Here is a 115,343-nt window from a genome sequence, read left to right on the forward strand (position 1 = left end):
CGCGCCCGCCGCCGTGAGCGCGGCGAACGCGAGCGCGCAGACCGCAAGGCCCGCCAGCGTGAGCATGCCGTCCGCCGCGAGCGCCCCGCCGAGCGCCATGTCCGCCGCGAGTGGCTCGCCGCTCGGCAGCACGGGGATGAAGCTCGTGGGGATGACCATGCTCGCCGACGGCGGAAAGAGCTGCGGCAGCGGCATCAGCGACCAGGCGAACCCACCCACGAGCTGCGTGGCGAGCGGGCAGAAGATGCCCGCGAGCATGCCGAGCCGCGCCGTGAGGAAGAGCCCTGCGGGGATCATCCACGCCGCGGTCACCGTGTTGGCGAGCGCGCAGAGGAGCATCGTGAGCGTGCCCGCGGCCGTGAGGCCCTGCGAGGAGAACGCCGATCCCGCGAGGTAGATGCCGAAGACCACGAGGTTCGAGAGCGTGCAGAGCGCGAGGCACCAGAGCGCCTTGGCCCACCAGGCGCGCCCGAGCGGGAAGCCCAGGCCCAGAAGCCCCCGCATCCGCGTGCGCGCGTCCGCCCGCGCGACGCACGCCACCACGAGCGACAGAGACACGGGCAGGAAGAGCGCGTACCAGTAGTTCCACGCGCTGAAGATCTGCACGCCCCGGTAGGGCATCGCGCCGAGCAGCGGCATCGGCAGTGCCATGAGCACGGCCAGGCGAACCGGTGCCGCGTGGCGCGACTTCAGGGCCTCGGCGCGCAGGCCCGCGAGCAGGCCGCCTTTCTCGCCCGTCATGCCGCCACCTCCCCGCGCGCTCGTCGCCCCTCCCGGCAGACGCTCATGAAGAGTTCCTCGAGGTCCTGCCCGGGCCGAAGCGCATCCTCGTAGGCGAGGCGCCCCCCGTAGATGATGCCGATGGTGTCCGCCATCTGCTGCACCTCGGAGAGGATGTGGCTCGAGACGATCACCGTCGTGCCCGCCGCCGCGAAGCCGCGGATCTGGTCGCGCAGCTCCTCGATGCCGATGGGGTCGAGGCCGTTGGTGGGCTCGTCGAGCACGAGCAGGCGTGGCCGGGCGATCAGCGCCAGCGCGAGCCCCAGGCGCTGCCGCATGCCCATCGAGAAGCGCCCGGCGCGCTTCTTCCCGGTGTCTGCGAGGTCCACGGCGGCGAGCACCTCATCTATGCGGCTCTCGGGAAGGCCCAGCAGCGTGGTGCGCACGCGCAGGTTCTCGCGCGCGGTGAGGTTGGGGTAGAGCGGCGCCTCCTCGATGAGGCTGCCGATTGCGTAGAGGTCCTCGCGGCGCCAGGCGTGCCCGGCAAAGAGGATCTCCCCGGCCGTCGGCCGCAGCATCCCGCAGATCATCTTGAGCGTTGTCGACTTGCCGGCGCCGTTGGGGCCGAGCAGCCCGTACACCTCGCCCTCGCGGATATGAAGGCTCACGTCGGCCACGGCGTCCTGCGCCTGGTCGCCGCGGCCGAAGCGCTTGGTGAGCCCGCGCGTCTCGAGCATGTAATCCATGGGTTCGTCCTTTCTCTTCCGGGCGCGCGGGCCGAGTCGCCGTGCCCGCGCGCCTTACCTTTCGGGTTCAACATCCATGGTGGGGCGCGTTTCTAACGAAGCTGTAACGGCCGTTGGGCTCTTTTGGCGCCAGCCAATCTCGACCCGCACGCATTTGCTTAAAGCAACAACTTTCCCGATCGATGTAATCACCGAATCAAAACGTGTACACCAGCCACCAAAGATGCCGAAAAATGTCGCTTTTGGAGGCTGATGTACACAAATGCAGAATCCAGCGCAGCCCAGAGGCGCCCTCCATATGTCTGGACTCTCTATGCTTGCGCTGGATAGACATCGCAGGAACGGGTATAGTATCGAAAGTTTTGTCGTTAACCAGCGGGGGAGTCCTGTGGGCATCAAAAAGAAGATCAAAAAGGAGCTTATCGGCACTTCCGATTACCCGTCGAATAAGATCTTTACGATCTCCAATTTCATCACCTTTACGCGCCTGATCCTCACCCTGGTATTTCTGTACCTGTTTGTGACGGATAACAACCGCGTCATCGCCATCGTTATCTACGCCGTTGCCGCCTCCACCGACTGGATGGACGGTCAGATCGCCCGCATGACCAAGACGGTCTCATGGCTCGGCAAGGTCATGGATCCCATCTGCGACCGCGCGCTGCTGTTCACCGGCGTACTTGGACTGGTGGTCCGCGGAGAGCTGCCCATCTGGGTCTGCGTGCTCATTATTGGCCGCGACATCTATCTGGGCATCGGCACGCTTATCGTGCGTCATTATCACCGTCGCCCCATCGATGTCGTCTTTCCCGGAAAGATTGCCACTGCGCTGCTCATGACCGGCTTCTCGCTCATGCTGCTCGGGTTCCCCGTAGTTGACGGCCTGCACCTTTTACCTTCAACCCTTAAGGCCTTCCCGGGCCTCAACGGAAGCTCGGTGCCCCTCGGCATCTTCTTTGTGTACGGCGGCGTGATCTTCTCCATGCTCACGGCTGTCATCTACTCCATTAAGGGCGGAGTGGCCATTAAACAGGCTCTCGCGCATCCCGAGGACGAGGACATCGACTTTCTGAACCCTGAAATCGAAGACTGATTCGTTGGGGTATGATTACGTACGGTTCATTATTTGCGGCACGTCCGCGATAAGTTAGGGGTTGTCATGGACAACATGGTTAACAATATGCCTCAGAATGATAAGACTGCTGACGCCACCTGCGTATTCCGCGTGCCTTCAAGCGACGTCACCGTTCCCGACCTCATGGCCAACGTGCGCATCACCGCCCCCGTTCTGTCCATCGTCAAGGGTCCGCAGACTGGTGCCGCCTTTGAGCTCGAGGACGACGTGACCACCATCGGCCGCGATCCTGCGAACGGCATCTTCCTCAATGACATGACCGTTTCGCGTAGCCACGCGCGCATTATTCGCGAGGGCCTCGGCGCTCGCATCGAGGACTTGGGATCGCTCAATGGCACCTGGGTCGACGGTGCCATCGTCAATGCAGCCCCGCTGCACGACGGTTCTTCCGTTCAGATCGGTACGTTTACGCTCATCTACCACGAGAGCACGCCGGAGCGCATCGAAACCGGTGAATAGGGCATGGCCGAACGCAACTATCTGAGTATCGGCCAAGTCGTCAACCTACTTCGAGGCGCATACCCCGATCTTTCGAACTCAAAAATTAGATTTCTAGAGGATGAGGGGCTCATTACCCCTCATCGTACGCCTAAGGGATACCGTCAGTACTCCAAGGAGGACGTTGATCGCCTGGAGGTCATTCTGCACCTGCAGAAGACCCGCTATATGCCACTCAACGTGATTAAGCAGCGCTTGGAAAACGCCACGGACCTGTCAACGCTCGCTTACGAGGTGGGCTTGCTGTCCGATGTTCCGCTCAAGACGGAGCCCAAGGAGACTAAGCAAAAGCTGCATCCTATCGAGACCATTCCCGATATGCTGGGCGTCGAGATTTCGTTTATCCGCTCGCTCGCCGAGAACGACCTCATTCGCATCATCAAGAGTCCGCAAAATCGTGAGCTCGTCGATGGTCGCGATTTCCCGATCATCCGCTACTGCTCCGAGCTGTCACGCTTCCATATCGAGCCGCGCAACCTGCGTCAGTACGTGTCTTCCGCCAACCGCGAGTCCTCGATGTTTGAGCAGGTGCTCGTGAGCATGCTCGGAATGGATACTTCCGATGACGAACGCGACGCCAAGCTAGAGCGTGCATTTAAGAAGCTTCACGACCTGACCGAAGGTGTGCACACTGCGTTGCTCAAGAACCGCGTTTTTGAGTCGCTTAACGCCGTGGTCGAGGACGCCGACATCGATGCACTCGATGAGGAAATCACTCGCTCCGAGTCCACCAAGGCCAAAAACGAAGAGATAGCCGCGCCGGCTTCGCACGAGGATTCCCTCGTAAAGCCGCTCAAGGTCGTCGCCCCTTCGCAATCCGGCACCGCCACCGCGGGCAAGTAACAGCTGCCGCTTATCCGGCAACCCATTGAAAGGTCATGCAATGTACGACTTCGAATCTCAAATCGTCGACATCCCCGACTATCCCGAGCCCGGAGTCATCTTTAAAGACATCACGCCGCTCTTTGGCAATCCCGAGGCGCTCAAAGCCATGACCGATGCCCTCGCCGATCACTTTGCCGGCATGGGAATCACCAAGGTCGTGGGTCCCGAGGCTCGCGGCTTTATGGTTGGCGTACCGGTGGCTGTAGCCCTTGGCGCCGGCTTTGTTCCCGCACGTAAACCGGGCAAGCTGCCGCGCGAGACCGTAAGCCAGTGCTACGAGCTCGAGTACGGCACCGATTCCATTGAGATCCATGCCGACGCTATCAGCTCTAAAGATACCGTGTTGATTCTGGACGACTTGGTCGCGACGGGCGGAACCGTCGAGGCAACAGGTAAACTGGTGCGAGATATGGGCGCAAAGCTTGTCGGTTACGGTTGTATCCTTGAGCTTGCGTTTCTCAACCCGCGCGAGAAGCTCACGCCGTCTGATGACGATGTGGAGCTCTTTAGCCTGGTGACGGTGGACTAGCCGTTACCCTTAGTTACTGGAAAGGAAGCTACATGCGCACAGCAAACACGCACAAAAACATGGCACGCTGCGCTGCTACGGCAACCCTCGCTTGTGTTTTGGGCTTGGGCCTCGCGGCTCCTGCCTACGCCGATACCGCATCCGACCTTGCCGCTGCTCGTACGAAGCTCGAGCAGATCGGTACCCAAACCCAGCAGATTTACGATGAGCTCGCAACGCAGACGCAGGCGCTCGATCAGACTGCTGGCGAGATCACGCAAAAGCAGCAGGAGATCGCCGATGGTCAGGCCAAGCTCTCGACCTATGTCGCCGGCGAGTACAAAACCGGCGGCCTGAGCCTGCTTCAGGTTCTGACGGGTGTCGATGACCTGAGCGATATGCTCAACCGTCTGTTCTACTACGGCAAAGTTTCCGATAAGCAAGCTCAGACCATTCAAGAGGTCAAGGAGCTTAAGCAGCAGCTCACCGATAAGCAGGCCGAGCAGGAGAAGAACGTCGCCGCCACGCAAAAGAAGGTCGACGAGCTTAACGCCCAGCAGGCTGAAGCCCAGAGCGTCGTAAACTCCCTGGATTCGCAGCTGCAGGCCGAGCTTGCCGCCGAGGCCGAGGCCAACGCCGCGCTGCAGGCCGGCATCAACGCCAGCACCGCCGAGAAGGCCACGGTGAGCAACGAGACTGCCGGTACGACCGAGAACACCAACAACGGTGGCCAGACCAGCAATAACAACAACCAGGGCGGCAACACTCCGGCTCCTACGCCGGCACCTGCTCCGACGCCGCAGCCCTCCACGCCTGCTCCGGCTCCGACGCCTTCTGCTCCGAGCCAGTCCGTCGACGGCGGTTCTGTTGTCTCGCGTGCATACAGTAAGCTTGGTTGCGCTTATTCCTGGGGCGGAATTGGCCCGAACAGCTTCGACTGCTCTGGTTTTGTTAGCTATTGCCTCACTGGTCGCTATTGCCGCCTGGGCACCACGGGTACCTTTATGGGCTGGACGCGTGTGTCCGATCCGCAGCCCGGTGACGTTGTGGTCAACTCGTACCACACCGGCATTTACATCGGTGGTGGTCAGATGATTCATGCTTCCGACTACAACACGGGTGTCATCATCAGCTCCGTTGCCGCCGGCATGAACAATAACTACATCTTCGTGCGCTATTAAGTCATCTTACACAGCGTGTGAATGTGGACCTCGTGGCTTTAAGTCGCGAGGTCCATTCTTTTTTCTCTAATCTTGTACGGCTATCTAGTATTCAAAACTAGATAGCCGTACATTCAATTTGCAAGATGGCTATAATTGAATGGGAACAATTAGAAAGGACCCTCTATGAGCTGGGCACTTATCTCCGATTCAAGCTGTAACCTCCGCGATTGGCAACCGACCGCGCCCCATATCACCTTTGCATTTGCGCCCCTCAAAATTCGAGTGGGGGAGCGTGAATTCGTCGATGACCTTTCGCTCGATGTGCATGAGCTCAACTGCGCTGTTCAGGCGGAGACGAACGCTTCTTCGAGCGCTTGTCCCAGCGTAGGGGAGTGGGCCGAGCTCTTCAAATTGGCAGACAAGACCATCTGCATGCCGATCTCTGAGGGCGTGTCGGGCAGCTACAACGCGGCAGCCACGGCTCGCGATATGGTTCTTGCCGAGGAGCCCGACCGACAGATTCATCTAGTCAATTCACGCGCAGCTGGCGGCAAAATGGACCTCATTTTCTTGCTGTTCGACCGCTATCTTGCAAGCAATCCGAATGTCTCATTCGAGGATGCTTGCGCTTGCTTCGATAGCCTTGAACAGAACAGCAAAATCCTCTTCAGTTTGTGCAATTACGAAAACCTCGCCAAAGCCGGACGTATCCCTAAGGCAGCCGGCGTCATTGCCAACAAGCTCAATATCCGCATTTTGGGCACGGCGAGTGAGGCCGGTAAAATCGAACTCGTCGGGCACACGCGTGGCGAAAAGAAGATGCTCAACAAGATCATCGACACTATGGAAGCCGAGGGCTTTACGGGCGGTGAGGTCATCATCGATCACGTTGAGAACGAAGCTGGAGCCCAGGCGCTTACTGATCGCATAGTCGAACATTGGCCCGGCTCCAAGACCATCATCATGCCCTGCAACGGCCTGGATTCCTATTACGCCGAAATGCACGGCCTCATCATCGGCTACGGCATGGGCGTAGCTTCAGGCAAATAAAGTCCAACCAAGCAAAATACGGGCGGGACAAAGCGACAGATGGCTCTTTGTCCCGCCCGTTTTATACGTCGGCTAGCTATTAAACCCGTTGAACTTGAGATAGCTCATCAAGTAAGCCTTCGAAACGAAGGAGGAAACCGCACTGCGCACAAGCAGCGACTCACGCGTAACCTGATGCGCCGTATCGGGAACCGGCGTCTGCTCGACAGAAAACGCCGAACGAATCGATGCCTCGAGCTGATCAACCACATAGTCGAAGGCCGTCGGGGCATCGTAGCTCAAACGCTGAATATTAAAGAGTGCCTGCACCGCAGCAATAGGTAGCACCTGCTTAAAGATGCAGATAGCGATCAGGCGGGCAATTTGCTCGCGGCCATATTGCTTTTTGACCGGAGCAGGCACCAGGCCAACCTTTACGTAGTTATTGATCATCGATGGCGTAATGATAGGCTGCTCAACGCAAAGGGACAGCGGCTCCATCCACAGCGCGACATACTCAATGACCTGGTCGCGGTAGAGCGTCACATTGGGCAACTGGTCATAGCGCGGCAGACTCAACGTATTGAGTTTGCGTACGATATCGGACTGAATAAATGCATCGGGCAGCACAGTGGGCTGAATATCCTCAGGCTTAATGCTGACCGATGTATCGGACATCGGGATAACGCGTTTGGCGTGGTTCATAAGGATCCTCCGTTCATTTATTTATTGTATTCTACGTTATCTAGTTTTGCATACCACATAGTCGCCAAGTAAAAGTGGTTGGACAGCACATTGATACACCGTCCAACCACTTTGTTAAAAGATAACAACCTTACATAAGATATATTATCGTACTTATCCACGGAGAAACGCGTATACGCTCGTTGCCGCTATGGCTCCATCAGAAACGGCAGTCACAACCTGGCGTAAACGCTTGGAACGGATGTCGCCAGCGGCAAATAGACCTGGCGTGCGGGTCGCCATGGAATCATCAGTAACAATACCGCCGTCCGGCGCCAGATCGACTAGATGCTCAACGAGCTCGGAATGGGGCTGCGTTCCGGTAAAGACAAAGATACCAAACGAGCCAGGGACAAATGACTCGGTGTGAGTTTCCCCGGATGCATTGTCCTTAAAGGTAATCGTCGTTGGCATGGCTTCGCCCGAGAGCTCGACAATACTAGTTTGGTACCTAACTGAAATATTATCTTTTGCAAGAACTTTTTGAACCACACCATCGGGGGCACGGAACTGATCGCGGCGCAAAACGATGGTCACGCTGCTGGCGATTTCTGACAAGAACAGAGCTTCCTCGCAGGCAGCATTGCCGCCGCCGATGACAAAAACCTGCTTGCCGCGAAAGAACATGCCGTCGCACGTCGCGCAATACGAAACGCCGCGACCGCGATACGCATCCTCGCCAACAAAACCAGCAGATCGCGGCGTGGCACCCATGCAAGCGATAACGCTCGAGGCCGACGTATCGCCCAAATCGTGATGCACCGTAAACAGCGCTGCATCGGCATCGTAATCGATACCCGTAACCATGCTCCATGTAACCTGTGCTCCCAGGCCCTCTGCATGCTGCTGAAAACGCTCACCGAGTTCGGCGCCACTCAAGAGCGGAATGCCCGGATAGTTCTCGACTTCATTGGTCGTGGCGATCTGCCCTCCCGACATGCCCTGTTCAATCACGGTCGTCGTTAGGTTGGAGCGCGCCGCATAAATGGCCGCAGCATAGCCCGCAGGGCCGCCACCGATAATCGCAACATCGATCGGCTGATGGGTAGTCATGAAGAGACCTCCTGTCGAAAGATTGGCGTTCTTTGCGCTCATACCCAAATTTACGTGAACATGACACTCATGCACTACAATGATAAATCGCGTAACAAAGCTGAAGGGGAGTTATCGATGGATCAAACGCAGATGAGCAATAGCGCTCCCCTGCCCATGCAAGCCACTCCCCAACCGGAGCAAATGACCGTTTCACCTGCACAAAAACCCCTAGTAACCATTGTGCACGCATCGGTTGGATCGGGCCACAAAGCCGCCGCCAACGCGATTGCACAAGCATTTGAACTTATCCGCGGCACCAAGGGAATCCCTGAGGATATTGAAATTGAAGTGCTCGATATCCTTGATTTTGGACGTATTAAATTCGACGGCAATAAGACCGCGGCTTCTTTTACGGGAGCCACACGCCCCATTTACGACCTGACCTGGCGATATACGCTTACGGGACATCTTCTCTGGGGTGGCGGCACGGCATGGTCGCGTATTATGTTCCCCGCCTTCAACGAATATATTCGTCGCCGCAGGCCTATAGCCGTGGTCGCAACGCACATCACAGCAGCCAATGTTGCCGTGGGCGCCCGCGTAATTACGGGTATCGATTACCCGGTCATCTGTGTGCCGACCGATTACGAAGTCGAAGGCTTTTGGCCCCACAAGGACACCGACCTATTCTGTGTAGCCAACGAGTTTATGGCCGAAACGCTGCGCCCGCGCAAGGTTCCCGAGTCAAAGATCCGCATAACGGGCATCCCCATCCGAGCCGGTTTCGATTCAGATTACAAACGCGAAGATGAGCTCAGCAAGTTCAATCTCCCCATAGACAAAACCGTCGTATTGGTGATGGCCGGTGCCAGTTTACCCCAACCATACGTGCGTTTCCGCGCCGCGATGGACCACACGCTCCCCTTCTTACGCAGCTTTGAGGACATGCACTTTGTCTTTTTACCGGGCAAGGATAAAGAATACGCCACCCGACTCAAGACGCTCTTCGACGCCATGAAGCTCGAAAACGTCACGGTTCTAGACTACGTGGACGACATGGCGGCCCTCATGCACGGCTGCGACCTGGCAATTCTCAAATCGGGCGGACTCACCGTCACCGAGTGCCTGTGCGCGCATCTGCCGATGATCCTGCTGGGCAAGTCCTATGGCCAGGAAAAGGCAAACACCACGATGCTCACCGGCATGGGCGCCAGCATGCATGTCACCACCGCACGAGAACTCATCGTGACGTTGCGCCATCTCCACGATCATCCGGAATCGCTCAAGGCACTGCTCATCAATGGCGAAGTCCTGCGCCGTCCACACGCAGCCGAGGACATCGCCATCGCCACCATGGAGCTTGCAGGTAAGCCCCAAAAACGTAAACGAGCCTTCTGCCGCTTCTACTGGGGAGGAAAGCCCGCGCATATCCGCTAGTCGAATGTCCGCCGCTCTGCCGGAGCCGCCCTTATATCATTCCATGCTCAAACATTCTCGCTTCGCTGCGAAACTGCGCGTGGAACGATATAAGGGCGGCTCCGGCAGAGCGGCTGCGTTTACTTACTAGCAGCTACTTCGGTATCCCCTCCATTAGAACCTGCAAAGGTAAAACAGGAAAATATAAATACAGTAAGCCGATGCGACAAAGGGACAGCCCCTTTGTCGCATCGGCTTACTAGAAAAGTAAATATTGTTTCAAGCGAGTAGCCGCCCGCCCGGGGCTTACCTATATCGTTCCACGCGCAGTTTCGCAGCGAGCGAAGCGACGCGAGAATGTTTGAGCATGGAATGATATAGGTAAGCCCCGGGCGGGAGGGATACGAGCGCCCCTAGGCGACGCCGCTGGAGCCGAAGCCTCCGTTGCCTCGGTCGGTTTCGTCTAGTTCTTCTACTTCTATGAGGTTGACCGTGGGGACTTCTTGGATGACGAGTTGGGCTATGCGGTCGCCTTTGTTGATTTGGATGTTGTTGGAGGGATCCAGGTTGATGAGGATAACCTTGAGTTCTCCTCGGTAGTGGGCGTCGATGAGGCCCGGCGTATTGACTATAGACAGGCCCTGCTTGATGGCCAAACCGCTTCGGGGCTGGACGAAGCCGGCGTAGCCATCGGGCAGGGCGATGGCCAGCCCAGTAGAGACCAGACGGCGTTCGAAGGGCTTCAGAATGCAGTCCTCGTTGGAGCGCAAATCCAAGCCGGCATCGGTGGGATGGGCGTATTTGGGAAGCTCGACGGTGGGGTCGAGACGCTTTATGTTGACGGTAATGTTGGACATGGAATCACCTTAGCTTGTCGAGCTCTTGCAGAAACTCATCGACGTCTTTGAAATCGCGGTAGACCGAGGCAAAGCGGATGTACGCCACCTTGTCGATCTTGGCCAAGCGCTTGAGTACCATGTCACCCAACTCATGGGACGTAACGGCCGTCAGCGTGCGAGAGCGCAGCTCGACCTCGATGTCATCGATAATCTCATTGAGCTTCTTAGTGTCGATATCGCGCTTGATAGTGGCGCGCATCAAGCCGACGAGCAGCTTATTGCGATCGAACCGCTGCTTGGTTCCGTCCGACTTAATGACCTCGATTGGGTCTTCGCATCGTTCGAACGTTGTAAAGCGATAGTTACACGAGCAACATTCGCGGCGACGCTTAATGGTGTTATTTGACTCCTGCATACGGGAATCAACGACGCGGGTATGTGCCTTGCCGCATTTGGGACAGCGCATGGTACCTCCTCTTAAACGATAACAAGGGTACCATGCGCAGCGCGATAATGATTACGAACGAGCAGGAACCTTAAGATGCGCACCGGCGGCGAGCGAACCATGCTCCAGATGATTGACGTTACGGATCATGTCGGAAGTCTCTTGCGTGGAAAGGCCTTCGATTGGATATTCCTCGGCAAGCGACCAAAGAGAATCACCAGACTGAACGCGAATGGTCTCATAGGTAACGTTGGAAACGGACTCGGCATACGCGGCGTGACGAGCGCTAAAGACCGACGTAGCGAGGACAAAGAAGAGCGTAAGCGCAACGGCAACGGCGACAATCGTCGGAACCTTCAGGGCAACGCGGCCCGGCGCGGCTACAGCCTGCTGATTGCGAGCAGGCTTTACGGTCAAAGGCTGAAAGCCGGAGCAGCCACCCTGAACAACCGTAAAAGTGTATTCTGCAGACGTCTCGAGCTTAAGGGCGAGGTTTCCCTGGACCATATTCGTTGCGTTCATCATGTTCTCCTCTCGCGTGTTTTGCTGAGAACAGTTTTATCAAGCCGCGCGGACAAAAATGTCTAGCGCGAGAACGAATGTTCGGTTATTATTATCTTCGAACAGTTGTTCCTGTCAAGCAAAATTCGAACATTTGTTTGACATGGGTAGAGAGGATGCCCTGATGGCTCGCAAAATTACCAAGCGTCAGCAGCAAATTTACGACTTCATCAAGGAATATCAGCAGGAGAAGGGTTATCCGCCCAGCGTGCGCGAGATGGCTTCTGCCGTGGGCCTTTCCTCCCCCAGCACCGTGCACGCCCATCTATCTGCCCTGGAGGCGCGCGGGCTACTCAAGCGCGATGCCACCAAACCGCGCGCTCTGGAACTCTTTAACGAGGACGGTTCCTCTGTCTCAATTTCTAAATCTGACGAGCCCACCGCACCTCGCGGAACGGTCTCACTACCGCTCGTTGGTCGCGTCGCGGCTGGGATTCCCATTCTGGCCGAGCAGAATATCGAAGACACATTTACTATCCCGACCGAAATCGCCACTGATCAGGGTTCCTTTATCCTTGAGGTGCATGGGAGCTCAATGATCAATGTCGGTATCTTCAATGGCGATTACATCATCGTCCGTGAACAAAAGAGTGCCATGAACGGCGAAATTGTCGTGGCTATGATTGATGGTTCAGCGACCGTCAAGACGTTCTACAAGGAGCAGGGACGCGTACGCCTGCAGCCTGAGAATGACACCATGGAGCCTTTCTATGCAACGAATCCCGTTATCTTGGGCAAAGTCGTCGGCTTGATGCGCCGGTTCTCGTAATGCAAAAACGCATCACCATCTTTGATACCGTCCGCGGGCTTACGATGATTTCAATGGCAGGTTTTCACGCTTGCTACGATCTTGCCTACCTGTACGACTGGGATATGCCCTGGTTTACCCAGACTGTCTTTCAAGACATCTGGCGCGCCAGCATCAGCTGGGTATTTTTGTTTATCGCGGGTTGGATGTGCACCCTTTCGCGCAACAATATCAAACGTGCCGCCAAATACGCCTTAGCAGCACTCGTCGTCTGGTTGGCAACAACACTTGTCTCAGTTGACGATTCTGTTAATTTTGGCATCATCTACTGCATGGCCGCATGTACCGGCATCGTGGCGTTGACCGATCCCGTCCTTAAGAAGATATCGGCGAGATGGGGCATGTCCCTATGCCTTTTGTTGTTTGCCCTCACCTGGAGCATCCCCAAAACGATCTACCCTGTCCCCTACCTGGCGTGGCTGGGATTTCCGAGCCCTGGGTTTGTCTCAGGTGATTACTACCCCATCATCCCGTTTTTCTTTATGTATCTTGCAGGATACTTCGCCGCACACATAGCGAAGGGAATCGATAAGACCGTCCCTAGCTGGGCCTACGCCAATCCCATCCCGGAGCTCGCCAGCCTTGGACGTCACGCACTCCCCTTTTATCTACTGCATCAGCCCATTATTCTGGGCTTTTTGGAGCTCGTCTACTCGGTGCGATAACGCTTGAGCCGCGGCGCGATACGAGCCGGCAGCTTCGCAACAATACGAACGCCGCCCTCAAGATATTCCTCGTGCAAAAGGGTTCCCTGTTCATGCACCAGCGTGATGAGGGCGCCCTCGCGATACGGGATTTCAGCGGAGAGCAACACATCGGTGGCAGCCGCCTCGCGAGCAATACGGTCGACGAGATCGTCGAGTCCCTCGCCCGTCTGGGCCGAGAACAGCACGGCCTCGGGATAGCGACGACGGAAACTCAATCGATCAACGCTATCGAGAAGATCGATTTTATTGAACACCGTAAGCGTCAAACGCTCGCCGGCACCGATCTCGTCAAGAACGCGATCGACTGCCTCGAGCTGGCGCTCGTAGTCCTCGTCAGAGGCATCCACAACTTTAAGGATCAGATCGGCACCAAGAACCTCAGACAGCGTGGACTTAAAGGCATCAACGAGACCATGCGGTAGCTTTTGAATAAAGCCAACAGTATCGGTAATCGTCATGCCACGACCGCCGGGCAGGCGATACGAACGCGTCGTCGGGTCGAGCGTAGCAAACAGCTTGTCCTGCGAAAGCACCGTAGATCCGGTCAGACGATTGAGCAACGACGATTTACCCGCATTGGTATAACCGGCTAACGCGACGCGAAACGCCGGTGACTCAATGCGGCTCTTGGATTGAACATCGCGACGCTGTTCAACCTGCTTGAGCTCACGACGAAGCGCAGCGATCTTATTACGAATGAGGCGACGGTCGACCTCGAGCTGACTTTCGCCCTGACCAAAGCGTGAGCCGATGCCGCCGCGCGTCTGTTCCTTGGCGAGATGGCTCCACATGCCACGCAGACGAGGCAACAGATATTGAAGCTGTGCCAGCTGTACCTGTAGGCGTCCCTCACGCGTCTGAGCATGCAGGCCAAAAATATCCAAGATCAGTGCCGTACGATCGATAATCTTTACCGGCTCGCCCACGGCTTTCTCCAAATAGGATTGCTGCGAGGGCGTCAGGTCGTCGTCAAAAATAACGACATCGGCATCCATGCGATGCACCAGGCCGCACAGCTCTTCAACCTTACCGGAACCGATAAACGATTTAGGATACGGCTTTACCAAACGCTGTGACAAGCGTGCCACGCACTGGGCACCAGCCGTGTGGGTAAGACGCTCCAGCTCATCAAGCGAGCGATCGAGCGGCCATGCATTGTCGCGCCACTCAACACCAACTAATATGGCACGCTCGGGCTCGGGTGCCGTGGGAACAAGGGGGAAACGGGCCATTAGGCAGCCTCAATACGATGCAGGATGTCCTCAACGACCTCATCGATCGTAAACTCGTCCATATCAAACCACACGATACGGTCATCGCGCTTAAACCACGAAAGCTGACGTTTGGCATAGCGACGCGAACGCATCTTGATGAGTTCGCGAGCCTCATCCATAGAAATCACGCCATTGAAAGCATCAATGATCTCTTTATAGCCAATTGCCTGCATCGAAGTCAGGGCATCTCCCAGCCCCTGGTCCATAAGACCGCGAACCTCATCGACAAGACCCTGCTCAAACATCAGATCGACGCGCAGGTTAATGCGCTCGTAGAGCACCTCGCGATTACGCGTCAGACCAAACCATAGAGCATGATAATGCTCGCGCGGAACACTAAACTGACTTTTTTGCTGTGCATAGGAAATACCATCATCATGCATCTCGAGCGCACGAATCACACGGCGCACATTATGGGGATGAATAACAGCAGCCGATTCTGGGTCGCGCTCGGCAAGCAGGGCATGCAGCTCTTCCTCGCCAATACGCTCGGCAAGCTCCTGATAGCCCATACGACGATCGTCCTCAAGTTCACCCGAGGGAAAGTCCATCTCATCGAGGGCGGCCTTGAGATACAGCCCCGTACCTCCGCAAAAAACCGGCAGGCAACCCGAACCAAGGAGACGTTCAACATGCGCGCGAGCGTCAGCCTGATAAAGCGCAGCAGAATATGCCACACCCGGCTCTACAATGTCGACGAGACGCAGCGGCACCGTACACTCATCGGGCGCCATCTTTGCGGTACCGATGTCCATGCCGTGATAGATTTGCATCGCATCGCACGACAGCACTTCGGACGAAAGACGAGCTGCCAAACGGTCGGCAACATCACTCTTACCAACCGCCGTCGGACCGACGATCGCAACGGCGGAAAGTCCTGCCCTGGGAGAAACCATTAGCGCGGCTCGCCCACAACGGAGCCGGACAAATACCAGGTCTTGGCAACGTCAACGTCAACATCAACGATCTTGCCAACAAGCTGATCGATGCTGTAACCCTCGGGGATAGGCGCATGCACGGTCTGATTCTTGGGACTCTTGCCCAGCAGGACCGCGTCGTTCTTTTTACTCGTTCCCTCAATGAGCGCCGGCACCACAGTATGAAGCTCACCCTGGTTATACTCGTGTGCCGTAGTCTCGATAACCTTAACCAGGCGGTTGAAACGCTCGAGAATAACCTCATGCGGCGTAGGATCGTCAATCTCTGCGGCCGGGGTACCGGCGCGCTTGGAATAGATGAAGGTATAGGCCTGAGCATAGCGGACCGTCTCGGCAAGTGAGAGCGTCTGCTCAAAGTCCTCTTCAGTCTCGCCCGGGAAGCCAACGATAATATCGGTCGAGAGCGCGATATCGGGCATGCGGTTGCGAATGCGATCGACCAGGCCCAGATAGTCCTCGCGTGTATAACGGCGATTCATCTCTTTGAGGATACGCGTGGAGCCCGACTGAACGGCCAAGTGAAGCTGCGGCATGACGGCGGGCGTCTCGGCCATGGCGTCGATGGTCTCGGGCAGCAGATCCTTAGGATGAGAAGAGGTAAAGAAGATGCGCTCCACACCCGTATCACCCACGGCACGCAGCAGATCGGCAAAACGCGGCTTGCCAAACAGATCGCGACCATATGAGTTAACGTTTTGGCCCAGCAGCGTAATCTCGCGCACGCCCTGGCGCACCAAACCGGTCACCTCGTCGACAATTTCCTCGAAGGGGCGGCTCTTTTCGCGACCGCGCACGTACGGCACGATGCAATAGGTACAGAAATTATTGCAGCCCGTCATAATGGGCACCCAGGCGTGATACTGGGTCTCGCGATGCCACGGCATGCTCATGGCATCCGTATCCTCATGCTCATTGGTGCGGATATGACGCTTGCCATCAAGGAACGCCTCGGCAATGAGCTCTGCCACATGTGCGATGGAATGCGTACCAAAGATGACATTGACGTTATCGACGTTGGTGAGCAGGCCCTCGCCATCGCGCTGCGCGATGCAACCACCAACGGCAACCACACGCTTGCCCGAAGGCGAAGGCGGCAGGCTTTTACAGGAATTGCACTGGCCGTACAGGCGAGTATCGGCGGCCTCGCGCACGCAGCATGTCATGAAGACAACAATATCGGCATGCTCGGGATCGAGCGCCATGAGGCAACCATACGAATCGAGCAGACCGCTCACGCGCTCGGAGTCGTGCTGATTCATCTGGCAGCCAAAGGTGCGGATAAAGTAGGTTTTACCGGCAAGAATATCGCGTACGGAACGCTGGTCCATGTGCATAAGTCCTAACGATGGAGAGGGGGGGGCGAATCGAGGCAAGCAGAAGCTATGCCACAGGCTTAACATCATCCATGACGACGTTATCCATAGCAGCTCGATTGATCTGGTGAACGTAGATAGAAAGGCGAATGGCCGTGCGCGACTCCCCGTTAATGAGGATGTCGGAGAACACGGGCGCGCAGGAAATATCAAAACCGGTTGGAATCAAAAAACCGCGCGCGATAGCCACGGCCTTAATGGCCTGGTTGACAGCACCAGCGCCGACACACTGGATGTTGACGGGTACACCATCCTTGACCATGCCGGCGATGGCGCCGGCAACGGACGCGGGCGATGATTTGCTTGATACCTTCAGGCAATCCATGAAGAAACTCCTGCGTTTAAAAGTACGTTTTAACTGCAATAACTGTATCGTACCGAGTGGACTCGGTAAAGGCACTATTCCTCTTTGGCAAGATCGAAGGTCACAGTGATTCGATCACGCGAAACACGAATCTTTGGGTCGCCACAAAGGTTGAGATAGTACCGGGCGGCAAGGTCATTAAAGTCACGCTCCACAGCACGCGAAAACTGTGCCATGTCATCCTTGGCAATACGTAGCCCGCGACGATCCTTCGCAAGATCGACAGGAGCCGGCGCATGCGAGGACGAATCACGCTCGCGCAGCAGACGCGCGGTCACACCGCGAACGGGCTTAATCTGCCCTGCCAAAATGCGATGAGCAGTGCGCTCGGACATCTCAAGACCCAAACCCGAACAGATACGGATAAAGTCCTCGGCATCAGAGGCAAGGCCTAAACGATCGACAACCGGAAGCTCACTCTCGTCATCAATGAACAGGAGACGCGACGTATCGAGCCGACTTGACGCCTGAGCATAAAGGGTCGCGGCAATCTCAGACGGAGAACCAAGATAGACATCGCAACCACACAACTCCTCGAGCGCAAACTCACAAGCAGCGCGAATAATATTATGCGGGCCGCGAGCACAGACATAACGTCCGTCCTCATCCCTGACGGCCTGGGGCCAGCTGGACTGATCGGCACGCTCACTGAGGCGGTCGGCCGCAACGCTCACCTTAAAGGCCGAGCCAAGGTCGACACCAGACGTGACCACACGGGCCTCGTCAGTGTTCTGCTTGATCGAAAACAATGCCATGCCACGACCGTGAACGCCCCAACGGTCCATCTTCATGCTCTCGAGCTTGGAGGTAACGCGGGCATCGAAGATTCGCTCTTGCATATCCTGTGGAACGCCCGAACCGTTATCCAGAAAGACAAGCGTGCGGACGCCATCTTCCTTGGTCGTGGCGAGATAGACCTTGTCGGCACCAGCATCGCGAGCATTACGGAGCATTTCGATGACGATATCCTCGACATGCTGAATGTCGTGCTTTGCCTGGCGCCGCTCGGCCTCCGAAACGCGGAGGCGGACATACCCCTCGCCAAGGTTCTCCTCGACGCGAAGGTTGCCCTCCCCCGACATCGACGCGATAAATGAGATGAGCTCGTTCGCGTCGCTCATGTTATTTAGCGATATCGACAGCGCGGCTCTCGCGAATCACGACGACGCGCACCTGACCGGGATACTCCATCTCTTCCTCGATCTGATGGGCGATATCGTGAGCCAGGACCGTGGACTGGGCATCGGAGATCTTGTCCGGCTGAACCATGACGTGTACCTCGCGACCAGCCTGCATGGCATAGGTACGCTCGACGCCTTCATGGGAGTTGGCGATCTCCTCGAGCTTCTCGAGACGCTTGATGTAGTTCTCGGCAGACTCGCGACGGGCACCGGGGCGAGAAGCAGAGACAGCATCAGCGGCCTGTACCAGGACATCGAGCACCGTGTTAGGGTCGACATCGGCATGGTGAGCCTCGATAGCATGAACGATAACGGGCTTCTCGCCATAACGGCGGGCAAGCTCGGCGCCGATGACGGCATGCGGACCCTCGACGTCGTGGTCAATTGCCTTGCCCAGGTCGTGCAGCAGGCCGGCGCGCTTGGCGGTCACAACGTCCAGGCCAAGCTCGGAAGCCATCACGCCGCACAGGTCAGAGACTTCGAGGGAGTGCTGAAGCACGTTCTGACCAAACGAGGTACGGTAGCGCAGGGCACCAAGGGTCTTGACGATCTCGGGGTGCAGGTCGTGAATGCCGGTATCGAAGGCAGCCTGCTCGCCAGCCTCGCGCACGCGCTGCTGAACCAGGTCGGCAGCCTTGTGATACATCTCCTCGATGCGGGCGGGGTGAATGCGGCCGTCGGCGATGAGGTTCTCGAGGGCAACACGGGCGGTCTCACGACGGACCGGGTCGAAGCTCGAAAGAACGACGGTCTCGGGCGTGTCGTCAATCACGAGGTTGACGCCGGAAACCTGCTCGAAGGTCCGGATGTTGCGACCCTCGCGACCGATGATACGGCCCTTGAGGTCATCAGAGGGAATGTGCACGGAGGTAACGGTGACCTCGGCTGTGTGGTCGGCAGCGCAGCGCTGAATCGCCAGGGACAGAATCTCCTGGGCGGTCTTGTGGCACTCGGCGCGAACCTGCTGCTCGGACTCGCGAATGATCGTGGCGGCCTCGTGGGTGACCTCGCCGCGAACCTTATCGAGGAGCTCCTTGTGGGCATCCTCGCGGGTCAGGTCGGCGATACGCTCGAGCTCGGAGGTCTGCTTGGCGCAGAGCTCCTCAAGCTCGCGGGAGCGTTTCTCGACCTGACCGGCCTGGCTGGACAGCTGGTGCTCACGCTTGTCGAGAGCGTCGTTTCGGCGATCGAGGGACTCCTCGCGCTGCATCACACGGTTCTCGAGCGTACGAATCTCGCTCTTACGCTGCTTGTCCTCGGCCTCGGCGGCCTGCTTGTTCTTGATGATCTCCTCTTTAGCCTCGAGCAGAGCCTCTTTTTTGAGGGTCTCGGCCTGACGCTTAGCATCACCGATCAGGGACTCAGCCTGCGCGTGTGCCGACTGAATCTTTTCGTCGGCCTCGTGAAGACTACCCTGCTTGGCGGTGCGCATGTAGGCAATGGCGGCGATGGCACCCAAAACGATGCCAACGAGCGCTGCGATGATAGGCATGCTCACTCCTTTTTATGGATTCGTTACACAACAAAGCGAACCGTCCTTACGAACGGCTCGCGACATTTGAGTAATATGGGCGCAGCTTATGCGGGTCGGATACAGATAAACATATAAACAAACTCATCACAGATGAGCACATATCACAAAGCAAATGACAGTGTTTATCGTACGTTGAACCACAACAACTGTCAAATAAATGGCCCTGGCACGGCGGCTAAAACGCGGTGAACGGCAGGGCCACAAAGCGCATACGCCTAAACCGCACATTTCTCGCGTTCGGCATCGAGACGTGCCTTAACGGCATCTGCGGCGATGTGATACGAGAAGCCCTTGCCCATCAAAAACCGAACCAGTTTTTCGAATCCGCGCGTCTCTGGAACACGCCGCTTGGCGAGCAGGGCTGACGCACGTGCCAAATCGTCTTCGACGGCAAAATAATCCTCGGGATAACCGGGAATGTCATCGAGCACGACATGACGGCGCTTGAGCTCGGTCTCGATTTTGCGCTGTCCCCAACCGCGCCGCTTGCGCTCCTCGATAAAGTACGAGCAAAAGCGGTTCTCGTCTAAAAAGTGATACTCTGTGGCGCGCTCGACGGCGAAATCGATCGCGGGCTGGTGAAAGCCGTAGCGAGCCAGCTTGTCACGGACCTCACCCGTCGCATGGTCGCGGCGCGATAGCATCTCGGTCACCATGGTAAGTGCACATTTACCCTCGATGAGCTGCACCGCCTCACGAAAGTTGTCCCAATCACAGGGAAGATCGGGGCGGTTTTTGACATACAGCCGCGCGACCCGCACGGGAATCCAAATGGACCGCTCAAAACCGCCCTCAAGCTCACAATCGATATGTGCGCAAGGCTTTTTGGACGCATACCCGCTCGAGAACGAGGAAGCCGCCTTCTTATCGGGAAAGAAGGCCGTGGCCTCGGTCACCGTATACGACATGAGCGTAACCGCTACTCGTCGTCATCATCGAGCATGGCGGAACCATCGATGGCGTAAAGCTCGTCAAACTCCTCAGGCGCAGGCTGATCGGTCAGCTCGACCTCGGACGGAGCATCGTCATCAAACTCAAGTCCGCAGGCAAGGCGGACCTTATGCTCAATCTCGTCGGCGCAATCGGGGTGTTCGCGCAGGAAAGCCTTGGCGGCCTCTCGACCGTTGCCAAGCTTGTCCTCGCCATAGGCAAACCAGGAGCCCATCTTCTTGCAGATGCCGCACTCGACAGCCATGTCCAGAATTGAGCCCTCCTTAGAGATGCCCGTACCGTACATGATGTCGAACTCAGCAGAACGGAACGGAGCTGCCACCTTGTTCTTAACGACCTTGGCGCGCACGCGGTTACCGATAACCTCGTCCTTAAGCTTAATGCTGTCGATACGGCGAATGTCGATACGCACCGAAGAGAAGAACTTAAGGGCGCGGCCGCCCGTCGTAGTCTCGGGGTTGCCGAACATGACGCCGATCTTCTCACGCAGCTGGTTAATGAAGATGCACGTCGTGTTGGACTTGGACAGCGAGCCGGCGAGCTTGCGGAGCGCCTGACTCATTAGGCGAGCCTGAAGACCGACCGTAGTATCGCCGATTTCTCCCTCGATCTCGGCACGCGGGGTCAGCGCGGCGACGGAGTCGACGACGATGGCATCGATGGCGCCGGAACGCACGAGCATGTCAACAATCTCAAGCGCCTGCTCGCCCGTATCGGGCTGGGAAATGAGCACCTCGTCGATATCCACGCCGATGCGCGCGGCATACGTGGGATCAAGCGCGTGCTCGGCATCGATAAATGCCACAACGCCACCCATTGCCTGGGCCTCGGCCAGGATCTCGAGCGAAAGCGTCGTCTTACCGGAGGACTCAGGACCGTAAATCTCGACGATACGGCCGCGCGGCACGCCGCCGATACCCAGCGCGGCATCGAGGGCCAGGGCGCCCGTGGGAATGGCCTCGACCTCGAGCTCGGGACCACCGTCGCCGTACCTCATGATGGAACCCTGGCCGAATTTCTTCTCGATCTCGGCCTTGGTGGTGGCGATCATCTCATCGCGCTCTTTACCCGTCGTGCGAGCATGAACGGTACGTACGGGACCTGAATTCTTGGCCATGAATAGCCCTCCTCTTAACAACCTGCATCGATAATAAACGAACGGCTGTTCGTGGTCAACCGTTCAGGCCAATCATATGCAGGCGGTCTTTCCAAAACCCAACCAAACGCCGACCAAACACTGACCAAATGCTTGACCACAAAGGACCAAATATGAACAAGGCAGGCAAAAATACATCTACAACCAGCACAAACGCCAAATGAGCCTAAGGTCCCTATCTCCACAATTAAGGGGCTCGGAGGCCCCTTAAAACACGTCTATTCCATAGAGTTGAGCACAAGGGCAATGCGACCCAATGCCTCCGTGACCGCATGGGCACGAACACACGAACGGTCGCCCTCATAGTGGCAGCGCACAGAGTCCACGACCGGCACGCCCCCATCGGCGGAACGATGCGCCCAGCCAATATAGAAAGTGCCCGCCGGATCGTCCTCAGTGCCACCGCCGGGGCCGGCATAACCCGTTGCGCTCACTGCAATATCGCTCTGGTACAGCTCCAGCGAACCCACCGCCATCTCGCGCGCGGTCTGATGCGACACCGCGGTATAGCGGTCGAGCGTCTCCTGCTCAACACCAAGAACACGATGCTTAATCTCATCGCAATAGGTCACCGCACCGCCACGCAGCACCGCCGAGGCGCCCGGGATATCGGCAATCGTCGAGGCGATCATACCCGCCGTCAGCGACTCAGCCGTCGAAACCGTCACGCCCCGAGCGCTCGCGCGCTCGACAATATCACGCGCCAGCTCCTCGTTATGTGCGGAAATCTGCTCAAAAGAGTCCGTCATACCCACTAGGACCTAGACCGAAAAGACGATCTTGCGGCAGTTCCAGAAGTACTGGGCGCCCGAGATAACGGTCAGGACAACGGCAACGGCGTACAGGAAGCGCGACACCGAGTAGATGCCGAGCGTCAGCGCCACCGGGCCAAGGTGCAAGCCGGCCATAGCAAAAACGCACAGGTAACCGCAAATGGAGACCATCGTGGTTGCCGTCTTGTACTTGCCGAGCTTATCGGCCGCAACGACCACACCGGCCGCACTCGCGACCATGCGAAGGGCGCTCACCAGCAGCTCGCGGAACAGGATAATGAACACGGACCACACGGTCACCATACCAAAATCCAAGAACAGCAGCAGGGCCGAGAACACGAGCAGCTTATCGGCGATGGGGTCCAAGAATTTACCGAAGTCGGTGATCTCGTTGCGCGAACGCGCCAGATAACCGTCGACCTTATCGGTGCACGACAGGATCACATACAGAATGAAGGCAGCGGCGGCGAGCGGGCCGTCGAAGGTGCTCCAATCCGTACCGGCAACACTCGTGTGAGAAAGCGCCGACACGATCATGAACACCGGGATAAAGACGATGCGAACGCACGTCACGATGTTGGCGGGCGTCCAGACACTCGTCAGTTCCTTATTGCTCTCGTTAGCCACGACGCTCTCCTACTCCACAACATGACCGATAAGCTCATAGCAGAAGCTATCGGTAAACTCGACGGTCAGAATATCGCCCACGGACGCCTCGCTGGCGTCCAGATGCACCGCGCCATCGGAATCGGGCGCCTGGAACCAGGCATGGCCGATCAGCTCGGCGCCATCCTCGGTCTCTTCGATACCGTCGACGATCACCTGGGCGCGCTCGCCCACATGTGCGGCGGTGGCGGCAAAACCGAGCGACTCGGCCAGGTCCATGGCCTCCTGGGCGCGCTCGAGCTTGACCTCTTCGTCGACCTGGCCCTCCATCTTAGCGGCCAGGCTGCCCTCCTCCTGCGAGTAGGCAAAGACGCTCGTGTAGTCAAAGCCGACGGTGTCCATAAAGTCGATAAGGTCGCGGAACTCGTCGTCGGTCTCGGTCGGGAAGCCGACCATGGCCGTGGAACGGATCACGATGCCGGGGATACGCTCACGCAGATCGCGGAACAGGTCCTCGAGCTCCTGGCGCGAACCAGAACGGCGCATAGCCTTAAGGATGCGCGCGTCGCAGTGCTGCACGGGGATATCGATATAGGGCAGCACCTCGGGCGTATCGCGAATCGTCTCGATGAGTTCGTCAGTCATGCCCTCGGGCTGCAGATAGAGCACGCGGACCCAGACGTTGTGCGGGCGCACGGCCTCGGCGACGGCACGCAGCAGCTGCGCCAGATTGCGCGGCGAGCCATCGGCGACGTCCTCGTCGGCAAAGTCGGTACCCCAGATGCCCGTGTCCTGGCCGATCAGCACGATCTCGCGCACACCGCCGGAAACCAGGTCGCGCACCTCGGAGATGATGCTCTCGGCATTGCGCGAATGATAGCGGCCGCGGATGTAGGGAATCATGCAGAAGCTGCAGAAGCGGTTGCAGCCATCGGAAATCTTGACGTAAGCGACAGCACCCTCGACGGTACGTTTGACCTGCGGGATATAGGCTGCAATCTCACGCTCGACACCCAGCACGCCATCGATGACCGCCACGATGCCATCTTCCTCGTCGGCCTTCACAAAGGCAGCGACCTCGGGCAGCTCGTCAGGCAGGTCATCGCCATAGCGCGACGGCACGCAGCCGCACATGACGATGGGACAAGAACGAACGCCGTCCTGAACCTCGTTGGCGAGCTCGAGCGTGGTCTCGATGCTCTCGGACGTTGCGGAGGCGAGGAACGAGCAAGTATTGACGATGGCGATATCGGCATCCTGCGGGTCGAATGCCTCCTCGTAGCCCGCGGCGGTCAAAAGAGAACGCATGCGGTCGGTGTCAACCTCGTTCTTAGCGCACCCGAGGGTGATGTAGAGCACGGAGCCCAACGGTGTATCCATGTTGGAGAGCGGTCCTTTCGATTGATATTAGCGGTAGTTGGTGAACTGCAGCGGCTGGCCGTAGTCCTGGTCGCGCAGGAACTGAATCACGGTCTGCAACGCGTCCTTCGAAGCAGAGGAAACACGCAGTTTGTCGGCCTCGATGGTCACCTTGACCTTGAGCTTTTGATCCTTGATGTCCTTGTTGATCTTCTTGGCGGTCGCCTGGTCGATACCCTCGACGATATGGCCGAGCACGCGCACGGTGCCACCCGATGCCGCCTGCGGAGCATCCCACGAGACAGCCTTGAGGTCGATGCCGCGCTTGATGAGCTTGGAGCTCAGCACGTCAACAATCTGTTTGGAGACAAAGTCGGCCGGGGCGTTGATCGTAAAGAGCTTGTCGCCCTTCGAAAGCTCGATCGTGGCGCCGGAATCCTTAAGGTCATAGCGCTGGGAAATCTCGCGCGTGGTCTGCTGGAAGGCGTTGTCGACCTCTTGCATGTTGACCTCGGACACGACGTCGAAGCTGGAATCTTTAGCCATGATGTTTCCTTTCGCGTACGAGCGGCCTAGTAGCTATCGTACGAATTGTCGGTAGAATCGGTGGGTGTCTGACCGTCAGTTGCGGTATCGGCGCCATCCGTGGACTGGGCATCGGTACCGTCGGTGGCATCGGTACCATCGGTGGTGTCGGTACCATCAGAACTTTCACCATTCTCGGAATCAGACGTCTCCTTCTTGGGAACGGTGATCGTCACACGCGCCACGCCCGAGGTCTTGGTATCGTAACGAACCTTTTCACCGTTCTTGGTAACGGTGACATCGGAAGGCTTGGACGTGGTGATCTCGATCGAAGACTCGGGCGTGTACTCCTGCTCAAAGGGGCCAGTCGCCTGGGCGCCATAGACCGACTTGCCGTCAACCTTGACCTCAATCCACGCGGTCTTTCTCTTGGCAACGGAGACTTTGACCTTCGTGACCTCGTTCTCTTCCTTCTTGGCCGTCGTCTTGGTAGCGTCCGAATCAGTCGACTCATCCGTCGCCTCATCGGTGTCATCGTCCTCGTCGACCGTTTCGGTCTTCTTAGAAGACTTCTTGGTCGTCATCTTGGTAGCAGTGGGCGTCTCGGGCGTGTTCTCGGGCGCCGAAGATGCGCAGCCACGTAGAAGCACCACGATGAGCACAATCAACAGCAGCACAACGGCACCGATGCCGGCGTAGACGATACGCGGATCGAGCCCGTTGTTTTGAGGAGTACGTGATCCGCCGCGTCCACGACCGGAACTGCTGCGGCCGCTTCCCTGAGGCATACGACCGCGATTGCTATCGGAACGGCCGCGATAGCCGCCCTGGCCCTGAAGGCTGCGCTGACCCGAGCGGGGCGCAAGTTCACCGCGGCCTTGATAGCCACGCTGGACCGAACGCGGAGCCGAAGAGCGCTGGCCATACGGCTGTGATTGAGAGCGAAGACGCGGCGTCACCTGCGTGGTATCGGCATCCGAATAGCCACCGCGAGAGCGTCCCATAGAGGCACCACGGTAACCGCGATCGGAATAGCCGCCGTCGCCGTAGCCGGCACGAGGGTCACGCGCCACGCCGCGGGCAGCGGGAAGTGCACGGTCCTCGGGCATCGGCGTACTGCGGAACCGGTCACGCTGTGAGCGAATCTCCTCGCCCGAACCCGTCTCAGTAATATAACCGGCCTGCTGAGGACGCTGTCCATAGCGGGTTGAACGACCGCCCTGAACCATCAGGAAGCGCCCGTTATCGACCGAGGAACGCGAATTGACGTAGCCGGCGGCGTCCTGAAAACGACCGCCCTGCTGCGACGTCTCGCGTTCGTATGCCATCAGGTCGTCAAAGTAGGCATTGACGACCTCGCGCGGATTGAGGCCCAAAAAGCGAGCATAGCTCGAAATCATGCCCTGCGCATAGCCGCGCGGCGGCATCGAAGCAAAGTTACCGGTCTCGAAAAACTCGATGATCTGCGGCCTGATTTTGATGGTGTTGGCGACCTGCTGAATGGAAAGGCCCATCCGGCGACGCTGCTCGAGCAGCATGTCACCAAAGCGTGCAGCCATCAGAATCCTCCAAACTCACGATCTTCACGTGCCATCTCGGCGTCGACAGATTCCAGCGCGGCAAGCCCCTCCTCGTCCAACAGGACCTCACGCGGCTTGGAACCGTCGGGCGGGCCGACGACACCCTTTTCTTCCAGCATGTCCATAATACGCCCGGCACGCGCATAGCCAACCTTCAGACGACGTTGCAGGCCAGATGTGGAGCCAAGCTGCGATTCCACCACAATATGGGCGGCTTCCCAAATGAGCGGATCATCGTCTTGCGGCTCGGCTACTCCGGTGCGGACAATACCGCCGCCACCCGCCATGGACATGGAAGCGGGCGCCACGGCAGACAGAATCTCCTCGTGGTAGTCGGGCTCGCTCTGCGACTTGACGAACTCGACAATCTCGTTGATTTCGTCATCCGAGACAAAGCAGCCCTGGATACGGCGAGGCTTGCCCCAGTCGACCTTGGAGAACAGCATGTCGCCCAAACCGGTGAGCTTTTCGGCACCCATCTGGTCAATAATGACGCGCGAGTCGATGCCCGTGGCGACGTTAAAGGCGATGCGGTTGGTGATGTTGGCCTTGATGAGGCCCGTCACCACGTTGGAGCTGGGGCGCTGCGTAGCCACGATAAGGTGTATACCGGCGGCACGGCCCAGCTGGGCGATACGAACGATCGAGGCCTCGACATCCTTGCCGGCGACCATCATCAGGTCCGAAAGCTCGTCGATGATAATGACCAGATAGGGCATCTTTTGGGGCGGGTTGTCGTAATGCTCAAACTCGCCGGCGGCCTGCTTTTCGTTGTAGGTCGAGATCTTACGCACGTTGAGACGCTCGAAGACCTTCAGGCGACGCTCCATCTCGGACACGGCCCATTGCAGAGCGCTCGCGGCCTGCTTGGGCTCGGTCACCACGGGCACATAGAGATGCGGCAAACCGTTATAGCCCGCAAGCTCGACGCGCTTGGGGTCGACCATGATCAGGCGAACGTCCTCGGGAAGGGCTCGCATGAGCAGGGTCGTGATGATGGAATTGATCATCACCGACTTACCAGAACCGGTCGTGCCGGCGATCAGCAGGTGGGGCATCTTGGCGAGGTCAGCGACGACCGGCGTGCCCTCGGCATCTCGACCGATGGCCAGCTCGAGCGGACCGCCCTTCACATAGGGAAGCACGTCGCCCAGGTTGACGTTCTGGCGCTTGCGATTGGGAATCTCGATACCCACAAGCGAGGTACCGGGGATCGGGGCAAAGATGCGCACCGACTGAGCAGCGAGCGAAAGCGCGATATCGTCCTCGAGGCTCGAAATCTTGCTCACGCGCTCGCCCTCGCCAGGTTGCAGCTTAAAGGTCGTCACCGTGGGGCCGGCGATCCAGCCGACCACGCGGGCACTGCGGCCAAACTCAAGCAAGGTGGATTGCAGTGACTCGGCAGTCTGTTCCAGCTCCTTGTCAGATGACGCGGAGGACGCCGACTGCGGGTTGGCGTGCAGGATCTCGAGCGGCGGAAGCTTGAGGCCGTCCTCTTCTTCGCCCTCGTTATCCGCGGGGGCATTGACCGCTCCCCCATCGCTAGGAGTAGGCGCCTCGGCAGCGCCCGCGACAGCCGTATCGGCAACCTTGGGATGCTTCAAGAAGTCGGGAATCTGAGGTGTTGCCGAGACAGGACTCACGGCAAACGGCGGCTCGGACTCGTCGATCTTATCGGGGTCGTCTTCCATCGAAAGCTGGCCGGTTACCTGTTCGCGCTTAGCATGGCGACGCGGCAGCAAAGTTGTCTTTGCGGTCTCAATCGGAGCCTCGTCGTCCTCGTCATCGCCCTCGGTAAGCTCAATCTCGCTATCGGACCAAGACGGGTCGGGCTCGCTTGTATTCAACTTGGGCGTGGCCTTGCCCTTCTTGACATGACGGCGCGGCAGCAGCGTCGTCTTAGCGCGCTCGGCCTCCACGGCATCGGATACGTCGACAAACGGATCCTCGTCCTCGTCGTCATCGTCCAAAACCGGGTCCACATCGTTGCCCATGACCGTGGTCACGGCAGCATCGGAGCCCTTTTGACGAAGAATGCTCAGGTGCGGACGGGCAACGCCGGGCACCGACAGGGCTTCGTCGTCACCCCACGGGCTCGCGTTAACATCGGCACGACGGCGCTCGGCAAAATCGGCCGCGCGGTCGCGAGCAGAGCGCAGCACGCCACCCACCGAAAAGCCGATGATGACAAAACCAACGACGGCCAGACCCAACAGGACCACCATCGCGATAGGCTTACCCAGGGCATTCTGCAGCGCACTCGCAATAAACGCACCGATGTAGCCACCCGAGGCGGACAGATTTTGCGGCGTGAACATAAGGTCACACGAGTCGCTCGTACCCGGCACCATCAGCGAAAGAATGGAGACAACGGTGATAAAGACCACGGCTCCGCCCGCGACCGAGCGCACGTTGAGCGGCGAGTCCTCGCCTAAAAAGAGCGTGGCGGCAAACAGCAAAATGACGATCGGCAGCACGTAGGCGCCCAGACCAAAGCCCAAGTGGTAGAAACCGGCAACCGCAGCCGTAACGGGCGCAGTCGCCGGCGAAATCACGGCAATAAAGGACGCAATCGCCAAAACGGCAATGACCACGCCGGCGATATCGCGGTTGGCCGAGGGCTCGACCAAGGGCTCGAAATCATCGAACTCGGACTCGTGGCCCTTATTGGCACGCAGATGGGAACCGGCACCCTTAGCAGATGCCGGTTGGTTATTGGCCTTATTGCCTTTGGCGTTTTGTGCAGATCCGCGCGCCAAACTAAACCTCCATGACGACCGGGATGATCATCGGACGGGTGCGAGTACGGCTCCAGATAAAGTTAGAGAGCGAATCGCGCACGGCCTTGCGAATGGCATCGGAACCGCTGCTCGTAAAGCTGAACTTGCCCTTCTCGATCGTCTTCATAATGGACGCGGAGGCATCCTCGGAGAACTGGTCGTCGATGGCAAACGAGACGCCGCGGCCCGAGAACTCGATGGCCTCGATCTTCTTGTGCTTGAGCGAGACGATGGCAACAGCGGTAACCATACCGTCGTTGGCGAGCTTCTGACGATCACGCAGGACGATGGGGTCGGTATCGCCGATGCGCAGGCCGTCGACGTAAACGACGCCGGACTCGACGGGCGTACCGCGCTTAACGATACCGCCGCGCATCTCGAGCGTGTCGCCGTTGTCGAGGATAAAGATATGATCGTCCTTGAGACCCATCTTGCGGGCCAGCTGGGCATGGGCGCGCAGATGCACGGCTTCACCGTGAACCGGCATAAAGTACGTGGGCTTGGCCATGGCCATCAGGAGCTTGAGCTCCTCCTGGCTACCGTGACCGGAAACGTGAACGAGGGCGCGGTTCTTATCCCACACGTCGCAGCCGAGCTTGGCCAGGCTGTTGACGACCTGCTGGACGGCTTTCTCATTGCCGGGAACAGGAGTTGCCGAGAGGATAACGGTATCGCCCTCGTGGATGGAGAGCGTCTTGTGCTCGCCATTGGCCATGCGGGACAGGGCCGACAGCGGCTCGCCCTGCGAACCGGTGCACATGACAACAATCTTGTCGTCAGGCAGGTTATCAATGTCAAAGGCATCGATGATATCGGCGTCGTCGATGTTGAGGTAGCCAAGCTCGCGCGCCACGCGGGTGTTAGTGAGCATGGAGCGACCGGTCACAACGACCTTACGGCCGCACTTGCGGGCGGCATCGCAGATCTGCTGCAAACGATGGATGTGGCTCGAGAACGACGCAACGAACACGCGACCCGGCGCGTTCTTGATGGCGTGCAGCAGGTTGGGACCAACCTCGGCCTCGGACTTGGTAAAGCCGGGAACCGTGGCGTTGGTGGAGTCAGAAAGCAGCAGGTCGATACCCTGCTTGGCAAAGCGGCTGATAGCGGCATAGTCGGGCGTGACGCCGTCGATGGGCGTCTGGTCGAGCTTAAAGTCGCCGGTGTGCATAACGGTACCCTGGTTGGTGCGGATGAACACGCCCAGAGCGCCGGGAATGGAGTGCGTCATCGAGAAGAAGTCGAGCGAGATGCCGCCGAGGTTGACATGGCTGCCGCCCTTGACCTCGCGGAACTTGGGTGCGCGGATGCGGAACTCAGAAAGCTTGCCCTCGATAAAGCCAAGCGTCAGCTTGCTCGAAAAGATGGGCACCTTATTGTTGAGGTCCTGCAGCAGGTACGGAAGCGAACCGGTGTGGTCCTCGTGGCCGTGGGTGACGACGATACCGCGGAGCTTTTCCTCGTTCTCCAAAACATAGGTGTAGTCGGGAAGCACCAGGTCGATACCGGGCTGGGAGTCATCCGGGAACATGAGGCCGGCGTCGACGAGCACCATGTCGTCGCCGCACTCGAAGACCGTCATGTTCTTGCCGATGCCGTCAAGGCCGCCGAGCGGGATGATCTTCAAGGGAGATGATTTTTTAGCTGCCATAGGTTAGTGTTGTTTCCTTTCTTCGAAACGGGTCTGAAACAACCGACGGGGCGCTTCTGGCAAACCGACCGTCGGGAACGTACAAACATGCATCATAGAGTCGACGCAGTAACCACAGTATGATACCCATTTGCCCACCAACAGACCACCCATGCATCAAAGCCCCATCTGAACTGGTCCATCCCGCCGGTCTGGGGCCATCGGGGGCCGGGGCGGGTTAAGTTTGCTGCTCTACAGTCCTGCGCAAGACGGAAAGCACATTAAGTGCTTTCCTTTGCGTGCGGAACTCGCGACAAACTTAACCCGCCCCGGCCCCCGATGGCCCCAGACCTGACAAATAGGGACAGGTTTATTTTGGTCGGTTGTATCTGGGGTAATGCCGCACATGCGTTTATCTAAAGATCTGAATTCATATAACTGAATAGACTGTCTGACAAAATCGAAACCCGCATCAACCAGCCCTTTTGCTATTCCCGGCGGGGTCCGCGGATAAAGTTTATCGCGAGTTCCGCACGAACAGGAGACCACTTAATGTGGCCTCCGTCGTGAGCAGGACTGTAGAGCAGGAAACTTTATCCGCGGACCCCGCCGGGAATAGCAAAAGGGCGACCCCAGTCCGGAGTCGCCCTTGTTGAGCTGCTTATGTGTAGCTGTTACTCGGCGTCGTGGTGACGGCGGGGCTTGCGGCCTCCGTTGTCGCCGGGACGGCGCGGACGGTCGCTGCGCTCGGAGCGCTCGCGACGCGGACGCTCACGGCGCTGGAAGTGCTCGCCGTCGCCCTCTGAGGCACCCTCGGCGCGAGCCGGGGCCTCGGGCTTATCCAGACGATCGAGCGAAATCTTGCCGCGGTCATCGACTTCGATGACGACGACCTTGACCTCGTCGCCCACATTGAGGACGTCCTCGACCTTCTCCACGCGGCCCTTGGCGACGCGGGAGATGTGCAGCAGGCCGTCCTTACCGGGCAGCAGGTTGACGAAGGCGCCGAAGGGCTGGATGGAGACCACGCGACCGGTGTACTCCTCGCCCGGCTCGGGAACCTTGATGATGAGCTTGATACGCTCGACGGCCTGGTCGACGGACTCGCCGGTGCCGCCGACAAAGACGGTGCCGTCCTCCTGGATGTCGACCGAGGCGCCGGTCTCGTCCTGGATACCGCGGATGACCTTACCGCCGGAACCGATGACGTCGCGGATCTTGTCGGTCGGAACCTGGATGGAAACGATGCGCGGAGCGGTGCTGCGCGTGGTGTGGCGCGGCTCGGAGATCACATCGAGCATCTTCTGCAGGATGAAGGCGCGACCCTCCTTGGCCTGCTGCAGAGCGCGGGCCAGGATGTCGAAGGTGAGGCCGGTGGCCTTGTTGTCCATCTGCAGGGCGGTGATGCCCTCGGTGGTGCCGGTGACCTTAAAGTCCATGTCGCCCAGGAAGTCCTCGAGACCCTGGATGTCGGACAGCACCACGGTCTTGCCCTCCTCCTGGATCAGGCCCATGGCGATACCGGAGACCGGGCGCTTAATGGGCACGCCGCCGTCCATAAGGGCGAGCGTGGAGCCGCAGGTCGAAGCCATCGAAGAGGAGCCGTTGGACTCCATGACCTCGGAGACGACGCGGATGGCGTAGGGGAACTCGTTCTCGTCGGGAAGCACCGGAAGCAGAGCGCGCTCGGCCAGATTGCCATGGCCGATCTCGCGGCGCTTGGGGCTGCCCATGCGGCCGGTCTCGCCGGTGCAGAAAGGCGGGAAGTTGTAGTGGTGCATGTAGCGCTTGCCCTCGGTGGGCTCGATGGTATCCAGACGCTGGCCCTCGTTGAGCATGCCGAGCGAAAGAACCGAGAGCACCTGGGTCTGGCCACGCTGGAACAAACCGGAGCCGTGAACGAGCGGCAGGTAGTTGTCCTTCACCATGATGGGACGGATCTCGTCGGCGGCACGACCGTCGACGCGCTCACCGGTCTCGACGACCATGGTGCGCATGGCCTTCTTCTCGAGCTTCTTGAGCGCCACGGGGATCTCGCGCTCCCAAGCGGCCTGCTCCTCCTCGGTGAACTCGGCACGGATGGACTCCTTCAGAGCCTCAACCTTGCCGATACGGGAGAGCTTGTCGGCGTCACGAAGGGCGGCTGCCATCTCGTCGTAGTGGGCGAAGATGCGCTCCTGGACCTCCTCGACGGGCTGGTCGAGCGGGTACTCCTTCTTGACGATGGGGCCGTTGACCTGCTCCCACTCGGCGACGAACTCGTCCTGAGCCTGGCAGAAAGCGGCAAGGGCCTCCTGGCCAAACTTCATGGCGGCGAGCATGTCGTCCTCGGAGATCTCCTCGGCGCCGGCCTCGACCATCGAGATGAAGTCGGCGGATCCGCCCAGCTCCAGGTCCAGATCGGAGTTCTCGCGCTCCTCATAGGTGGGGTTGACGATAAACTCGCCGGTCTCCACGTTGCGGCCGATGCGCACGCAGGCAAGCGGACCCTCGAAGGGCACGCCGCCGAGCGTCATAGCCAGAGAGGCGCCCATGACGTTGATGACGTCGAAGGGGTTAACCTGATCGGCAACGAGCGAGGTGGCGACGATGTGCACCTCGTTGCGGAAGCCGTCCGGGAAGCTCGGGCGGATCGGGCGGTCGATCATACGAGCCGTGAGCGTGGCCTTCTCGCTGGGACGGCCCTCGCGCTTGAGGTAACCACCCGGGATACGGCCGGCAGCGTACATCTTCTCGTTGAAGTCGACGGTCAGCGGGAAGAAGTCGTAATTCTTGCGCTCCTTGGAGACAACCACAGTGTCGAGCATCGTGGTGTCGCCCTGCTTGACCAGACAAGCGCCGGTGGCCTGCTTGGCAAGCTCGCCGGACTCAAAGGTGTAGGTCTTGCCGTACAGCTCAAAGGTCTTAGATACGAGTGTCATTGTTCTCCTTTACCCCACAGGCCCCTTGCCTGCGGGCTTCTCATGTGACGCGGGCCCCCTGCCCCCGCCACGCTTCAGAGCGTGATTGTTCACGCCCTTACACAAAAAGAGCGCCCCGCTGCGCAGGACGCTCTTAGCATGTACAAATCCTTACTGGATGTTGTCGCGGATGCCCAGAGCCTTGATGAGCTCACGGTACTCGACGATGTCGTTCTTCTTGATGTAGGAGAGAAGACGACGACGACGGCCAACGAGCATGAGCAGGCCACGACGGGTGTGGAAGTCCTTCTGGTGGGACTTCATGTGCTCGGTCAGCTCCTTGATGCGCTCGGACAGGATGGCGACCTGAACCTTGGGGTTACCGGTATCGACCGGTGAGTTACCGAACTGGGCGGTCAGCTCCGCCTTGCGCTCTTTGGAAACAGTCATTGTTTCACCTTTCGTTTCGCGTCGCCCGCGGGCGACTCTATTCGCCTCGGACTGGGAAGCCGCCGGTGGAGCGAGCATCCAAGGTCGAGGTACCAACAGGCCGGTATGTTACCACAAGCGGCGCGCGCCTGCACATCATCACCGACCCAACATGAATTCCATCGCGCGGAGCCGCTGATCGGTGTGCGTGGCGGCCCAAACATGCGAAAGCCCCAGCAAAAAAGCAGCCGTATGCGGATCGATCCGCTCGCCCATAAGGGTATCGAACGTCATGGACATCAGGGCGCGCAGCCATGCGACCTCGCCGGTTGAGACCAACTCGGCGCCCGGAACGCTCGACGCGCATGAGCCGCACATGAGGCCGCCCGCCTGGGGCGAAAAATACGACAGCATGGGGTCTCCGCACAGCACACAGGCCGAAAAATCGGGACGATAGCCAACGTGCGATAGCAGCTTAAAGACATATGCCGCCACAAGTAGGTCCATATGTGCCGTATCAAGCCCGCTGCCCACCAGGGCAAGCGCTCGCTGCGTTATGGCAAAGGCAAACGGGTCCTCGGCGTCCTCGAACGAGCACACGCGCGCGACCTCGGCGATCGCGCTTGCGGCGCAGGTCGTCTCGTAATCGGGCGCAGCGCCGAGCGGCGCCTCCATAAGCTCGGCCTGAGAAACCACGTCGAGTGACCGTCCATGTGCGAGCAGCATATCGACCGTACAGAACAGCTCGCAGCGCGCAGCCAGGCGTCCGCCGGGTTTGCGGGCGCCCTTTGCCACTGCACGAACCTGCCGTCCCCGCTCGTCAAGCATCGTCAAGATCAGGTCGGTCTCTTTGAGCTTAGTCTTATCGAGCACGAGCACTTTCGTGCGATATGTCCGGGAGCCTGCCATGCGCGCCGCGCGTCCTTAGTCCTCGGCGTTATAGCCAAAGCGGCGAATCTGGGCCTCGTCGTCGCGCCAGCCGGACTTGACCTTCACGTCCAGCTCCAAAAAGACCTGCGTGCCAAAGATGCGCTCAAGATCGCGACGGGCGTCGATACCGATATGCTTGATCATCTCGCCGCCTTTGCCGATGATGATGCCCTTTTGGCCCTCGCGCTCGACGTAAATGGTGGCGTGCACGCGCAGCACCTTCTTGGTCTGCTCGAGCGCATCGCAGATCACGCCAACGGAGTGCGGAATCTCATCACGGGTGCGGCGCAAGACCTTCTCGCGCACAAACTCGGCAACGAGCGTCTCATCGGAAGCGTCGGTACCCATGTCCTCGGGGAACCAACGCGGACCCTCGGGCAAAAAGTGCGCAACGGTCTCGATAAAGGCATCGACGTTGAAGTTCTTGACCGACGACGTCACGATCTCGTCGTCATATTCCATGAGCTCGTGGGCGGCCTTAAGCTGCTCCATGACCTGTGCGGGGTCGGCCTCATCGGCCTTGGTAAGCACCAGGACCTTCTTGGAACGAGCGTTCTTGACACGCTCGGCAACCCAGGCGTCTCCCCTGCCGATGGGCTTGGTGGCATCAATCAAAAACGCGACAACATCGACATCGTTCAGCTCAAACAACGCGCTCTTGTTGAGCTCGGAACCCAGGCCGTCCTTAGGCTTGTGGATACCCGGGGTATCGACAAAGACCAGCTGGTAGCCGGGGCGGTTGACGACGGCACGCATGCGGCGGCGAGTCGTCTGGGCCACCGGCGAGGTGATGGCGACCTTCTTGCCGTAACAGGCGTTGAGCAGCGTGGACTTGCCAGCGTTGGGACGACCGACCAGGGCCACAAAGCCGCTGCGGAAACCGGGCTCCACGTCGCCAAAGCCCGCGAGGTTGTCGTCCTCGTCGCACAGGGCGTCGAGTTCCTCGTCGCTCATACCCTCAAACGGGTCGAACTCCTCGACATCCTCGAGCTCCTCGGTATCCACCGCGTCCAGGGACTCGTCGTCCAAAATCTCATCGGTAGGCTGCATATTGTCGGACATGGGAATCCCTTTCTAAATAAAGTCGAGCGCGTGGGCAAATACCAGTACGCCCACAATCGCGGCGGTGATGGAAAGAACGTATACAGAGGCGGCGGCGATGTCCTTCGCACGCTTGGCCAGCGGATGGAGCTCTTGGGTCGCTAGGTCGACGATAGCCTCCATAGCGGTGTTGCACAGCTCGCCGTGAATCACCAGGCCACAACAGATGATAATCGTGGCCCACTCGGCAATGTCGAGCCCCACGATGCAGCCGGCAATGACGGTGCACACGCCCGCCACGAGCATGACCTTAATATTGCGCTCAGTCTTGACTGCGGTGACAAAGCCCTCCATGGCGTAGGAAAACGACTTTAAGAAGGACGGATGGTCCTTGTTCGATCCGGGAATCATAGAAGGCTCCTAGTCGTGGGCGTGGTTGGTGATGGGGCCGACGTGGACTAGCTTTGGGTCCTCGCCGCGCTCGAGCGCGAGATCGCGCAGGATGGCATCCTCACGGGCCTCCATGACCTCGGCCTCGTCATCCGCGATGTGGTCATAGCCCAGCAGGTGCAGCATACCGTGCACAAGCATCAGCCGGCACTCGTCGGCGGGACTGTTACCAAAACCGGGAGCTTGGCGAGCGATAACCTGCGGCGCCAAGATAATATCGCCGAGCTCGATCGTCTCGTCGGCGGGAACGTCCTCGTCAAAGGCAGAGTCGCACTCAAACGAGAGCACATCGGTGGTACGGTCGATACCGCGCCACTCGTGGTTGAGCTCGTGCATCTCGTCCTCGTCGACATACGAAAGGGAAATCTCGACTTCACGCTCAACGCCCTCGGCGGCAAGCACAACCTCGCAGATGTGCTCCACCTCCTGCGCGTCGAGCAGCGTATCGAGCTCGGCATCGTTGCTGATCAATACACTCAACGGGACTCCTTTCAGTCACGTACGCGCTTCTCGCGCACGTCATCATAAGCTTCATATGCCTCGACGATACGACCCACCAGGGCATGGCGCACCACGTCGGCACGCTCGAGGTGAGAAAATGCGACATCGTCGACACGGCCCAAAATCTGCTCAACGTCGGCAAGACCGCCACGACGACCCACCAGGTCGCGCTGGCTCAAGTCGCCGGTAATCACGAACTTGGAGTTGAACCCAAGGCGTGTCAGGAACATCTTCATCTGCTCGGGCGTGGTATTTTGCGCCTCGTCGAGCACCACGAAGGCATCACTCAGCGTGCGGCCGCGCATGTAGGCAAGCGGGGCAATCTCGATCACGCCGCGCTCCATAAGCTCATCAGTGCGCTCGCGATCCATCATGTCAAAAAGGGCGTCATAGAGCGGGCGCATGTAGGGATCGATCTTTTCCTCGAGGGTGCCGGGCAAAAAGCCCAGATTCTCCCCCGCCTCGACAACCGGACGCGTCAAGATCAGACGGCCCACCTCGTGACGCTTGAGCGCGGCAACGGCGAGCGCCATAGCCAGATAGGTCTTACCGGTACCGGCAGGACCCAAGCCAAACGTGATGGTATGCGAGCGGATGGCATCCACATAGCGCTTTTGCCCGAGCGTCTTGGGGCGAATGACGCGGCCGCGATACGAAAGCAGCACGTCATCGCGAAGCGACGTAGCCTCGTGCTCACCGTCGCGCAAGACGGCCAGGCAGCGAGAGACATCGTCGGCAGACAGCGTGCGCCCGGCGGCCGCCTCGCGAAAAGCGTGCTCGAAAAAGCGCGCCACGAGTTCGACCTCGTCCGGGTCGCCGCTCACGGCGATGCTATCGCCACGGGCGACCACGTGAGCGCGAACCAAGCTCTCGAGCGCGCGAAGGACGCCGTCGCCGGCGCCCAAAACGCACGAGGGATCAATTCCCTCGGGAACGGTAAGTCTAATCTTCGAGGCTTCCATGAACCTCCCTGCGTGCATGGACCAAGCCGGAATCATCGACTCCGATGATAGCAACATCGAGCAGGCACGGGGCTGTAAGTCCACAGGTATCGTCAAGACGGGCATGATGGAACGAGCCGAGCGTCAAGTTGTCACCATGCTCGAGCACGGCACGCTCGACCGTGCCCACGCGACGACGAGCGTCGGCAATAGCGAGCTCCTGTGCGGCGGCCCGCATACGGCGGCTGCGCTCGACCATAACCTCGGGTGGCACCTGGTCGGGCATGTCGGCAGCAAGGGTACCGGGACGCTTGCTGTAGCGGAACACGTGCATACGCGAGAAACCCACACGGCGGCACAGCGCCAGCGACTCCTCGAACTCCTCGTCCGTCTCACCAGGAAAACCGACGATGACATCGCACGAAAGGGACGCCTGGGGCAAGTTGGCGCGAATCATACGCACCGTGTCCTCAAAGGCCTCGGCGCTATAGGGACGGCCCATGCGATGCAGGGTCGCCGTGCAGCCGGACTGCACGGGCAGGTGCAAAAACGGGGCGATACGCTGCGGGTAGCGCGCCATAACCTTAAGCAGGCGCTCGGAGATATCCATGGGCTCGACCGAGGAAATGCGCACATGCGGAATAGACGTGCGCTCCATGATGGCCTCGAGCAGCTCATCGATTTCGACATGCTCGTCGGTCGCGCTCTTGCCATCGTAGGCACCCAGGTTCACACCGGTCAGCACCACCTCGGGCACGCCGGCCTCCTGGGCCTCGCGAACTTGCTCAAGCACGGACTCGACGGGCACGGACCGCTCGGGGCCGCGGGCCTTCCACACAATGCAATAGGTACAACGATGGTTGCAGCCGTCCTGGATCTTCACGCCCAGGCGCGAACGACCGAGCGCATCGACCACCTCGCCATCGCTGCAGGCGGGAACGCTATCGGACTCAACGCCCAGCACCTCGCAGACACGTTCGGCGACATCGATCTTGGACGGCTCGGCGATCACGCGATCCGAAAGCTCCAACAGCTCCTCGGGATGCAAATTGACCACGCATCCGGTCACGAGCACATAGGGCTCGTTTGGATGGGCCAGCGCATGACGAACGGCCTTACGGGTCTTGGCCTCGGCCTCGCCCGTAACGGCACAGGTGTTAATGACGATTAGATCGGCATCTTGGGGCTCCACAATAGCAAAGCCCAGGCGCATAAGATCGGCAGTGATACGGTCAGACTCAACCCGATTGACACGGCAGCCGAGGTTGACGACGGAAATATGGGGTGCGAGCACGCGGGCTCCTTAATCGAGGATATCGTCGAGGGCACTCTTAATACGGTCGGTCACCGACTTCTTACCGGAAGCGACGTCATCGCCCATCTCATCGGCAAAAGCACGGAGCAGCTCGCGTTGCTTATTGGAAAGATTGGTGGGAACGACCACGCGCAGTTGCACGATCAGGCGGCCACGCGAACCACCACCGCCAATGCGCGGCATGCCGTAATTATTGACGCTCACGGTATCGCCGTACTGGGAGCCGGCGGGAACCGTCACCTTAACGACCTCGTCGGGCATAATGCCCTCGACCTCGACCTCGCAGCCGAGCGCAGCCTGCGCAATCGAGATATCGCTCACCAGGTACAGGTCATCACCGTTACGCTTAAAGCGCTCATGATCGGCAACGCGCACGTTGACAATCAGGTCGCCCGAAGGCTCGCCGCGAAGGCCGGCCTCGCCAAAGCCACTCACACGAAGCTGGCGACCGGTCGAAACGCCGGCGGGAATATCGATGTCGATCTTTTCATGCGAAGGAGTGCGGCCCTGACCGTCGCAGGTCTCGCAGGGATGGTCGATAACCGTGCCCTCGCCGTGGCAGTCGGGGCAAGGCGAAGAGGACTGAACCTGGCCCAGGAACGAACGCTGAACCGTCGTGACGTAGCCCGTACCGTGGCAGCGGCCGCACTGCTTTTCCTGTGCGCCCTCTGCCCTACCAGTGCCATTACAGTCCTCGCAAGGAGCAAGGCGGTCATAGCTGATCGTCTTTTTGCAGCCGAGCGCCGCCTCCTCGAGCGTCACCGAAAGCGAGATGGCCATGTCACGTCCGCGACGACGCTCACGACGGCCGCGGGCGCCACCGCCGGCACCGCCGCCAAAGAACGACGAGAACAAGTCGTCCATGCCCATGCCACCAAAGATATCGTTGATATCGACGTAGCCCGAACCACCAGGGCCGTCGGCAGTGCCGTAACGGTCGTAGTTAGCACGCTTCTGCTCATCGGAAAGAACGGAATAGGCCTCGTTGAGCTCCTTGAACTTGGCCTCGGCCTCGGGGTCGTCCGAAACATCCGGATGTACGGTACGGGCCTTCTTTAGAAACGCACGCTTAATCGTCCGCGCGTCGGCATCCCTGTTGACGCCAAGCACCTCGTAGTAATCCCTATTTTCCGACACAACCGAATCCTTCCGACTTTCATTATTGTCACAGTGCGTCCTATACCCAAGCAGGGCCGACCGCAAACAGAGGGTTTGATGTTATTGCATTTGGTACGGCGAAAGCATGGCCCGTTGCGAGCAGCTCGCGAACCAAACCGACACGAGCGCGAACATAAAGCCGTTGGCAAAACCGTTGGCAAACTGCATCGCGCCGCGCTTCCACCACAGCAGGCTGCGGTGCAGCACGCCGTCCGAGAGCACCATGAACAGGCCCATGGCAAACGGAATAAAGCACATCACGGCAAAGGCCGAGAACACGCCCGAGATGGCCGATAGCACCAAAAACGGCGCCACGATGCCCATCAGGTAAAAACCGGTACGGGCCTTGCCTTCCAGGCGCTCGGCCTCAACATGGGCGCGACCGACCAGATCACCGCCAGAGGCGCCGTTGGTGCCGGCGTGACCCATGCCGCCAATACGGACCTCGTCGCCATCGTGCGTGCCGGCGGGAAACTCAATCGTCTGCTCGGAGGTCACACGGGTCCGCCCGCTGCCGCCGCAATCGGGACAGGGGTCGGCGACGACCTTACCGGAGCCACCGCACTCAGGGCAGACCGACTGGAACGTGCCCGCACCAAACAGGAAGGACAGGTCGACGTCGATATGGCCGCGGCCGCCACAGCTTGGGCAGGTATGGGCATGCTCGGAGGAGACAGAGCCCGAACCGCCGCAGTTGTTACAGGTATCGAAGCGCGTGTAGCGGACGGTCTTGCGGGCACCGCCCTTGGCCTCCTTGGCGTCGAGTTTGATATCGACGACCACGTTGGCACCGTTCTCGGGATTATAGGCAGCCTGCCCGCGACGCGGCTGGCCCCAGGCGCCACCAAAGGGAAAACCGCCCTCAAAGGGATTGCCATAGCCCGCGCTGCCGGCGTAGCCGCCACCATAGGGCGAAGCCGTAGGAGCGCCGGCGAAGGGGTTGCCCGAACGCATGGCGTCGTAGCGCGAACGCTTCTGCTCGTCCGAAAGCACGGCGTAGGCCTCGGAAACCTCTTTAAACTTTTCCTCGGCATCCGGCTCTTTGTTGACGTCCGGATGGAGCTTGCGGGCCTTTTGCTGGAAGGCCTTTTGAATATCACGCGAGGTGGCGTCCTTGGAGACACCCAGAATCTCGTAGTAATCTTTTTCGTTCATCGTCGCCATGCGCGGCAACCTCCTGCTCAAAGCAGCGTATATATTGCGGTAATTCTACCCGAGCGGTCTATGCTAGACCCCAAAACAGCTCGAACAGAACATTTCCATCGAGCCAACCTAGGTGTGTCGGCGCTAAACGGGCGCGGGCGCGGCCTGCGACGACATCTGCCGAAGTGAAGGATCCCTCATGGGCCCCGAGCGCCTCGGGCACCCACGTGGCAAGTCCCAATTCGAGCGCGTGATCGCAGGCAGCTGCCAACTCGCCCGTTGGGATGACGAAAGCTGCACGAACCAACAGGTCGGACGCGACACCGCGCGTCATGCGACAAGCGAGCATCAGGTCTTCAGCCGCAGCCTCGCGCTGCGACAGATATTCGGTCTCGAACGCCATCGCGTCATCGTCACGTTGCACCAGACGCACGCGGTACGCATCGCCTCGAGAAGACACGCCGGGGAACAAACCTGCGAGACGGTCGAAATCCTCGGCGTCGAGCATGCCCGCGGCAGAACGACCCAGGCCCAGATAGCCCCGTCCGGTCCAGTAGGCAATGTTATGGGCGCACTCATGGCCGTCGAGCGCGTAGCTCGCCACCTCATACGGGTGATAGCCGGCGGCACCCAGGAGCTCGCGTGCCAAGTCCATGCACGAAGCCTGAAAATCCTCGTCGGGCTCGAGCGACTCGTCGCGGCGCGCCATGCGATAAAGGGGCGTCCCCTCCTCAAGCGTGAGCGGGTAGACCGACACATGATGCGGGGCCGCCACCAGCACGCCATCGAGCGTGCGCTTCCAACTCGCTGCGGTCTGCCCGGGAAGTCCGCACATAAGGTCGCACGACACATCAAGCCCAGCGTTCTTGACCGTCGCGATGGCGGCGAGCGCCCGATCGGCATCGTGAATACGGCCGATGGCAGTAAGTTCGGCGTTATCGAGCGTTTGCACGCCCAGAGAGACGCGTGTGACACCAACCTTGACAAGTGCAGTAGCAAGCTCGGCGGTCAGCGACTCGGGATTGGCCTCGCAGGTAAACTCAACGGGGGCACACCACGCACGAATACGCCGCGCCAGCTCCACCAGGCGCTCCCCCGCCAGCGACGGCGTACCGCCGCCAACATAGACGGTGCGGATCTGGTCAAGGGCATCAGCCTTGCCAAAAGCATCGAGACGCGCGAACAACTGCTCAAAATAGGCATCGAGCGCAGCGCTCAGGTCGCACGGAGCAAAACTGCGCGAGTCAAAGTCGCAGTACCGGCACTTTTGGGCGCAAAACGGCACGTGCACGTACAGTGCGGTAACGGCCACCCTTAAGCCTCCAGAGGATGAGGGGGCACCGATTCGCCGGCGGCAAGGGCGGCCTCGCAGGCCACCACATCGCGCTCGATCTCATCGACCAGTGCCATAAACTCCTCGTAAGTGGAACAGCGCACCACATGGGCACGCCAAGCGGCGGCATGGGGCATGCCTTTTAAGTACCAGCTTGCATACGTGCGGGCACGCGACATGAGCGGCAGGAGCTCATGCGTCAGCGTTAGGTGCTCACGCAGGGCGTCCAGGCGCTCGACCGAGCTGCGCGGCGGCACCGGTATGCCATCGAGCGCAAGAGCGCGAGCATCACCAAAGACCCAGGGATTACCGTAGATACCGCGCGCGATAAACACCGCGCTGGCACCCGAGTTGCGCAGATGCTCCGCGGCATCCTCGGCCGAGAACACATCGCCCGAACCAATCACGGGAATCTCAACGGCGTCGGCAACCTCATCGACGACCGACCAATCGGCCTGGCCCGTATAGAGCTGCGTGGCGCAACGACCATGCACGGCGACTGCGGCAGCCCCTGCGCCCTCAAGCATCTGGGCAAATGTCGCGGCATTGCGGTCCTCGGCATAAAAACCTTTGCGAATCTTGACGGTCACGGGCACGTGCGCCGCGCCCACCGTGGCCTCGACGATCTTCTCCGCCAGGTCGGGCGTGCGCATGAGCGCCGAGCCCTCGCCCTTGGTAACGACCTTGCGGGCGGGGCATGCCATATTGATATCGATGAGCGACAGGCGATCGCCAACGCGCTCCTCGACGGCAGCGACGGCGCTCGCAAACTGATCGGGCTTGGAGCCAAAGAGTTGCACGCAAATCTGCTGCTCCTCGTCGGCCGGTAGCACCAGGCGCCAGGTCTTGTTGCTGGCATAGGCAAGGCCCGCCACGCTCACCATCTCGCTGTAGGCAAGGTTGGCACCGCGACGGCGGCACATGATGCGGTAGGCAGGGTCGGTCACGCCCGCCATGGGAGCCATAAGGAACGGCTGCTCGGCATAGGCGCCCAGCAGCCGCTTGCTGTATTCAGAAAGCGCCATAGACCTACTCGTCCACCTTGAGGATCGCCATAAAGGCCTCCTGCGGGACCTCGACCGAACCGATGGCCTTCATGCGCTTCTTGCCCTCTTTCTGCTTCTCGAGCAGCTTGCGCTTTCGCGAGATATCGCCGCCATAGCACTTGGCCAAAACGTCCTTGCGACGCGCCTTGACGGTAGAGCGGGCAATGATCTTGTTGCCGATGGCGCCCTGAATAGGCACCTCGAACAGCTGGCGCGGGATGATTTCCTTGAGCTTGTCACACAGGCCGCGGGCCAGGCCATAGGCCTTATCCTTGTGCACGATAAACGAAAGCGCGTCCACCTCATCGCCCGAAAGCAAAATATCGAGCTTGACGAGTTCGGAGGGACGGTACTCGTTGAACTCGTAGTCGAGTGAGGCATAGCCCTTGGTGCGACTCTTGAGCTGGTCAAAGAAGTCCAGGATGAGCTCGGCGAGCGGCATGTCAAAGCGCATCTCGACCGATTTGCTCGTGAGATGGATCATGTCAGTTGTAATGCCGCGGTGCTCGATAGCGAGCTGCATGACGGCACCCGTATACTCGGGCGGGCAGATAATTTTGGCCTTGAGGTAAGGCTCCTCAATGCGCTCGATGCGCGTAGCCTCGGGCAGATCCTGCGGGCTGCGAACATCAATCATCTCGCCGTCGGTCTTATAGACGTGATAGTCCACCGAAGGGCTCGTAGCAATGAGGTCAAGGTTGAACTCGCGCTCCAGGCGCTCCTTGACGACTTCCATATGCAGCAGGCCTAAGAAGCCCACGCGGAAGCCAAAGCCGAGCGCCACCGAGGTCTCGGGCTCCCACACCAACGACGGGTCGTTGACGTGCAGCTTATCGAGAGCGTCGCGCAGGTTCTCGTAATCCTTGTTGTCGATCGGAAACAGGCCCGTATAGACCATGGGCTTGGCCTCGCGGTAACCGGGAAGCGGCTCGGGGCAGGGATTAGACGCCCACGTGAGGGTATCGCCCACGTGCACGGCCTCAGGATCCTTCAGACCCGTGACCACGTAGCCGACCTCGCCAACCGTCAGTGCGTCAACCGGGGTCTCGGCAGGACGCTTGACGCCCACGCCGTCGACCAAGAAGTCACCTTCTGCCTGCATCATGCGCAGGGTATCGCCCTTCTTGATGGAGCCGTCAAAGACGCGGACCGTGGCAACGACGCCGCGGTACTCATCGAAATACGAATCCAGGATAAGCGCCTTGAGCGGCGCGTTCGCATCGCCCTTGGGCGGAGAGATCAAAAAGACGATAGACTCCAGCAAATCGTGAATGCCCTCGCCGGTCTTGCCCGATACGCATACGGCATCGTCGGCAGGGATCGCCAGGTCGTCCTCGATCTCGGTCTTGACCTCGTCGGGGTGTGCCGACGGCAGGTCGATCTTGTTGATAGCGGGCACGATATCCAAGTTGGCGTTCATGGCGAGCGTCGCGTTGGAGACGGTCTGCGCCTCGACGCCCTGCGTGGCGTCGACGACAAGCACCGCACCCTCGCAGGCGGCAAGCGAACGCGAGACCTCGTAGGTAAAGTCCACGTGGCCCGGCGTATCGATCAGGTTGAACTGATACGTCTCACCATCGTCGGCGTCATAGGACACGCGAACGGCATTAGACTTGATCGTGATGCCGCGCTCGCGCTCGATATCCATGGTGTCGAGCAGCTGCGACTCCATATCGCGCTCGTCGACGGTATGGGTGAGCTCGAGGATGCGGTCACTGATCGTGGACTTGCCATGGTCGATGTGCGCAACGATCGAGAAGTTGCGGATGTGGGAAATGTCAATTGAAGTATTCATGCGGACTATCTTACCCGAGCGGTACAAAAAATGGAGCCTGTTCCATAAAACAGGCTCCATTTATGCGCGTAATCTGTGTGGTGTGAAATTTACAACTTAGGCGTTGATGCTGTTCACGAGCTTGGCAAGACCGGACTTGCGGTTGGAAGCCTGGTTCTTGTGGATAACATGCTTGGCGGCAGCCATGTCGAGACGCTTGGTGACGGTCTTGAGGGCAGCCTGGGCCTTCTCGGCGTCGCCCTCGGCGACGGCGGACTGGACGTGCTTGGTCAGCGTCTTGAGCTCGGACTTGACAGCCTTGTTACGCATGCGAGCTGCCTCATTGGTGCGGATACGCTTCTTCTGAGACTTGATGTTTGCCACTTCTGGAGTTCCTTTCGAGTTCCTTGCAAAAAATGTATGACACCTCTGAGACACGGTGAGGTCATGCAAGCGCCTACTATAGCACGCTCCCCCTCAAAGGGATAGAACGAATTTGTCAAATAGGCAGGTATCATCACGATTTTCTCAAGATGTTCGTAATCCAGAGCAAAAGCGCGGTCTCCGAATCGGCAGAACCCTTCAGTGCGAGCTCCACATCGACCGCGCCCTCGAGCGCAGCGACAAGCTCCGCCATCGAAAAGCGGCGTGCCCAGGTCAGGTGATTTTTGACCTGCCAGGCCTGAAGCTTGAGTGTCGCGGCGAGCTCACGCCCCTGCCCACGAGAGTCGAGCGCCTTGGCGACGATCAACTCGCGGATGCGACCGCATAGCAGCGTGTAGGTCCACACATAGCTCTTGGCGGGCAGCAGCCCAAAGAGCTCAAGCGAGCGGCGCATATCGCGGGCCGAGACGGCATTGAGGAAGTCCCAGGGCTGAACTTCGGCCGTGCGCACGATCCAGCGCTCCACATCGGCAAGCTCAATTTGCGGCGCCTCGACCATCTGGGCAAGCTTGGCCAAGTCGTTATCGAGCATGCGGGTGTTCTCGCCCGAGCGCGAGACGAGCTCCTCGGCAGCAGCCGTCGAGATGGACTTACCGCGCTGCGTCGCCATCTGCTGAACGCGGCGCGGCAGTTCCCAGCGCTTGGTACCCGAACAATCGACGATAGCCTTCTTGTCGATCTTGGCGATTGCCTTATACAGGCGCGTATTCTTGGCAAGTGAGTCGGCAATAATGAGACAGACCGTCGTGGGGCTGGGACTTGCGAGGTACTCGACAAGCGGTTCCGAGACCGCCTTGGCAAGCTTGGAGCAGCCGTCGAGGATCACCAGGCGAAACTCGCTGCCCATGGGAAAGGTATTGAGCGAGCCGATGATCGACTCGATATCGGGATCTTTCGTCATGTCGCGTTCATCGAGGTTGAACTCAACCATACCCGACTTTTCCAAGCGAGCTTTCATACGCGAGACGGCGTGGTCGCGCTTGACCCCATCGGTACCGACGATCAGATATGCCGGCAGCAGACCGGTTTCGGACATTGCGCTCCCCTCTCGCACACACTCGAATTCGTACCGTGCCATTTTAGCCCAGGGGTCCACCGCGCGCCAACGATGTCATCACGGTCGCTGGCATCGCATGGCAAAGCCCTTCGCAGTCGGCGTGACGGTAATGTCGCCGTGTTCGATGGTGCATGCGAACGCACCACCCGCTTCCTTAACTGCATCGATGCAGGCATCCGACGGATGGCCGTAACGATTCCCCTCGCCGGCGCTCGCGATAGAGAACTCGGGCTTAAGCGTGCCCAGCAGGTCTGTGTCGACGGAAACTTTTGAGCCATGATGCCCCAGCTTGAGCACATCGATATCTCCCACCTCCTGTACAAACTCGCGCTCCTGATCGAGCTCGGCGTCACCAGTAAGGAGCACACGCAGGCTCTTGCCTTCCTGAGCGTAGGAGAGCAGCAAAACAAGAGAGTCCTCATTGCCCTCGCCATCCACCGTGTCAAACGGCCACATCACACGAGCCCGAAATGCGCCGATATCGACCGTGTCTCCGCGAGCCACCTGCCGATACGTTACACCCGGGCGATTCAGAACCTCAGTAGGCGCGCCGTCAAGTGCATCGGCCGCGACCGCAATGGTTCCAACCGAAAAACGATCGAGTACGTCGGGAAGACCGCCCCAATGGTCTTCATCCCAATGCGTCACGAAGACGGCGTCGATATGGTGGACGTTATTGCGAACCAACGCCGACACCACGCGGTCATCGAGCCCACAGTCGACGAGTGCCACGGCGCCACCCTGACGAACCAGAATCGCATCGGCCTGGCCAACATCGAGGACCGTTACCGAAGGCGGCGCACATCGATCCCAATAGACATACGGAACACCCGCTGCGAGCATTAAACACAGCAGCCCCGCTGCCATGCTCCGCGCGCGGGGGCGTGGCCACCAGACCAAGAGGGCCACCAGCGCGAACGGCACCACATATACCAAGGGCGTATCGGGCGGCACGCTTACGGATGCGCCCGGAACGGCAGCAAAGAGCTGTTCAAAGAACAGCGCACAGCGGGCGACAATCATGGGCACCACGAGCGCCCCGTGACGCAGCAGCGGCACAAGCGAGCAGGGCACCAGCACAACCGATACAGCGAGCAGCACGCTTATCACCGGACCGATCACGGCATTTGCAAGTGGGGCAATGAGCGAAAACGTCTCAAATGCGGGAATCGTAACGGGAAGTGTCGCCAGCTGCGAGCACAGCGTGACAGACAAAACGCTGGCGACACCCGATGGCATGCCCAGCTCGCCCAAGGCGTAGGTGGCGTAGGGGCAAAAACAAAGGATGGCAAAGACACTGGCGCACGAAAGCTGAAAACCCATTTCGAACAATACCGTCGGACGCAGCAACACAAAGATTGCCATGGTGACGAACAGAGCCGAGAGGCCATGCCGACGACGCCCGGCGCCGTTGGCGACAAGCGACGCCGCCACCATGCAGCACGCGCGCACGGCCGAGGGCGAAGCGCCCGTAAAAACGGCATAGGCAGCGAGGGCCAGCACCAACAGCCCCCGCTGCAGCCCACGAGAGAGGCGTGTCTTTTGCAGGGCGCTCTCAATCACAAACCCCACGATGGCAAGATGACTACCCGAGACAGCGATAAGATGTGCGGTGCCCGTTACCGAAAACCAATCGCCCGCCGGCTGGGCACGCAGCTCGGCCGAGCGTCCGCAGACAACGCCGGCAATGAGCGAGCGCGCTGGATCGGTCGCGGGCGCGATAACGGCAAGGAGCTCGTTTCGAAGCCAAGACAACGGGCCTGGAGGGCCCTCGTCGATCGATACCAACCGGACGACTTTAACCTTTCGAAGCTCGCCCCGAAGCACGCGTGAGCGCCCATACGCATCATTCTCAAAGCGCGAAATTCGACCGATAGCACGTACATGCGAACCGACGCCGAGCTCACGATCGCACGACAGCCATACCTGACCCAAATGCTTTTCGCCCGCAAACGCATCGCAGGTATAGGAGTACACACCGTCATTGATGGACGGATCGCCGTGCACAACAAACTCAAGACTGCTCGCAGCCCGATTATCCAGTGCCCTCGATGCGTGTAGCGCTCCTATCGCCCAAGCCGCGGACACGACCGCTCCCGCAACGAGGCCAAGGGCCGCGGCATACAGCCATCGCTTCCACCGCACAAGACGCATACAGGACCGTGCCAATACGATGCACGTCGCAGCCGCGAAGGGAATGGCCATAAGCAATGTGACGGGCGCCGCCCGCTCTCCCAGCAGCGCATCGGCCGCCATGTTAAGCACTAACCCACAGCTCGCACACAAGCCGGCACAAAGGGCTATCGCCCACGGCATCAATGGGCGCGGTGGCATCACATGCTCGCGCTCGGTCGCACTCATACGCAGATGCAATCTTTAATTTTGGCGAGTTTCTTCTCACCGATCCCCGATACGCGCATAAGGTCATCGACCGAGGCAAAGGCCCCGTTTTGCGTCCGTTCGTCGATAATTGACTGGGCCATAGAAGGCCCGATGCCCGAAAGCGTCTGCAGCTCCGCCGCACTTGCCGTATTGATATTCACAAGTCCCGACGAAGACCCTGTACCAGGGGTCGTGGAAGCACTGCTTTCGGCGGCGCCGACGGCCGCAGCCGTTTGTTGCTCCCCTACCGTCGGCACATAGATCTTTTGACCATCGGTGATCTTGGACGCACGGTTAAGAACCGTCACATCCGCCTCGGCCGTAAGCCCTCCGGCGGCATCAATCGCCTGGGACACCCGTGCTCCATCTTTAAGCCGGTACACGCCAGGCTTCACAACGGCGCCATCAACATCGACGTACACCTCGGCAGCAGAGGAGCTCTTGGCAGACGGCTCATCGGCATCGTCAGGAGAGGCATCCCCGGCCCCGCGCACATCCGAGGCGCTCGCCTCATCACTACGCTCAAACGATACGTCGCTGGAGTGACCACCAAAACCTGCCATCGCCAAGCCGCTCGCGGCGGCAATGACAACCAGGATCGCCACGACCATCGCCTTATGGCCGAGCAGCTTTTCTGCCCAGCGGTCCATCCGTTTAACCCGTTCGTGTTGCTCGCGCTGCGCCATAGCAAACACCTCCCAACACCATCGTGTCAGGAAACGAACGCCGCAGCCTCCGCACGCCCACACCGGTTTTCGCGGTCAAACCAAAAGCCGACCAAAACCTTGCGAAATAATGTCCATTTATTCAGGCACACGTCGACAAATGAACCGTTTATCGCCTAATGCCCAGATAGAAAAAGACCGACGATGCAAAATCACCGCCGGTCTATACACAACATTATTCGTGATCTTGGTAAATCTCACGTGGAGCGAGCTCGGAATGTTTGCGTTTTAAGGTCTTAGGGGCCTTATACGTGTTGCTCTCGAAGTCGATATACTCGGTCTGCTTGAGCAAGCGCTCAATCATCTCCTCGTGATCGAACAGCTCCCACGCCTCATGCACGGCATCGAGTTTGGCGTGCGTCTCGGGGCGGCGCGGCATAAAGAGCGTGCAGCAATCGGGAGCGGCCTCGGTCGAGATATCGAAGGTACCGATTTCCTCGGCACGCGCGATGATCTCCTGCTTGTCCGAACCAATCAGCGGGCGGAACACGGGGATCTTGACGGCCTCGTTGACGGCCATGATGTTCTCGAGCGTCTGGGAAGCAACCTGACCGAGCGATTCACCGGTCACAATAGCCTTGGCGCCCTCGATATGCGCAATGCGCTCGGCAACCGAATACATAATGCGACGGTACATGATCACGCGCAGGTTGCTGGGGCAGATCACCGAGATCTCACGCTGACAATCGCCAAACGGCACCACGTACAGGCGGCCGATCTGGACACCCGGCTCAAGCGCACGGATGATGTCCTGCACCAAATACTCGCTCGTGTCGGGCGTCTGCGGACGACCGGAGAAATGTACCGGCACGCACACCGCGCCGCGACGCGCGAGCATCCAGGTCGCTACCGGAGAATCGATACCCGACGACAGTAGCGTCACGACCTTGCCGGCAGATCCCACCGGCAGACCGCCCACGCCGCGCTCGGAGCGCGCGTACACATAAACGCTACCCTGGACCACCAGCACGTGCACCATTGCGTCGGGGTCGTGCATCTGGACCTTTTTATCGGGAAACGCCTCGCACAACACCTCTCCCACCTGACGATTGATATCAATCGAGGTGAGCTCGTAGTCGGTGTTCGAGCGCTTGGCATGCACCTTAAACGACTCAAAGGGACCAAACTCGCGCAGCGCCTTCACGGCGGCGGCGCAGTACTCCTGCGGGTCGCGGTTCGTGTGATATGCCAGGGACACGCGAGCAACGCCGGGGACGGTGCGAATGACGCGCGCCGCCTCGTCGGCCTGATGCTCGTTAAAGGTCACGAGGATATAACCGGAAATTCGAGACACGGCATTCACGGAAAAGGCGGCCAAGGCCGCCTTGATGTTATCCATGAGGATATGCTCAAAATGTGCGCGGTTCTTACCCTTCAGTCCAACCTCGTGATAGTGGACCAGGCAGACGCGGGCTGCCATTTAGGCTTCAGCAACCTTATGGCCGAGTGCCTTCTCGTAACGGGCCTCGTCGTAGGAGATGTCGCCGTCGACAATCTCGTCCATAGCCATCGAGATGGTATCGGCGCCGGAAAGCGCAATAGTGATGTCATCGACATCCTGGACGGCGAGCACGCGGTTGTGCTGGCCACGCAACATGCTGTTAATGTCGCAGGCGCGCTTGGAGGCAAGCGAGGCGAGCAGGAAGCGGTTGTGATCGGTCTTCTCCAGAAGATCGTCAATGCAAGGCTTTACAACGGACACGGACCTCAGATCCTTTCATGCATATCGAGAACGCGAACGAGCTCATCGGTCGCGCGGTCGAGATCGTCATTCACCACGACGTCGTCGTAGCGGTCGGCAAGGGCAAGTTCATCGGCGGCGTTTGCCATACGCAGCTCAATCGTCTCGGGCGTCTCGGTACCGCGACCGACCAGACGCTCGCGGAGCACCTCGAGCGAAGGCGGCTTGATAAAGATCAGCACGGCCTCGGGGAAACGCTCCTTCACCTGCAGGGCACCCTGGACATCGATCTCCAGAATCAGAGACGCGCCCGAGGCGAGCTTGGATGTGACCTCGCTCACCAACGTGCCGTAGCAGTTACCGTGGACCTCGGCCCACTCAACAAACTCACCGTTTGCCACGCGGCGGTCGAACTCCTCACGCGTCAGAAAAAAGTAGTTGACGCCGTCGACCTCACCTTTGCGTGGTGCTCGCGTGGTAGCCGAAACCGTCAGGCCCAGGTTCGAGCGGCGCTCGCGCACACGAGTGACGAGCGTACCCTTGCCTGCGCCTGACGGTCCAGAAATCACAAAGAGCTTGGAATCCTGAGCGCTCACTTATTTGGTCAGCTGCTCGAGGAGCTGCTCGCGCTGACGGACGCCGAGGCCCTGGACGCGACGGGTAGCGGAGATACCGAGCTCCTCCATGATCTTGGCGGCCTTGGCCTTGCCATAACCAGGGAGAGACTCGATGAGGGTGGAAACCTTCATGCGGGAAGCGATGGGGTCATCGGAGTTGAGCACGGACTCGAGGGACTTCTCGCCCTTCTTGATCTGCTCGCGAAGCTCAGCGCGGGCATGACGTGCGGCAGCAGCCTTCTCAAGAGCCTGCTTGCGCTGCTCATCGGTAAGCTGAGGGAGTGCCATTCGTACCTCCAAAAAGTTGGGTTATATCTGATTCAATAATTGGCATTTTAGCACGTAGAACGTACAAAATGCCCAATCGCGGCTCCATAGGTTAGACGATACCCGCAAAAAGTGCAATATACTGCGCCCAAAGTTAAGCCCCTGACCTGCGATTCCACACAAAGGATGGGAAAGTTTACGCAGGCACAGGGGCTATTTTGTGCTAATGAGACCCAAAAGTGGTGACTTAGGGGAATCTTTTAGGCGACGTTTTCGACCAGCTCAGCGACAATAGCGTCAAAGGCGGCAACCGGATCGTCGGCGCCGGTGATGGGACGGCCCACCACAATGTGGCTTGCGCCCCGCTCGATAGCCTGGGAAGGCGTCGCCACGCGGGACTGGTCACCAAGGGCGGCACCCACCGGACGCACGCCCGGAGTCACGATCAGGGCATCGGGACCCAGCAGCTCACGCATGTCGTGAGCCTCCATCGGCGAGCACACGATACCGTCGATGCCGTTGGCCTGAGCGAGCTTTGCCAGGCGGGCGGCCTCCTCGGCCACGGGCGACTCGACGCCGATCTCGCTCAAGGCATCCTGGTTCATGCTCGTGAGCACGGTGATGGCGACGAGCTTGGCGCGGTCCTCGCGCGCCTCCTCGGCGCCCTCGCGGCAGGCAGCGAGCATGGCGCCCGAACCCAAGCCGTGGACCGAAAGCAGATCGGCACCGGCAAGCGAGGCCGAGCGGGCGGCACCGCGAACCTGATGCGGAATGTCATGGAACTTAAGGTCAAGGAAGACCTTAAAGCCCAGGTCCTTGAACGTCTTGACGATCTCAGGACCCTCGGCGTAATAGAGCGTCATGCCAACCTTGAGCCAGGCGGCATGGCCCGAAAGCTCGTGGGCGAGCTCGAGCGCACGCTCACGGTCGCAGTCGAGAGCGACGATCACGCGGTCGCGGGCATCGGTCTCTAGCATTCGAAAGCACCTACCAGTTCGTTGATGTCCTTCACGCCCTGGGACTCGGCCCAGGCCTCGAGCTCATGCGCGATCTTGAGCGAAGCGCACGGATCGACGAAGTTGGCCATACCGACCGACACGCAGGTGGCGCCGGCCAGGATAAACTCGGCCGCATCCTCACCGGTCATGACACCGCCGACACCGTTGATGGGGATATCGACGGCCTGGGCAACCTCCCAGACCATGCGCACGGCGATGTGATGACACAGCGGGCCCGAAAGGCCGCCCTTGGGCTTGGCCACGCGGGACTTGCGGGTATGGACGTCGATGGCCATGCCCTGGATGGAGTTGATGACCGAAAGGCCGTCGGCGCCGGCAGCCTCGAGGGCCTTGGCGATCTCGGCGACGTTGACCGGCGCCATCTTCACGAACAGAGGCTTATCGGTCACCTTGCGGCAGGCAGCCATAACGGAAGAGGCGCCCTCGGGCGTGGAGCCCATGGCGGCACCGCCGGCGGCGATATTGGGGCAGCTCACGTTGATCTCGTAGCCGGCAGCCCAGGGGCACAGCTCGACATACATCTCGAGTGCGCGGACAAACTCGTCAACGGAGTGGCCGGCAACCTGACAGATGACCTGGCAGCCGTCCTTGGAAAGCTGCTCGAGCCACGGACCGGACTCGCGGGCAAAGGCGGCCACGCCGGGGTTCTGAAGGCCCACGGAGTTGATCATACCGCCGGGGATCTCGGCCATGCGGGGCGCGGGGTTGCCGGGCCAGGGCTCGGCAGCGCAACCCTTGGTGGTGATGGCGCCCAGCTGGGAAACATCAAAGAAGTTCTGGAACTGCCAACCGTAGCCAAAGGTACCGGCTGCGGTGTTGATGGGGTTCTGCATCTTGACGCCGCCGAAATCGACGGCCATGTTCACGGTACCCACTAGAAGACCACCACCTTGGAAGCATCGAACACGGGGCCGCACATGCAAGCACCCTTCATACCGTCGACCGTCTCGACATTGCAGGTGTTGCAGGCGCCAAAGCCGCAGCTCATCATGCGCTCGAGCGACACCTCGCAGTACGCACCGGCCTCGGCGGCAGCGGCGGCGACCTTCTTCATCATGACGGCGGGGCCGCAGCTGGCGACGTAGTCGTAGCCGCCCTCGCCGAGCAGCTCGGCGGCAGGATCGGTGCAAAAACCGTGCATGCCGAGCGTGCCATCATCGGTGCACACGTTAACCGTGGCGCCCAGCGCGCGGAACTCATCGACACCCACGGCCTTGGAAGCGGTGCCAAAGCCCAGGCAAACGTCGACATCCACGCCCTGCTCGGCAAGCATGCCGGCGAGGCACAGCACGGGCGGAACGCCGATGCCGCCCGCCACGAGCAGCGCCTTCCTGGTGCCCTCGGGAACAAGCCAGCCGCGGCCGCCAGGGCCCAACAGGTTGGACTTGGAGCCGGGGGCCATCTGCGACAGACGACGGGTGTCGTCGCCCACGACGGCGTACCACAGCTCGACGGTGCCGGCCTGGGCGTCGGCGCGATAGAAGCTCAGAGGCACGCGAAGCAGCGAGGACGCATCGCCGGGCACGGCGATGTTCACAAACTGACCGGGCTTGAGCGCACTTGCAAGCTTGGGGGCCGAGATGACGAGCGAGAAGATGCCGTCGGCGATCTCCTGGTTCGAGACGACCTCGAAGTCGTGCATGCGTGCAGTGGAAGGTGTGGGCATAGACGCTCCAATCCCCCATGCGGTTGCATGGTCCAAACGAACAGAAAGCGCGGCACCGCAAGGGCGCCGCGCACAAAAGCGATAAGGCTATGCTAGCAGATGCAGCCGTCGGCGAGCGTCTGCTTACCGCCGACAAACACATCGGTGGCACGACCGGTAAGCGTGCGGCCGGCGAAACCGGAGTTCTCGGCGCGCGACTCGTAGCCGTCCTCGCCGACCGTCCAGGTGGCGGACGCGTCGAAGACAGTCAGGTCGGCAACGGAGCCCGCCTTGACCTGAACCTGGTCGAGGCCCAGGATCTCACGCGGCTTGATGGCCATGAGCTCGACCATGCGGCCCATGCTCATCTTGCCCGTGTTGACCAGCTCGGTGAGCACGAGCGACAGCGAGGTCTCGAGACCGATCATGCCAAAGGGCGCAAGCTCGAACTCGCGGGCCTTCTCCCACGGGGTGTGGGGAGCGTGATCGGTGACGATAACGTCGACGGTACCGTCGATGACGCCCTGACGGATGGCCTCGGCGTCCTCGTCGGTGCGCAGCGGCGGATTGACCTTGAGCGAGGTGTTGTAGGTCTCGTCCAGGTCGTTCTCGGTCAGGAACATGTGGTGCGGGGTGGCCTCGCAGGTCACCTGAACGCCAGCGGCCTTACCGGCACGCACGAGCTCGAGACCGTGAGCGGTGGAGATGTGCTGGATGTGCAGCTTGGCACCGGTCAGCTTGGCGATCTCGATGTCGCGGGCGATCTGGAGCTCCTCGCCGGCAGCCGGCCAACCCTCGAGGGCCAGACGGGTCGAGACCTTGCCCTCGTTGATCTGGCCGTGGCCGACCAGGTCCTCGTCCTGGCAGTGGCTCATGAAGACCTTGCCGAACATCTTGCCGTAGTCCATGCAGCGACGGAGCATGCCCGCGCCCTGCACGCCGCGACCGTCATCGGTGAAGGCGACGGCGCCGTGGGCGACCATATCGCCCATCTCGGACATGGCCTCGCCCTTAAGACCGCGGGTCATGGCGCCCGACGGATAGACGCGGCAGTGGCCGACCTCGGCAGCACGGGACTTGACGAACTCCACGACGGTGCCGTTATCGGTGACGGGATCGGTGTTGGGCATGGAGCACACGCCGGTAAAGCCGCCCTTGGCAGCTGCGCGGGTACCGCTCTCGATGTCCTCTTTGACCTCGTAGCCGGGCTCGCGCAGATGCACGTGCATATCCACCAGACCGGGGACGAGGTACTTGCCGGAAAGGTCGCGGACCTCGGCTCCCTCGACGGCGAGATTCTCGCCGACCTCGGCGATCTTGTCGCCGTCAATCAGGACGTCAACGACACCGTCAAGCTCGACGGACGGGTCGACGACGTGGGCATTCTTAAGAAGCAAGGCCATTATCGGCACCTCCAAGCAGCAGATACAGGATAGCCATACGCACGCAGATACCGGCGTAGACCTGCTCCAGGATGACGGAGCGTTGCGGGTGGTCGGCCATATAGGAGTCGAACTCGACGCCGCGGTTGATGGGGCCCGGGTGGCAGATGATCGCATCGGGCTTCATGAGCTTCTCGCGGTCCTTGGTCAGGCCGAAGAGCCTGTGGTACTCGCGAATGGTCGGGAACGGGGCACCCTCGAGGCGCTCCTGCTGCACGCGCAGCATGTAGACGACGTCCAGCTCGGGCAGGACGGAATCGAGGTCGCTCGTCACGTGGTCGCAGCCAAGGACCTCGGGTGCCGGCGGCAGCAGCGTGCCGGGGGCGACGGCGTAGGTCTCGCAGCCCATGATCTTAAGGGCGGGGATCAGCGAGCCGCAGACACGGGAGTGGGAGATGTCGCCGACGACGGCGACCTTCAGACCGTGGAAGTCACCCTTGTGCTCCCAGATGGTGTACAGGTCGAGCAGGGCCTGCGTGGGGTGGTTATGCTTGCCATCGCCGGCGCAGATAACGCTCGCGGGCGAGTTCTGCGTGACGATGTAGGGCGCGCCGGCGTGCTTGTCGCGCACGACGATGCAGTCGATCTTGTAGGCGTTGAGGGTCTCGACGGTATCGACGAGGCTCTCGCCCTTGACCGTGGAGGTCGAGGAGCCGCCAAAGTTGAGGCTGTCGGCCGAAAGACGCTTCTCGGCGAGCTCGAAGGAGCTGCGGGTACGCGTCGAGGGCTCGTTGAACATGTTGACGATGGTCTTGCCCTTGAGCGTGGGGACCTTCTTGATCGCACGCTCGTTGACCTCGGAGAACGCCTTGGCGGTCTCGAGGATGAGCTTGATATCCTCTTCGGAGTACTCGGTAATGTCGATCAGGTGCTTATGGTTGAACGCCACGGTACTACTCACCTCCCAGCGGCGCGGAGCCCACGTGGGAACCCGGCGCGACGTCGTTAATCTCGACAGCGGTGTGGCCGTCGACTTCCTTCATATATAGGTGCACGTTCTCCTCATGCGACGAGGGAACGTTCTTGCCGACAAAGTCCGGCGAGATGGGGAGCTCGCGGTGGCCGCGGTCAACGAGGACTGCCAGCTCAATGCGGCTCGGACGGCCCAGGTCCATAACGGCGTCGAGAGCGGCGCGGATGGTACGACCCGTATACAGGATGTCGTCCACCAGCACGACGCGCTTGCCGTCGACGCTGAAGGGAATGTTGGTAGCGTGGATCGCGGGAGCGAAATTGGTCGCATAGTCATCGCGGTAGAAGCTGATGTCCAGGCTGCCGAGCGGAACGTCGACGCCCTCGATCTCCTTGATCTCCTCGACGAGCTTCTTTGCCAGAAGGTCGCCGCGCGTGACGATGCCGACCAGAGCGAGGTCTTCACAGCCCTCGTTGCGCTCGAGAATCTCGTGCGCGATGCGGGTCATCGCTCGGTTGACGGCGGTCTCGTCCATGATGACCGCCTTGGGGGAAGTCGTGCCCATCGATCTCCTTCCTCACATGTCTTGACTGCTGACACAGTCAAAAAAATAGATGCCCGACCGCTCAAAGCGGACCAGACACCCACAGGAAGGGCTGCTCTTTGGCAGCAATGTAATTCCATGTGGGTATCTCGTACCCCTTTAATGGTCAAGGGATAGTGTAGCCAACCTCGAGCTTAATTGCGAGCATAAATACAGAGCAATCCGTAAACGGAGCCCAATGCTCCATAAACCTATATATATTTGTGGGACGAGCTTGAAAACGCACGCACGAGCTGGCATAATCCCCTCTGCTGCACGCAAATCGGATCTACGTCCAGGGCCGTGGCGTGAGCACTATCGCCAAAAGAGGAATATCTCTGTGTAGATTACGCACAGGGAGCTGCTTCTGTGCTATAGTTCAGGCTTGTTTGTTAACGCGACATGTTCGTTTGTCGCCCAAGGAGGGTCAGTTATGTCCAAAGTTTGCGAAGTTTGCGGTAAGCACCCCGTTGCCGGTCGCTCCATCAGCCACTCTCACCGCGTCACCAACCGTAAGTTCCGCCCCAACATCCAGCGCGTCTACGTCGTCGTCGATGGTCACCGTCGCAAGATGAACGTTTGCTCCACCTGCCTCAAGTCTGGCAAGGTTGCGCGCTCCTAAATAAGGTCTTACCAACAAGTACCTCGGACTCTCCGGGTCAAAGACCTCGCGTTCATATAGAACTTACCAAAGGCGCCCTCCCCTACGGAGGGCGCCTTTTTGCACTCATTGGGGACAGACTTATATGAGGGTTTGCAGATGTCAAAGGGATCATAGCGCAGCTGGTATGCCTTGTAACTAACGGTACGCCTCGAGCGAGTCGGACGCACCTTACACGGGATTGAAATGGATGTAATCGAGTAGCTGCACCGCCTGTGTGTCCGACTCAACCGCGACCCGCGAATAGCGATTATCAAACAGATGTCCCGTTTTCCCATTGAAATACTCATGAGAGTCTGTCCCCAATGAGCGGGGCGATGCAGCAGGCAGATAGTTTTTGTTAAAACGCTTCATTTTATTGAAGCGTTTTAGTGTGCCTTTTAGAGGAATCTTACCGTTCGCCGAATAATTTCTTGCTATCATGCAAGGCGTAGGGTAAATCTCCGATCGCAAGGAGACACAAATGGTGAAAAAGTCACCGGAAAACACTACTCCCGCAATTGTGGACAACGTAGAGGCGCTTGAGGCTAAGCTCGCTCAGATGCGAGAGGCCCAGGCGCTTTTTGCTACGTACACGCAGGAGCAGGTCGACAAGATCTTCTATGAGGCCGCCATGGCCGCCAACAAGGCTCGTATCCCGTTGGCGAAGTTGGCCATCGAGGAGACCGGCCGCGGCGTTCTTGAGGACAAGGTCATCAAGAACCACTACGCCGCAGAGTACATCTACAACGCTTACAAGAACACCAAGACCTGTGGTGTCCTGGAGCGCGACGAGGCTTACGGCATCACCAAGATCGCCGAGCCCATCGGCATCGTGGGCGCCGTCATCCCGACGACCAACCCCACCTCCACCGCGATCTTCAAGACGCTGATCTGCCTGAAGACCCGCAACGCCATCATCATCTCCCCGCACCCGGCAGCCGCCAAGTGCACCATCGCCGCCGCCAAGCTCGTGCTTGACGCCGCCGTCAAGGCCGGCGCCCCCGAGGGCATCATCGGCTGGGTCGATGTCCCCTCCATCGAGCTGACCAACATGGTCATGCGCGACGTCGACATCATCCTCGCCACCGGTGGCCCGGGCATGGTCAAGGCCGCCTACTCCTCGGGCAAGCCCGCCCTGGGCGTTGGCGCCGGTAACACCCCGGTCGTCATCGACGACACCGCTGACGTGCTGCTCGCCGTCAACTCCATCATCCACTCCAAGACCTTCGACAACGGCATGATCTGCGCTTCCGAGCAGTCCGTGACCGTCATCGACACCATCTATGACCAGGTTAAGGCCGAGTTCCAGAAGCGCGGCTGCTACTTCGTCAAGCAGGGTGCCGAGATGGAGGCCCTGCGTGCCGCCATGTTCAAGAACGGCGCCCTCGATCACCGCATCCCCGGCATGGCTGCCGCCAAGATCGCCGAGCTCGCCGGCATCGAGGTTCCTGCCAAGACCAAGATCCTGATCGCCGAGGTCACCTCCACCGACCCCGCCAAGGAGGAGTTCTCCCACGAGAAGCTCTCCCCGGTCCTGGCCATGTATCACGCCAAGGACTTCCAGGAGGCCGTCGACAAGGCCGAGCACCTGGTGCTCGCCGGTGGCCCGGGCCACACCGCCTCTCTGTACGTGCACCCTGCCCAGGCCGAGAAGATCAGCCTGTTCGAGCACGTCATGAAGGCCTGCCGTATCGTCATCAACACCCCGTCCTCGCACGGCGGCATCGGTGACCTGTACAACTTTGGCATGAAGCCGTCTCTGACCCTGGGCTGCGGCTCCTGGGGCGGCAACTCCGTCTCCGAGAACGTTGGGGTGAAGCACTTGATCAACGTTAAGACTGTGGCCGAGCGCCGTGAGAACATGCTGTGGTTCCGCGCTCCCGAGAAGGTCTACTTCAAGAAGGGTTCCACGCCCGTCGCCCTCGACGAGCTTGGCAACGTCATGGGCAAGAAGCGCGCCTTCATCGTCACCGACCAGTTCCTCTTCAAGAATGGCAACACCCGCGCCATCGAGGCCAAGCTCGACGAGATGGGCATCGCCCACGACTGCTTCTACGACGTCGAGCCCGATCCGTCGCTGCAGTGCGCACGTCGCGGCGCCAAGCAGATGGCTCTCTTTGAGCCGGACGTCATCATCGCCGTCGGCGGTGGCTCCGCTATGGACGCCGGCAAGATCATGTGGATGATGTACGAGCACCCCGAGTGCAAGTTTGAGGACATGGCCATGGACTTCATGGACATCCGCAAGCGTATCTTCACCTTCCCCGAGATGGGCAAGAAGGCCTACTTCGTCGCCGTCCCGACCTCTTCGGGTACCGGCTCCGAGTGCACGCCGTTCGCCATCATCACCGACAAGGAGACCGGCATCAAGTGGCCGCTCGCCGACTACGCGCTGCTCCCCAACATGGCTATCGTCGACGCCGACAACTGCATGACCGCCCCGCGCGGCCTGACCGCTGCCTCCGGCATCGACGTCATGACCCACGCCATCGAGTCCTACGTCTCCATCATGGCTTCCGACTACACCAAGGGCCTCTCCGAGCGCGCTGCCAAGCTCGTCTTTGAGAACCTGCCCTCCAGCTTCACGAACGGCGCCAAGGACCCGCACGCCCGCGAGGAGATGCACAACGCCTCCTGCATGGCCGGTATGGCCTTCGCCAACGCCTTCCTGGGCCTCAACCACTCCATGGCTCACAAGCTCGGCGCTTTCCATCACCTGCCCCACGGCATCGCTAACGCCGTCATCCTGACCCGCGTCATGCGCTACAACGCCGCCGAGGCTCCCGTCAAGATGGGTACCTTCTCCCAGTATCCTTACCCCAACGCGCTGCACAACTACGCCGAGATGGCCAAGTACTGCGGCATCGAGGGCAAGGACGACAAGGAGGTCTTCGAGAACTTCATCACGAAGCTCGAGGAGCTCAAGGACTTCATCGGTGTCAAGAAGACCATCGCCGACTACGGTGTTGACGAGCAGTACTTCCTCGACACCCTCGACGAGATGACCGAGCAGGCATTCAACGACCAGTGCACCGGCGCTAACCCGCGCTACCCGCTCATGAGCGAGATCAAGGAGCTCTACCTGGACGCCTACTACGGCCGCGAGCCCCAGGACTACGCCGTCTGCTAGTTTTTAGCACGGTTTTTTGCGGCGGGGGTGCACGGGTGTTTCACACACCCCCGCCGTCGCTTCTATCGCATCGTTGAAAGGATGCAACCATGCTGCTACCCGATTCCAAGACCGAGCTCGTCCGCCGTGGCAACAAGGTCGTTTACGACCTGGGCGACAAGATCGTCAAGGTCTTTAACGAGACCAAGCCTGTCTCCGACGTGTTCAACGAGGCTTTGAATCTTGCCCGCATCAATGAGTGCGGCATCCGCAGCCCCAAGGCTCTCGAGGTTTCCCAGCTCGAGAACGCCAACGGCTGGGCGCTCGTGACCGAGAAGGTTCCGGGCACCACCCTTGCCGAGAAGATGACTGCCGAGCCCCAGCGCTTTGGTGAGTACCTCGAGATGTTCGTCGACCTCCAGATCGAGATCCACGGCTACACCTCCCCGCTGCTCAACCGTCAGCGCGACAAGTTCGCCCGCATGATCGACAGCCTTGATCAGCTCAATGCCACCACGCGCTACAACCTTCAGGAGCGTCTGGACGGCATGACCAAGGAGTTCAAGGTCTGCCACGGCGACTTCAACCCCTCCAACGTCATCGTCGGCGACGACGGCCAGCTCTATGTGTGCGACTGGGCACACGCCACCCAGGGCTCCCCTGCTGCCGACGTTGCCACCACCTACCTGCTCTTTGCCCTCAACAGCAAGGACCAGGCCGAGGCCTACCTGGAGCTCTACTGCGACCGTGCCGACATGCCCATGCAGGTCGTGCGTCAGTGGACGAGCATCGTCGCCGCTTCCGAGCTCGCTCGTAAGCGCAACGTGAACGATGAGTTCCTGAAGAACTGGATCGACGTCGTCGATTATCAGTAATATCTGAGCGATTTATTTCGCATCGGAGGCACAATGGAAAACCCCGCAGCTCGCATGGGCTGTGGGGTTTTCCTTTTAGATATCGAGGATGCTACAAGATAATAGGACGGCCCCGCATCTCCCCGATTGGAGATATGCGGGGCCGTCCCACATATCGAACTACAAGCGAAATCGTCGATTAACGGCGGGCTGCCTTAACAAGCTCGGCAACCTTGGCAACGACCTCGTCGATCGCCACGTCCTCGCGCTCGCCCGTAGCACGGTCCTTGAGCTCAACGGTGCCATTCTTAAGGCCGCGCTTGCCCAGAACCACCTGATACGGGAAGCCCATGAGGTCGTTATCGGCAAACTTAAAGCCCGGACGCTCATCGCGATCGTCGACGACGACCTCGATACCCTCGGCACACAGGCCATCAACAATCTGCTCGCAGACGGTAGCGCACTCTTCCTTCTTGGGATCAAGCGGAATCACCGCGACCTCGTACGGGGCAACGGAGACCGGCCAGACGATACCGTGCTCGTCGTTGTGCTGCTCCACGACGGCAGCAAGCGAGCGGGACACGCCCACGCCGTAGCAACCCATGATGAGCGGCTTCTCCTTGCCGTCCTCATCCATAAAGGTGGCACCCATGGCCTCGGAGTACTTGGTGCCCAGCTGGAAGACCTGAGAGACCTCGATGCCGCGGGCAGCGGAGAGCGGCTTGCCGCAGTGCGGGCAGGGGTCGCCGGCGACAACGGTGACCAGATCGGCCCACTCATCGACGGTAAAGTCGCGCTCGGGGCAGGCACCGGTAAAGTGATAATCGACCTCGTTGGCACCGCAGGCCCACTGTTTGGACTCGCGCAGGCTCTCGTCGCAGACCAGACGAATGCCATCGGGCAGGTTAACCGGTCCGATAAAGCCCTTGTGCAGGCCGTTCGCCTGAAGCTCCTCGTCGGTCATCATGCGATAACCCTTGCCAAAGACGTGCTCGGCCTTGCAATCGTTGAGCTCGTGATCGCCCGGAACAATGGCCACGACCGGCTTGCCCTCGGCGTCGATGAGTGCCAGCGACTTGCGCGTGCCGTTCTCGGGGAAACCGAAGAACTTGGCGACGGCCTCGATGGTGCCCATGCCCGGAGTCTCGACCTTGGTGAGTGTACCGTCGCCAGGACCCTCGGTCACAACAACCTTGGTGCTTGCGGCCTCGTCATCGGCAGCGAAGCCGCAATCGTCGCAGTAGACGAGCGAAGCCTCGCCAGCCTCGGCCAAAGCCATGTACTCGACGGAAGTATCGCCACCGATCTCACCGGAGTCGGCAACAACGGGCAGGGCCTTGATATAGCAGCGCTCGCAGATGTTAGCGTAGGCCTGCTTCATCTTGTCATACTCCTCCTGCAGGCTCTCCTGCGTGGCGGAGAAGCTGTAGGCGTCCTTCATGATGAACTCGCGACCGCGCATCAGGCCAAAGCGGGGGCGGAACTCGTCGCGGAACTTATCCTGGATGTGGTAGAGGTTAACGGGTAGCTGCTTGTAGGAGCGCAGCTCATTGCGCACCAGGGCCGTGACGGTCTCCTCGTGCGTGGGGCCCAGGACGAACTCGCGACCGTGACGGTCGTCAAAGCGCACAAGCTCCTTGCCATAGGCGTCGATGCGGCCGGACTCACGCCACAACTCGGCATCGACCATGATAGGCATCATAAGCTCCTGGGCGCCGGCGGCGTCCATCTCGTCGCGCACGATGTTCTCGATCTTGCGAATCGAGCGCCAAGCAAGCGGCAGGTAGGAATATAGACCGGCGGCCTCCTTACGGATCATGCCGGCACGGAGCAGCAGACGGTGGCTGGCGAGCTCAGCGTCCGCCGGATCCTCTTTAAGCGTCGGCGCATAAAGCTTAGACATATACATTGCTCGGGTCATTTATTTCTCCTCAATAAGCTTGTCGACCTCGGCCATAAGCGCGTCGACAATTTGGTCCTCAGCTACTTTACCAATGATCTGGCCATGCGAAAAGAGCAAGGCCTGACCACGTCCGCAAGCAACGCCCAGATCGGCATCAGATGCCTCGCCGGGGCCATTAACGGCACATCCCATCACAGCGATCGAAAGCGGCGCGGAGTAGTTCTTAAGCCGCTCGGTAACCTCCTCGGCAATGGGAATAAGGTTAACCTGGCAGCGGGCGCATGTGGGGCACGAGACAATCTCGGGGCCACGGCGACGCAGGCCCAACGACTGCAGAATACCCCAGGCAACCGGCGGCTCCTCAACCGGATCGGCTGTGAGCGACACACGCATGGTGTCGCCAATGCCTTCGGAAAGCAAGATACCCAAGCCTACAGAGCTCTTGATGGTGCCCTGGAGCTTGGTCCCCGCCTCCGTCACGCCCAGGTGAAGCGGAACGTGGGGAATCTCACGCGACAGGGCTCGATAGGTATCAAGCGTCGTTTGCACGCTATGGGCCTTGGCCGAAAGCACAATGTTCGTAAAGCCGCGGTCTTCAAAATGCTTAACGAAACGCTCGCTCGACATCACGAGCTTTTCGGGCTGCGTAAGGTCGTCGCGCTCGGCGATATCCTGCTCAAGCGAACCGGCATTGACGCCGATACGAATCGCACAGCCAGCGGCACCCGCGGCATCGATCACCGCGTCAACCTTGGCCCAATCGCCGATATTGCCGGGATTGATGCGCAGCTTGGCAGCACCGGCCTCAACGGCACCAATGGCGAGCTTATGGTTAAAGTGGATATCGGCGACAATCGGCACCGGAGACTCGGCGCAGATGGTGCGAAAACCCTCAAGCGCAGCCTCGGTGGGCACGCTCACGCGCACGATATCGCAGCCAGCCTGCGCCAAAGCACGCACTTGCGCAAGCGTTGCCTGGGCATCAGCGGTATCGGTGCAGGTCATGGATTGGACCACCACCGGCGCACCGCCACCGATCTGCACGCCGCCCACATGCACGGGGCGCGTCAGCTCGCGAGGCAAAGGATGGGATAAAGACAATCCAAACACTCCCCTACAGAATAAATCGAAGGATGTCGGAACGAAGCATATAGACAAACAGCAGCGCAAAAAGCGCGATGCCCACATAGCTCACGATCGACTGGACCTTGAGCGGAAGCTCGCGGCCAGCAATCTTTTGAATGATCTCGATGACCAGCTTGCCGCCATCGAGCGGTGGGATAGGCAGCAGGTTCATAAAGCCAAGCGAGAACGAAATGAGGGCGGCAAACGAAAGGAACGTTGCAGGGCCAGCGGCAGCAGCCTGCGAGGACATAACGCTAATACCCACGATCGAAGAGGACTGATCGAGAATCTCCATCGTATGCTGCGGCTGGAGCAGACGCATCACACCCTCCGCTGTCTGCACGACATAGGAGAAGGACAGACGAGCCGACGTGATGGGGTCTAAACGGACCACCTGCGTAGAGGCATACACACCTAGGCGCTCGTCCTCTTTGAGTGCAACCGTGGTCGAATGCCGCTTGCCGTCACGCTCGTACTCGATGGCGATATCGTCCTTACCGGCAGCCTTGCCAATGGCATCGTAAACGTCCATCCAGGTAGAGCACGATACTCCGTCGACCGAAAGGATCGCGTCGCCGCCCTCGATTCCCGCCGCGGCGGCAATCGAGCCTTCGTCAACCTGGCCAATCACATTGGTATCCACCGGCACCGTGACACCTGCGATGGAATAGATGCTCATAAGGAGCAAAAAGCCCGTCAGGATATTGACGATAATGCCCGCAAGCAGCATAAAGGCACGTTTAACAAAGCCCTGGCCCAAATAGGTGTGCGAGCGCTCACGTGCAAGGAATTCGGCCTCGCCGCACGGCAGTTCCCATACATCGCCCTCGGCAGTCGCATGCTCTCGATCGAACTTGCGACCGTCAAAGGTGGTATATCCTGCAGCATCGCGCGGCAGGGTCTGGTACTTGGTGGGATAGTAACTGGGCGAAGGCTTTTCCCCTTCTTCATACCAGGGGGCGATGGAGCCCCAACCCAAGAGCAAGGCGCATGCCTCGAGCACAACCTCCTCGGATAGCTCGAGCTCGACAGCAAGGTCGGCCACGGTCACGCGACCATGACGATAGATAGCCGCGAGCACGCGATCGGCACACGAGACATCGGTCGGATCCATGCCACAGATGGCAGCATAGCCACCCAGCAGCAGCGGCGTCACGCCAAACTTGGTGCCGATGCGACGCGATGTGTGGTGGATATCAAAGCGACACGGCAGGCCCAAAAAGAACTCAGTCACGCGGACACCGCAGGCACGCGCCGCCAAAAAGTGGCCGCCCTCGTGCAAAAACACGAGGACGGAAAGCATCAGCAGGCCCCAAAAGACCGATGAGAGAACGCTCAGAACAGTATCCATAAAACGAAAAAGCAATCCTTATGGGTTAAGAACGGGATGCGGCGAGCACCTGCGCGGCCTTTTCACGCGCCCACGCATCGATGTCGCGAAGCTGTTCAAACGAATCGACCGTCTGCGCATCGTGAGCATCCATGCAGGATTCCACAATGCGGTCGATATCGGTAAAGCTGCAGCCATCATGCAGGAAGGCATCGACGGCGACCTCGTTGGCGGCATTGAGCACGCACGGCATGGTGCCGCCCGTCTTGCCGGCACGTTCGGCCAGCGCTAGGCAGCGGAAGGTATCCATATCGGCCGCGTCAAAGGTAAGCTGCCCCAACTCGCGGAAATCGATACGCGGAGCCGGCGTATCCCAACGCTCAGGATACGAGAAGGCAAACTGAATGGGAATACGCATGTCGGAAGCACCGAGATGCGCCATCACAGAGCCGTCGGCAAACTCGACCATGGAGTGAATCTTGGACTGGCGCTGCACGACCACGTTAATGAAATCGAGATCGCAGCCAAACAGATGCATGGCCTCGATACGCTCCAGACCCTTGTTCATGAGGGTGGCGGAGTCGATCGTGATCTTGGCACCCATAGCCCACGTAGGATGAGCCAGGGCATCGGTGCGCGTCACGCGATCGAGCTCGTCACGCGTGCGGCCAAAGAACGGGCCGCCCGAGCAGGTAAGCCAAATGCAGTGAGCCTCGCGCGGATTCTCGCCAAGATAGCACTGGTAGATGGCAGAATGCTCGGAGTCGACCGGGATAAGCTGACCCGGCTGCGCCAACGGCATAAGCAGATCGCCACCGACGACGAGCGACTCCTTGTTGGCCAAGGCAAGACGCTTGTTCGAGGTCAGGGCAGCATGGCTCGCTTCGAGACCGGCAGCGCCCACGATGGCCACGAGCACGCAGTCGACATCATCGCGGCATGCGAGCTCGCACACGGCCTGTGCGCCAACGCCGAGCTCCGTGCCCTCGGGCAGTTCCTGCAGCACGGCGTCGGCGCCATGGGAGGCGTCCGCCACGGCAACCGCCGGAACCGAGAACTCACGGGCAGTGGCAACGAGCTCGGAGGTGCTGGAGTTAACGGACAGCGCCGTCACCTGCAGGCGATCGGCATGCTGTCGGCACACGTCGAGCGCCTGAGTGCCGATAGAACCCGTACAGCCCAGAATGGCAACACGAAGACGCCCGTCGGGACCGTAGGTGGTCTGATAAGCCATTACAGCACGCCTCCGATCATCAGCAGCAGCTGCGCGGTAATGCAGCCAAAGATGAGCGAATCGCTGCGGTCGAGCATGCCGCCATGGCCCGGGATGAGATTGCCGGAATCTTTGACGCCCACGCCGCGCTTGATACGCGACTCGATGAGGTCTCCGATAACTCCCAGGATGGAGACGACCACGCCGCACAGCAGTGCATAGGGAAGACTCAGCTTATAGAAGTGCGTTGCCCACAGGATGAGCCAGATCAAGACAGAGCCCAAAATGCCGCCGACAAAGCCTTCCCAGCTCTTTTTGGGAGAGATCTTGGGAACCATCTTATGCTTGCCGATGCGGCTGCCCACGATGTAGGCAAAAGAGTCGGAGACCCAAAGGGACGCGCAAACGCCCACCGAAAGCAGGGCGCCGGCAAAACCGGGCACGGCATCGCGCAGCAGCACGATAGCCGACAGCATAAAGCCGGTGTAGATAGGGCCCATGAGCGTCACGGCAACGTCAGAGATGCGGGTGCGCGGAGACCAGACATACCAGATACCAACCGCAAGCATCAAAGCGAACAGCAGGGCGTTCAACAGCAGCGAATCGCCCAGTGCCGAGAGCGGAAAGAGCACGGCGGCAGCAATACCAAGGCGCTCGTTGGCAACCTTGCCGTCGAGCCTCGTCATGCGGAAGAACTCATAGCAGCACAGACCGCTCATGACGGAAACGAAGATCGCCGTGGGCACAATACCCAAAACCAGGCACAGGATAAATACAACGGCATAGACGATACCGGCGGCAGCGCGGGTGATAAAGCCCGCCAGCCATGAACCGGAGCTGCCCTTCGCTGCGGGCGCCCCTGCAGGGGCAGCCTTACGCGCGGGCGTCGCGGAAGTAGGCGCCTTGGGAGCGGATGCCTTGGGACGTTCGGACACGATTAAGCCTCCTCGGTCTTGCTCAGTCCACCAAACCTACGGTCGCGACCCTGGTAGGCCAAAATGGCGTCGACAAGGCCCCAGCGGTCAAAGTCGGGCCAATAGGTATCGGTGACATAGAACTCGGAATAGGCAACCTGCCACAGCAGATAGTTCGAAAGACGAAGCTCGCCGGAGGTGCGAATCACAAGCTCCGGATCGGGAAGACCGGCGGTGTACAGGTGCGAAGCCACCATATTGTCGTCAACCGCGGCGGGATCGATCTTGCCGGCGGCCGCATCAAGCGCGATCTGGCGGACAGCGCGGGTGATCTCAGCACGGGCACCGTAGTTAACGGCCAGCGCCAGCGTCATACCGGTATGGTCGGCGCACTCGGCAAGGCCGCGCTCAAAGACGTCGCGGGTCTTCTTGGGCAGCGCGGAAATATCGCCCAAAAAGACAACGCGGACGTTCTCGCGCTTAAGCAGCGGCAGCTCATCGATAAACGTCTTGGCAAACAGGTGCATCAGAACGTTGACTTCGTGCTGCGGGCGATTCCAGTTTTCGGTCGAGAACGCATAGGCCGAAAGCACGTCGACGCCCAGGCGCACGCAGGCGGTAATGATCTCGCGCAGCGAGACGATGCCGGCCTTGTGGCCTTCGGTGCGGGCAAGACCGCGCGACGTGGCCCAACGGCCGTTGCCGTCCATGATGCACGAAATATGGTGCGGAATGTTATTGAGGTCAAGGTCGGAAAAACCGACGCCCGCAGGGGCGTCGGCAAAGTACTCGACCAGTTTATGCTCGTCGTATTGCACCTTAGATCTCCATGACCTCGGCTTCTTTTTCCTTCAGAAGCTCCTCGACCTTGGCGACATACTCATCAGTGTGCTTCTGGACCTTGGCCTGCTCGCGACGGACATCGTCCTCGGTGAGCTCCTCATCGCGCTCGAGCTTGTTGTTGAAGTCGCGACGGATGTTACGGATAGACACCTTGGCCTGCTCAGCGTACTCGCGGCACTCCTTGACGAGCTCGCGACGGCGCTCCTCGGTGGGAGCCGGGAACGGCAGACGAACGACGGTGCCATCGGAGTTGGGGGTAATACCCAGATCGGAAGCGCCGATGGCCTTGACGATAGCGTTGATGAGTGCCTTATCCCACGGCTCGATGAGCAGCATGTGGGCCTCGGGGGTCTTGACGGCGGCAACCTGCGTGACCGGCGTGGGAACACCGTAATAATCGACGGTGATGTCGGACAGAATGTTGGCATTGGCGCGGCCGGTACGAACCTTGGAGAAGTTATGCTTGAGGGACTCGAGCGACTTGTCCATGTGGGCGGTGATGTTCTCTGCCATGCTTAATCCTCCTGATAGACGAGCGTGCCGACGGGCTCACCCGAAAGCGCGCGCTTGACGGTGTCCTCGCCATCGATGTTGAGGACCAAAATCGGCATACGGTTATCCTGGCACAGAGCCGTAGCCGTGGAATCCATAACCTGCAGACCGCGGACGAGAACCTCGTGATAGGTAATCTTGTCAAAGCGGACGGCATCGGCGCACTTGACGGGATCCTTGTCGTAGATGCCGTCAACCTTGGTGGCTTTAATCAGAATCTCGGCGCCGATCTCGCACGCACGAAGAGCCGCGGCGGTATCGGTCGTAAAGTACGGATTGCCCGAACCAGCGGCAAAAATAACGACGTTGCCCTTGGAAAGGTGGTTGATGGCGCGACGGCGAATATAGGGCTCGCAGATCTCGTTCATCTGGATAGCGCTCATCACGCGGCAGGGAACATCGTTGTGCTCGAAGGCATCCTGCAGGGCGAGCGCGTTCATAACGGTCGCGAGCATGCCCATATAATCGGCCTGAGCACGCTCCATGCCACCGGCAGCGCCTGCCATGCCGCGGAAAATATTGCCGCCGCCGACAACGACGCCGACCTCATGGCCAACGGCGAGCAGCTCCTTGACCTGCTTGGCAAGATGGTCGGTAACCTTGGGGTCGATGCCATATTGGCCGTCGCCCATCAGTGCTTCGCCGGAAAGCTTAAGAAGCACGCGTTTATATCGGATGTCGGACAAAGCGATCCTCCTTTAATTGGACTCTCAATATGATATCAAAGGCTCTGATAAGAGCCATGAAAAAGCAGGCTGTGAGTAAAACCCACAGCCTGCTCATTACCAGCTACAAGAGCTTATTTATTCGCCACGGACCAGACGGTCAAAGGCAACGACGGTAATGGTGTCGCCGAGCTCCTTGGAGACCTGCTCAGCGTACTTCTTGATGGTGAGGGAGCTGTCCTTGATGAACTCCTGCTCGGTGAGCACGGACTGCTTGTAGAACTTCTCCAGACGGCCGACAGCCATCTTCTCCTGAATAGCCTCGGGCTTGCCGGACTCGGCAGCCTGGGCCATGTAGATCTGCTTCTCGTGCTCGACGGTCTCGGCCGGAACCTGATCGCGGGTAGCGCAGATCGGGGCGACGGCGGCAACCTGAAGGGCAACGTCGTGAGCGAAGGTCTTGAAGGATTCAGCCTGAGCGGTCTCAGCCTTCTCGAAGGCGAACTCGACGAGGACGCCGATCTTACCACCCATGTGGATGTAAGAAGCGAGCGCGCCGTTCTCAGCCTTGCGGGCAGCGAAGCGGGAGATCTTCATGTTCTCGCCCATGATGTGAATCATCTCGGTGAGCTCGGAGGAAACGGTCTCCTCGCCCATCGGCTTCTCGAGCAGAGCGTCGACGTCAGCAGGCTCGGTGGTAGCGACAACCTCAGCGACCTTGGAAGCAAAGCCGGTGAACTTGGCGTTAGAGCCAACGAAGTCGGTCTCGCAGGAGAGCTCGAGCAGAGCGCCGGTCTTGCCATCCTCGGAGACGAACGCGGCGACAGCGCCCTCGTTGGTCTCACGGCCAGCCTTCTTGGCAGCCTTGGCAAGGCCGTTCTTACGCAGAACGTCGACAGCGGCGTCCATGTCGCCGTCAGCCTCGACGAGAGCCTTCTTGCACTCCATCATCGGGGAGTCGGTCATCTCGCGGAGCTGCTTGACCATAGCGGCGGTAATCTGGGCCATTGTGGTTCCTTTCAAAGAGATGAAAAAGAATTAACTAAGACTGATTTACTCGGCCTTGGGCTCAGCGGCCATCTCGGCCTCGGAGACCTGCTCCTTGCCGGAGCCAGCGAGGCAGGCGTCAGCCATGAGCTCGCACATAAGGGTGACAGCGGAGATAGCGTCATCGTTGCAGGGGATGCCGTACTCGACCTCGTCGGGATCGGAGTTGGTGTCGATCAGGGCGACGACGGGGATGTTCAGGCGCTGGGCCTCCTTGATGGCGTTCTCCTCGCGCTTGGTGTCGATGACGAAGAGAGCCTGGGGCAGACCCTTCATGTCGCGGGCGCCACCGAGGTTGGTCTGGAGCTTAGTGAGCTCCTTGCCGAGAACAGCCTGCTCCTTCTTGGGCAGAACAGCCATGCGGCCGTCCTCGACCATGGCCTCGAGCTCCTCCATGCGGTTGATGCGGGAGCGGATGGTGACGAAGTTGGTCAGCATACCGCCGAGCCAACGCTGGTTGATGTAAGGCATGTTGGCGCGCTCAGCAGCGTTCTTGACGGCCTCCTGAGCCTGCTTCTTGGTGCCGACGAACAGCACGTTGCCACCCTTGGCGACGTTCTTGACGAAGGTGTAGGCCTGGTCGGCGTCGAGGATGGTCTGCTTGAGGTCGAGGATGTAGATGCCGTTGCGCTCACCGAAGATGAACGGCTTCATCTTGGGGTTCCAGCGACGGGTCTGGTGACCGAAGTGGCAGCCGGCCTCGAGCAGAGTGCGGATATTAATCTTGGTAGCCATGTTAAACCTCCTGTGGTTTGCCTCCGCGCGGGGTCATCCTCCAAAACCAACCCGGACATGTGCTACCAAAGCCCGGGCACCACGGTATGAAGTAGCCGCGCGTGCGTGATAAAAACATGTTGCCGTGAAGCAACCCGATGAATGATAGCAGGAATGCCTCTTCCTGCCAACCCGCAATCAAAACCACACACCTGAGTGCGGCGCGGGACGTCCCAGCCACTATTCGCCGCGGGGATGGGCTTGAGCCACGGCACGTTTGAGCCGATCGGGTGTGAGATGCGTGTAGATCTGCGTCGTGGACAGGCTCGCATGACCTAGCAGCTCTTGAACCGAGCGCAGGTCCGCACCGCCCTCGAGCAAGTCGGTCGCAAAGGTATGGCGCATCGCATGCGGGGCGATGTCAGCCGGAATGCCGGCGAGCGTCGCCAGCGTATGGAACCGCCGCCGGAGCATCGCGGCGCTCATGCGATTGCCGCGCGCCGATATAAGCAGCGGATGCGGCCCGGTAGCGAGGTCGCGGCGCTTTGCCCGAGCGAGCAACTCCGGCCTCCCCTCTTCAATATAGAGACGCGTCACATCGAGCGCACGACGATACAGAGGAACGATGCGCTCCTTGCTTCCCTTGCCCCACAGGCGCAGCGTGCGCTCGGACCAACCAATAGACTCCACGTTGAGCGCCGCGAGCTCCGAGATTCGCGCGCCGGAGGCATAGAGCAACTCAAGCATCGCCGCATCGCGCAGTCCCGCGGGCGTCGAGGTATCAGGCGTCTTGAGCAGTGCCTCAACCTGCTGGGTCGTAAGGACGCCCGGCAGGTCACGCGGCAGCTTGGGCGATGCGATCACCGAGACCGCATCGCCCTCGACAATCCCCTCGGCAGCCATCCAGCGATAGAGTGAGCGAATGGCAGACAGGTGTGCCGCAAGGGTCCGAGCCGCCGCCTGGCCACGCGACAGCTCGGCCAAATAGGAACGAACGGTCCGTACGTCGGCGGCGCGAGCGTCGATGCCCTCGCGCTCGCACCAGGCAGCAAAGCGCTCCAGCCTCGAGCCATAGGCCGTCACCGTGTTGGGAGAAAGACCCTCGACGCGTGCGATATAGGCGATAAACGAGTCGACGGTGTCGTACAGGTCAAAGGCTATGACCGGTCGCCTCCAAACAAGTCGGAACGCGTGGCCAAGTAGGCATCGAGGGCCTCGAGCGCACGGTCCGCATAGGCCTGATATCGGTCGCGCTTGCTGCGGCGCTTACCATCCTCGAGTGGCGGCACCAGGCCAAAGTTGACATGCATAGGCTGATAGCCCACGGTGGCAGGATCGGTCGCATAGTCCACGAGCGCACCTAGGGCGCCCACACGCGGCAACTCGACGCCCGCGGCACCGATAGCCTCGGCATAGGTGTTGAGCGCCGCGAGAAGACCTGTCGCCACGGCTTCCATGTACCCCTCGGTGCCGGTGATCTGACCGGCCAGGCGCACGCCGGTACCGGGCACGGCAAAGGTGCCATCGAGCACGTGCGGAGCGTCGACAAAGGTATTGCGATGCATGACACCGTAGCGGAAGAACTCAGCGTTCTCCAGGCCCGGCACCATATGGAAGACGCGCTTCTGCTCGCCAAAGGTCAAGTTGGTCTGGAAGCCCACCAGGTTATAGGCGGTCTTCTCCTTGTTCTCGGCACGCAGCTGTATCGCCGCCCAGGGGCGACGTCCGGTACGCGGGTCGGTGAGGCCAACGGGCTTCATGGCGCCAAAGCGAATGGCGTCCTTGCCGGTGCGCGCAACTTCCTCGGCAGGCTGGCAGGCCTGGAACAAATCGCCGCCCTCAAAGTCTTTGAGCACCACGCGGTCGGCCGTGGTAAGCGCCTCGATAAAGGCCTCGTACTCCTCTTTATTGAGCGGAGCGTTGAGATAGTCGCCGCTCCCCTGCTCCTCATAGCGCGACTGCGAGAACAGCACGTCCATATCGAGCGTGGAGGCATCGACGATCGGCGCCGCGGCATCGAAGAACGCAAGGGCATCGCCACCGACGAGCTTCATAACCTCTTCGCTCAGCGCCGGTGAACACAGCGGGCCCGCGGCAATGACCACGTGACCCTCGGGAATCTGCGTGACCTCGCCGTGCACGACCTCGATATTGGGACGGGCGGCAACCTCGGCCTCGACAAGCTCGGAAAACTTGACGCGGTCGACCGCCAAGGCGCCACCGGCGGGAACAGCCGCGTGATGGGCGCAATCGAGCAGGACTGAACCCATGCGCTCAAGCTCGGCTTTCAGCAAACCAGCCGCGGAATCCGGACGGGTCGACTTAAACGAATTGGAGCAGACGAGCTCTGCCAGGTGATCGGTATGGTGGGCCGGGGAGCTCACCTGGGGGCGCATCTCGCACAGCTTTACGGCAAACCCGCGATCTGCCAGCTGGATCGCGCACTCCGACCCCGCCAGACCGCCACCGATAACTGTCACCTGATCGAACTGCATCTGCAAACACCTTTCTAATTGACACGTTTTCCATTGTGACCGAAGGGTGTCTGGGCGTGAAGGGCAAACTTGGAGGGCGCATACCTTCCATCCATCATGCGCTCGATAAGGCCCTCGAGTTCAAGCGAACCCAAGAGTTTGAGTACACCGACGGCATCGAGCGAGACGAGCGCCGCGATGTCGTCGACCTTGAGCGGAGAGGCGATGAGCGCATGCATCACGGTCTGCTGCGTTTGATCCAGGTCGGCAATGCCGGGAGCATCGGGGCGCGAGTAGCGCAGGGTTCCATAGATGCGTGAGATAGCCATCTCGATAGATTCCTCGTCGATGATGCAGCAGGCACCGTTCGCAATGAGGTAATTCGTGCCACGCGACTCGGGCGATAGGATCGACCCCGGCACGGCAAGAAGTTCGCGCCCCAAATCCATAGCAGCCTCGGCTGTAGAAAACGTCCCGGAAGGCATACCAGCCTCGGATACAAAGAGGGCTTGCGACAGGGCCGCGATCACGCGATTGCGGCGCGGAAAGGCAAACTTGCGCGGACCCATGCCCCACGGAGAGATCGACACGACCGTGCCACCCGTATCAAGCGTGCGCGTAATAAGCCCCGCGCTCGAACGCGGATAGACCACGTCGGCGCCCGTCCCCAGCACCACGACGTGTTTGCCGCCAGCGTTGACCGCAGCCCAACCCGAGGCCTGGTCGCAACCGACCGCGCCGCCCGAAACTACCGTCACTCCCGCCTCGACCGCCACCTTTGCCGCAAGCTCTGCCACGGCAAGACCATACGGCGAGGCCTTGCGCGCGCCGATGATGGAGAGCGCGGGCGTCGAAAGCACCTCGGGGTTGCCGCGCACATAGAGCGTCTGGGGTACATCAGGAAGCTCCAAAACGGTCTCGGGATACAACGCATCACCTGGATGCAGCTCAAAGGTCCCCTCGGCCATCATTGGTCCCTCCTTCCCTGGTACATCGCCGCCTCGAGCACGTGGTCCTGCGTCACTCGCTCGCTCTCGGCGACATCTGCGATCGTGCGCGCAATGCGAACCAGGCGCACGATGCCGCGGCCCGTGAGATGCGTGCGCTTCGACAGGCCGAGCACACACTTCTCCGCCGCATCATCGAGCTCAAAGGTCGAAACGACGCCGTCAATGGACCGCGTCTCATCATCCTCGGCCTCGGCATCCGCATCGTCCATACGGGATTCGCGCCAAGCGCGAAAAGCGCGACCGCGCACAACGTAGTCACGTAACTCGGCCGACGACATACCCTCCGCACCCTCGATAATCACTTGGGGGTCGGGACGGGTCACATCGATCATCATGTCGATACGGTCGGCCAAAGGACCGCGCAGTTTAGACTGATAGCGCTCGACCATCGATGCCGAGCAGCGGCATGGCACCTCACGGTCGCCCAAAAAGCCGCAGGGGCAGGGATTACTCGCAGCCAGCAGCTGAAAGCGCGACGGGAAGGTAAAGGCCCCGTCGACGCGCACGATCCTCACATAGCCGCGCTCGATGGGCTGACGCAGCGTCTGCAGCACACCCGTGGGAAACTCGGCAAGCTCGTCCAAAAAGAGCACGCCGCCATGAGCAAGGCTGATCTCACCTGGGTGCACCGGGCGTCCTCCGCCAATGAGGCCCGCCGTTGAAATACTGTGATGGGGACTGCGGAAGGGCCGGTGCCCCGCCAACAAGCCATCGATGTTCTCGCCCAAGACCGAATGGATGCACAGCGCCTCCTGCTGGTCCTCAACGGAAAGCTCGGGCAGGATGCCGGTCATACGACGGGCGAGCATCGTCTTGCCTGATCCCGGGGACCCGATCATAAGCAAACCGAGCTCACCCGCTGCCGCCAGCGCCATGCCGCGTTTGGCAACCTCCTGCCCCAGCACGTCGGCATAGTCGAGCTCAGGCTCAAAGGTCGCCTCGATGCCCTCAGAATCCAAGTAGTGCCGCGCGGCATCGCCCATACCATGAGCAAGCTGAGACAAATGATCGATAAAGCCGCAATCCACGCCCGCGAGTGGCACATGCTGGTCGGACCTGCCGGCGATAAAGGACAGCCCCATATCACGCGCCAATAGCTGAAACGCCACCTCGCCCTTGACGGGAAGCACCGTGCCGTCCAAGCCAAGCTCACCAGCAATAAGACAACGATCGAGGTTGTCGCGGGGAATCTGACCATCGGCCGCCAATACCGCGATGGCGATGGGCAGATCAAAGCCGCTACCGGTCTTGCGAATATCGCCGGGTGCCAGATTGACCGTAATGCCCGAGCGCGGGATCTCGAACCCGGCGGAGCGCATCGCGCAGCGAATACGACCGCGTGACTCCATCACCTCCATACTCGGGATGCCGAGCATCTGGATGCCCGGAACGCCACCGGCAAGCGAGACCTCGACCGTGACGTGAATCGCCTCGACGCCGCGGATGCAGGCCGCGTGAACGGCAAACGTCTCGAACGCCATCACGACACCTGCCAATCGAACGCGTTGTACTGATGCTCGATCTCGGCAATATGCCCGCCACGAATGGTGACACCCACGGCATCGAAGCGAATCGCCTTGAGCGGATAATGCTCCATGAGGTAGCAACTTGCGATGCGGCGGTAACGGCGTTGCTTTTGGGCGTCCACGGCCTCCTCGGGAAAGACCCGCGTGTCGCAATCCAGTGCAACGCGTCTGGTCTTGACCTCGGCCATCACCACGACATCGTCGAGCTCATCGAGCAGCACCAGATCGGCCTCGCCCTCAGTGCAACGATAACCCTGCTCCAGCAAGGTGTAGCCGCGCTCGTTAAAATAGTCGATGGTGATCAGCTCGCCCAGCATGCCCAGCTCGCGGGGACTGAGTCCCTTGATAAACTCGGGCGTCATCGCCCCGCAGTCGAGCTCGCCGTTTTCCCAACGCTCCTTGAGCTGCTGCGTCTTGCTCTTTTTGCTTGCGGCACTCATGGGGTCTCCTTTCCCGCACACTGAATTGCCCCGATGATGAGGGCACCTTTCATGCGGGTAAGTACCGGAAGCAAACCAAAAGCTAACCAAATGCCGTCAAAAAACGGGCCGTATGCAGCAATGGTGTTGCATACGGCCCGCTACCAGCAGGTTTATAAAACCCCAGAGGTCCCTGTCTCCACAATTGACCTAGAAAAGGCGCTCAGTCTGCAGAAAGTTTCCGCAAAAGCTCACGCGGTGCAGTGGACAAAGTCCGTGTTTGCGAATGGCCTCGATGTGCTCGGGGCTCGCGTAGCCCTTCGACTCGGCCAGATGGTACTCGGGATACTCGGCGTCGTACTCGACCATCATCTCGTCACGCGTGACCTTGGCCATGATGGACGCTGCGGCGATGCAGGCGATTTTGGCATCGCCCTTCACCACATCGCGCTCGTTAGGAACGGCGCCCAAGGGGTTGCCATCCATGAGGACGCAGTCGGGTTCAAGTCCCGTATCGGCCACGGCGCCCGCAACGGCAGTACGGATAGCACGGGCCATGCCCATCTCATCGATATCCGCAGGAGCGATATGGTAAAAGCCGATGGCAGTCGCCACCTCGGCAATCTTCACAGAGAGCAACTCGCGGCGCGCGGGCGTGAGCTTTTTGGAATCGTTGATACCCCAGACGCGCGGCTCCATTGGAAGACAGACGGCGCATACCGTCAAAGGACCGGCCACCGATCCGCGACCCACCTCGTCGACACCAACGACCACCCCATCGCCGCCAAGCTCATGCATAAGCTCGTACATGTCATTGACGCGCTCGCGCTCGGCAAGCTCTTTGGCATGGCGTTTGAGGGCGCGTTCACAAGCCTTGATCACCTGCTGGCGCGGGTCCTCGCGATAATGCTCCACGAGGGCGGGGATCTCCTCAAACGTTGCGCTCGCTAGCTCTCCGGCAACCTGCGATGCCGAAACCGAGCTCGTCATATTGGCCATACCAGGCCCTCCTTGCATGCAAATCAGATAAAAAGAAGGGCCACCCGAAGGTGGCCCTTGTGTCCAAACGAGTGGACAGACGCTGCGATCTTCTTAGCGCTTCTCGGGGATGCGAGCAGCCTTGCCCACCTTGTCGCGGAGGTAGTACAGCTTGGCGCGACGGACGCGACCATGACGAACGACCTCGAGCTTGGCGATCTTGGGGCTGTGAAGCGGGAAGGTACGCTCAACACCGACACCGAAGGACATCTTGCGGACGGTGAAGGTCTCGCGGGCACCGGCGCCGGCCATGCGGATGACGTCGCCCTGGAAGACCTGGATGCGCTCGCGGTCGCCTTCCTTAATGCGGTAGTGAACCTTGACGTTGTCGGCGACGCGAACCTGAGGAATGTCCTCGCGGATCTGCTGACGCTCGATTGCGCGGATGTAATCCATGTGCAATTCCTTACTCTTCTAGAGGTGCCGTACCACCTTGGCCGGCACGTAGTTGAACAAACGTATTCGAGTATACACGCGCGGGTTTCTGCTGCAAGAACAATTTTTTACGCAGACAAAAAGACAAAACCCGCACATGATAACCGTCCGCCTCACGAATGAGACGGACGGCATGAAGGGGGGCTACGTTAGGCGTCTGAACCCAAAACGTTACGCGGAGCGCTTCGCCTCGAGCTTGGCCTGGGCGGCAGCCAGGCGTGCGAGGGGCACGCGGTAGGGCGAGCAGGACACATAGTCCACGTCGGCCACGTTGAACAGGCCCTTAATGGATTTGGGGTCGCCGCCGTGCTCGCCGCACACGCCAAAGTGCATGTCGGGGTTGGTGGCGCGGCCCTTCTCGACGGCCATGCGCACCAGCTCGAGCACCGCGGTATCGATGGTCTCGAAGGGATTGTCCTTCAGGATCTTCTTATGCATGTACAGCGGGATGAACTTAGCCTCGGCGTCGTCACGCGAGAAACCGAAGGTCGTCTGGGTGAGGTCGTTAGTGCCAAAACAGAAGAAGTCTGCATAATGGGCGATCTCGTCAGCGACCATGCAGGCGCGCGGCAGCTCGAGCATCGTGCCCACGGGAATATTGAGCTCGACGCCCTCCTCGGCAGAAACCTCGGCGATTACCCGCTCGATGACCTCGCGGGTCTGGACATGCTCCGCCGTGATGGAGACGAGCGGAACCATGATCTCGGGTCGCGGGTCGACGCCCTCCTTGATAAGGCGGGCAGCAGCCGTGGCGACGGCGCGAACCTGCATGAGTGGCAGATCGCTAAAGACGACGGACAGGCGAACGCCGCGCAGGCCGAGCATGGGGTTCGACTCGACCATGCCGTCGATACGACGCAGGCGGGCGCGCAGGGCTGCAAGCTCTTCCTCGCTGGCGCCGGCGGCTTCCTTCTTGGTGATGGCGACCTCGAGCTCGCGAGGATTATCCAGGAACTCATGAAGCGGCGGATCGAGCAGGCGGACGACCACATCGCGACCGGACATGGTCTTGAACATCGCCAGGAAGTCCTCGGTCTGAACCTTGAGCAGGTCGGCCAGGGCCTGCTGCTTCACGGCCTCATCGTCAGACAGGATAAAGCTCTGGATGATGTTCTTGCGGTCGCCCAGGAACATGTGCTCGGTGCGGCACAGGCCGATGGCCTCGGCGCCAAACTCGAGCGCAAGCTCGGCATCCTCGGGATTGTCGGCGTTGACGCGCACATGGTTGGCATGGCCACAGGTCTCGTCCAGGCGAATCTCGTCGGCCCAGGACAGGATGGTGTCCAGATCGCCGGTAAGCTCGGCGGAGACCAGGTCGACGGCGCCGTCGACGACGATGCCCTGGGTGCCGTCGATGGAGATGACATCGCCCTCGCGCAGCACGCGGTCGCTGCCCTCGATGCGCACGACCTTCTCGGCGGCGTCGATATGGAAGCGCTCAACGCCACAGACGCAGGGCGTACCCATGCCGCGGGCGATAACGGCGGCATGACTCGTCTTGCCACCGTGGCTGGTCAGGATGCCCTCGGCGGCGACCATGCCCTTCAGGTCGTCGGGGTTGGTCTCCCAACGAACCAGAATGACCTTGTGGCCCTCGGCGGAACGCGTGCCGGCGTCGTCGCTCGAGAACACGACCTCGCCCACGGCGGCACCGGGGCTGGCGTTCAGACCGCTGGCCAGCGCCTCGTACTTCTTGGAGGCGTCAAACTGCGGGTGCAGGAGTTGGTCGAGCTGCGCGGGATCGATGCGGCTCACGGCCTCCTCGCGGGTGATCAGGCCCTCCTCGACCATTTCGATAGCGATGCGCAGGGCGGCGGTGGCGGTGCGCTTGCCCACGCGGGTCTGGAGCATCCAGAGCTTGCCCTGCTCGATGGTGAACTCGATATCGCACATATCGCGATAATGATCCTCGAGCGTCAGGAACACGCGCTCGAGCTCCTCACCTGCGGACTCGAGGCCCGGGGTGGTCTTGAGGTCGGCAATGGGCTCGGTGTTGCGGATGCCGGCGACGACGTCCTCGCCCTGGGCGTTAACCAGAAAATCGCCGTAGAACTCCTTGGTGCCGTCGGCCGGATTACGCGTAAAGGCGACACCCGTCGCAGAGGTCTCGCCCTTGTTGCCAAAGGCCATGGCCTGCACGTTGACGGCGGTGCCGAGGTCGTCGGAAATGCCATGCTGCTTGCGGTAGATGCAGGCACGCTCGTTCATCCAGCTGCCAAAGACGGCCTGGATGGCAAGGCGTAGCTGAAGCTCCGGGTCGTGCGGGAAGACGGGCTTGCCGTCAGCGACCTCGAGCTCGGGATACAGGGAGGCATCGACGTTCTCGGAGAAGATGCCCTTAAAGGTCTCGACGAGTTCATGCAGGTCCTCAGCCGAAAGCTCGGAATCGACGCGAACGCCGGCGACCAGACGGGCCTGGGTCAGGGCGTTCTCGAACAGGTCGGCGTCAACGCCCATAACGACGTTGGAGAACATCTGAATAAAGCGGCGGTAGCTATCCCAAGCAAAACGCGGATTTTGCGTCTGGGCGATGAGCCCCTGAACGGAGTCGTCGTTGAGGCCTAAGTTGAGGACCGTGTCCATCATGCCGGGCATGGAGAACGGAGCGCCCGAACGAACCGACACGAGCAGCGGATCGGAGGCGTCGCCGAGCTTCTTGCCGCAGCGGGCCTCGAGGTCTGCCTCGGCAGCAACGATCTCATCGAGTGCGCCCTCGGGCCACACGTTGCCGGCACCGGAGTACTCGACGCAAGTCTGGCAGGTAATGGTAAAGCCACCGGGAACCGGCAGGCCGATGCGGCTCATCTCGGCAAGGTTTGCGCCCTTGCCGCCAAGCACGAAGTTCATGGACTTGTCGCCCTCAGTGACACAGGTGCCCTGGGCGTCGGTTCCAAAACGGTAAACCCTCTTGCAATCGCTCACGATACTTCCCCTTTCATGCACTTACGCGCACGACCGTGGTAACGAATCGACCCGCCAAATGCGGGCCGTGAGGGAACTATACGGCGGGTTTTGAGCGGGCTTAAGCAGAGGATGCGCGGTTTGGTAAACGTGCTAAAACTGGCGGTAAACGGTAGGTAAAGGTGGTTACCTTATGAATATACCACTGTAAGAAAGTGCAGGTCAGATGCGATATTTTTGCTAAATCGCTTTATCAAAATGCTGCTACTATTAGGCTCGACGGGCGGCGCGGCGGGCACGGGCTTCTTGGATTTCCTCCAAGTGGCTAATGATCTCGGCTGCGCTTTCCTCGATGGCCTTGCCGTCGGTACGCACCACAAAGCAGCCTAGGCGCTTCATGAGCGCACGGGCTTCCTCGAGCTCGCTGTGCACGCTCTCAGGCTCGGCATAGGAGCCGGCAACGGCACGAGCGTAGTCATCGCCCAAGCGGCTATCGCGAATTTCGGAAATCACATCGACGGTCGAAATCAGGCCGAACAGGCGCATCGGGTCGACCTCGTAAATCGACTTGGGCGGCTCCATGCCATGCGCCAGTGGGACATTGGCGACCTTGTAGCCCTGATAGGCCAAATACATCGACAGCGGCGTCTTGGACGTACGCGATACGCCCAGCAGCACGATATCGGCACCCGACAGATCGTCGCAGCCGCGCCCGTCATCGTGCTCAACGAAATACTTCATGGCCTCGATACGATGGAAATAGCGGTCATCGGTCTTGTGAATCACGCCCGCAACGCCCTTGGGCGGCACACCGATGAGCGACGACAGCACGGCGAGCGTCGGGCCGATCAGGTCGACCGAACGGATATGCAGCATGCCCAGGTAATCGAGCACACGGGCGCGAAGCGCCGGATCGACAATGGTGTGGAACACGGCAATATCGCGATGATCGGCATCGACGCGCGGACCCACAAACGACTTGACCTGCTCCACCGAGTTCACCTTGGGCAGGCGCAAGAGACGAAAAGCCCCTTCATCAAATTGCCCGGACGCCGCAAGCACCACCTCACAAGCGGTATCACCGAGCGAGTCGGAGATAACGATAACGGTGGGACGAGCGGTGACCGGGCAATCCATGCGGGGCTCCTTTTGCGCTTATGCGCAGGCTGGCTTACTTTTTGCGAGCAAGCTCACCGATGTTTGCGATGCCGGAGAAAACGGCCTCGAAGCGGTTGAGCAGCTTAAGGCGATTATCGCGAAGCTGCTCGTCCTTATCCATGACCATGACCTCGTCGAAGAAGCGGTCGATGGGGGCGCGCAGGGCGGCAAGGGCGGCAAATGCGGCCGGGTAATCCTCGGCAGCAAGGGCGGCGTCGACAGCGGTCTGAGCAGCCTCGGAGGCATCGGCAAGCGCGAGCTCGACCTCGCCCATCAGGGCGCGGTCGTACTCCGCGCCCAGCTCGGGCTTGGAGATGTGCGCGGCGCGGGCATAGGCGGTCGCCAGGTTATCGAACGTCTCAGCGTCGTTCTTGCGGGCCTCGTCGAGGGCGGCGCAGCGGGCGAAGAAGACGGACGGGGCGATGATGTGCACCGCGGAGACGGCGGCAACGGTATCGGCCGGGATCTTTTCGTCGCGGGCCATGCTCACCAGACGGCCGTGGAAGAAGTCGCGAACCTGCTGAGCGACCTCGGCGGCGTCGAACTCGATACCCTGCTCGCTATAAAGCTCAAGGGCAAAGTCGATAAGCGACGTGGGATCGATCGGCAGACGGTCGCGCAGGATGTTGATGATGCCGATAGCGGCACGACGCAGCGCGTAGGGATCGGAGGAGCCGGTCGGGGGCTCGCCAATGGCAAAGATACCGGCGATGGTATCGAGCTTGTCGGCGCAGGCCACGATGCAGCCAGCGGTGCCCTCGGGCAGCTCGTCACCGGCAAAGCGGGGACGATAATGATCGCGAATGGCGTGGGCGACCTCATCGTTCTCCCCCATCGCGGTGGCGTAGTAACCGCCCATCACGCCCTGCTGGCTCGTGAACTCGACGACGGCGTTGGATACCAAGTCGGCCTTGCACAGGTGCGCGGCGCGAGCGGCATCGGCTGCCAGGTGAGCACCCAGGTGTGCCTCACGGGCAATAGCGAGCGCGAGCTGCTCGATGCGCTCGGACTTGGCGAGCACGCTACCGAGCTTCTCCTGGAAGGCGACCTTGGCCAGACGCTCGCGGAACTCGTCGAGGGAGATCTTCAGGTCCTCCTCGTAGAAGAACTTGGCATCGTCCAGACGGGCACGCACAACGCGCTCGTTGCCGTCGATCACGCGCTCGGCGTTCTCGGGCTTGCTGTTGGAGACGACCACGAACTCACGCGTGAGCTTGCCCTCGCCGTCATAGATCGGGAAGTAGCGCTGGTTGGTGAGCATGGACTCGCAGATGATCTCGTGCGGGACCTTGAGGAACTCCTCATCGAAGGTCCCGACGAGCACCGTCGGCCACTCGCAGAGGTTGATGACCTCCTCAAAGACCTTCTTGGGCGTATCGACATGGCAGCCGGGACGGGCAGCCTCGACCTCGGCGATACCGGCAAGGATGGCCTCGCGACGGCGCTCGGCAGAAAGCACGCCGGCGTCCTCGAGCACCTGCTCGTAGACGGCGGGGCTGGCGACCACATGGTCACCGGGGCCAAGCACGCGATGACCACGCGTGGTGTTGCCACTCGTCACGTCGGCAAACGACACGGGCACAACGTCCTCGCCCAGAAGGCAGCAGATCCAGCGGACCGGACGAACAAAGGTCGCATGCTCGTGACCCCAGCGCTGAGAGCGGTAGTTGGGCCACTGCAGGCCAGCGATAGTCTTCTCGCACAGGGCCGTCAGGATCGGGGTGGCCGGGGCGGAAGGGATGTTCTTCTCGGCAAAGACGTACTCACGGCCGTCGGTGTCCTCGCGACGAACCAGATCCTCGGCAGCCACACCGCACTTGCGGGCGAAGCCCTGGGCGGCCTTGGTGGCGTTACCGTCAGCGTCGAAGGCAATGTTGGCCGCGGGGCCACGCTTGACCTCATGGACTTCATCGGTCGCGGTGGCGACGTTAGCCACGAGCGCAGCCAGGCGGCGCGGGCTCGAGATCACACGGACCTCGCCGTGGGCCAGACCGGCCTCGTCGAGACCCTTGGCAATCATGGAGCCAAGCTGCTTGACGGCATTGTTCAGCGGCGCGGAGGGCATCTCCTCCGTACCGATCTCAAACAGGAAATCCTTAGCGTCTGCCATGGCTTACGCCACCTCGCCTTCCTGGTCGGCATTCTCGTTGACTCCGGCGACCTCGGCCATGTAGGCCTCGCAGCACGCCTTGGCGACGGCGCGGACGCGCAGGATGTAGTTGGCACGCTCGACCGCGGACAGGGCGCCGCGAGCATCGAGCAGGTTGAAAGCGTGGCTGCACTTCATGACGCAGTCATATGCCGGCAGCGGCAGCTTGCGCTCCAGGCAGGAATGGCACTCGGCCTCGTAGTCGTCAAACTTCTGACGCATCATCTCGACGTTGGCGACCTCAAAGTTATAGGCACTGAACTCGCGCTCGTTCTCGAGGAACACGTCGCCGTAGGTCATGGGCGTGCCGTCGGGCAGGTAGCTCCACACCAGGTCGTAGACCGAGTTGACGCCCTGGGCGTACATGGCGATACGCTCCAGGCCGTAGGTAATCTCAACGGGCACGGGGTCGACCTCGATGCCTCCCACCTGCTGGAAGTACGTAAACTGCGTGACCTCCATGCCATTGAGCCAGACCTCCCAGCCAAGGCCCCAGGCGCCAAGGGTCGGGCTCTCCCAGTCATCCTCGACAAAGCGGACGTCATGGTCGTTGGGATCCAGACCGATAGCGGCAAGAGACCCCAGGTAGAGCTCCTGGGCGTTAACCGGAGAAGGCTTGATGAGCACCTGGAACTGATAGTAGTGCTGCATGCGGTTGGGGTTCTCGCCGTAGCGGCCGTCGGCGGGACGGCGGCAGGGCTGCGCATAGCAGGTGCGCCACTCGGCGGGACCGAGCGAGCGCAGCGTGGTCGCGGTATGGAAGGTACCGGCACCGACCTCGGAGTCATAGGGCTGCATAATGACGCAGCCCTGCTCGCCCCAGTACTGCTGGAGGCGCAGGATGATGTCTTGGAAGGAAAGCGATGAAGCGTTCATGCCTCTAATATCCCCTCGTCGAAACGATTACACGGTTAGGTACTGTACTATAGCGGTTTTTAGTCGATAGCGCCGATGCGGTTGAGCGGCCAGTAGCGCACAAGCGCCACGGCGATCAAATCAGAGCGATCGACGGGACCAAAGTAACGTGAGTCGGCAGAGTTTTCGCGGTTGTCGCCCATCACCCACACGCACCCGTCGGGAACGGTGTAGGGATAGCTTACCTGAGCGCCGGGAGCCTGGACCGAAAGCGGCCAGCTCATGCCGGTCGTGTAGTCCTCGTCGAGCGCCTGGCCGTCAACGACCACCTTGCCGTCCCGAAGGTCGACCGTCTGGCCGGCCGTGGCAATAACACGCTTGACGAGAACATCGTGCTCGGAGGTGCCATCGGGGTTGTGGAACACCACGATATCGCCTTGGCTGACAGGCTGGCCGAGCTCAAGGCTCACCTTTTGCGCCAGGATCTGGTCGCCGATCTCGATCGTGGACTCCATGGAGCCGGTGGGCACCACAAAGGGTTCGACCACAAACGAGCGAATCAGGAAGGTGGCCACGAGCGCGATCGCGATGACCGCGATCCACTCAAAAGCGCCCCTCAACGCGGAATGCTGCGATGGAACCATTCTCACTCCTCGCTCTGCGAATACGCAGCGTCCAAAATCTCCTGCGCGTAAGCGCGCTCCTGGGGCGTAAGGCGCGCCGTCTCGATCAGATCGGGACGCCAGCGGCAGGTGCGCTCGATGGCGTTCTTGCGACGCCAGGCATCGACCTTGGCGTGATCGCCACTCACGAGCACCGGCGGCACGCCCTCGCCGTTGAACTCGGCGGGACGGGTGTACTGCGCGTACTCGAGCAGGCCTCCGTCCTCGGCAGTCGAGAACGACTCGTCCACATTGCTCATCTCGTCGCCCAGGGCGCCGGGAATCAGGCGTACGACGGCATCGGCAACGACCATAGCGGGAAGTTCGCCACCCGTAAGCACGTAGTCGCCGATCGACAGACGCTCATCGGCATACGCATACGCGCGCTCGTCGACGCCCTCGTAGCGACTGCACACAAACAGCAGGCGCTCACTTTTGAGCAGGCGCTCGGCCACATGCTGCGTAAAAGGCTCGCCACAGGGGGTAAAGAACACCACAGTGGGCTTGGGACCCTCTGCGCTAATGGCCTCGATGGCCTCTGCGATAGGCTCGACCTTCATGAGCATGCCCTGCCCGCCGCCGTACGGCTCGTCATCGACGGTACGATGGCGGTCGTGCGTCCAGTCGCGCAGGTTATACGCCTTAAAATCAAAAAGGCCGGCCTTGCGGGCGCGGCCCAAAATCGACGTGGACATGACGGGCTCAAACATCTCGGGAAAGACCGAAAGGGTCTCGATCAGCATGTTGTCCTCCCTAATTGTCCATATCGATCAGGCCGTCCATAGCGTGGACGGAAATTGTTCCTGTGTCGGGAAGATCGAGCACGACCTGCTCGATCACGGGAATCAGTACCTCGCCGTACCGATCACCCTCGACAACCCAAACATCGTTAGCGGGCGTCGACATGATCTCGACAATCGTGCCGAGCGAACCGAAGCGCTCGTCGACCACCTCGCGACCCATCAGGTCGGTATAGGCAGCGTCGAGCGAATCGAGCTCAAAATCGTCACGATTTGCCAGCACGTAGCATCCCGTGATACCCTCGGCGGCCGTCAAGTCGTCAATGCCCTCAAACGAGACCAGATCGCCATCGCCCGTATCGGTGACGGACACGACCGTGCAAAAGCGGTCGCGCTTGAGCGCCGGCGGCGTCAGGGCGACGCGCATACCCGGCTCTAATACAGAAGGAAGCCCCCGCAGCGGCTGCGCGAGGACCTCCCCCTTCCTTCCGTGCGGCTTGACCACACGGGCGATGTTTTTGTACTGGGACCTCAAGGTCCTAGCCCAGAACCTCTACCTCGACAGCAGTGTCGAGGCGAGCGGCCAGTGCACGGGCGAGCGTGCGAATGGCCTTGATGGTACGGCCACGACGGCCGATGACCTTAGCGACGTCATCCTCGGCGACCGAAACCTCAATTGTAGAGGCGTCGTCACCATCGATGACCTCAAGGCTCACGGAATCCGGGTCGTCGACGATCTGAACAACGAGATATTCGACGAGATCGGCGATGCGATCTGAGAGCATTGCCTCACCCTCGAGCTGTGCAGCGTCAACCTCAGGCACGATTTACTCCTCGGCGCCCTCAGCGGCCTCAGCGGCAGCCTTAGCGGCCTCGGCCTCTTTGGCGAGCTGCTTCTTGGACTTCTTGACGACGGTCTCGGTCTTCTCGCCCTCGTTGGCGGCCTTGACCAGAGCGGCGACGGCGTCGGTAAGCTGAGCGCCCTTGGACTGCCAGTCGGCGATCTTCTCGAGGTCGAGGTTGATGGTCTTGGGGGCGGTCATCGGGTTGTAGCGGCCAACCTCCTCGATGATACGACCGTCACGCGGGGCGCGGGAATCGGCGACGACGACACGGTAGTACGGACGCTTCTTAGCGCCGTGACGAGCAAGGCGAATCTTGACTGCCAAAGGAAACTCCTCCAACCAAGCAGCTTTAGGCTGCAACTACAAACAAACAGTTGAACATAATACGCCATCGACGCGGGCAGGTGAAGTCCGTGAGACCAACTTCTTCGGTGTAGTCGAGGGCAAATCCATATCTTAGACAAGAATTCGGGATTTGCAAGCACATACACGCACCCCACATGAGCTGCGCGGTATACTCATGACATGGAAAGACGCGAACATACATACGGTTATGAGGATGCCACGGGCGTCACGCCGCCTCCCTGGACGGGTCCGGCGGTGGGCCTGATGGACCTCGATGCGTTTTTTGCGAGCGTGGAGATGCTCGATCATCCCGAATGGCGCGGCAAGCCGCTCATCGTGGGCGGAGACGCCGATTCGCGTGGCGTCGTGTCCACGTGTTCGTATGAGGCACGTCGCTTTGGCGTGCACTCTGCCATGGCCTCGGCCGAAGCGCGGCGCTTGTGCCCGAAAGCCATTTGGACGCACGGGCACTTTGATCGCTACCGCGAGGTGAGCGCGCAGGTCATGGCGATTCTCGCCGACGAGACCCCGCGCGTCGAGCGCGTATCCATCGACGAAGCCTTTATCGATATCACACCGGGTCGCTTTGCGCCCGAAGACCCGCTGCTGGTTGCGCGGCGTATAAGCGACCGCGTGGCAGGGCTGGGAGTGACCTGCTCCATTGGCGTGGGCTGCAACAAGACGGTCGCAAAAATCGCAAGCGAGCGGGATAAGCCGTTTGGGCTGACCATCGTGCGCCCCGGAACCGAGCAGCGCTTTTTGGCCGCGCTGCCGGTATCTGCCATGAGTGGCATCGGGCGCTCGGCCGAGGACCGACTGCGCCGCATGCGCATCTACACCCTCGGCGAGCTATCACGTGCACCGGAATCCACCTTGGCCTCTATTTTTGGCGTCAACGGCGAACGCATGCGCCAGCGTGCGCAAGGACTCGAAATCTCCGAAGTCACGAGTCTCGATGAAGAGCGCGAGGTCAAATCGGTCAGCAATGAACGCACCTTTGCGAAAGATTTGACTGAGCGTGGGGATATTGAGGCGGCGATTGCGCTGTTGGGAGAGTCAGTGGGACGCCGCCTGCGCCGTCAGGGGCTGACGGGTGCCACGGTAACGCTCAAGCTTAAGTATTCGTATGGCAGCGGGCGTACGGCACAGCGCCGGCTGCCTCATCCGACCGACGATGAGAACATCTTCGTGGCGGTTGCACTCGAACTGCTCGACAACATCTGGCAGGATGGCATGCATGTTCGCTTAGCGGGCATCGGCATGAGCGACTTCGACCACCAAGGCGGCATCCAGACTGACCTGTTCTGCGAGATCGATGACCGCGGAGCCCAATCCAGCGACCGCCGCGACCTCTCCGTCGCCATCGACGCCGTCCGAGACAAATTCGGCGACACCGCCCTTTCCTTCGGCCGCCAATCCCGCTTCAATAACTAGTCTTTTTTGGACGGGGGGGGGTTGCTGCCTTCCGTCCGACACGGCATTGGTAGTCAATTTGGGACGGGGCTATTTTAGCTACCCCTATATATCGGTTGAGATTCATTCGGCCTAATTCATTCACCGTCAGCCAAAGGGTAGCTAAAATAGCCCCGTCCCAAATTGACTACCCCGGATGTCCGGTTTGCCCGCCGCAACAAAACTCTGTCCCAAATAGCTACTGATCGAGCTTGACCTTCTGAATCGTGCAGTGACCGATGCCCGTGAGGCGCACGATCTGCTTTATCGAAAAGCCCTCGTTTTTGAGCGTACGGATGTAGTTGTCGCGCACGGCTTTAGGCAAATCTTTAAGGTGGTGAGGCTCATACGGTTTAAGGAGAGCCTGTGCAAACTCCAGTGCATCTATGTCGCTCACATGAGCGCCGTCACGGAAGCAATATCGATTCGGTTCTCCCGAGGTACTGAAAGCAAAAAATCTCTGAGAATCTCCGAGCAAACCTAGCACACATTCAGTCATACAAATACCCGGGTATCCCATATATTCGCTAAAACTGCTCCAACGATATAGTGAAGCAGTCCCAATCCTGGCTTTCGCAGGATTATCGTGAATATATCTCACACAGTTGAGCAGCTGATCATCGTTAAGAATCGGCACGCTCTTAAATCGATCCTGAAAAACTGGTCCCTTCCGTCCGGTTTTCGCGTTGAAATACATCGCATATGCAGTCGTAACAGAGTGCATGCAATCGCTCAGGTGAACATGTTCATCATCTAGCAACAAGTGAATATGGTTGTCCATAAGGCACCAAGCAATGATATTGACGTCGTATTTTCGGCATTTCGAGGCAAGCAACCGAATCAAATATATCCGATCATCGGCATCCTCAAATATCAGCTGACCACCACAGCCCTTTTGGACGACATGGTAATAGCCGTAAACAGAGATTTCCCGCGCGGTCCGAGTCATACGCATCTCCTCCTCTACAGATAACAAATACGTTACCCGAGTCGGAAAGCTAAATATCACGCAATGAACCGCAACTCGCTTCTATCGGCGAACGGTAGGTAGTAGCTAAAAAAGCCCCGTCCCAAATTAGCTACTTTGGGCAAAAAGAAAGGCGGGCAGCTGCGGAAAACCGCAACTGCCCGGCGATATGCGTGAGGGTAGCTAAACCCCGTCTCAAATGAGCTACTAGAGGAGATTGAGGGGGAGCTGGGGGGCGTCTCCCCAGAGTTTCTCGAGGCGGTAGAAGTCGCGGGCTTCGGGAGTGAAGACGTGGACGACAACCGAACCGTAGTCCATGAGCATCCAAGTCTTCTGCTCGCGGCCCTCGATGGAGAACGGATGCTCGCCGCAAGCCTCGGCGACCTTCTCCTCAATCTCGTCGACGATCGAATCAACCTGGCGGTTGTTGGTACCGGTGGCAAGCACAAAGTAGTCGCACACGTCGGAAAGCTCGGTCAGGTCGAGCACCTGAACGTCCTCGCCCTTCTTGTCGTAGGCGGCCTGCGCGGCGGCGCGGGCGACATCCTCGGCGGCGACACCGCTCGCGGACAGCGAGGCGGCAGTGCGGTCGGACGTGGCGACGAAGCTCTTGTGCTCCACACCTTCAAGAATCTGCTCGTCGGTCATGGTCTCGTCGGCCATGGAATACCTCTTTCTAGACGCACCCGAGCTAGCGCAGCTGGGCGTAATAGTTGTAAATCGTAATAGCCGTGGGATAAAGATAGCGCCCGGACTGGATCACATAGACCAGACCCTGCGCAAAACAGGAGAAGAACAACTCATCGAGCGTCAACTCCCCCACCATCTTGCGCAGCGCATGCGCATAGTCGCCGTGGCGGTTGGGCTCGATGGCATCGGCCACAAAGACCACCATATCGAGCGGCGTCATGTCACAGGCACCCACGGTGTGACGGTCGACAGCCTGGAAAACGGCCGGCGACAACTCGGGGAAAAGCTGCGGAAGCTCATAGGCGGCAACAGGGCCATGCAAAAGCGGCGTCGCGGCGGAAGGAGAGCCGGCAATCTTAATGCCGTAATGCAGGGCGCGCGTGACCAGCTCGTCGTCGGAGAGCACTTTGTCCCAGTCATGGATCAGGCCGGCGGCAGCGGCATCAAAGCGGTCAACGCCGTAGACCTCGGCCAGATGAAGTGCGGTCTCGGCAACACCCAGCGAATGCACATAGCGCTTACGCTTATCCTTCATGCGAACATCGAGCAGCTCTTGAATGCGCTTGAGCAGCGCGCGCTCATCGCCCTCAAACTGATCCTCTACCGACAACGTAGACCCCCATCACTCAAAATCTTCTTGGCCCAGATCGACATACAAACCGCGCTTGCGAATGTAGCCGAGCACAGACTCGCTCGTAAGATAGCGCACGCTCATGCCGCGGGCAACTCGCTTACGAATGTTCGTCGAGCTAATCGCCAGCGCAGGAATCTGAATATAGCGCACGTCGAACGGCAGCCCCGACTCTTTGATTCGGGCACGCGCCGTATCGATATCAAAGCCCGGTCGCGTCGCCGCAATAAAGGTAGCAAGCTCAGCGATTCGTTCGGCATCATGCCAGGTCACAATATCGATAATCGCGTCGGCGCCCGTAATAAAGTAGAGCTTTACCTGCGGCGGATAAAAGTCGCGAAGGGCATGAAGCGTATCGGCCGTGTAGGTTACGCCCGGACGGTCGATCTCGAACCGACTCGCCAAAAAGGCCGGGTTCGCGGCGGTTGCGAGGACCGTCATGGCATAACGGTCCTCGGCAGGCGTCACCGGCTTGTCAAGCTTAAAGGCAGGAGAGCCCGCCGGCATAAAGAGCACAGCGTCCAAGTCGAGCGACTCGCGCGCCTGCTCGGCGGTCACCAGGTGCCCGTAATGAATCGGGTCAAATGTGCCGCCCATAATGCCAAGCCGAAACTCTTTGCCCTCTTTTATGGGCAGCTCGGGCAAACCGATTCCACCGCGCAACGACATGGCTTACTCGCCCTCCGAGGTCTCGGCATCGTCCTCGGCATCCGCCGCATCGACAACCTCGACGCCCTCATCCGCAGCATCGGTCACGTCAATGGCCTCAACGGCAACGTCCTCGCCAGCATCCTCGAGCTCCTCGTACTCCGAGAAGTCCTCAGCGCCCTCAAAGTCAAAGGCGCGCTGGCAAATGCGGACCTCGTCGCCCGCACGGCAACCGGCCTTCTCGAGCGCGTCGTCAACACCCATACGCGCAAACTTATGCTGCAGGTAAATGACGGCTTCCTCATTTTCCCAGTCGGTCTGAATGACCATGCGCTCGATGGCACGACCGACCACGCGGAAGGCACCGGGCTCTTCCTGGACAATGCGGAAACGCTTCTCACGCTGCAGGCGGCGGCGCTCCCACTCATCGTCGCGCAGAACGACCGGCTCATCGGAGACAGCCAACTCGGCGCGCAGCTTAGCCACCTGCTCGCCCACGGCAAGCATCAGCGTGTTGAGGCCGGCGCCCGTAACAGCAGACACGGCAAAGAACATATGTCCATCGTCGAGCGCTGCGCGCTTGAGGTCGGCAATCTTGTCGGCCGTGCCCGGAGCATCGCACTTGTTGGCAACGACGATCTGCGGACGCTCCGAAAGCTCGGCGCCATACTGCTCGAGCTCGCGGTTGATGATGCGATAGTCCTCAACCGGATCGCGATCCTCAAAACCGCCCGTCATGTCGACGACATGCATGATCAGGGCCGTACGCTCAATGTGGCGCAAGAACTGGTGACCCAGGCCCTTGCCCTCGCTCGCGCCCTCGATAAGACCGGGGACGTCGGCAACGACGTAAGAATATTCGCCGGCACGCACCATGCCCAGATTGGGCACGAGCGTGGTAAACGGGTAGTCAGCAATCTTGGGGCGGGCGGCACTCATGCGCGCAATGAGCGATGACTTACCCACCGAGGGAAAGCCCACGAGTGCGGCATCGGCCATGAGCTTCATCTCAAGCTCAATCCAGTGCTCCTCGGCCGGCTCGCCTAGCTGGGCAAAGGCCGGAGCGCGGCGTACCGACGTCACAAAGTGCGTGTTGCCCAGACCGCCGGCACCACCGGGGGCCACGACAACGCGCTCGCCGTCGTGCACCAGGTCGGCAATCTCGAACATCGGGGTCTGCGTCTCGGGATCGAGCTCGCGGACTACGGTACCCATGGGGACTTTCAAAATCAGGTCCTCACCGCTTTTGCCGTTGCGGCGGGCACCCTGGCCATGCGTTCCGCGCTCGGCACGGAAGTGATGCTTAAATCGGTAATCGATCAGCGAGGAAAGCTGAGCGTCGGCCTGGATGACGACATTGCCGCCACGACCGCCGTCGCCGCCATCGGGGCCGCCCTTGGGAACAAATGCCTCGCGCCTAAACGACATGCATCCGGCTCCGCCGTCGCCGCCGCAAACGTTAATGCGGCTGATATCGGTGAACTGTGACAACAGAATCGCCTCCTACAAAAAAGAGGGAGACCCTTGAATCCTAAAACTCAAGTGCCTCCCACATATGTGCTCTATGAAGGGTGAATTACGCGTTCGCGAGCGGGCGTACGCTGACCCTGTGCTTGATACCCTTGTGGAACTCAACGGTACCGTCGACCAGCGCGAACAGCGTGTCGTCCTTGCCACGGCCAACGTTCTCACCCGGGTGGATGTGCGTGCCGTGCTGACGGACGAGAATCGTGCCCGTGGTTACCGTCTGGCCGGCATAGCGCTTCGTGCCAAGGCGCTGACCGCGGGAGTCACGGCCATTACGGGAGGAACCGAGTCCTTTTTTGTGTGCCATTGTGTATACCTACTCTTTCGTTACGAGTGTAATCTACTCGGCGACGGGAGCCTCGGCAACAGCCTCAGCCTCTGCCTTGACAGCCTTCTTGGCGCGGGAGGTAGCCTGAACCTTCACGATCTTCAGCTTGGTCAGCTGCTGACGGTGACCCTTCAGACGACGATAGCGCTTGCGCTTGTGGAACTTGAAGACCAGCTGCTTCTCGCCCTTGAACTGCTCAACGATCTGAGCGGTAACCTTGGCCTTGGCCAGCTTGTCGGGATCGATGACGATCTTCTTACCATCGTTGAGGAAGATAACCGGCAGGGTGACCTTGTCGCCCTCATTGCCCTCGATCTTCTCGACGGTGATGACATCGTCGGTGGCGACCTTGTACTGCTTGCCGCCCGTGTTAACGATTGCGTACATGTTTACTTGCCCTTCATGCATCAGTTAGTGCAACAGCCGAATATAGTAGCAGGCGAAAATACCCCCGTCAACGAGTATGTGGAGCAAATCCACAAGTTCGCACAGGTATGGGGCTGACGAGTCGGCCCTCGTCGTCCTCGCATGCTTGATTCTGACGCTCGACATCGTAGGAGCAGATGGTCACGAGGTCTTGCATACCGGTGGAAACAATAGGTGCATCCACGCCCGGGGTCAAGCCCTGCAACAAAACATCAGCAGCAGAAAGCAAAATTTCCGGACGCATGGAGCCCTCGTTGTCGGCATGGGTGTCGAGCATGAGCACCAAATGGTCCGGGCGCTCCCCCGCCGTGAGCTCATAGCCCACGAGCGTGTGATCCAAATCCAAGCGCTTGCTCTTTTTGCCGCGCGCGTAGTCGATGCCGTGGCCCGCGCGCAGCGTGTCGATCGCACGACGCACCTCGTCGGCGCTTACGGGCGCCTCGGGATCCAAGTGCAGGTCGATGCGATACGACAGGCGCGTGAGCTGCGCCGTCAACGCCGGCGTGCGCACGTCGATGTACGCCGCCTCGATGGGCGCCAGATCGGCCGGAGACGCCGCAGACAGGCGCCCAAACGCCTCGTCGAGCGCCACGAACTCGGTCATAAACAGGTCATACCACTCGCAGGTCGACGACGTACCCACCGGCAGCGCCGAAGAGAAGCCCACGCGCATGTGCGGAGAGAAGCCCTGCGTGACGGCATAGGGAAGTCCCGCACGGCGCACGATGCGCTCAATGGTATGGATTACTTCGAGATGGCCCAGGTACTTAAGGCGATCGCGCTTGCCATAGCGAACACGAAGTCTAAAGAGCGAGGGGTTGTCGGTCAGGCGCTCACTCATGCGCGATCACCCATCAATACATTCTTGGCGTGGAGCGTGGGGCAGATCCCGCAGCCGGTGCACGACGTGCGGGTACAGTCGGGAGTCGTGACGCCCTCGAGCGAGCGACGGTACTCGCGCTCGAGGAAGCCGCGCGTGCAGCCGGGGCTCACGTGCTCCCACGGCAGGCGCCAGTCCAACTCGTAGGGCAGGTGCACGAGCTCATTGAGGTCGATGCCGTTTTTGGCAGCAGCTTCCTTCCAGTTATCGAGCGAGAAATGCTCTACCCAGGCGTCAAAGCGAGAGCCCGAGCGCCAAGCATCGATGATGACGGGCGTCATGTCACGACCGGCGCGGGAAAGCGCGGCCTCGATGAGCGAGGTCTCGGCATCGTGGTAATGCACGCGGACGGCACGGTTGCGAACGCTCGTGATAAGCAGCTTCTGGCGACGCTTGACGTCGTCGTAGTCGAGCTGCGGGCACCACTGGAACGGCGTGGCAGCCTTGGGGATAAAGACCGAAACCGAGATCGACACCGAAATCGAGCCGCGACGAGCCTTGGGCACCACGGAACGACCGAGCTCCAGCACGTGATCGGCCAGATTGGCGATGGCCACGATGTCCTCATCGCGCTCGCCGGGAAGGCCCATCATAAAGTAGAGCTTCATGCGGTTCCAACCGGCCTCGAAGGCCGCCTTGGCCGCACGGTCCAGGTCCTCCTCGGTCACGTTCTTGTTAATGATGTCGCGCATGCGCTGGCTGCCGGCCTCGGGCGCGAACGTTAGTCCGCCCTTCTTTTCGCCGGCGACCGACTCGGCCATATCCACGCCAAACGAATCCAGGCGCTGCGACGGAATAGACACGCGAATACCCGTATCCTCCAGGCGACGGTTGAGCCTGCCGAGCACGTCGCGAATGCAGGAGTGGTCGGTCGTGGAGAGCGAGGTCAGCGACACCTCGTCATAGCCAGTCTTTTCCAGGCCCTGAATCACCGACGAGACGATCTGGTCGGCCGAGCGCTCGCGCACCGGGCGATACGTCATGCCGGCCTGGCAAAAACGACAGCCGCGGGCGCAGCCGCGCAGGATCTCGATAGACAGGCGGTCGTGAACCAGCTGCGCATAGGGCACGCACGACTGCGACAGCGGATTCGTGGCGCCGAAATCCTCGACGACGCGCTTGTAGACCACGGTCGGCGCATCCTTGCCCTCACGTGGCACGGTGTAGCCATGCGGCGAGCAGGGCTCGTCATGACGAACCTCATAGAGCGACGGCACGTAGTTGCCGGCAATGGATGCAAGCTGCTCGACAATCTGCGCGCGCGGGACCCCTTCGTCACGCAGGCGGCGATGCAGCTGGCAGGTCTCGAGCAGCGATTCCTCGCCCTCACCGATGAGGATGGCATCGAAGAAGGCCGCGTACGGCTCGGGGTTGTACACCGAGGGACCGCCGGCGATGATAATGGGGTCGTCCTCGGTGCGGTCGGCCGCTAACAGCGGAATGCCAGCGAGGTCGAGTGCCTCGAGGAAGTTCGTCACCGCCATCTCGTGCGGCACATGCAGACCGACGATATCAAACGAAGCGACCGGCGCTGCGCCCTCGAGCGATAGCAGCGGAATACCCGCCTCGCGCATGGCGTCGCCCATATCGGGCCACGGCACATAGCCGCGCTCGCAGGAGATGCCCTCGGCCTGGTTAAGGATGTTGTAGAGGATGGCGATGCCCTGGTTGGGCAGACCAACCTCGTACACATCCGGGTAGATCAGGCAGCAACGGTAGTCGGCATCGGCCTTGGAAAGCGTGCCCCACTCGTGATCGATATAGCGGCTCGGCTTCTCGACCTTGGCGAGCAACGGCTCAATTAAATGAAAACAATCTTGGTACGGAACGCGCAACGGAAAACCCCTAAGCAGCGAGATCTGATGCGTCCTGGTAGGACGCCATAGGACGGGTAGCGCCCGCGACCGTGGTCACAAGATCGCGAACGCGGGAAAACGTGGCAGTGACCACCTCATTGGCACGGCTGTAGTCGACATCGCGCTCGTAGAGCGAAACGAGCGCACGGCCCATGCCATAGGTGCCCGCGGCAGCAGTGAGCGCCTTGACGGCAAACCCAATATGCGGCGTCTGCTTGACGAGCGCGCGGGTGACCGCGCGGATCACAAGACCGCCGGCAAGCACGCCCGCGACCTCGTAGCCACGCTCGGGTTTAATGCCGCGTCCAAAGACGGCAGCGAGCTCAAAGAGCATGCCCACCTGCGCCAGCGCCATAACGGGATAATCGGCGCCCGGCAAAAACACCAGTGCACCGGTCGCCATATTGGTGAGCGCGCACGAGGTGATGATACGGTTGGCCGCCGCGATGCGCATGAAGGCAAAGTTCGCCGCAAAAGCCGTTTCCTTGTCGGTGCGATCGAGAATCCAGCGGGCAAGCGTCTCGAGCAGATACGTCTTATCGATTGCCGCTACCACGCCGAGCATGGGCGTGGACTCCTCGATAAACGGCACCTCCACAGCAGACTCGGCAAGCACGCACACGGGCGCGCCGGCGATCACGAGCTCCTGCACGGCACTCTCCAAGCGGTCGGAACCACACGAGAGCACCAGCACCACATCGGTATCGGTCTTTGGAGCAATTCGCTCCTCCCCCAGACGCTCGACGCGCACAATGCCCGAGGTCGTCTGCGGCACAAAGGCGTCACGCACCGTCTCGGCCAGAAAGCGCGAGGCGGACGAATCCAGATAGACCGAGACGCGCACCGGCGTATCGGAATCCTTCTTAACGGACGCGCCCATCTTAAAAGCGCGGGTCAGCTTATCTACGGGAATTTTCATAGCAAACCCCTCCAGCGGTTACGCGGCGCCCGAACGATGCCGCCATATGGATTGTACGATACCCACCGTCAGCAGCTGAATCATCATCGAAGACGAACCGAAGCTAATAAACGGTAGCGGAATACCGGTAATCGGCATCATGCCGATGCACATGCCGATGTTTTCGAAAGTCTGGAACGCCCACATGCCAACGATGCCCACACACGAAAGACGCAAAAACAGCGACTCGCACTTAAAGGCGACGCGAATCGTCGAAAAGATCAGCAGCACGTAGAGGCACAGGAGCAAAAAGGAACCGCAAAAGCCAAAGGTCTCGGACAGGAAGGCGAAGACGAAGTCGGTGTGGAACTCAGGCAGAAAGCCGCCGGCCGACTGCGTCGCATGCCCCAGGCCCTTACCAAAGAAGCCGCCCGAGCCAACGGCGATAAGCGACTGCTGCAGGTTGTAGGCATCGTCCGAATCGGCATTATCGGGGTCGATAAAGACCGTCAGACGGTTCATCTGATACTGCTTGATGAGCACATCGTGGCCGAGCAACGAATCAAAGACCGAATCAAGCGCCAGGACGAGGGCCACCAGGCCCACGAGCAGGGCCAGGGTCGACAGCACCCATTCGCGGCGTGCACCGCTCATGCAGATGACGATGGCGCCCGAAACCAGCACGACCAGGCCCGAGCCCAGGTCACCCATGGCAACGACGGCCAAAAACGGAATGGACAGCATGCCGCAGAGCTTGACGTAGTCGCGAACGGTATCGATGCGACCGTTATACTGCGAGCCAAGCGTAGCAATAAAGAAGATGGTGATGAGCTTGGCAAGCTCAACCGGCTGGAACGTCAAGCCGATACCGGGAATCTTGATCCAGCCCGTCATGCCCAGACCGCCCGTATAGGACAGACCCGGAATCTTGGGCGAGAAGATCACGATCAGGTCGATGACGAGCAACGCCGTCGAGAAATTGGAAATACCGCGCAGGTCGGTTCGCCAGACGAGCACCGCCAGCACCGCTCCGATGCCAATTCCCAGCAAATGGCGCGAGAACGAAGCATCGGCCTTAAACTGCGAAGCCGACCAGATAATGATGGCACCGTAGGCGACGAGCGCCACAGTAGCCACGAGCACACCGATATGCACCTTTTGGCGAAACGTGCCGCGCGAGGCCGAAAGTTGCTTGTTGACGCGGTCCAGGCTGCTGCGAGAGCCGGTCTTGGTTGAACGGAACAGATCCGCCGGAGAAAAATCCATCGCAACCTCCTATCGAACCGAAGAATCGCCCGAGGCCGAAGAGGTATCGGGCTCGTCATAAATCACGCCGAGCACGTCGCGCACGACATGCATCGCGGTATCTGAGCCACCGCCGCCCTGCTCCAGGACGGTAGCGATGACATACTTGGGATCATCGGCCGGTGCATAGGCGCAGAACCACGCGTATTCGTCCTCGCCACTTTTCTCGCCCGTGCCCGACTTGCCGTATACCTGCGGCGTCAGGGTGCCAAAGTGCGCCGCCAGGGACGTCGATGCCGTGTAAATCACGTCGTGCATGCCGTTGCGAACAAGAGCCAAATCCGAATCGCTGTTGATCTTGGCCTCCAGGCGCTTCTTCTTGCCCTTGCCATTGTACTTATAGGCATCGCCGTCGCCATCGCGCGACACGGCAGACAAAAATACGTGAGGCACGTACTGTTTGCCGCCGTTGGCAAGACCCATATAGGCGCACGCCATCTGCAGGGGCGTCACCAGGATGTCGCCCTGGCCGATAGCAATGTTGGTCATATCGCCGGCATTCCACTTGCGGTCCTCGGCAGAGGCGTCGGTGAAGTATGACTCTTTCCACTCGGCATCGGGAATACGACCCGCGCCCTCACTCGGCAGATCGATACCGCAGGTCTTGCCTAGGCCCCAGCGACGAAAGACCTCCTGCAGGCCCTCGGGATGTTGCTCGTCATAAAAGAACGCCTTACCCATGTCGTAGAAGACGGGGTCGCACGAGTTGGCGATACCCGACTGCAGCGTCATGGTGCCGTGGCCAGACGTCAGCCAGCAGCGCTTGCCCCAAGCCTTGCCCAGACCCGTCCAATAACCCGTGCAGTTGGTTGTCTGCGTTGAAGTGTAGGTTCCAAACTCAAGACCGGCCAGTGCCGAGAGCGGCTTGATGGTCGAGGCCGACATGTACTGTCCGCTAATGGCGCGGTTGAGCAGCGGGTGCGAACCCTTGTCATCATTGAGCTCGGTCCACACGTCATTTGAGACGCCGCCGATAAAGACGGACGGATCGAACTTGGGCTGGCTCGCCATGCCCAGGATCTCGCCATTGTTGGGATCGAGACACACCACAGCGCCGTTGCCGGCATTGCTGTAGCCAGTGGTCTTGGCAAGCTCGATAGCGCTCGCCAGCGCCGTCTCACAGGCCTGTTGGATCTTAAGGTCGAGCGTGAGCTTAATGTCGGAGCCGGCCTTCGCGGGCACGGCGCCGGCCTGACCGGTCACATTGCCCGAGGCATCGACCTTGACGGTCTGCTCGCCACGAATACCCTGCAGCAGGTTTTCGTAGTAGCTCTCAACGCCCGCCTGGCCCACGATATCGCCCGACTGGTACGTAATCTTGCCAGCAGAAGCATCATCATCGCCAGAGGTTTTCTTATTCTGGGCCTCGAGCTGCTCGGAGGTAATGGTGCCGGTATAGCCCAAGATATGGCATGCCGTCTCGCCGTATGGATACTGGCGCTCGGTACGCTCGGCAATCTTGACGCCCGGGAACTCGCCGGCGTGTTCCTTGATATAGGCAACCGTGGAGCGACGGACGTCCGTCGCGATGGTATGCAGGCTCTGAGCGCCCTCTGTATTGTCCTGAATATTGCGAAGGACCGCCACATAAGGCATTCCAAGCACGTTGGCAAGATGGCGAACCAGAACCTCATCCTCGGCAAGGTCGCGGTAGGCCACGACAGCAAGTGAGGGACGGTTCTGGACAAGCGCCACGCCATTGCGGTCGAGGATGCGGCCGCGCACAGCGGGTGTGGTAACGGTGCGAGTCTGATTACTATTGGCCTGCTTCTCGTAATAGTCCGACGAGACCATCTGCATGCCCCACAGCTTGACGGCAAGTGCCGCAAACATCGCGCCCACACCCGTGGTGAGGATGGAAAAGCGGCCCTTAAAGGCGGTCGCCGCGGTATTGCCCTCGCCCTCGGTGGCGCGCGGGGCCGTTCCATGCTGTGTATCGTAGGTAAAACGGGAATCGCCTCGACGCATGATGACCAGCGCGACCACGATGGCCACAACCAGCACGATACCGGCGATAATAACCGTCATCTGGGAAGACATCTACGGGCCTCCCCTATTTGAGCTTGCGGGTCTTGGGCTTAAAGCGCATACCCGTCTGGCGTCCGCCACGTGCGGAGAATCCATAGCCGGACTGCGGCACGACGCCGGACATCAAAAACGGAATGGCAACCAGACCCGTCAGGATCGAGGACGGCAGCGCATGGCCGAAGATCGCCACGACAAAGCTCGTCTCCAAACCCATAAACAGCAAGATGATGCTGTAGATCACATTAATGACGAGCGCAAAGGCGCCCACGGTGACGCCGCGCGCACTCGGGGTACCGCCCGTCTGACCGACGGCGCTGTGCACCAGGGCAAAAGAACCCACGGTCAGCAGGAGCGACATAACGCCCACCGGCACGGCAGCGGACAGGTCATAAAACAAGCCGCTGCAAAAACCGCACACGACGGCACGGGTCGGGTCGCCCGAGAACACGCTTAGGCACACCAGGATAATCATGAAGTTGACGCGACCTCCCGCAATGGAGATCTGCGGTGCCAGGCCTGCCTGCAGCAGCACACACACAATGGCGGCGATTACAAACGTGCGGGAGCTCATCCCCTGCTCGTGTAGATCCATGGACATGCCCCCTATTCGCTCGAGCCAGAATCGGTCGTCTCGGACGTGTCGGAACTGTCATCCGAGCTCTCGTCCTTCGTCTTGGTCGCAGCATCGCGCGACGTTCCCTGCGGCGTGCTGTTGGCCGTGCTCACGTCCTCATCCGAGGCCGACTGTTCGTCGGTCAGCGAGGTGATGACCAGCACTTCCTCGTTGTTCTCGGCCGTGGTCTGAGCGCGCACCACAATGGTGTAGTACACGTCGTTTGCCGATTTCTCAACCGACGAGACGGTGCCAAGCGGAAGGCCCTTGGGGAACACGCCACCGATGCCAGAGGTCACGATGATATCGCCAACCTTAACATCGGAGTCGACGCTCACGTACTCAAGACGCAGCGTGCCGTCAGCCTGACCCTGCAGCATACCCTGGGCGCGCGTGTCCTGCACCATGGCGGACACGCCCGAGTTCTCGTCGCCAATCAGGCGCACGGTAGAGGTCTTGGCCGATACCTCGATAATCTGGCCGATAACACCGGCAGAACTCGTCACGGGCATGTTGATGGTAAGGCCGTCGGCAGAGCCCTTGTCGATGGTAACGGTCGAGGTCCAGGCATCGCCGGAGGCACCAACGATACGAGCTGCGGTCGATTTGAGGTTGTAGGTCGATTGCAGCCCGACCAGGCCCTCCAGGCGCTCGGCAGTCTTTTGAGCCTCAGAAAGCTCGGCGACCTTAGAGGTCAGCTCCTCATTTTGCTTCTTGAGCTCGTCGAGCGTGTCCTGCGACGCCGTTAGGTTAGAGAACACGTTGCCAATCGCATTGAAGGGAGCCGCCACAGCCGAGCCCACAAAGCGCACCGGAGAGGTAATCGTCGTTACGCCCGAACGCACGGCATGAATCGGCCCTGCCTCGCCCTCGCGGATGTAAAACGTGAGCAGCAACACCGAAATCAGGCTGAAAACAATCAACGGGCGCATACCCGTTGATTGTCGCTTGGTATTCAGATTTGTGGAGAAACCCGAAGATCGTGCCAAATGGAATCCACCTTTTGGAAATTAAGCATTGGTCTGGACGAAGCCGCCATCAAACGCATTGGCCTCGAGCACGCGGGCACAGCCGTTAACGACGTTATCGAGCGCCGTGGGGCTGACGTTGACCGAAACACCGGTCTCATCGCGCAGGCGCACGTCGAGACCGCGCAGCAGCGCGCCGCCACCAGTCAGCAAAATGCCGTAGTACATAAGGTCCGAGGCGAGATCGGGAGGCGTGGCATCGAGGGCGTCCTTGACGGCCTTGGCCATCTCGTCGAGCGGCTTGTTGAGCGCGCGACGAATCTCCTCGCTCTCGATGCGCACGGTCTTGGGCAGACCGGTGATCACGTCGCGGCCGTTGACCTCGACGTCGAGCTCGTCCTTGAGCGGCACGGCGGAACCGACCTTGATCTTGATGTCCTCTGCCGTACGCTCGCCGATGGCCAGGTTGTAGGCATCGCGAACGTGCGTGAGGATGGCCTGATCGAACTCGTCGCCGGCAATACGGATGGACTGCGAGACGACAATGCCGCCCATGGCGATAACGGCGACCTCGGTGGTACCGCCGCCGATGTCGATGACCATGGAGCCGGTGGGTTCCTCGACGGGCAGGTCGGCGCCGATAGCGGCGGCCATGGGCTCCTCGATCAGGTAGGCCTGGCGGGCACCGGCCTGGATCGTGGCCTCAAAGACAGCTCGCTTCTCGACCGACGTGACGCCGGAGGGAACGCAGACGACAACGCGCGGACGCGGGGTCCACGGATAGCGCTTCTCGGAAGCCTTGTCGATAAAGTAGCGAAGCATGGCCTCGGTAACATCGAAGTCGGCGATGACGCCGTCCTTCAGGGGACGAACGGCCACGATGTTGCCGGGCGTACGGCCGAGCATGCGCTTTGCCTCGATACCGACCGCCAGGATGCGCTCGTCGTTCTTGTCGATGGCGACAACAGAGGGCTCGCGGATGACGATGCCCTTGCCGCGCACGGAGACAAGCGTATTTGCGGTGCCGAGGTCGATGGCAAGATCGCCCGCATAGCTACCGAAGAACATATCCATCAAAGAAAACAACGCAACTCCTGATGTGTTGGATGATTGCTGGAAAACTACTAGTTCATGATACTAGCGCAAGCCCGGCACCTCACTTGCGGTGAAGCGCCGGGCAAAGCTAAATCCCATAAGGTCACTACTGGTTGTCAGCAGCCGAGAAATCCATATCGAGCGAGGAAACGGCCCAGCCGATATGGTTGTCAGAGCGCACGAATTTGACGGTGTACTCCTGCTCGCCGCCCTTGGACAGCGATGCCTTAACCTTGGCGGTCGTCTCGGTCATGGACTGATCCATGCCCTCGACGGACACGGTGGCGCCCTGCGGAATCGAGGAGATGATCATCGACTTGGCGTCCTCGGACAGGCTCGAGGCCAGGCAAGACTCGGCCTTTGCGGTGTCACCGTCGCCGGCAGCCTGGAACAGATCGGTGATAACCGACTCCTGCGAGGGGAAGCCAAAGCCGCGCGTGTAGGCAAAGCCCAGACCGCCCGCAGCAATCAAGATGAGCAGAAGCAGCACGATGAAGACTTTGAGACCCGTGTGGCGATGGCGACGACGGACCTTGGCCTGCTTACGATCCTGACGGTCCTGCTGGACCATCTCGGACTCGGACAGCGTAAAGAAGCCGGTGTCCGAGGGATCGGGCATAAACTGACCGGTCGCGCCCGTAGGATCGAGCGGATCGACGGCAGGAGCGTCCATCGCGGGCGCCGGAGCCGTGGCCATAGCCGTCTGGGCAGACAGCGCGGCAAGCGAATCGTGCACGCGGACAAGCTCATCGGCCTGCTCGGAGGTGAGCTGGTAGATGCCATCGGCAGTAGCGGCGTTAAAGGCGTCGAGTGCGTCGGAGGGGCGGCCGGCGGCAGAAAGTGCCTGACCCATGCCGGCGTTGAGCGCACGCGTGTCGTCGCGGGGGCCGGCAAAGTCGATAGCCGTGCGGTAGGTCTCCACGGCATCCGCCGGACGGCCGAGCTTAATGAAGCAACGACCAAGCTCGCCCAGTGCGGCGGCAGGAGCCGGATTGGCGCCGTCGATGGCAGCCTGACGGAAGGCAGTACCCGCGTTGGCATAATCGCCCGACTGGAACAGCGCATTGCCCAGGCCCAGATAGGCCTTGAACGGCGTGGCATAGGAAGCATCCTGCGTAGCACCAGAGAACGCCTGGGCGGCCGTCGTGTAGTCGCCCACGGCGGCGAGCGCCTTGCCGCGGTTGGTGAGCAGCGCGCCGCGCTTGCCGTAGGTGCCGTCGTTGAGGGCGGCAGCATAAGCCTCGGCGGCCTCGGCATACATGCCCAGGTGCATCAAGGCGTTGCCACGAAGGTGATCGGCCTCGCCCATAATCTCATCGGGAGTCTTTGCCGCCCCAAGCATCTGGGCTGCAGCGGAAAAATCACCCGCGCGGTAAGCGGCGCGGCCCTGTTGGATCAGCTGGCTATTCAAGGAAGTCCCCTTTACTCGTGAACGATCTCGACATGGACGATCTCGTCGCCGGCACGCAGCTGCGAAATCACATCGAGACCCTCGACCGTGGTACCAAAGACGGTGTAACCGGAATCGAGGTTATGCTGGGCGCCCAGGCAGAAGTAGAACTGCGAACCCGCGGAATCGGGGTCCATGGAGCGTGCCATGGCAAGGGCACCATCGACATGGCTGTTGCGCGGATTGGTGGCAAACTCGCCCTTGATGCAGTAGCCGGGGCCACCGGTACCGGGCATGCCGTCGGGGCCCTCAAGACCAGCGGCGACGTCGGCGCCGGACATATCGCGGGTATTGGGGTCGCCGCCCTGGATGACAAAACCGGGCACATAGCGATGGAACTTAAGGCCATCATAGAAGCCCATCGTGGAAAGCTCGCAGAAGTTCGCGACATGAATGGGAGCGCCCTCGCCGTCAAACTTGACCTTGATGGTACCCTTCGACGTCTCGATAACGGCGCACTCGTCGCCGGCAAGCTGATACTCGGGCGTGTAGAGCTCTTTCTTAAAACCAAACATGTGGTTCCTTCCTCGTGCGTTTAAAGCATATTTGTACGAATTGTAGCAATAAGCATGCGCTTACATCAATTGCGCACGTAGGTTATGCCGACTATGGCGAACTAATTTTGGGAACGCTGCTGCGGCTTCCAGGAGCCCACATTGGCGTCGTACTGGTTCAGCGCGCTGTTGCCGCCCTGTGCGATGGGCGCCAGGATCTCGCTTTGGTGGGAACTCATCGACTCGCCATCGGGAATGGCCAGCGAGATATCCCAGCTCTGGCAGATCACGTCGACACGCTCGTACATCCACTCGGCAAGCTGCTTTAAGTGGGCGATGTCGTCCGCATAGACCGTATCGTCCTGATACTTAAGGTTGTTAAGCTCATCTTGCGTCTTTTTGATCTGGTCGCGCAGGGCGTAGGCACTCTGCGACAGCTCCTGGCGGGTGGACAGCGGCGTTCGGAGATAGCCGTTGTTAAAGGAATCGATGACCTCGCCGATCTGGTCCTCGTCAGCGTAGGACACGATGGTCTGATACAGACCGTCGAGCCTGGTATAGAGCTGATCATCGGTGAGCACGGTTTCTTCCTGGACCACCTCCGCAGAATCGTCCTGCTTGGTATCGTCCTCAGTGGCCTCGCCCTTTTGGCGCGTGGGGAAGGTGGTCTGTGCAGCTTGGCCAAACTGGTCGTAGAAGCCGGGCATAACACCCATGGGATCGGTCGTCACGAACCAATAGGCACCGCCGCAAACGACGGCAAGGACCGCGATTACGATAAGCGGCTTGGGAATATGACGCTTGTGCTTGTGATAGGCGTCCTCGTCGGGGTGCACCTTGCGCTTGGGTTTTTGAGCATCGTCATGCAGGGAAACGGGCATGGGAATATCGACCTTGGGGATACCGAAATCCTTATCGAAAGCCGGCAGCACGCAGGTCTCATTGGGGTCGGCGGCGTCCGAAAGCACCGCAGCGGCAGAGGCCGGCGCATGCGGCACCTCGGTATCGATCTGCTCTTGCGTTAGGCGCGGAAAGCCCGCCGTGCGGCCCGCTGCCAGGTCGGATGCGGCCGCGTCCTCGGAGAGGATACCCGGAGCGGGGCGTCCGCATTTGGGGCACGTACGATCATGCGGAGAAAGACGGGCACCGCAGCCCTCGCAGAACACGAACTCGGTGTGCTCGGGACCATCGCCCGGACCCACATAGGCGTTGCAGTAGGGGCAGAACGAGGCGCCGTCCTCGATGGTCTTAAGGCAATGCGGACAGATCACGGCATCCTCTTTTCGAAGCAATTCAAACAATCGAGGTTAGAGCATAACATCGCCAAGGCCCCACAGGAGCAAGGCACCAATTCAACATCGCCAGGGCGCGTAGTTACTTCTTCTTTTTGCTCGGCATCGAGACTTTGATGCCTTGGGCGGACTTGGTTACGCGGGAGCGCTTGACTCCGGTACTCTTCTTTTTCTTGGGCTGGGCCTGGGCCACGCCCTCGAGTGCGCGGGCCTCGGCCTCACGAACGGTGCGAGCTTCGCGGCGCTGCGCCATGTCGGCGGCGACGCGCTTGGCAAAACGCTCGGCCGTCGAACCCGTCGAGCTCACCTTGCCGCCACCGCGACCCAAGCGGACGCGCACACCGCGGCCAAAACCAGTTGCGGCATGACGACGACGCGGCTTGAGCGAATCCATCATCGTGGCGAGCTTAAAGAACACCGAGCAGGTGATGACCACGATGACAGCCAAGATAACCATCTGACCCATCGACAGGTTGGCAATAGACAGCAGCTTCGGGAATCCGATAACGCCCGTCAGGATGCCGGCAACTACAAACACAAAGAGCGCCACACGTAAGGGCGTGAGGGGCTGCGAGATACGCCAGATCAGGCTGACACTCGCCGCGCACGACGTAAGTAGGCACATCGTAGACAGCGTGAGCTGGCTAAAGCCAAACACGCGCGCCACAAAGATATCGAGCGCCGCGGCCAAAATGACCGCAAGCGACGCCGGCAGTGCCCGCTTGAGCACGTTCGTCAGGAACGACCCCTTCACGCGAGCATTGTTGGGCTCCAGGCCCAACACAAAGCCCGGCGCGCCAATGCAGAAGAAGTTGATGAGCGTCATCTGAATCGGCTCGAAAGGGTACGGCGGCAGTGCGATGCACAGCGCCGCCAGGCCCATCGAGAACAGCGTCTTAGTCAGGAACAGCGAAGCCGAACGCTGCAGGTTGTTGATGGAGCGACGGCCCTCGGCCACCACGGCGGGCATCGAGGCAAAGTCGTTGTCGACGAGCACGATCTCGGCCACGTTACGCGCGGCATCGGAGCCGGCCGCCATGGCCACGGAGCAGTCGGCCTCCTTGAGCGCCAGCACGTCGTTGACGCCGTCGCCTGTCATGGCCACGGTGTGCTCGCGGCGCTTGAGCGCCTGCACGAGCTCGCGCTTCTGCTGCGGGGTCACACGACCAAAGACATGGTAGCGGTCCACTGCGGCATCGAGCTTGGCCGGCGTATCGAGCGTCGTGGCGTCCACATAAGCGTCCGCCCCCGGCACGCCCACCACGCGCGCGATCGACGACACCGTACGCGGGTCGTCGCCACTGATCACGTTGAGAGTCACGCCCTGCTCGTTAAAGTAGCCGATGGTCTCGGCCGCCGAGGTACGGATCTCGTCGCGTATGGTCACAAAGCCCACGGGCTCGGCCTCGCCCACCATATCGCCATCGGGCGTAAAGCCGTCAACGCGCGCCACCACGAGCACGCGGCAGGTATCGGCAAGCTCGGCGACACGGTTCTCGACCTGGGCAAACGCACGATCAGAGAGCACAAACTGCGCCGCACCCATCACATATGAGCCCTGTGCAAACGACGCGCCGCTCCACTTTTTGGAAGACGAGAACGGAATGACCGACAGCGGCTCGGACACCTCGACCGGACGGTCGGCGTAATAGTTGAGCAGCGCCTGACAGGTCTCGTTGGCATCGGCCGAGGTCGCACGTGCGACGTTAGCCAGCGCAAAATCGAGCACCGTGGTATCGACGGGAACGGCGGCGTCGCCCTCCCCCGCACCCATACCCTCGACCGGCAGCGGATAGGTACCCTCGACCTCCATGCGGCCCGACGTGATGGTGCCCGTCTTGTCCAGGCACAGCACGTCGACGCGCGCGAGCGTCTCAATGCAGTAGAGCTGCTGCGCGAGTACCTTGCGGCGGGCCAGGCGCACCGTGGCAATGGCGAGCACCGACGAGGTCAGCAGCACCAGGCCTTGCGGGATCATGCCCAGCAGGGCGCCCACCGTGGACAGCAGCGCCGACGAAGGCACATGACCAGCCAACAGCTCGGAGAAGCACCACGAAAGCGCGCTATTGCCTGGGGTTCCCGCGGCATCCCACAGCTCGCTCACGCTCGAGGCAAACAACGCCAAACCGAGCGGGATCATGATGATGCTCGCAAAGCGCACGATGGCGTTAAGCGCGTTCATGATCTCGGAATTGACCTTTTTGACGTACTTCGCCTCGTTATTAATTTTGGCCACGTAGTTGTCGGCGCCGACATGGATCACGCGGGCGCGCAGCAGGCCCGAGTCGATAAAGCTGCCGCTCATGAGCTCGGAACCGGGCTGTTTCTTAATGAGGTCGCTCTCACCCGTCAGCAGGCTCTCGTTCACGAGCGCCTCGCCCGAAACCACCACGGCGTCAGCGGGAATCTGGTCGCCGCGCCCCAGGCGGATGATATCGTCGAGCACGATCTGGTCCAGGTCGAGCTCCACCTCGGCGCCGTCGCGCACCGCAATGGCCTTCTTGGAGGTCAGCAGCGTGAGCTTATCGACCATCTTCTTGGAACGCATGGACTGGATGACGCCAATAGCAGTATTGAGGAACACTACGAACAGGAACGTCAGATTCTTAAACGAACCGGTCAAAATGACTAGGAACGCCAAAATCACGTTGATCAAATTGAACAGCGTGCAGAGGTTCTCGATGATGAGCTCTTTGACCGACTTGGTCTTGAGCTCCATATTGCGGTTGATCTTACCGGCGGCGATGCGCTCCTCGACCTCGGCGGTCGAGAGTCCGCGCTCGATATCCGTTGCTGCCATACCACGTCCCATCACGTCGCGTCGGTATAAGAAAAACCGCCCGGACCATGCGAGGTTCGGACGGTCTTACGTTCGATGGTGCCCCATGTTGGATTCGAACCAACGGCCTTCTGCTCCGGAGGCAGACGCTCTAATCCCCTGAGCTAATAGGGCCAACAGTTGGCATTATACCCAAGTGCACCACGGGCTATCAAAATAAAAGAAAAAGCTTTGCAATTCCGAGGAAGACGCGGCGCAACGGCTCACTTTAGAAGGCAAAAGCGAATCAGATAGTATAAACTCTCATGCACCATATATACACGGCTCGCGATGCGGGCCGTTTTTGCAAGGGTTATCCACCGAGATGAGAGGCGCACCATGATTGCAATTTTAAAGCAGAGCGCCAGCGACGAGGCCGTCAGCCATATCGTCAGCTGGATTGAGAAAAAGGGCCTGAAGACCGATGTCTCGCGCGGCGAGAACGAGACGATCATCGGCCTGGTGGGCGATACGACCAAGATCGACCCGTTCCTGCTCGAGTCCATGGACGTCGTCGAGCGCGTGCAGCGCGTCTCCGAGCCGTTCAAGCGCGCCAATCGCAAGTTCCACCCCGAGGACTCCGTCATCGACTGCGGCCACGGCGTCAAGATCGGCGGCGATCAGTTCCAGGTCATCGCCGGCCCGTGCTCCGTCGAGGGCGAGAACCTCATCCGCATCGCACGCCGCGTGAAGGCCGCCGGCGCCACGATGCTGCGCGGTGGCGCCTACAAGCCCCGCACCTCCCCGTACGCCTACCAGGGCATGGGCCCCGCCGGCCTGGACCTGCTGTGCGAGGCGTCCGCCGAGCTCGACATGCCGATCGTCACCGAGATCATGGACCCACGCGACGTGCAGGTCTTCCTGGACAAGAAGATCGACGTCATGCAGATCGGCGCGCGCAACGCCCAGAACTTCCCTCTGCTCAAAGAGGTGGGCAAGACCAAGACTCCGATCTTGCTTAAGCGCGGCATGTCCGGCACGATCGATGAGCTGCTCATGGCCGCCGAGTACATCATGAGCGAGGGCAACGACAACGTCATCCTGTGCGAGCGCGGCATCCGCACCTTCGAGACTCGCACCCGCAATACCTTCGACCTCAACGCCGTGCCGGTGCTGCACCACCTGTCGCATCTGCCCGTCGTCGCCGACCCCAGCCACGCCACCGGCTACACCCGCTACGTTGAGCCCATGGCGCTCGCCGCGACCGCCTGCGGTGCCAACGGCCTGGAGATCGAGGTCCACGACGAGCCGAGCCGCGCCTGGTCCGACGGTGCCCAGGCCCTCACCCCCGATCAGTTCGACGACACCATGCGCCGCATCCGAGCCATCCGCGAGGTCGTCTGCCAAGAGACCATGGAGTAGCCCATGGGTACGGTGAGAAACGCGCGCGTTAACCAGGGCGGCCCCAAGTGCGCCGGTATCGTCGGCCTGGGCCTCATCGGCGGCAGCTTTGCCCGCGGCTATGCGCAGGCGGGCGTCCGCGTGCTGGCCTGGGACCCCGATGACGATGTCATGACAGCCGCCAGCATGGGCACCGTTGCCGGCGAGCTCAACGACGAGACGCTCGGCGAATGCGACATCATCGTCCTCGCCTGCTATCCCGAGGCATGCATCGAGTGGCTCGAGGCGCACGCCCAGGCGCTCGCCGACGCCACCGACACCGACGCCATCATGGGTCCCGTGGTGATCGACACCGTGGGCGTCAAGGGCATTGTGTGCGAACGCGCCTTTGAGCTTGCCCGCGAGAACGGCTTTTACTTTGTGGGCGCGCACCCCATGGCGGGCACCCAGTTCTCGGGCTACGCGCACTCCCGCGCCGACCTGTTCCAGGGCGCGCCACTCGTGCTCGTGCCGCCCGCGGTAGACGATGCGCTCAAGCTGGAGCTTTTGGGCCAGGTGCGCGAGATGGTGCGCCCCCTGGGCTTTGGCAAGTTCAGCGTAACGAACGCCGCCGAGCACGACCGCGTCATCGCCTTCACGAGCCAGCTTGCGCACGTGGTGTCCAACGCCTACGTAAAGAGCCCGACCGCCCAGGTCCACCACGGCTTTTCGGCCGGTAGCTACCGCGATCTCACCCGCGTGGCGCACCTCAACCCGCAAATGTGGTCCGAGCTCATGATCGACGACGCCGACGCACTCGCCTTCGAGATCGACCATCTGATCGAGTCGCTTGGCGCCTACAGCCGTGCGCTCAAAGACCGCGACCAGCACTATCTGGAGAATCTTCTTGCCGAGGGAGACCGCATTAAGCGCGCACTCGACGACGAGGCCTCCCACTAGACCAACCTATCACGCCAGGTCGAAAGGACCGAAGCTTATGGCGATTACCATCGATATCGACACTGCACGCCCCTACCAGGTGCATGTTGGCACGTTTTTGCTGGAGCAGGCGGGACCGCTCGTGCGCGCCACTGCCGGCGGCACCAAGGCCGTCATCGTGACGGACACCAACGTGGGCCCGCTCTACCAGATGCCCGTTAAGCAGAGCCTGGAGGCGTCAGGCTACGAG

110 protein-coding genes and 1 tRNA gene (1 of these 111 running past the window's edge) are annotated in these 115,343 nt (G+C 60.3%); 16 read left to right on the forward strand and 95 right to left on the reverse strand.

Annotated features, from left to right (window positions below):
- Both ACESWY_RS05050 and ACESWY_RS05055 read right to left on the reverse strand, forming a co-directional pair.
- A partial coding sequence (locus tag ACESWY_RS05050) for an ABC-2 family transporter permease (protein WP_373094131.1) occupies window positions 1-741 on the reverse strand: 741 nt, incomplete at its 3' end.
- A complete protein-coding gene (locus tag ACESWY_RS05055; RefSeq protein ID WP_373202144.1) occupies window positions 738-1,466 on the reverse strand; it encodes a lantibiotic protection ABC transporter ATP-binding protein in 729 nt (242 codons plus the stop codon). The genes ACESWY_RS05050 and ACESWY_RS05055, both read right to left, overlap by 4 nt.
- A 388-nt stretch (window positions 1,467-1,854) precedes the next feature.
- Between ACESWY_RS05055 and ACESWY_RS05060 the strand changes: the two genes are divergently transcribed.
- The 6 genes from ACESWY_RS05060 to ACESWY_RS05085 all read left to right on the forward strand — a co-directional run bounded on the left by ACESWY_RS05060 (window position 1,855) and on the right by ACESWY_RS05085 (window position 6,705).
- The gene (locus ACESWY_RS05060; protein WP_373094134.1) at window positions 1,855-2,559 is read left to right on the forward strand and encodes a CDP-alcohol phosphatidyltransferase family protein; all 705 of its coding nucleotides are present in this window, start codon (window positions 1,855-1,857) and stop codon (window positions 2,557-2,559) included.
- Between the two features lie 66 nt (window positions 2,560-2,625).
- Entirely contained in the window at window positions 2,626-3,060 is a 435-nt protein-coding gene (locus ACESWY_RS05065; RefSeq protein WP_006236002.1) for an FHA domain-containing protein, read from the forward strand.
- A gap of 3 nt (window positions 3,061-3,063) precedes the next feature.
- Window positions 3,064-3,942, forward strand: a complete 879-nt coding sequence (ftsR, locus tag ACESWY_RS05070; protein ID WP_138340309.1) for a transcriptional regulator FtsR — start codon at window positions 3,064-3,066, stop codon at window positions 3,940-3,942.
- A gap of 40 nt (window positions 3,943-3,982) precedes the next feature.
- The gene (locus ACESWY_RS05075) at window positions 3,983-4,513 is read left to right on the forward strand and encodes an adenine phosphoribosyltransferase (protein WP_373094136.1); all 531 of its coding nucleotides are present in this window, start codon (window positions 3,983-3,985) and stop codon (window positions 4,511-4,513) included.
- A gap of 32 nt (window positions 4,514-4,545) precedes the next feature.
- Window positions 4,546-5,673, forward strand: coding sequence for a coiled-coil domain-containing protein (locus tag ACESWY_RS05080; RefSeq protein WP_373094138.1), 1,128 nt, complete (start codon window positions 4,546-4,548; stop codon window positions 5,671-5,673).
- A 165-nt stretch (window positions 5,674-5,838) separates the two neighbouring features.
- The gene (locus ACESWY_RS05085; protein WP_373094140.1) at window positions 5,839-6,705 is read left to right on the forward strand and encodes a DegV family protein; all 867 of its coding nucleotides are present in this window, start codon (window positions 5,839-5,841) and stop codon (window positions 6,703-6,705) included.
- Between the two features lie 72 nt (window positions 6,706-6,777).
- Here ACESWY_RS05085 and ACESWY_RS05090 read toward each other — a convergent pair whose 3' ends face one another.
- Together ACESWY_RS05090 and ACESWY_RS05095 are read right to left on the reverse strand one after the other, a co-directional pair.
- Window positions 6,778-7,389 carry a DUF1836 domain-containing protein gene (locus ACESWY_RS05090; RefSeq protein WP_006235996.1) on the reverse strand — a complete coding sequence of 204 codons (612 nt, stop codon included), beginning with the start codon at window positions 7,387-7,389 and terminating at the stop codon, window positions 6,778-6,780.
- A gap of 153 nt (window positions 7,390-7,542) precedes the next feature.
- Complete coding sequence (locus ACESWY_RS05095; protein WP_138112617.1) at window positions 7,543-8,481, reverse strand: NAD(P)/FAD-dependent oxidoreductase; 939 nt, start codon at window positions 8,479-8,481, stop codon at window positions 7,543-7,545.
- Window positions 8,482-8,598: 117 nt separating this feature from the next.
- On the opposite strand from ACESWY_RS05095, the gene ACESWY_RS05100 reads away from it, so the two are divergent.
- Window positions 8,599-9,900, forward strand: a complete 1,302-nt coding sequence (locus ACESWY_RS05100; RefSeq protein WP_230320388.1) for an MGDG synthase family glycosyltransferase — start codon at window positions 8,599-8,601, stop codon at window positions 9,898-9,900.
- A 392-nt stretch (window positions 9,901-10,292) separates the two neighbouring features.
- Here ACESWY_RS05100 and dut read toward each other — a convergent pair whose 3' ends face one another.
- The 3 genes from dut to ACESWY_RS05115 are packed head-to-tail and all read right to left on the reverse strand — an operon-like array spanning window position 10,293 to window position 11,685.
- Entirely contained in the window at window positions 10,293-10,736 is a 444-nt protein-coding gene (gene dut, locus ACESWY_RS05105; protein ID WP_138112619.1) for a dUTP diphosphatase, read from the reverse strand.
- 4 nt (window positions 10,737-10,740) lie between these two features.
- Window positions 10,741-11,184, reverse strand: coding sequence for a transcriptional regulator NrdR (gene nrdR / locus ACESWY_RS05110; protein WP_022093781.1), 444 nt, complete (start codon window positions 11,182-11,184; stop codon window positions 10,741-10,743).
- 51 nt (window positions 11,185-11,235) lie between these two features.
- Window positions 11,236-11,685: a LysM peptidoglycan-binding domain-containing protein gene (locus ACESWY_RS05115; protein ID WP_161144708.1), complete on the reverse strand. Its 450-nt coding sequence runs from the start codon at window positions 11,683-11,685 to the stop codon at window positions 11,236-11,238.
- Between the two features lie 163 nt (window positions 11,686-11,848).
- Between ACESWY_RS05115 and lexA the strand changes: the two genes are divergently transcribed.
- Window positions 11,849-12,493 (forward strand): transcriptional repressor LexA, encoded by a 645-nt coding sequence (lexA, locus tag ACESWY_RS05120; RefSeq protein WP_373094144.1) that lies wholly within the window; start codon window positions 11,849-11,851, stop codon window positions 12,491-12,493.
- Complete coding sequence (locus ACESWY_RS05125) at window positions 12,493-13,197, forward strand: heparan-alpha-glucosaminide N-acetyltransferase (protein ID WP_138112623.1); 705 nt, start codon at window positions 12,493-12,495, stop codon at window positions 13,195-13,197. Before lexA ends, ACESWY_RS05125 begins: the two co-directional genes overlap by 1 nt.
- Here the strand turns inward: ACESWY_RS05125 and hflX are convergent.
- The 42 genes from hflX to pyrR form a co-directional block, all read right to left on the reverse strand.
- Entirely contained in the window at window positions 13,182-14,471 is a 1,290-nt protein-coding gene (gene hflX / locus ACESWY_RS05130; protein WP_138112625.1) for a GTPase HflX, read from the reverse strand. The genes ACESWY_RS05125 and hflX overlap by 16 nt on opposite strands.
- Window positions 14,471-15,409, reverse strand: coding sequence for a tRNA (adenosine(37)-N6)-dimethylallyltransferase MiaA (miaA, locus tag ACESWY_RS05135; protein ID WP_138112628.1), 939 nt, complete (start codon window positions 15,407-15,409; stop codon window positions 14,471-14,473). Before miaA ends, hflX begins: the two co-directional genes overlap by 1 nt.
- Window positions 15,409-16,779 carry a tRNA (N6-isopentenyl adenosine(37)-C2)-methylthiotransferase MiaB gene (gene miaB, locus ACESWY_RS05140; protein ID WP_055285164.1) on the reverse strand — a complete coding sequence of 457 codons (1,371 nt, stop codon included), beginning with the start codon at window positions 16,777-16,779 and terminating at the stop codon, window positions 15,409-15,411. Before miaB ends, miaA begins: the two co-directional genes overlap by 1 nt.
- Before the next feature lie 52 nt (window positions 16,780-16,831).
- The gene (locus tag ACESWY_RS05145) at window positions 16,832-17,149 is read right to left on the reverse strand and encodes a stage V sporulation protein S (RefSeq protein WP_006235982.1); all 318 of its coding nucleotides are present in this window, start codon (window positions 17,147-17,149) and stop codon (window positions 16,832-16,834) included.
- Window positions 17,150-17,223: 74 nt separating this feature from the next.
- Window positions 17,224-18,309, reverse strand: coding sequence for an ATP-binding protein (locus ACESWY_RS05150; RefSeq protein WP_138112632.1), 1,086 nt, complete (start codon window positions 18,307-18,309; stop codon window positions 17,224-17,226).
- A gap of 1 nt (window position 18,310) precedes the next feature.
- Window positions 18,311-19,861 (reverse strand): ribonuclease Y, encoded by a 1,551-nt coding sequence (gene rny, locus ACESWY_RS05155; protein WP_117770339.1) that lies wholly within the window; start codon window positions 19,859-19,861, stop codon window positions 18,311-18,313.
- Between the two features lie 257 nt (window positions 19,862-20,118).
- Window positions 20,119-20,811 carry a regulatory protein RecX gene (locus ACESWY_RS05160; protein ID WP_138112634.1) on the reverse strand — a complete coding sequence of 231 codons (693 nt, stop codon included), beginning with the start codon at window positions 20,809-20,811 and terminating at the stop codon, window positions 20,119-20,121.
- Window positions 20,812-20,822: 11 nt separating this feature from the next.
- Complete coding sequence (gene recA / locus ACESWY_RS05165) at window positions 20,823-21,971, reverse strand: recombinase RecA (protein ID WP_022094695.1); 1,149 nt, start codon at window positions 21,969-21,971, stop codon at window positions 20,823-20,825.
- A gap of 257 nt (window positions 21,972-22,228) precedes the next feature.
- Entirely contained in the window at window positions 22,229-22,759 is a 531-nt protein-coding gene (locus ACESWY_RS05170; RefSeq protein ID WP_055309901.1) for a CinA family protein, read from the reverse strand.
- Window positions 22,760-22,771: 12 nt separating this feature from the next.
- Window positions 22,772-23,320: a CDP-diacylglycerol--glycerol-3-phosphate 3-phosphatidyltransferase gene (pgsA, locus tag ACESWY_RS05175; protein WP_229028279.1), complete on the reverse strand. Its 549-nt coding sequence runs from the start codon at window positions 23,318-23,320 to the stop codon at window positions 22,772-22,774.
- A gap of 99 nt (window positions 23,321-23,419) precedes the next feature.
- Window positions 23,420-24,769: a 30S ribosomal protein S12 methylthiotransferase RimO gene (gene rimO / locus ACESWY_RS05180; RefSeq protein WP_138112638.1), complete on the reverse strand. Its 1,350-nt coding sequence runs from the start codon at window positions 24,767-24,769 to the stop codon at window positions 23,420-23,422.
- Window positions 24,770-24,796: 27 nt separating this feature from the next.
- On the reverse strand, window positions 24,797-25,294 hold the full coding sequence (locus ACESWY_RS05185) for a YajQ family cyclic di-GMP-binding protein (protein ID WP_006235971.1): 498 nt from the start codon (window positions 25,292-25,294) through the stop codon (window positions 24,797-24,799).
- 26 nt (window positions 25,295-25,320) lie between these two features.
- On the reverse strand, window positions 25,321-26,832 hold the full coding sequence (locus ACESWY_RS05190; RefSeq protein WP_373094148.1) for a helix-turn-helix domain-containing protein: 1,512 nt from the start codon (window positions 26,830-26,832) through the stop codon (window positions 25,321-25,323).
- The gene (locus ACESWY_RS05195; RefSeq protein WP_230320369.1) at window positions 26,832-29,612 is read right to left on the reverse strand and encodes an FtsK/SpoIIIE family DNA translocase; all 2,781 of its coding nucleotides are present in this window, start codon (window positions 29,610-29,612) and stop codon (window positions 26,832-26,834) included. Before ACESWY_RS05195 ends, ACESWY_RS05190 begins: the two co-directional genes overlap by 1 nt.
- 1 nt (window position 29,613) lies before the next feature.
- The gene (locus ACESWY_RS05200; RefSeq protein WP_022094702.1) at window positions 29,614-31,284 is read right to left on the reverse strand and encodes a ribonuclease J; all 1,671 of its coding nucleotides are present in this window, start codon (window positions 31,282-31,284) and stop codon (window positions 29,614-29,616) included.
- Between the two features lie 653 nt (window positions 31,285-31,937).
- Entirely contained in the window at window positions 31,938-34,184 is a 2,247-nt protein-coding gene (locus tag ACESWY_RS05205) for a polyribonucleotide nucleotidyltransferase (protein WP_373093194.1), read from the reverse strand.
- A 150-nt stretch (window positions 34,185-34,334) separates the two neighbouring features.
- Window positions 34,335-34,613 carry a 30S ribosomal protein S15 gene (gene rpsO, locus ACESWY_RS05210; RefSeq protein WP_006235963.1) on the reverse strand — a complete coding sequence of 93 codons (279 nt, stop codon included), beginning with the start codon at window positions 34,611-34,613 and terminating at the stop codon, window positions 34,335-34,337.
- Between the two features lie 138 nt (window positions 34,614-34,751).
- Complete coding sequence (gene recO, locus ACESWY_RS05215; protein ID WP_373093195.1) at window positions 34,752-35,501, reverse strand: DNA repair protein RecO; 750 nt, start codon at window positions 35,499-35,501, stop codon at window positions 34,752-34,754.
- Between the two features lie 15 nt (window positions 35,502-35,516).
- Window positions 35,517-36,584, reverse strand: coding sequence for a GTPase Era (gene era, locus ACESWY_RS05220; protein WP_373093196.1), 1,068 nt, complete (start codon window positions 36,582-36,584; stop codon window positions 35,517-35,519).
- Between the two features lie 12 nt (window positions 36,585-36,596).
- Window positions 36,597-36,974, reverse strand: coding sequence for a diacylglycerol kinase family protein (locus ACESWY_RS05225; RefSeq protein ID WP_117797781.1), 378 nt, complete (start codon window positions 36,972-36,974; stop codon window positions 36,597-36,599).
- A 9-nt stretch (window positions 36,975-36,983) separates the two neighbouring features.
- Complete coding sequence (gene ybeY / locus ACESWY_RS05230; RefSeq protein WP_195544425.1) at window positions 36,984-37,493, reverse strand: rRNA maturation RNase YbeY; 510 nt, start codon at window positions 37,491-37,493, stop codon at window positions 36,984-36,986.
- An 11-nt stretch (window positions 37,494-37,504) separates the two neighbouring features.
- On the reverse strand, window positions 37,505-38,476 hold the full coding sequence (locus tag ACESWY_RS05235; RefSeq protein WP_373093197.1) for a PhoH family protein: 972 nt from the start codon (window positions 38,474-38,476) through the stop codon (window positions 37,505-37,507).
- Window positions 38,457-39,749, reverse strand: coding sequence for a MiaB/RimO family radical SAM methylthiotransferase (locus ACESWY_RS05240; RefSeq protein WP_373093198.1), 1,293 nt, complete (start codon window positions 39,747-39,749; stop codon window positions 38,457-38,459). The genes ACESWY_RS05235 and ACESWY_RS05240 overlap by 20 nt, the downstream gene beginning before the upstream one ends.
- Window positions 39,750-39,758: 9 nt before the next feature.
- Window positions 39,759-40,907, reverse strand: a complete 1,149-nt coding sequence (gene dnaJ / locus ACESWY_RS05245) for a molecular chaperone DnaJ (protein WP_373093199.1) — start codon at window positions 40,905-40,907, stop codon at window positions 39,759-39,761.
- Window positions 40,908-40,988: 81 nt separating this feature from the next.
- Window positions 40,989-42,092, reverse strand: a complete 1,104-nt coding sequence (locus ACESWY_RS05250; RefSeq protein ID WP_373093200.1) for a DnaJ domain-containing protein — start codon at window positions 42,090-42,092, stop codon at window positions 40,989-40,991.
- Window positions 42,093-42,150: 58 nt separating this feature from the next.
- Window positions 42,151-43,383: a radical SAM family heme chaperone HemW gene (gene hemW / locus ACESWY_RS05255; protein ID WP_117583206.1), complete on the reverse strand. Its 1,233-nt coding sequence runs from the start codon at window positions 43,381-43,383 to the stop codon at window positions 42,151-42,153.
- A 2-nt stretch (window positions 43,384-43,385) separates the two neighbouring features.
- On the reverse strand, window positions 43,386-44,429 hold the full coding sequence (dusB, locus tag ACESWY_RS05260; RefSeq protein ID WP_373093201.1) for a tRNA dihydrouridine synthase DusB: 1,044 nt from the start codon (window positions 44,427-44,429) through the stop codon (window positions 43,386-43,388).
- Window positions 44,430-44,433: 4 nt separating this feature from the next.
- A complete protein-coding gene (lepA, locus tag ACESWY_RS05265) occupies window positions 44,434-46,245 on the reverse strand; it encodes a translation elongation factor 4 (RefSeq protein ID WP_117848629.1) in 1,812 nt (603 codons plus the stop codon).
- A 96-nt stretch (window positions 46,246-46,341) separates the two neighbouring features.
- Window positions 46,342-46,608 (reverse strand): 30S ribosomal protein S20, encoded by a 267-nt coding sequence (gene rpsT / locus ACESWY_RS05270; protein ID WP_022094714.1) that lies wholly within the window; start codon window positions 46,606-46,608, stop codon window positions 46,342-46,344.
- 133 nt (window positions 46,609-46,741) lie between these two features.
- The gene (gene holA / locus ACESWY_RS05275; protein ID WP_329738164.1) at window positions 46,742-47,704 is read right to left on the reverse strand and encodes a DNA polymerase III subunit delta; all 963 of its coding nucleotides are present in this window, start codon (window positions 47,702-47,704) and stop codon (window positions 46,742-46,744) included.
- A gap of 78 nt (window positions 47,705-47,782) precedes the next feature.
- A complete protein-coding gene (locus tag ACESWY_RS05280; protein ID WP_373093202.1) occupies window positions 47,783-49,732 on the reverse strand; it encodes a DNA internalization-related competence protein ComEC/Rec2 in 1,950 nt (649 codons plus the stop codon).
- Window positions 49,733-50,082: 350 nt separating this feature from the next.
- Window positions 50,083-50,793 carry a helix-hairpin-helix domain-containing protein gene (locus ACESWY_RS05285; RefSeq protein WP_329738166.1) on the reverse strand — a complete coding sequence of 237 codons (711 nt, stop codon included), beginning with the start codon at window positions 50,791-50,793 and terminating at the stop codon, window positions 50,083-50,085.
- A gap of 214 nt (window positions 50,794-51,007) precedes the next feature.
- On the reverse strand, window positions 51,008-52,252 hold the full coding sequence (gene thiI, locus ACESWY_RS05290; RefSeq protein ID WP_373093203.1) for a tRNA uracil 4-sulfurtransferase ThiI: 1,245 nt from the start codon (window positions 52,250-52,252) through the stop codon (window positions 51,008-51,010).
- On the reverse strand, window positions 52,253-52,534 hold the full coding sequence (locus ACESWY_RS05295) for a DNA-directed RNA polymerase subunit omega (protein WP_055250050.1): 282 nt from the start codon (window positions 52,532-52,534) through the stop codon (window positions 52,253-52,255). It lies immediately after the preceding gene.
- 5 nt (window positions 52,535-52,539) lie between these two features.
- Complete coding sequence (gmk, locus tag ACESWY_RS05300; protein ID WP_006236131.1) at window positions 52,540-53,109, reverse strand: guanylate kinase; 570 nt, start codon at window positions 53,107-53,109, stop codon at window positions 52,540-52,542.
- Complete coding sequence (gene mihF / locus ACESWY_RS05305) at window positions 53,110-53,418, reverse strand: integration host factor, actinobacterial type (RefSeq protein WP_006236130.1); 309 nt, start codon at window positions 53,416-53,418, stop codon at window positions 53,110-53,112.
- A gap of 239 nt (window positions 53,419-53,657) precedes the next feature.
- On the reverse strand, window positions 53,658-54,374 hold the full coding sequence (gene pyrF / locus ACESWY_RS05310; protein ID WP_035138533.1) for an orotidine-5'-phosphate decarboxylase: 717 nt from the start codon (window positions 54,372-54,374) through the stop codon (window positions 53,658-53,660).
- Window positions 54,368-55,276 (reverse strand): dihydroorotate dehydrogenase, encoded by a 909-nt coding sequence (locus ACESWY_RS05315; RefSeq protein WP_006236128.1) that lies wholly within the window; start codon window positions 55,274-55,276, stop codon window positions 54,368-54,370. The genes pyrF and ACESWY_RS05315 overlap by 7 nt, the downstream gene beginning before the upstream one ends.
- A 14-nt stretch (window positions 55,277-55,290) precedes the next feature.
- Window positions 55,291-56,058 (reverse strand): dihydroorotate dehydrogenase electron transfer subunit, encoded by a 768-nt coding sequence (locus ACESWY_RS05320; RefSeq protein ID WP_161144713.1) that lies wholly within the window; start codon window positions 56,056-56,058, stop codon window positions 55,291-55,293.
- A gap of 116 nt (window positions 56,059-56,174) precedes the next feature.
- Window positions 56,175-57,464: a dihydroorotase gene (locus tag ACESWY_RS05325; protein ID WP_161144698.1), complete on the reverse strand. Its 1,290-nt coding sequence runs from the start codon at window positions 57,462-57,464 to the stop codon at window positions 56,175-56,177.
- The gene (locus ACESWY_RS05330) at window positions 57,448-58,392 is read right to left on the reverse strand and encodes an aspartate carbamoyltransferase catalytic subunit (RefSeq protein ID WP_195503118.1); all 945 of its coding nucleotides are present in this window, start codon (window positions 58,390-58,392) and stop codon (window positions 57,448-57,450) included. The genes ACESWY_RS05325 and ACESWY_RS05330 overlap by 17 nt, the downstream gene beginning before the upstream one ends.
- Before the next feature lie 4 nt (window positions 58,393-58,396).
- Window positions 58,397-58,981, reverse strand: a complete 585-nt coding sequence (gene pyrR, locus ACESWY_RS05335; protein ID WP_161144696.1) for a bifunctional pyr operon transcriptional regulator/uracil phosphoribosyltransferase PyrR — start codon at window positions 58,979-58,981, stop codon at window positions 58,397-58,399.
- 451 nt (window positions 58,982-59,432) lie between these two features.
- Between pyrR and rpmB the strand changes: the two genes are divergently transcribed.
- From rpmB to ACESWY_RS05350, 3 genes are all read left to right on the forward strand, one after another.
- On the forward strand, window positions 59,433-59,621 hold the full coding sequence (gene rpmB / locus ACESWY_RS05340; protein WP_022094725.1) for a 50S ribosomal protein L28: 189 nt from the start codon (window positions 59,433-59,435) through the stop codon (window positions 59,619-59,621).
- A 502-nt stretch (window positions 59,622-60,123) separates the two neighbouring features.
- Window positions 60,124-62,772 carry a bifunctional acetaldehyde-CoA/alcohol dehydrogenase gene (adhE, locus tag ACESWY_RS05345; RefSeq protein ID WP_373093204.1) on the forward strand — a complete coding sequence of 883 codons (2,649 nt, stop codon included), beginning with the start codon at window positions 60,124-60,126 and terminating at the stop codon, window positions 62,770-62,772.
- Window positions 62,773-62,861: 89 nt separating this feature from the next.
- The gene (locus tag ACESWY_RS05350; RefSeq protein WP_006236119.1) at window positions 62,862-63,626 is read left to right on the forward strand and encodes an aminoglycoside phosphotransferase family protein; all 765 of its coding nucleotides are present in this window, start codon (window positions 62,862-62,864) and stop codon (window positions 63,624-63,626) included.
- A 178-nt stretch (window positions 63,627-63,804) separates the two neighbouring features.
- On the opposite strand, the gene ACESWY_RS05355 is transcribed toward ACESWY_RS05350, so the two are convergent.
- From ACESWY_RS05355 to rpsP, 26 genes are all read right to left on the reverse strand, one after another.
- The gene (locus tag ACESWY_RS05355) at window positions 63,805-65,526 is read right to left on the reverse strand and encodes a proline--tRNA ligase (protein ID WP_229065282.1); all 1,722 of its coding nucleotides are present in this window, start codon (window positions 65,524-65,526) and stop codon (window positions 63,805-63,807) included.
- Window positions 65,527-66,609, reverse strand: coding sequence for a flavodoxin-dependent (E)-4-hydroxy-3-methylbut-2-enyl-diphosphate synthase (gene ispG / locus ACESWY_RS05360; protein WP_373093205.1), 1,083 nt, complete (start codon window positions 66,607-66,609; stop codon window positions 65,527-65,529).
- A 13-nt stretch (window positions 66,610-66,622) separates the two neighbouring features.
- The gene (locus ACESWY_RS05365) at window positions 66,623-67,984 is read right to left on the reverse strand and encodes a M50 family metallopeptidase (protein ID WP_373093206.1); all 1,362 of its coding nucleotides are present in this window, start codon (window positions 67,982-67,984) and stop codon (window positions 66,623-66,625) included.
- A 25-nt stretch (window positions 67,985-68,009) separates the two neighbouring features.
- Window positions 68,010-69,197 carry a 1-deoxy-D-xylulose-5-phosphate reductoisomerase gene (dxr, locus tag ACESWY_RS05370; RefSeq protein WP_373093207.1) on the reverse strand — a complete coding sequence of 396 codons (1,188 nt, stop codon included), beginning with the start codon at window positions 69,195-69,197 and terminating at the stop codon, window positions 68,010-68,012.
- A complete protein-coding gene (locus ACESWY_RS05375) occupies window positions 69,197-70,111 on the reverse strand; it encodes a phosphatidate cytidylyltransferase (RefSeq protein ID WP_271762430.1) in 915 nt (304 codons plus the stop codon). The genes dxr and ACESWY_RS05375 overlap by 1 nt, the downstream gene beginning before the upstream one ends.
- Window positions 70,112-70,113: 2 nt before the next feature.
- On the reverse strand, window positions 70,114-70,908 hold the full coding sequence (gene uppS, locus ACESWY_RS05380; RefSeq protein ID WP_373093208.1) for an undecaprenyl pyrophosphate synthase: 795 nt from the start codon (window positions 70,906-70,908) through the stop codon (window positions 70,114-70,116).
- Window position 70,909: 1 nt separating this feature from the next.
- Window positions 70,910-71,446: a ribosome recycling factor gene (gene frr, locus ACESWY_RS05385; RefSeq protein ID WP_006236112.1), complete on the reverse strand. Its 537-nt coding sequence runs from the start codon at window positions 71,444-71,446 to the stop codon at window positions 70,910-70,912.
- 2 nt (window positions 71,447-71,448) lie between these two features.
- A complete protein-coding gene (pyrH, locus tag ACESWY_RS05390) occupies window positions 71,449-72,171 on the reverse strand; it encodes a UMP kinase (RefSeq protein ID WP_035138557.1) in 723 nt (240 codons plus the stop codon).
- Between the two features lie 117 nt (window positions 72,172-72,288).
- Complete coding sequence (gene tsf, locus ACESWY_RS05395) at window positions 72,289-73,158, reverse strand: translation elongation factor Ts (RefSeq protein ID WP_022094736.1); 870 nt, start codon at window positions 73,156-73,158, stop codon at window positions 72,289-72,291.
- 45 nt (window positions 73,159-73,203) lie between these two features.
- Window positions 73,204-73,932: a 30S ribosomal protein S2 gene (gene rpsB, locus ACESWY_RS05400; RefSeq protein WP_006236109.1), complete on the reverse strand. Its 729-nt coding sequence runs from the start codon at window positions 73,930-73,932 to the stop codon at window positions 73,204-73,206.
- Window positions 73,933-74,151: 219 nt separating this feature from the next.
- A complete protein-coding gene (locus ACESWY_RS05405; protein ID WP_373093230.1) occupies window positions 74,152-75,072 on the reverse strand; it encodes a tyrosine recombinase in 921 nt (306 codons plus the stop codon).
- Window positions 75,069-76,406 (reverse strand): methylenetetrahydrofolate--tRNA-(uracil(54)-C(5))-methyltransferase (FADH(2)-oxidizing) TrmFO, encoded by a 1,338-nt coding sequence (gene trmFO, locus ACESWY_RS05410; RefSeq protein ID WP_373093209.1) that lies wholly within the window; start codon window positions 76,404-76,406, stop codon window positions 75,069-75,071. Before trmFO ends, ACESWY_RS05405 begins: the two co-directional genes overlap by 4 nt.
- 14 nt (window positions 76,407-76,420) lie before the next feature.
- Window positions 76,421-77,356, reverse strand: a complete 936-nt coding sequence (locus ACESWY_RS05415; RefSeq protein WP_373093210.1) for a DNA-processing protein DprA — start codon at window positions 77,354-77,356, stop codon at window positions 76,421-76,423.
- Entirely contained in the window at window positions 77,353-78,876 is a 1,524-nt protein-coding gene (locus tag ACESWY_RS05420) for a YifB family Mg chelatase-like AAA ATPase (protein WP_373093211.1), read from the reverse strand. Before ACESWY_RS05420 ends, ACESWY_RS05415 begins: the two co-directional genes overlap by 4 nt.
- A complete protein-coding gene (locus ACESWY_RS05425) occupies window positions 78,876-79,361 on the reverse strand; it encodes a YraN family protein (RefSeq protein WP_148331473.1) in 486 nt (161 codons plus the stop codon). The genes ACESWY_RS05420 and ACESWY_RS05425 overlap by 1 nt, the downstream gene beginning before the upstream one ends.
- Window positions 79,362-79,550: 189 nt before the next feature.
- Entirely contained in the window at window positions 79,551-80,339 is a 789-nt protein-coding gene (gene rnhB / locus ACESWY_RS05430) for a ribonuclease HII (protein ID WP_373093212.1), read from the reverse strand.
- A 93-nt stretch (window positions 80,340-80,432) separates the two neighbouring features.
- On the reverse strand, window positions 80,433-80,774 hold the full coding sequence (rplS, locus tag ACESWY_RS05435; RefSeq protein ID WP_006236098.1) for a 50S ribosomal protein L19: 342 nt from the start codon (window positions 80,772-80,774) through the stop codon (window positions 80,433-80,435).
- 210 nt (window positions 80,775-80,984) lie between these two features.
- Entirely contained in the window at window positions 80,985-83,735 is a 2,751-nt protein-coding gene (ppdK, locus tag ACESWY_RS05440; protein WP_373093213.1) for a pyruvate, phosphate dikinase, read from the reverse strand.
- 249 nt (window positions 83,736-83,984) lie between these two features.
- Complete coding sequence (locus ACESWY_RS05445; protein WP_373093214.1) at window positions 83,985-84,851, reverse strand: pyruvate, water dikinase regulatory protein; 867 nt, start codon at window positions 84,849-84,851, stop codon at window positions 83,985-83,987.
- Between the two features lie 34 nt (window positions 84,852-84,885).
- Window positions 84,886-86,982: a glycine--tRNA ligase subunit beta gene (glyS, locus tag ACESWY_RS05450; protein ID WP_373093215.1), complete on the reverse strand. Its 2,097-nt coding sequence runs from the start codon at window positions 86,980-86,982 to the stop codon at window positions 84,886-84,888.
- Between the two features lie 3 nt (window positions 86,983-86,985).
- A complete protein-coding gene (locus ACESWY_RS05455; RefSeq protein ID WP_006236091.1) occupies window positions 86,986-87,897 on the reverse strand; it encodes a glycine--tRNA ligase subunit alpha in 912 nt (303 codons plus the stop codon).
- A gap of 59 nt (window positions 87,898-87,956) precedes the next feature.
- Window positions 87,957-88,520 (reverse strand): signal peptidase I, encoded by a 564-nt coding sequence (lepB, locus tag ACESWY_RS05460; RefSeq protein ID WP_373093216.1) that lies wholly within the window; start codon window positions 88,518-88,520, stop codon window positions 87,957-87,959.
- Window positions 88,521-88,522: 2 nt separating this feature from the next.
- On the reverse strand, window positions 88,523-89,281 hold the full coding sequence (gene trmD / locus ACESWY_RS05465) for a tRNA (guanosine(37)-N1)-methyltransferase TrmD (protein ID WP_117745952.1): 759 nt from the start codon (window positions 89,279-89,281) through the stop codon (window positions 88,523-88,525).
- A 10-nt stretch (window positions 89,282-89,291) separates the two neighbouring features.
- Window positions 89,292-89,783, reverse strand: a complete 492-nt coding sequence (rimM, locus tag ACESWY_RS05470; RefSeq protein WP_271731256.1) for a ribosome maturation factor RimM — start codon at window positions 89,781-89,783, stop codon at window positions 89,292-89,294.
- 34 nt (window positions 89,784-89,817) lie between these two features.
- Window positions 89,818-90,063, reverse strand: a complete 246-nt coding sequence (locus ACESWY_RS05475; protein WP_171021534.1) for a KH domain-containing protein — start codon at window positions 90,061-90,063, stop codon at window positions 89,818-89,820.
- Between the two features lie 42 nt (window positions 90,064-90,105).
- Window positions 90,106-90,447: a 30S ribosomal protein S16 gene (gene rpsP, locus ACESWY_RS05480; RefSeq protein ID WP_022094749.1), complete on the reverse strand. Its 342-nt coding sequence runs from the start codon at window positions 90,445-90,447 to the stop codon at window positions 90,106-90,108.
- A gap of 201 nt (window positions 90,448-90,648) precedes the next feature.
- On the opposite strand from rpsP, the gene dinB reads away from it, so the two are divergent.
- Entirely contained in the window at window positions 90,649-91,902 is a 1,254-nt protein-coding gene (dinB, locus tag ACESWY_RS05485; RefSeq protein WP_373093217.1) for a DNA polymerase IV, read from the forward strand.
- Window positions 91,903-92,119: 217 nt separating this feature from the next.
- On the opposite strand, the gene ACESWY_RS05490 is transcribed toward dinB, so the two are convergent.
- From ACESWY_RS05490 to ACESWY_RS05585, 20 genes are all read right to left on the reverse strand, one after another.
- Entirely contained in the window at window positions 92,120-92,869 is a 750-nt protein-coding gene (locus ACESWY_RS05490; protein WP_161144683.1) for a transposase, read from the reverse strand.
- Window positions 92,870-93,094: 225 nt separating this feature from the next.
- A complete protein-coding gene (gene rsfS / locus ACESWY_RS05495; RefSeq protein WP_035138582.1) occupies window positions 93,095-93,550 on the reverse strand; it encodes a ribosome silencing factor in 456 nt (151 codons plus the stop codon).
- 28 nt (window positions 93,551-93,578) lie between these two features.
- Window positions 93,579-94,112, reverse strand: coding sequence for a bis(5'-nucleosyl)-tetraphosphatase (symmetrical) YqeK (yqeK, locus tag ACESWY_RS05500; protein ID WP_373093231.1), 534 nt, complete (start codon window positions 94,110-94,112; stop codon window positions 93,579-93,581).
- Between the two features lie 87 nt (window positions 94,113-94,199).
- Window positions 94,200-94,877 carry a nicotinate-nucleotide adenylyltransferase gene (gene nadD / locus ACESWY_RS05505; protein ID WP_148331479.1) on the reverse strand — a complete coding sequence of 226 codons (678 nt, stop codon included), beginning with the start codon at window positions 94,875-94,877 and terminating at the stop codon, window positions 94,200-94,202.
- Between the two features lie 3 nt (window positions 94,878-94,880).
- Window positions 94,881-96,347 carry a GTPase ObgE gene (gene obgE / locus ACESWY_RS05510; protein ID WP_250787749.1) on the reverse strand — a complete coding sequence of 489 codons (1,467 nt, stop codon included), beginning with the start codon at window positions 96,345-96,347 and terminating at the stop codon, window positions 94,881-94,883.
- 85 nt (window positions 96,348-96,432) lie between these two features.
- Window positions 96,433-96,690, reverse strand: coding sequence for a 50S ribosomal protein L27 (rpmA, locus tag ACESWY_RS05515; protein ID WP_006236075.1), 258 nt, complete (start codon window positions 96,688-96,690; stop codon window positions 96,433-96,435).
- A gap of 33 nt (window positions 96,691-96,723) precedes the next feature.
- Window positions 96,724-97,098, reverse strand: coding sequence for a 50S ribosomal protein L21 (rplU, locus tag ACESWY_RS05520; RefSeq protein WP_373093218.1), 375 nt, complete (start codon window positions 97,096-97,098; stop codon window positions 96,724-96,726).
- Between the two features lie 67 nt (window positions 97,099-97,165).
- Entirely contained in the window at window positions 97,166-97,978 is an 813-nt protein-coding gene (locus tag ACESWY_RS05525) for a TIGR03936 family radical SAM-associated protein (protein ID WP_373093219.1), read from the reverse strand.
- Window positions 97,975-99,852: a TIGR03960 family B12-binding radical SAM protein gene (locus ACESWY_RS05530; RefSeq protein ID WP_238057426.1), complete on the reverse strand. Its 1,878-nt coding sequence runs from the start codon at window positions 99,850-99,852 to the stop codon at window positions 97,975-97,977. Before ACESWY_RS05530 ends, ACESWY_RS05525 begins: the two co-directional genes overlap by 4 nt.
- A gap of 10 nt (window positions 99,853-99,862) precedes the next feature.
- Window positions 99,863-100,792, reverse strand: a complete 930-nt coding sequence (locus ACESWY_RS05535) for a YcjF family protein (RefSeq protein WP_117745944.1) — start codon at window positions 100,790-100,792, stop codon at window positions 99,863-99,865.
- Between the two features lie 18 nt (window positions 100,793-100,810).
- Window positions 100,811-102,037 carry an FtsW/RodA/SpoVE family cell cycle protein gene (locus ACESWY_RS05540; RefSeq protein ID WP_022094759.1) on the reverse strand — a complete coding sequence of 409 codons (1,227 nt, stop codon included), beginning with the start codon at window positions 102,035-102,037 and terminating at the stop codon, window positions 100,811-100,813.
- A gap of 9 nt (window positions 102,038-102,046) precedes the next feature.
- The gene (gene mrdA / locus ACESWY_RS05545; RefSeq protein ID WP_138374980.1) at window positions 102,047-104,116 is read right to left on the reverse strand and encodes a penicillin-binding protein 2; all 2,070 of its coding nucleotides are present in this window, start codon (window positions 104,114-104,116) and stop codon (window positions 102,047-102,049) included.
- A 13-nt stretch (window positions 104,117-104,129) separates the two neighbouring features.
- Entirely contained in the window at window positions 104,130-104,696 is a 567-nt protein-coding gene (locus ACESWY_RS05550) for a rod shape-determining protein MreD (RefSeq protein WP_022094761.1), read from the reverse strand.
- An 11-nt stretch (window positions 104,697-104,707) separates the two neighbouring features.
- Window positions 104,708-105,649 (reverse strand): rod shape-determining protein MreC, encoded by a 942-nt coding sequence (gene mreC, locus ACESWY_RS05555; protein ID WP_082421788.1) that lies wholly within the window; start codon window positions 105,647-105,649, stop codon window positions 104,708-104,710.
- 78 nt (window positions 105,650-105,727) lie between these two features.
- Window positions 105,728-106,759, reverse strand: coding sequence for a rod shape-determining protein (locus ACESWY_RS05560; protein ID WP_006236061.1), 1,032 nt, complete (start codon window positions 106,757-106,759; stop codon window positions 105,728-105,730).
- Between the two features lie 127 nt (window positions 106,760-106,886).
- Window positions 106,887-108,191, reverse strand: a complete 1,305-nt coding sequence (locus tag ACESWY_RS05565) for a tetratricopeptide repeat protein (RefSeq protein ID WP_373093220.1) — start codon at window positions 108,189-108,191, stop codon at window positions 106,887-106,889.
- A gap of 11 nt (window positions 108,192-108,202) precedes the next feature.
- Window positions 108,203-108,745, reverse strand: coding sequence for a peptidylprolyl isomerase (locus tag ACESWY_RS05570; RefSeq protein WP_006236059.1), 543 nt, complete (start codon window positions 108,743-108,745; stop codon window positions 108,203-108,205).
- 101 nt (window positions 108,746-108,846) lie between these two features.
- The gene (locus ACESWY_RS05575) at window positions 108,847-109,995 is read right to left on the reverse strand and encodes a zinc ribbon domain-containing protein (RefSeq protein WP_373093221.1); all 1,149 of its coding nucleotides are present in this window, start codon (window positions 109,993-109,995) and stop codon (window positions 108,847-108,849) included.
- A 103-nt stretch (window positions 109,996-110,098) separates the two neighbouring features.
- The gene (locus tag ACESWY_RS05580; protein ID WP_373093222.1) at window positions 110,099-112,816 is read right to left on the reverse strand and encodes an HAD-IC family P-type ATPase; all 2,718 of its coding nucleotides are present in this window, start codon (window positions 112,814-112,816) and stop codon (window positions 110,099-110,101) included.
- Between the two features lie 76 nt (window positions 112,817-112,892).
- Window positions 112,893-112,969 (reverse strand) — tRNA-Arg (locus ACESWY_RS05585).
- A 204-nt stretch (window positions 112,970-113,173) separates the two neighbouring features.
- Between ACESWY_RS05585 and aroF the strand changes: the two genes are divergently transcribed.
- The 3 genes in view from aroF to aroB are tightly spaced (at most 37 nt apart) and all read left to right on the forward strand, a layout consistent with a single transcriptional unit that may run on beyond the window.
- On the forward strand, window positions 113,174-114,196 hold the full coding sequence (aroF, locus tag ACESWY_RS05590) for a 3-deoxy-7-phosphoheptulonate synthase (RefSeq protein WP_117629151.1): 1,023 nt from the start codon (window positions 113,174-113,176) through the stop codon (window positions 114,194-114,196).
- Window positions 114,197-114,199: 3 nt separating this feature from the next.
- Window positions 114,200-115,114, forward strand: a complete 915-nt coding sequence (locus ACESWY_RS05595; RefSeq protein ID WP_373093223.1) for a prephenate dehydrogenase — start codon at window positions 114,200-114,202, stop codon at window positions 115,112-115,114.
- Between the two features lie 37 nt (window positions 115,115-115,151).
- On the forward strand, window positions 115,152-115,343 hold the 5' portion of the coding sequence (aroB, locus tag ACESWY_RS05600; RefSeq protein ID WP_373093224.1) for a 3-dehydroquinate synthase. It continues 915 nt past the right edge of the window; the window shows 192 of its 1,107 coding nt (coding positions 1-192); the start codon lies at window positions 115,152-115,154; its stop codon lies beyond the right edge, outside the window.

Source organism: Collinsella aerofaciens ATCC 25986 (genome assembly GCF_964237925.1).
Taxonomy (GTDB): domain Bacteria; phylum Actinomycetota; class Coriobacteriia; order Coriobacteriales; family Coriobacteriaceae; genus Collinsella; species Collinsella aerofaciens_BJ.

Bases quoted from the DNA above. Each gene is read 5' to 3' on its own strand.
- rny (WP_117770339.1), bottom strand. From the start codon at position 19,861: ATGCCTATCATCGCAGCGCTCGTTGGCATCGTTTTGGGTGCCATCGCC.
- rnhB (WP_373093212.1), bottom strand. From the start codon at position 80,339: ATGGCCAATATGACGAGCTCGGTTTCGGCATCGCAGGTTGCCGGAGAG.
- recA (WP_022094695.1), bottom strand. From the start codon at position 21,971: ATGGCCAAGAATTCAGGTCCCGTACGTACCGTTCATGCTCGCACGACG.
- pyrF (WP_035138533.1), bottom strand. From the start codon at position 54,374: ATGCTAGAGACCGATGCCCGCGACCGCGTGATCGTCGCTCTCGACTGC.
- ACESWY_RS05570 (WP_006236059.1), bottom strand. From the start codon at position 108,745: ATGTTTGGTTTTAAGAAAGAGCTCTACACGCCCGAGTATCAGCTTGCC.
- miaA (WP_138112628.1), bottom strand. From the start codon at position 15,409: ATGGTTTCTCCCAGGGCAGGACTTTCCGCCGTTGCGATCGTCGGTCCG.
- rpsB (WP_006236109.1), bottom strand. From the start codon at position 73,932: ATGGCTACCAAGATTAATATCCGCACTCTGCTCGAGGCCGGCTGCCAC.
- ACESWY_RS05200 (WP_022094702.1), bottom strand. From the start codon at position 31,284: ATGGCAGCTAAAAAATCATCTCCCTTGAAGATCATCCCGCTCGGCGGC.
- ACESWY_RS05075 (WP_373094136.1), top strand. From the start codon at position 3,983: ATGTACGACTTCGAATCTCAAATCGTCGACATCCCCGACTATCCCGAG.
- rsfS (WP_035138582.1), bottom strand. From the start codon at position 93,550: ATGGCCGACGAGACCATGACCGACGAGCAGATTCTTGAAGGTGTGGAG.
- ftsR (WP_138340309.1), top strand. From the start codon at position 3,064: ATGGCCGAACGCAACTATCTGAGTATCGGCCAAGTCGTCAACCTACTT.
- ACESWY_RS05355 (WP_229065282.1), bottom strand. From the start codon at position 65,526: ATGACCCGAGCAATGTATATGTCTAAGCTTTATGCGCCGACGCTTAAA.
- mreC (WP_082421788.1), bottom strand. From the start codon at position 105,649: ATGCGCCCGTTGATTGTTTTCAGCCTGATTTCGGTGTTGCTGCTCACG.
- lexA (WP_373094144.1), top strand. From the start codon at position 11,849: ATGGCTCGCAAAATTACCAAGCGTCAGCAGCAAATTTACGACTTCATC.
- ACESWY_RS05425 (WP_148331473.1), bottom strand. From the start codon at position 79,361: ATGAGTGCCGCAAGCAAAAAGAGCAAGACGCAGCAGCTCAAGGAGCGT.
- ACESWY_RS05145 (WP_006235982.1), bottom strand. From the start codon at position 17,149: ATGGATTGCCTGAAGGTATCAAGCAAATCATCGCCCGCGTCCGTTGCC.
- nadD (WP_148331479.1), bottom strand. From the start codon at position 94,877: ATGTCGTTGCGCGGTGGAATCGGTTTGCCCGAGCTGCCCATAAAAGAG.
- mihF (WP_006236130.1), bottom strand. From the start codon at position 53,418: ATGGCACTCCCTCAGCTTACCGATGAGCAGCGCAAGCAGGCTCTTGAG.
- ACESWY_RS05225 (WP_117797781.1), bottom strand. From the start codon at position 36,974: ATGATTCCCGGATCGAACAAGGACCATCCGTCCTTCTTAAAGTCGTTT.
- pgsA (WP_229028279.1), bottom strand. From the start codon at position 23,320: ATGATCGTGTCGGCGCTTTCTCACACGAGTGTTGCCGGTACGGATTGG.
- ACESWY_RS05125 (WP_138112623.1), top strand. From the start codon at position 12,493: ATGCAAAAACGCATCACCATCTTTGATACCGTCCGCGGGCTTACGATG.
- ACESWY_RS05560 (WP_006236061.1), bottom strand. From the start codon at position 106,759: ATGGATATGTTCTTCGGTAGCTATGCGGGCGATCTTGCCATCGACCTC.
- ACESWY_RS05595 (WP_373093223.1), top strand. From the start codon at position 114,200: ATGGGTACGGTGAGAAACGCGCGCGTTAACCAGGGCGGCCCCAAGTGC.
- holA (WP_329738164.1), bottom strand. From the start codon at position 47,704: ATGTCCGAAACCGGTCTGCTGCCGGCATATCTGATCGTCGGTACCGAT.
- ACESWY_RS05325 (WP_161144698.1), bottom strand. From the start codon at position 57,464: ATGGCCTTGCTTCTTAAGAATGCCCACGTCGTCGACCCGTCCGTCGAG.
- ACESWY_RS05235 (WP_373093197.1), bottom strand. From the start codon at position 38,476: ATGGAAGCCTCGAAGATTAGACTTACCGTTCCCGAGGGAATTGATCCC.
- rpsO (WP_006235963.1), bottom strand. From the start codon at position 34,613: ATGACTGTTTCCAAAGAGCGCAAGGCGGAGCTGACCGCCCAGTTCGGT.
- recO (WP_373093195.1), bottom strand. From the start codon at position 35,501: ATGGCAGGCTCCCGGACATATCGCACGAAAGTGCTCGTGCTCGATAAG.
- dinB (WP_373093217.1), top strand. From the start codon at position 90,649: ATGGAAAGACGCGAACATACATACGGTTATGAGGATGCCACGGGCGTC.
- rpmB (WP_022094725.1), top strand. From the start codon at position 59,433: ATGTCCAAAGTTTGCGAAGTTTGCGGTAAGCACCCCGTTGCCGGTCGC.
- ACESWY_RS05525 (WP_373093219.1), bottom strand. From the start codon at position 97,978: ATGAGTGAGCGCCTGACCGACAACCCCTCGCTCTTTAGACTTCGTGTT.
- nrdR (WP_022093781.1), bottom strand. From the start codon at position 11,184: ATGCGCTGTCCCAAATGCGGCAAGGCACATACCCGCGTCGTTGATTCC.
- ACESWY_RS05090 (WP_006235996.1), bottom strand. From the start codon at position 7,389: ATGAACCACGCCAAACGCGTTATCCCGATGTCCGATACATCGGTCAGC.
- glyS (WP_373093215.1), bottom strand. From the start codon at position 86,982: ATGGCAGACGCTAAGGATTTCCTGTTTGAGATCGGTACGGAGGAGATG.
- ACESWY_RS05535 (WP_117745944.1), bottom strand. From the start codon at position 100,792: ATGAAAATTCCCGTAGATAAGCTGACCCGCGCTTTTAAGATGGGCGCG.
- ACESWY_RS05445 (WP_373093214.1), bottom strand. From the start codon at position 84,851: ATGGATTGCCCGGTCACCGCTCGTCCCACCGTTATCGTTATCTCCGAC.
- ACESWY_RS05285 (WP_329738166.1), bottom strand. From the start codon at position 50,793: ATGGCGCAGCGCGAGCAACACGAACGGGTTAAACGGATGGACCGCTGG.
- trmFO (WP_373093209.1), bottom strand. From the start codon at position 76,406: ATGCAGTTCGATCAGGTGACAGTTATCGGTGGCGGTCTGGCGGGGTCG.
- ACESWY_RS05055 (WP_373202144.1), bottom strand. From the start codon at position 1,466: ATGGATTACATGCTCGAGACGCGCGGGCTCACCAAGCGCTTCGGCCGC.
- ACESWY_RS05580 (WP_373093222.1), bottom strand. From the start codon at position 112,816: ATGGCAGCAACGGATATCGAGCGCGGACTCTCGACCGCCGAGGTCGAG.
- dxr (WP_373093207.1), bottom strand. From the start codon at position 69,197: ATGGCTTATCAGACCACCTACGGTCCCGACGGGCGTCTTCGTGTTGCC.
- ACESWY_RS05315 (WP_006236128.1), bottom strand. From the start codon at position 55,276: ATGGCCGTCGATTTCGGCGGCGTCAAGATGCAGAACCCCATCAACACC.
- dut (WP_138112619.1), bottom strand. From the start codon at position 10,736: ATGTCCAACATTACCGTCAACATAAAGCGTCTCGACCCCACCGTCGAG.
- ACESWY_RS05455 (WP_006236091.1), bottom strand. From the start codon at position 87,897: ATGAACGCTTCATCGCTTTCCTTCCAAGACATCATCCTGCGCCTCCAG.
- ACESWY_RS05085 (WP_373094140.1), top strand. From the start codon at position 5,839: ATGAGCTGGGCACTTATCTCCGATTCAAGCTGTAACCTCCGCGATTGG.
- miaB (WP_055285164.1), bottom strand. From the start codon at position 16,779: ATGGACCAGCGTTCCGTACGCGATATTCTTGCCGGTAAAACCTACTTT.
- ACESWY_RS05170 (WP_055309901.1), bottom strand. From the start codon at position 22,759: ATGACGGACTCTTTTGAGCAGATTTCCGCACATAACGAGGAGCTGGCG.
- rimO (WP_138112638.1), bottom strand. From the start codon at position 24,769: ATGGATACACCGTTGGGCTCCGTGCTCTACATCACCCTCGGGTGCGCT.
- ACESWY_RS05415 (WP_373093210.1), bottom strand. From the start codon at position 77,356: ATGATGGCCGAGGGGACCTTTGAGCTGCATCCAGGTGATGCGTTGTAT.
- ACESWY_RS05320 (WP_161144713.1), bottom strand. From the start codon at position 56,058: ATGCACGACTTCGAGGTCGTCTCGAACCAGGAGATCGCCGACGGCATC.
- ACESWY_RS05250 (WP_373093200.1), bottom strand. From the start codon at position 42,092: ATGGCGACGATGAACGAAAAAGATTACTACGAGATTCTGGGTGTCTCC.
- ACESWY_RS05350 (WP_006236119.1), top strand. From the start codon at position 62,862: ATGCTGCTACCCGATTCCAAGACCGAGCTCGTCCGCCGTGGCAACAAG.
- hflX (WP_138112625.1), bottom strand. From the start codon at position 14,471: ATGGCCCGTTTCCCCCTTGTTCCCACGGCACCCGAGCCCGAGCGTGCC.
- ACESWY_RS05185 (WP_006235971.1), bottom strand. From the start codon at position 25,294: ATGGCTAAAGATTCCAGCTTCGACGTCGTGTCCGAGGTCAACATGCAA.
- rpmA (WP_006236075.1), bottom strand. From the start codon at position 96,690: ATGGCACACAAAAAAGGACTCGGTTCCTCCCGTAATGGCCGTGACTCC.
- lepA (WP_117848629.1), bottom strand. From the start codon at position 46,245: ATGAATACTTCAATTGACATTTCCCACATCCGCAACTTCTCGATCGTT.
- ACESWY_RS05540 (WP_022094759.1), bottom strand. From the start codon at position 102,037: ATGGATTTTTCTCCGGCGGATCTGTTCCGTTCAACCAAGACCGGCTCT.
- trmD (WP_117745952.1), bottom strand. From the start codon at position 89,281: ATGCTGATCGAGACCCTTTCGGTCTTTCCCGAGATGTTTGAGCCCGTC.
- pyrR (WP_161144696.1), bottom strand. From the start codon at position 58,981: ATGGGCACGACTTCCCCCAAGGCGGTCATCATGGACGAGACCGCCGTC.
- rplS (WP_006236098.1), bottom strand. From the start codon at position 80,774: ATGGATTACATCCGCGCAATCGAGCGTCAGCAGATCCGCGAGGACATT.
- era (WP_373093196.1), bottom strand. From the start codon at position 36,584: ATGTCCGACAATATGCAGCCTACCGATGAGATTTTGGACGACGAGTCC.
- ACESWY_RS05420 (WP_373093211.1), bottom strand. From the start codon at position 78,876: ATGGCGTTCGAGACGTTTGCCGTTCACGCGGCCTGCATCCGCGGCGTC.
- ACESWY_RS05115 (WP_161144708.1), bottom strand. From the start codon at position 11,685: ATGAACGCAACGAATATGGTCCAGGGAAACCTCGCCCTTAAGCTCGAG.
- ACESWY_RS05190 (WP_373094148.1), bottom strand. From the start codon at position 26,832: ATGGCTGCACGCTTTGGTGACATGCTGCTCGAGCAGCGTCGCCGGATG.
- ACESWY_RS05365 (WP_373093206.1), bottom strand. From the start codon at position 67,984: ATGGATACTGTTCTGAGCGTTCTCTCATCGGTCTTTTGGGGCCTGCTG.
- lepB (WP_373093216.1), bottom strand. From the start codon at position 88,520: ATGGTTCCATCGCAGCATTCCGCGTTGAGGGGCGCTTTTGAGTGGATC.
- ACESWY_RS05065 (WP_006236002.1), top strand. From the start codon at position 2,626: ATGGACAACATGGTTAACAATATGCCTCAGAATGATAAGACTGCTGAC.
- thiI (WP_373093203.1), bottom strand. From the start codon at position 52,252: ATGGCAGCCCGCGTCTGCCTGGTCCACTATCACGAGGTTGGACTGAAG.
- ACESWY_RS05490 (WP_161144683.1), bottom strand. From the start codon at position 92,869: ATGACTCGGACCGCGCGGGAAATCTCTGTTTACGGCTATTACCATGTC.
- tsf (WP_022094736.1), bottom strand. From the start codon at position 73,158: ATGGCCCAGATTACCGCCGCTATGGTCAAGCAGCTCCGCGAGATGACC.
- ACESWY_RS05095 (WP_138112617.1), bottom strand. From the start codon at position 8,481: ATGACTACCCATCAGCCGATCGATGTTGCGATTATCGGTGGCGGCCCT.
- adhE (WP_373093204.1), top strand. From the start codon at position 60,124: ATGGTGAAAAAGTCACCGGAAAACACTACTCCCGCAATTGTGGACAAC.
- rplU (WP_373093218.1), bottom strand. From the start codon at position 97,098: ATGTACGCAATCGTTAACACGGGCGGCAAGCAGTACAAGGTCGCCACC.
- ACESWY_RS05100 (WP_230320388.1), top strand. From the start codon at position 8,599: ATGGATCAAACGCAGATGAGCAATAGCGCTCCCCTGCCCATGCAAGCC.
- dusB (WP_373093201.1), bottom strand. From the start codon at position 44,429: ATGGCGCTTTCTGAATACAGCAAGCGGCTGCTGGGCGCCTATGCCGAG.
- ACESWY_RS05150 (WP_138112632.1), bottom strand. From the start codon at position 18,309: ATGAGCGACGCGAACGAGCTCATCTCATTTATCGCGTCGATGTCGGGG.
- frr (WP_006236112.1), bottom strand. From the start codon at position 71,446: ATGGCAGAGAACATCACCGCCCACATGGACAAGTCGCTCGAGTCCCTC.
- ACESWY_RS05475 (WP_171021534.1), bottom strand. From the start codon at position 90,063: ATGCTCTCAGATCGCATCGCCGATCTCGTCGAATATCTCGTTGTTCAG.
- aroF (WP_117629151.1), top strand. From the start codon at position 113,174: ATGATTGCAATTTTAAAGCAGAGCGCCAGCGACGAGGCCGTCAGCCAT.
- ACESWY_RS05550 (WP_022094761.1), bottom strand. From the start codon at position 104,696: ATGGATCTACACGAGCAGGGGATGAGCTCCCGCACGTTTGTAATCGCC.
- ACESWY_RS05080 (WP_373094138.1), top strand. From the start codon at position 4,546: ATGCGCACAGCAAACACGCACAAAAACATGGCACGCTGCGCTGCTACG.
- ACESWY_RS05205 (WP_373093194.1), bottom strand. From the start codon at position 34,184: ATGACACTCGTATCTAAGACCTTTGAGCTGTACGGCAAGACCTACACC.
- ACESWY_RS05160 (WP_138112634.1), bottom strand. From the start codon at position 20,811: ATGTCGTATACGGTGACCGAGGCCACGGCCTTCTTTCCCGATAAGAAG.
- yqeK (WP_373093231.1), bottom strand. From the start codon at position 94,112: ATGAAGGATAAGCGTAAGCGCTATGTGCATTCGCTGGGTGTTGCCGAG.
- mrdA (WP_138374980.1), bottom strand. From the start codon at position 104,116: ATGTCTTCCCAGATGACGGTTATTATCGCCGGTATCGTGCTGGTTGTG.